The sequence below is a fragment of the Actinocorallia aurea genome, from assembly GCF_054783995.1.
On record NZ_BAAGPQ010000038.1, the window covers coordinates 306,731 to 419,227 of the forward strand.

A 112,497-nucleotide genomic window follows, 5' to 3' on the forward strand; every position below is an offset into this window, starting at 1 on the left:
ACCCCCGAAGGCGTGGAGCTTGATCGCGGCGACTGGCGCCCCCGGCGTATCTGACGGACACGCCGGCCCGTTCGCCGCGTCGGAACGACCGTTCAACGCAGCCGATCAAGAACGGTCGCAGGCGGCGAGCGGCTCGCCGATACACCTCTCCTCGGGAGCATTCACGCGGCTTACGTTGTGGGCGTGATCACCCCGCAGTGACCCCCATCACACCGTCAAGGAGGTCCCCGCATGAGCACGGCTCCCGAGGGATTCAGCGTGTACGAGGAGGTCCGGGCGACCCCGGACTTCGTGAGCCTGCGGCACAAGTTCCGCTCCTTCGTGTTCCCCCTGACCGTCGCGTTCCTCGCCTGGTATCTGCTCTACGTGGTCATGTCCGCGTTCGCGCGCGACTTCATGGCCGTCCAGCTCGTCGGCAACATCAACGTCGCGCTGGTGTTCGGGCTGCTCCAGTTCGTCTCCACCTTCTCCATCGCCTACCTCTACGCGCGGCACGCGGGGTCGACGTTCGACCCGCTGGCCGAGAAGATCCGCAAGGAGGCGCAGCGGTGAGCAACCACACCCTCGCGATCATCCTGTTCCTGCTCTTCGTCGGCTTCACCCTCGTCCTGACGGTCCGGGCGTCCCGCCAGACCAAGGACGCCGCCGACTTCTACGCGGGCGGCCGTTCCTTCTCCGCCGCGCAGAACGGCATGGCGATCGGCGGCGACTACATGTCGGCCGCCTCGTTCCTCGGCATCGCCGGGATCATCGCGCTCAGCGGCTACGACGGGTTCCTCTACTCGATCGGCTTCCTCGTCGCCTGGCTGGTGGCGCTGCTGCTCGTCGCCGAACTGATGCGCAACTCCGGCAAGTACACGATGGCCGACGTCCTGGCGTTCAGGATGCGGCCGCTGCCCGTCCGGACGGCGGCGGGCGTCTCCACGATCGTGGTGTCGATCTTCTACCTGCTCGCCCAGATGGTCGGCGCGGGCGCCCTCGTCGCCCTGCTGTTCGGGCTCACGAGCGAGGCCGCCAAAGCGTTCACCATCGTGGGCGTCGGCATCCTCATGATCGTCTACGTGGTCGTCGGCGGGATGAAGGGCACCACCTGGGTGCAGATCGTCAAGGCGGTGCTGCTGATGGGCGGCGCGACCCTCATCACGCTGCTCGTGCTCGGCAAGTACGGCTTCAACGTCTCGAACCTGATGGGCGACGCGGCCGAGCAGAGCGGCAAGGGGCGGGCGTTCCTGGAGCCCGGCCTGAAGTACGGGACCGAGGCGCAGGGCCTCGCCGGCAAGCTCGACCTCATCAGCCTCGGCCTCGCGCTCGTGCTCGGCACGGCGGGCCTGCCGCACATCCTCATCCGCTTCTACACCGTGCCGACCGCCCGCGACGCCCGCAAGTCAGTGCTGTGGGGCATCGGCATCATCGGCGTGTTCTACCTGCTCACGCTCGTCCTCGGCTTCGGCGCGGCGGCCCTCGTCGGATCGAAGACGATCGCGGCGTCGAACGCGGCGGGCAACACGGCGGCGCCGCTGCTCGCCGAGAAGATCGGCGACCTGCTGTTCGGCGAGGTCGGCGGCACCATCCTGCTCGCCTTCATCGCGGCCGTCGCCTTCGCCACGATCCTCGCGGTCGTCGCGGGCCTGACCCTCGCGTCGTCCTCGTCGGTCGCGCACGACCTGTACGCGCACGTCATCAAGAAGGGCACGGCCTCCGAGCGGGACGAGGTGCGGGTCGCGAAGGTCTCCGCGTTCGTCATCGGCGCCGTCGCCATCGTGCTCGGCATCTTCGCGCAGCGCCTCAACGTGGCGTTCCTCGTCGCGCTGGCCTTCGCCGTCGCCGCGTCCGGCAACCTTCCCGCGATCCTCTACAGCCTCTTCTGGAAGCGCTTCAACACCGCGGGCGCCGTCGCGGCCATCTATGGCGGTCTGGGCTCCGCCGTCCTCCTCGTCATCTTCTCCCCGGTCGTCTCCGGCAAGGGCGTGGCCCCCGACGGCAAGTCCCTGTCCCTCCTGCCCGCCTCGGTCGACATCTCCTGGTTCCCCCTGGAGAACCCCGGCCTCGTGTCCATCCCCCTGGGCTTCCTCTTCGGCTACCTCGGCACCGTCCTCAGCAAGGAACACCGCGAATCCAAGTACGCCGAAATGGAAGTCCGCTCCCTCACCGGCCTGGGCGCCGAAGAAGCCCACCACCACTGACCCCTCGCCCTGCCCCGGAGCCCGGCCGACACCGCCGTCGACCGGGCCCCGGCATTTCCGGTCCCAGCTCAACATCGACACCACCGAGATCCGCCCCCTGGAGCGGCGCTGCGACACGGTCCTCCGGCTGGAGATCGCCGACCAGGGACCCTGCGTCCTGATCCTGGAGTCGCAGACCCATGCCGATGACGACAAGAGCGACACCTGGCCGCAGCTCGTCACCCACCTGCGCGCCAAGCACCGCTGCCCGGTCGGCCTCCTGGTGATCACCCAGCGGGCCGCCACCGCCGCCTGGGCCCGCCGACCCATCCGGTGCGGCATCCCTGGCCTCCCGATGACCTTCGAGCTCACCCCGTACGTGATGGGGCCGGACAACACACCCAAGATCACCGATCTCGATGAAGCATGCGCCGACGTTTCGTTCACCGCGGTATCGGCCGTGGTCAACGCTCTGGATCCGGACGCGGGTGGCATACTGGAGACGCTGATGGAGGCGCTGGACAGCGTCGACATCGAGAGCGCCACCAGCATCGCCGAGTTCGCCGAGGCGGGCTTCCAGACCACACCGGCCGCCCTAGACCTGTGGAAGGCACTCATGAGCACCAGCACCAAGCGGTTCGTCTCCCACCTCCGCAGCGAATCCGAGGCCCGGGGTGAGGCCCGTGGTGAGGCCAAAGCCCTGCTGCTGTTCCTGCAGGGCCGAGGGATCGCCGTCTCCGACGCCGCTCGGGCCCGGATCACCGGGTGCACGGACGCCGAGCAGTTGGAGGCATGGATCCTTCGAGTCCCGGCCGTCACCACCGTCGAGGAGCTCTTCGCGTAAAGAGGAAACCCTGGTCGGTGCGTGAGGTCCGTACTCGCGACGATCGTCGGGTGCGCCCGGTCCGCTCGGCGGGCCGGGCGCTTTGTGTTCTCAGCGGGCGGCGCGGGTGAGGGCGGTGAGGGATTCGGTGCGTTGGGCGGGGGCGGTGGGGGCGGCGGAGGCGGCGAGCATGGCGCTGGTGCAGAGGGCCAGGATGCGGGCCCGGTGGGCTTCGGCGGGGGTGGCGGGGCGGCCGTAGGCGCTGAAGAAGGCGGTGCGGGAGGGGCCGGAGAAGGCGGCGTAGGCGAAGGAGAAGTCGATGGAGGGGTCGCCGGTGGCGGCGTCGCCCCAGTCGATGACGCCGGTGGGGGCGCCGTCGGGGGCGACGAGGAGATGGCGGAGGTGGAGGTCGCCGTGGGTGAGGACCCGGGCCGTGCGGCCGGGGTCGTGGGCGGAGTCCAGGAGGGACGTCACGGCGGGGTCGGGCTCGTAGAGGCCCTGCTTCTCCAGGTGGGACAGGGCCTCACGGGCCATGCGGGCGCGGACGACGGGGTCGGCGCGCGCCATGGGGTCGTGGGGGAGGCCGGCGGGCGGGGTCAGGGAGTGCAGGACGCGGAGGAACGCGCCGAGGCCTTCGGCGGCGCGCACCCGCTCCCGTTCGCCGAGGCGGGCCGCGGCGAACTCCTGTCCGGGGATCAGCGGGCCGCCCGTGAACGGCCAGGGCGGGTCGCCGTCGTCGGCGCCGACGAAGAGCGGCGCGGGGATCGGGAGGGGAAGGCGTCCTGCGAGCTGCGGGAGGACGGCGATCTCCTTGCGCAGGAGGTCGAGGGCGAGTCTGCGGTGCGGGAAGCGGAACGCCCAGCGGCCGTCCACGGCGAAGACCGCGTTGTCCCATCCGGCGTTCAGGAACTCCACGTCTCGGGCCTCGACCTCGGGGAAGCGCCCGGCGAGCAGCCGCCGCACCTCCTCGGCCGTGACCTCGCGTTCCGGCGTCCACATCCGCATGGCGGCCCCCTCTCCGGTGCTCAACTCTAGGGGGAGGCGCCCGGCCGCTCCGGGAAACGGCCGGGCCCGGCGGTCAGCGGCCGCGGCGCGTGTAGGCGCGGACGGACAGCGGGACGAACAGGACGAGCAGGACGGCAGCCCACAGCAGGGTCGCGGTGACGGGATGGGTCAGCGGCCAGGCCGTCGAGGGGGCCGCGGGGTTGCCGAAAAGCTCGCGCAGCGCCGCGACCAGCGCGCTGACGGGGTTCCACTCGGCGATGACGCGCAGCCAGACGGGCATCCCCCCGGGCGGCACGAACGTGTTCGACAGCATGGTCACGGGGAAGACGAGCGGCACGAAGGCGTCCGCGGTCTTCTCGTCCTTCACGGCGAGGCCGAAGAAGATGCCGCCCCAGCCGAGCGCGTACCGCATGAGCAGCATCAGCCCGAACGCGGCGGCGGTCTTGGCGAGTCCCTCGTGCGGACGCCAGCCGACGGCGAAGGCGCACAGCACGAGGGTCACCGTGCCGGGCAGCGCGAAGACGAGGTCGGCGGCGGACTGGCCGAACGGCATGGCCCAGCGCGCGATGGGCAGCGAGCGGAAGCGGTCGACGACGCCTTGCGACACGTCGGTGGCGATGAGCATGGTGTTGCTCATCACCGCGGTGAACGTGATCATCCCGAACATGCCCGGCATGAGGTACTCGCGGTAGTCCCCTCCGCCGGGCGTCTGCATGGCGCTGCCGAACACGTACCCGAACAGCACGACGAGGACGATGGGGAAGATGAGCCCGGCGAGGAGCTCGCCGGGCCTGCGCCGGACCTGGGAGATGCGGCGGCCGAACATGGTCAGGCCGTCTTCCACGGCGAGGCCGAGGGCCGTCATGCGGGAACTCCTTCGCGGTGGTCGGTGAGCTTGAGGAAGACCTCGTCGAGGGTGGGGCGGCGCAGGGAGACGTCGGCGGCGGCGAGGCCCGCGGCGTCGAGTTCGCGGACGACGTCCAGGAGCGTGACCGGGCCGACGGGGAGGCTGATCCGGCCGGTCTCGGCGTCGGCGTCGGGGGCGCCGGTCCCGGCCCAGGCCGCCAGCAGGGCGGCGGCGCGGGCGGTGTCGGCGGGTTCGGCGAGGGCGACGTCGAGGCGGGTGCCGATCTCGGCCTTGAGCACGTCGGGGGTGCCGCGGGCGATCACCCTGCCGTGGTCGATGACGGCGATGTCGTCGGCGAGCCGGTCCGCCTCGTCGAGGTACTGGGTGGTGAGCAGGATGGTGGTGCCCTCGGCGACGAGGTCGCGGACGGCGTCCCAGATCTCGCCCCGCGAGCGCGGGTCGAGGCCGGTGGTGGGCTCGTCGAGGAAGAGGACCTCGGGCCGGACGACGAGGCTGGCGATGAGGTCGAGCCTGCGCCGCATGCCTCCGGAGTAGCCGGAGACGGGCCGGTCGGCCGCCTCGGCGAGGCCGAACCGCGCCAGGAGCTCGTCCGCGCGCCGCCGGGCCGCGCGGCGGCCGAGGTGGTGGAACCTGCCGAACATGACGAGGTTCTCGCGCCCCGACAGGTGGCCGTCGACGGCGGCGGCCTGCCCGGCGAGCCCGATCCTCTTGCGCACTTCGGGGGCCTCCTTCACGACGTCGAACCCTGCGACGCGGGCGCGCCCTTCGGTGGGGTCGGCGAGGGTGGCGAGGATGCGGACGGCGGTGCTCTTGCCCGCTCCGTTGGGCCCGAGCACGCCGCAGACGCGGCCGCGTCCGACCTCCAGGTCGAGCCCGCGCAGGGCGTGGGTGTCTCCGTAGCGCTTGTGCAGTCCTTCGGCGATGACGACGGGGTCGTCCATCGGTCCCTCCAAATGGGTACGAGGTACGCAGTTGTAGACCGACTCTAGATACTGGGTACGACGTACGCAAGTGGGAGGATGGAGGAATGAGCGAGGAGAAGGCCAAGAAGATCATCTGGGCGCGGCCCGTCCGGTCCTCGCGCGGCCCGAACCCCTCGCTGACCCTGGAGAAGATCGCTCGCGCGTCCGTCGCCCTGGCCGACGCCGAAGGCCTCGAAGCGCTCACGATGCGCCGCCTGGCCGCCGAACTCGGCATCGGGACGATGTCGCTCTACCGGTACGTCGAGTCCAAGGACGACCTGCTCGACATCATGCGGGACATCGTCCTCACCGAGATCCCCCGCCCCGTCCACCCCGACTGGCGCACCGGCCTCGCCTGGCTCGCCCACCAGACCCGCGACCAGACCCACCGCCACCCCTGGCTCGCCCAGACCGAGGCGCCGTTCACCTTCCTCAGCCCGCACGGCATCGAGTACATCGAGTACCTGTACCGCATCGTCGACGGCCTCGGGCTCTCCGCCGACGGGATGATGAACGCGATCTCCACGGTGGTCGCCTACGCCACGGGCGCCGTCCGCCAGGAGTTGGCCGCCGCCCGCCGCGCCGCCGACGCGGGCGTCACCGAGGACGAGTGGCTGTCCGCCCACGGCCCGTACCTGCGCTCGCTGCTGGCCACCGGCCGCTATCCGCTGATGCGCCGGATCGTCCTGGAGGCCGACACCCCGCACCTCACCCCTGAGGCGGGCTTTGAACTGGGCCTCCAAGGCGTCCTGGACTCGGTCGCGGCGAGAATGCCCGGTGCGTCGGGGAGGTAAATCGCAAGACGCCGGACATCTCGTGATGCCACCATCGGGGCATGAGCCGTGATCATGTGGTCGCCGAACTGGTCCTGCGCAGGCGGCGGCGGGTGCTGCTGCCGGACGGGCCCGCGGGCGACGGGCGGACGGCCGCCCGGCAGGTCGACGCGGTGCTGATGTCGGCGGGGTTCAAGCTGTCCGCGGCGCTCCTGGAGCGCCTGGGCGGTCTCGCCGAAGGCGCGGTCATCGACCTCGGCGGCGAGATCCTCGACGTCGTCCGGCGCGAGGTCGGCGACCACGTGGCGCACAACGCCTACTTCCGCGACTTCCCGGCCGGGGTGCCCGACACCCTCGAATTCTGGGCCGACTGCGTCCTCGACGCCCTGGGCGCCCGCGGCGTCGAGGAGATCCTTGCCGAAGGGGGCGTCGATCTCCTCCGGCTCCCGAAGTACGGCCGCTACCAGCACACTTACGCCGAGATGGCGGCGGCGCACGCGGAGTTCCTGCCTTCGGAAGGCGACCGCGTCACCGTCCTGCACCTCGGGGGAGAGCCGCGCGAGGAGGCGCGGGAGCTGTACTTCGCGCTCGCAGGCGGCACCGTCCCGCTCCATGAGGACGATCTGCGCGACCTCTCCTTCCTCGCCGTGCACTGCGCGAACGGCCCGCAACCGGAGCGGATCCCCGTGCGGGAGAACCGCGCCGTCGTCAACCGGGCGCGGCTCGCCGAGGGGTTGCCGCTGCTCGCCGACACCGTCACCGACGTGCTGCGCCTCGCCTGCGCCCTGTCGGAAGGCGACGTCACCCTCCAGACCCCGACCCGGTTCCGCTCGCTCTCGCGGGGAAGGCGCCGCGCGCTCCTGGCCGCCCTCGACGCGATCGTCCGCGACGCGCCGGGCAAGCTCGGCGACGTGCACGCGCACCGCGAGGCGTGGAAGCGCCTCGGCGAGCGGCTGCACCCGCACGAGTTCGCGCAGTGGCCGCACGCGCAGGACGTCTTCGCCGTGGCACGGGGCGACAAGCGCGCTCCTTCGCTCGCCTCCCGTGTCGAGGCGGCCTTCGCCGCGGACGACGTCCCCGGGGCGCTCGCCGTCCTCACGACCGCGCCCGGCATGCTGTTCCGCGCGGTCGACCGCCTCCTGCGCGTCGCGGTGCCCGCCGACGCGGTCGACGCGGTGCTCGCGGCGGTCGCCGAGGCCGCCCCCCGGGTCTCGGGACGGGTGCTGCTCGGGGTGCGCGAGCATCTGATGAACCGGGCGGACGCCCCGGAGCAGCGCGTGTTCGTCAACCGGACCGGCGGCGCGCACGCCCAGGCCGACGACCGGGCGCCGATCCCGGACGAGGTGATCGCCCGGCTCACGGCGGTCGTCGACGACGCCGTGCGCGGCAGGCTGCCGATCTCCGGCCCCGTCCTGGTCGACCCCGACATCCTCGACGTGGCCCTCCCACTGAGCGGAAAGGCCGCGCCCACGGGCTTCGGCGTGCTCCCGCGCGGGTCGGAGTCGAAGGTGGACGCGGGGGTGCTCAGGTTCTTCACCTACTGGCGGCAGAACCAGCGCACCACCGACTTCGACCTGTCGGCGCTGTTCTACGACGCCGCGTGGGAGAACGGCTCATGGGTGTCGTACACGAACCTGGAGGAGCGCGGCGCCGTCCACTCCGGCGACGTGGTCGACGCACCCGACGGCGCCTCGGAGTTCATCGACATCGACCTCTCCGCGGTCGAGGCCGCACGGATCGTCCCGCAGGTGCACGTCTTCGCGGGCGAGGGCTACACCGAGGTCGCCGAGTCGTTCTTCGGGTTCATGCTGCGTGAGTCCGCCCAGGAGGGCCTGCCGTTCGAGCCCGCGACGGTCCGGATGAAGTCGGAGCTGCGCGGAGCCGGCGGCGTCGCCCTGCCCCTGGTCTTCTCCCGCTCCGACGACGGCACATGGCGCGCGAAGTGGATGCACCTCCACCTCCGGGGCATGCCCTCGGCCAACGCCGTGGAGAACACCCGCGTCAGCGCCGCGCTCCTCGCCGCCACGATCGCCGACCGCGCCTACGTGACCGTCCGCCACCTCCTGTCCCTCCTCCCGGACGGCTCGGTGACCGTCGCCGACGGAACGGCCCCGGCGGCCCCCGTCACCTACATCGGCCTGGAGGCCCCGGAAGACCTGCCGCCGGGCTCCACCACCTACCTGCTGGACCGCCTGCCCGAGCTGATCCCCGCCTGACCGCCCCCGCACCGCGCATCACCACGAGATCACCGCTTCCGCCCGTCGGCCGCGGCCGCAAGGCGAGGCATGAGAGCGCTTCCTTCTGGGCGGCAGCGCTCCCGCCCTCCTCGCCGGCCCCGCGTGAAAACCCCGGCGACACCGGCGACCGGCTCTGCTAGCTTGATCGCACGGCAAGGCCATGGAGAGGCTTCCTTCTCCACTTCGCAACGAATCGAAAAGCAGCCTCCCCGCCCTCCTCGCCGGCCCGCGTATGCGGGCGAGGCCATGGGCGCGCTTCCTTCTCCACTCAGCACAGCGCGCCCGCTCTCCTCGCCCGCGGCCGCGCCGGCCGCGCGGCATGGGCCTCAGCGCCAGGCCGGGCCTTCGTCCAGGCGCAGGACCCAGCGCGCGCCAGGGGGAGCCTCCACGCCGAACATGACGGTTCCCCTCTGCATGGTCTTGCCCATGGTGCTGTGGGCGGGGGAGTTGACGCGGAGCTGCGCGCGCAAGGGCGTGTCCGAGCAGGGCATGCCGGTCTTCTCGATCTTGCTGATCTTGCTGTGCCGGGTGTTCTCGCGGGTCCGGTCGACGAGGTTGATCATGCCTTCGCCCCGGCAGCTGAAACGGTAGGAGATCCACTTCTCCGTGACGCGGACGGGGCCGAGCAGGGCGTCACCGGTGCGAACGCCGGTGCGGATCAGGGTGGTCCAGCCTTCGACCTCCTTGGCGGGGACGGGCCAGGGCTCGATCAAGGGGGCGGTGGGGGAGGGCGTCGCCGTCGCGGAGGCGGTCGCCTCGGGCTGCTCGGGCTGCTCGGCGGCGGGGGACGCGCAGGCGCTCACCGAGCACAGGGCCAGGACCGCCGTGGCCGAAGCCGTCTTCCGCCACACCGTGCACATCCCGTCAAGCGTTAAATAAGCCTCAAGTAGCAATAAATCGTACAGAGAGTCGCGCGGGTCACGTGGCGGGGGACATATAGGCCCTGGGTGTTTCACTAGTAAAATACCTGATAGCCTTTCAGATATGGTGATGGGAGTGCTGCGGCCGAGGTTTCCGCTTTCCGGGGTCTTCCGGGTGGGGCGGGTCGACGAGATCTGGTGGAAGCGGTCGGTCAGCTCGGTCATCGCGCTGGGCGTGCCCTACCTGGTGCTGCTCGCGCTGGGCCGGCTCGACCTGGCGATGTACGTGTCGGCGGGCGCGATGTGCGCGCTCTACACGCACGCGCTGCCCTACCCGCGGCGCGCCCGGGTGCTGGGCTGGATCGGCCTCGCCATGACCGCGACGGTCGCCGTCGCCGCCCTCGCCGCCTCCCTGACGGACTCGGCGGTCCTCCTCGTCGCGGTCGCCGCGGTCCTCGCCGCGGCGCACAAGCTCTTCGGCGAAGGCATGAAGATCGGTCCCCCCGGCAATGTGATCCTCACCTTCATCGGCGCGGCGGTCGCGTTCGTCCCCACCTCCCTCGGCCAGGTCCCCGGGCACGTGACCCTCGCCGCACTCGGCGCGGCCCTCGCCTGGGCCGTCGTCATGGCCCCCGCCCTCGTCCGCCCGCACGGGCCGGAGAGACGGGCCGTGGCGGCGGCCCTGGAGGCCGCCGCCCGGATCACCGACGCGCCCTCCCGGCACCGCGCCGCCGCCGCGGTGAACGCCGCCTGGCGGGCCGTCCTCGCCGCCCGGCCCTCCGGGCTCGACAGGGTGCTCGTCCAGGCCGAGGAGGCCCTGTCCCGGCCCCCGGAGACCGCGAGGCTGAACGCCCTGGCCCGCGAGTTGCGCGCCGGGTCCGTCCCCGCGGTGAACCTCTCGGACGCCCAGGTCGCCGAACTCGTCGGCCTCGCCGCCGACCGGCACACCTCCGCGGCCCCGCCCGTCCTGCTCCAGGGGCTGTGGCCGGTGGCGCTGCGGGTGCTGGTCTCGGCGCTGCTCGGCGGCTGGATCTCAGCTCTGCTCGGCGTCGGGCACCCCTACTGGGCGGTCGTCACCGCCGCGGCGGTCTGCCAGGCCAGCGCCGACCTCTCCTGGCGGCGTGGGCTCCAGCGCGCCTGCGGCAACTTCGCGGGCCTCGCGGTCTTCGCCCTGCTGCTCCCGGTGAGCCGGACGAGCGCGGTCGCGCTGGTCCTGCTGATCCTGCTCTGCCAGTTCGTCACCGAAGGCCTGATCACCCGCAACTACTGGCTCGGCACCGTCTTCGTCACCCCGATGGCCCTGCTCATGACGGAGTTCGCGGGTCAGGAACCGGGAGGCGTCCTCGTCATGGACCGGGCGCTGGACACCGTCGTCGGGGTCGCCACAGGGCTCGTCGCCTGCATGCTGATCACCAACCACCGCGCGGCGCGGCGCACCGAGCGCGCGCTTGAGCGGGTGGACCGGGCGCGCGCTCGGGCCGCGGCGGACGAGCCCGTCCCGGCCGCGGCCGAGCTGGCCTCGGCGCTGGTCGGGCTGCGCGAGGCCGCCGACATCGCGGTCGGCGAGTGGTGGCGGGGCCGCCTGCCCGAGGAGCGCATCGCGGTCGCCGAGCGGGAGGGCCACCGGGAGCTGGCCGCACTACAGTCGGGTGGCCGGCCGCAATAGACCGGAAGCCGGAAGGGGGAGCTTCGTGGAAGACGTCGTCGCCAGGGTGATGCGGCAGTGGGAGGAGGTCAGGCCCGACCTCGACAACGAGCCGATGGGCGTGATCGGCCGGCTCAACCGCTGCGCGCTGCTGCTCCAGCAGGCCGAAGAGACCCCGCTCGCCGGGTTCGCCCTGACCCGGCCCGAGTTCGACGTCCTCACCGCGCTGCGCCGCGTCGACCACGCGATCACCCCGGGCCGCCTGGCCCGCGAGACGTTCGCGTCCGGCGCCGCGGTGACCAAGCGCGTCCGGGCGCTGGAGGAGCGGGGGCTCGTCGAGCGCCGCGCCGACGAGCGGGACCGCCGCGTCTCCCACCTCTCCCTCACCGAGGCGGGCCGCGCGCTGATCGACGAGGTGCTGCCCGCCCAGCTCGCCCACGAGGCGTCCGTGCTGGCCGCGCTCGACGACGGCACCCGCGCCGACCTGGCCGAGAACCTCTCCCGTCTGCTGATCGTCCTCGAAGGACGTCTCGGCGGCCTGTGACTTGCGGTGCCCCGCCCCTTTGCTGGTGATCCGCTCCGTGAAGACGGGAGATTGTTCGACCTGCCGTCACCGGAGATTCCGGATGCGGATCCGGAGCGTGACCTAGGGTGAGGGGATGGGGGAGATGTACAGCGTCGAGCTGGCGGCGGACGCCGAGCTCGCCTACACGGGCGTCTGGATGAGCGGGCTGCGGGGCCAGCGGATGTTCCGCGAACTCGACCTCGCCGAAGCCGATGACGAGGTGCTGGGCGAGGCTGCCGCGATGACGTGGCTGCGGGTCATGAAAGCGCGCGGCCCGTTCACCGACGCGGGCGTGCGGCGCCTGGCGGACCTGCGCGAACTGTTCGACCTCTGGCTGGACTCCGACCGCATCGAGGGCGACTTCACCCTGCCCGACAGCCCGCTGCGCGTCCTGTCCCTGCGCGGCGCCGCCCTGGAGGACAGGTCGCTCCGGCTGACCGGCCGCTACCCCGACCTGCGCGTGGTCCGCTGGTCGTCGGACGGGGCGCGCGGCGACGGCCTCGGCTGGCTCCCGCTCGGCGTGCGGATGCTCTACCTGCGCCTGCCGAACCTGGACCCCGACCGCCTCGGCCTGCTCGCGCAGCTCCCGCACCTGGGCACCCTGACGTTCTCGGGCACCGCCCCGTCCGTCGAGCTGTCCGCGCTGCTGGCGGGCCTCGGCGGCGAACTGTCCCGGGTGGACTTCCTCGGCGTGGAGCGTCCCGAGGCCGCGGCGATCCGGCCCCTGACGGAGGCCGGGATCAAGGTCAACACGGCGCAGCCGGTATGAGCACAGCCGGTATGAGCACAGCCGGTATGAGCACAGCCCGTCCGAACATCGGCTAGCGGGCGAGCGCCAGCCGGGACGCGGCGATCCCGATGGGCACCGGCGCCCAGTAGGTGATCACCCGGAAGACCAGGACGGCCTGGAGCGCGGGCAGCGCCGCGATCCCGAGCAGCATGAGCGTCGCGGTGAACGCCGCCTCGGTGGTGCCGACCCCGCCCGGGACGGGCACGGCCGCGCCCACGAAGCTGCCGACGAAGTAGGCGCCGAACAGCACGCCGAACTGCGCCGGGTCGGTCCCGGTGCCGGGCACCGCGAGGACGGAGAGCCCGAAGGCCAGCGCCAGCACGATGGCCACGGCGACGGACGAGGCGAGCACGCCGAGCAGGTCGCGGGGCCGCCGGGCGAGGTCGCGCAGTGCCTCCCAGGACTCCTGGAGTGCTTCGCGAGGGCTCCGGCCGCCCTTGCGCCGGGCCCGGCGCACCGCGAGGACCCCCAGCCCGGCGACGGCCAGGGCCGCGAGGCCCGCGAGCAGCGCGATCCGCGGGTCGGCGAGTCCGGCGGCCGGCCCGCCGAGGCGGTCGGCGACCCCGTCGAGCGCCTTGAGGTCGCCGGTGATCGCGATGACCGCGAGGACGACCACGATCCGGCCGACCCCGAGCCCCGCGGCGTAGGCGGTGACGGCCGTGGCCGCGGCGGGCAGGGCCATGCCGCAGACCGTCAGATACCGGGCGTTGACCGCGATGCCGCCGAGGCCGCCCGGGGTGAACCGGGCGGCCGCGGCGGCGGTGAACTGGGTGAGGGTGGTCCGGCCGAGCGCCAGTGGACGCCCCGCGGCGGCCCGCAGGGCGGTGGCCTCGAACACGTAGTGCAGGACGGCGAGCAGCCCCAGCACGGGGACGACGCCCCAGTGCATCGCCCGCATCGCCTCGATGACCGCCTCCATTTCCGGGAGTATGCCCGGTGCTGGATATGCGGACTGTCAGTCTTCGGGACACGGGCGGCAAAAGGGAAGGGCGGGACTGTCGCGTCCCGCCCGGCCCCTGCGCGGCGCGGGTCAGGCCAGCACGAAGTACCTGAGCCAGACGTACGCCCAGGCCATCGCGGTGGTCAGGACGGTGACCAGCAGGCCGTACTTGGTGAACTGCCAGAAACTGATCTTGTGCCCGGTGCGCGCGGCGATGCCGATCGCGACGACGTTGGCGCTGGCCGCGACCGCGGTCCCGTTCCCGCCGAAGTCGGCGCCGAGGGCGAACGCCCACCAGAGCATCTCGCCGTCGCCGGGGGTCGCCGCGACCATCTGCTCGACGATCGGGGCGACGGTGGCCACGTACGGGATGTTGTCGAAGAACGCCCCGAAGACCGCCGAGCCCCACAGCAGCACACTGGCGGCGACGAAGGTGTCGTCGGCGAAGTTGGCGGAGATCCACTCGCCGATGGTGGCGATGACCCCGGTGTGGACGAGTCCGGCGACCATCGCGAACAGGCCCATGAAGAACACCAGCGTCGGCCATTCGACCTCGGCCAGCACGTCGTTCACGTCGGTCTTGGACACCAGCAGCATCACCCCGGCGCCGACGAGCGCGACGATCGAGGGCTCGACGTGGAACACCGAGTGCAGGGAGAACCCGGCGATGACGAAGCCGAGCACGACGAGGCTGCGCACGAGCAGCTTGGAGTCGGTGATCGCCTTCTTCTCGTTGAGCGCCATGACGGCCGCGACGTGCTCAGGGTGGTACTCGAACGACTTGCGGAACATCACCCGGGTGAGCAGCACGAACACCACGAAGACGATCACGACGATCGGCGCCATGTGCACCAGGAAGTCGTTGAACGTCAGGCCCGCGCGGCTGCCGATGATGATGTTGGGCGGGTCGCCGATGAGGGTCGCCGCGCCGCCGATGTTCGAGGCCAGGATCTCGGCGATCAGGTAGGGCTGCGCCGGGATGCGCAGCCGGTCGCAGACCACGACGGTGACGGGCGCCACGAGCATGATGGTCGTGACGTTGTCCAGGAACGGCGAGGCGACGGCGGTCAGCCCCATGAGCATGACCATCAGCTTGTAAGGCCGCCCGCCGGATCTCTTGGCCGCCCAGATCGCCAGGAAGTCGAACAGGCCGGTCTGCTTGATGATCCCGACGATGATCATCATCCCGAACAGGAGGAAGATGACGTTCCAGTCGATCCCCGCGTGCTCGGAGAAGAAGACCTCCGCGCCGGGGATGATCCCGAGCAGGACCATCAGGCCGGCCGCGACGAGGACGACCTTGACCTTGTGCACCTTCTCGCTCGCGATGAGCGCGAAGGCGACGGTGAAGATGGAGAGTGCGACGATTCCGGTCACCGCGCGTACCCCGGGGGTCCGGCGTCTTCCGAAGTCCTAGTTTTCAGGCATGACAAGTCGACATAGTCGGACATGGATCTCTCCCAAAGGTGAAGGGTGCGCGAAAACGCGGAAGGCGGCGGTCAGGCCGCCGCCCGGGTCCTCTTACTCGACTGTTTCGCCGGTCTCGCCCGGCCCGAGGATGGCGAGGGCCGTGAGCAGCCGGTCGAGGGTGATCGCGCCGATCAGCGCGCCGCTCTCGTCCACGACCGCGGCGAGCGGGCTGCGGGTCCGCGCCATCAGCGCGGCGACTTCGAGGAGGTTCGTGTCGGGTCTGACGGTGGCGGGCCGGGCCGGGGCCTCGGGCAGGCATTCGCCGACGGTCCGGTCGCCGAGTTCCTGCCAGAACAGGTCGGCGTGCGCCTCGTCGACGGTGCGGGCGAGCGCCGGGGTCTCCCGGTAGGCTCCCGGGATGGCCAGCCGGAGCACCTGCGTGCCGGGCAGGACCGACCAGGGCCTGCCCCTGCCGTCCACCACGATCAGGCCCGGGAGCCGGCGCACCGCCATGAGCTGTACCGCGCGCATCACCGAGTCGTGCACGGTCACCGTGGGCAGGTTCGCGGTGATGTCGCGTGCTCGCATTCCACCATCCAGAGTGATTTTCATGGTCACAAAGACCTCCTCGTCCCTTCATTTTGGGACGAAAAGGACATTCTCACTATCGGGTCCTGCCCCCAGATCGGGATGGGGGCGCACCCCCACGCCCCCATGTCATGGGGGTCGCGGCCGATTGACCCGCGCGCGCCGGGTGAGGACGCTGGGGTGATGCGGGCGAACAGACGCGGGGCGGACGAGGCGCCCCGCAGGGTGAGGGGACCGGGGCATCCGCTGTTCTGGCGGCTGTTCCTCAGCAACGGGCTGGTGTTCGCGGCGGGGACGCTGGTCCTCGCCCTGTCCCCCGCCACGGTGTCCGCACCCGTCGTCTGGCGGGAGGTGCCCGTCCTGCTGGTCGGGCTGGCGCTGATCCTCGCCCTCAACGGCTACCTCCTGCGGCGCGGCCTCGCCCCGCTCGACCAGCTCACCGCGGTCATGCAGCGGGTGGACCTGCTGCGCGGCGGCGACCGGCTGCCCGAGCGCCCGGGCGGCGACCTCGGCCACCTCATCGACACCTTCAACCGGATGCTCGACCGCCTGGAGACCGAGCGGACGGCCAGCGCCGGCCGCACCCTCGCCGCCCAGGAGGCCGAGCGGATGCGCATCGCCCGGGAGTTGCACGACGAGATCGGGCAGAGCCTCACCGTCGTCCTGCTCGGCCTCAAACGCACCGTCGACCGGGCCCCCGACGAACTCGCCGACGACCTGCGCACCGTCCAGGAGTCGGTCCGAGGCAGCCTGGAGGAGGTCCGCCGGATCGCCCACCGGCTGCGGCCCGGCGTGCTGGAGGACCTGGGGCTGCGCAGTGCTCTGAAGTCCCTCATCAGCGACTTCTCGCGCACCAGCGGCCTGCCCGTCACCCGGCACCTCGACCCGCGACTGCCCGAGGACCTCGGCCGGGACGTCGAACTCGTCCTCTACCGGGTGGCGCAGGAGAGCCTCACGAACGTGATCCGGCACGCCGGGGCGTCCCGGGTGGAGATGTCCCTGACCCTGGAGGGCGACGGCATCGTGCTGTCCGTCGCCGACGACGGCAGGGGAGACGAGTACGGCGACCACGTGGAGGGATCCGGCATCCGCGGCATGCGGGAGCGGGCCGGGCTGATCCGGGCCCGCCTGACGGTCGAGGCCCGCCCGCAGCAAGGCACCCGGGTCACCCTGACGGTGCCGGGACAGGCCGTCGAGGCCGGGAGAGAGAAGTGACCGTGGAGAAGACCCGGATCCTGCTGGCCGACGACCACGCCCTCGTCCGGCGCGGCCTGCGGCTGATCCTCGACTCCGAACCCGACCTCGCCGTCGCCGCCGAGGCCGCCGACGGGGCCGAGGCGGTGGAGGCGGCGGCGTCCGGCGGGGTGGACCTCGCGGTCCTGGACATCGCGATGCCGCGGATGACCGGGCTGCAGGCGGCGCGGGAGATCTCCCGGCGGGCCCCGCAGGTCAGGATCCTCATGCTGTCGATGTACGACAACGAGCAGTACTTCTTCGAGGCGCTGAAGTCCGGCGCGAGCGGCTACGTCCTGAAGTCGGCGGCCGACCAGGACCTCATCGAGGCGTGCCGGGCCGCGATGCGCGGCGAGCCCTTCCTGTACCCGGGCGCGATGACGGCGCTGATCCGGGACTACCTCCAGCGCGAGAGGCAGGGGGAGCGGCTGCCCGACAGCATCCTCACGCCCCGCGAGGAGGAGGTCGTCAAGCTGATCGCCGAGGGCAACTCCACGAGGGAGATCGCCGAGACGCTGTTCATCAGCGCCAAGACCGTGGACCGGCACCGCTCGAACATCCTGGCCAAGCTCGGCATGCGCGACCGCCTGGAGCTCACCAGGTACGCGATCCGGGCGGGCCTCGTCGAGCCCTGAGCGGGGCCGCGCCGGTCCTCAGGAGGCGCCGACGAGCCAGTCGGGGTCGGCGCCGAGCCAGGTGCCCGGGACTTCGGCGGAGGTCCAGCGGCGGCCGTCGAAGACCGCGACGCCGCCCGCGCCCGCGCACTGCACCCCGGACCTGCCGAGGGCGAGGGCGTTGACGCGCAGCGGCGCCCGCGCGCCGGCCCACTTGCGGCCGGTCCAGTGCAGGAGGGTGTCCCCGGCGGCGGCGTAGGCGGTGCCGCGTCCGCAGCTCAGGGCCGTCACGGGCCCGGTGCGGGTGCGCCACTCGCGCCACGTGCGGCCGTCGTGGTGCAGGATCAGGCCTTCGCGGTCGCGGGCCCCGGCGACGAGCAGGCTCTCGCCCGCGACGGCCAGGGCCAGCAGCCGGACGGGCCGTCCGGGCACCTCGACGGGCTTCCACACCGCCCCGTCGTGGCGCAGGACGACCGTCGCGGGGAACCCGTGGCCGACCGCCCAGGACCCGCGCACGCCCGTCAGGACGTAGGGGAATCCGAGTTCCGGCGGGTCGTCGTCGTGCCATCCGGCGGGGCCGCGGCGCAGGAGCAGGGGCACTTCGGCGAGGCGGAGCCGGTCGAACGCGCCGCCCGCCGCGACGGTGCCGTCGACCGCGGTGAGGACCGCGCCGTGCAGGGCGGCGGCCGGGGTCGGCGGGGTCTCGGCGGCCCAGGATGTCCCGTTCCAGGCCAGGATCAGCGGCCCGTTCCCGCGAGCGCCGACCGCGTAGGGCTCGGACACCGCATGCAGGATGAAGTCGCTGCCGGGATCGGGGACGGGTGTGCGGTGGAAGCCGTCGGCCTCGCGCCGTGCGGCCGCCCCCCGCACCGTCCGCGCCGCGGCGACGGGACCTCCGACGTTCATGGCGTGAAACTACAGGCGGACGTGTCGGTCATGTGCCCTCACCGCCCCGGAACTCAGACCCGTTTACCTGTTTACCCACAGTAGGTCGGGCCGACCCGGGACAAGACGGTTTCGGCATTCCCGATTCCTCCCGCCGCCTGCGCGCCACGGCGCCGTACGGCACCGTTCACAGCACAGAACGGACAGGGGATCTCCGGTTGTTCCCAGGGCCGTCCTGACCTCTGGGCCGGGAAGGAGGAGAATCGGGTCAGACGACGAGGGCGAACGACGACCAGACGGCCTTGCCGCCGGTCGACAGCGGCGCCCAGCCCCAGGCCTCGGCGAGGCCCGCGACGACCTGGAGGCCGCGACCGCTCTCGGCGAACTCGTCGGGCTCGGCGAGCACCGGCGGTTCGGGGTTGGGGTCGGTGACGATCGCCAGGACGCGCCGCTCCTGCGCCATGAGGATCAGCTGGATCGGCGCGCGGGCCACCTTGTGCCGTCCGGGCAGTCCGTAGCGGACGGCGTTGGTGACGAGTTCGGAGACCACCACGGCCGCGTCGCCGAAGACGCAGGAAAGGTCCCAGCCACGGAGCGTCTCGCGGGTGAAGTCGCGGGCCGCGCCGGGTGATCCCGGATCGCTGCTGAGCGGGCGTCTGACGAGCCGGTCGGTGCCCGAGGAGGGGGGCGTGGGCCAGTGCGCGGCTTCGAGGGTCGGCAGCATCGCAGGCCATCTGCCCTCATCGGCGCAGGAGAGCCGACGGCTGTGGATCATGCGAGGAGCCCGCTGAAGGGTCATGGAATGTCCTGTCACGACCGGATGATGCGTCGGGTGGGTGTCCGCTATCTTTCCCTTCGACGCGTGCAGGTGCAAGAGCTTCTGCACGTGCATCTGCCCTTGCGGCATAGAAAGATCGTTGTTGGAACGGAGCAAAGTCATGGGGGAACACGCGCTGAAGCCGTCCCTTCACGGACAGGCGCCCGGGGGCTGGCTGAAGAGCCGGCGGAGCAACCCCAGCGGCAACTGCGTCGAGTTGAGCGAACTGCCCACCGGGGAGATCGCCATGCGCAACTCCCGCCACCCGGACGGCCCTGTGCTCGTCTACACGCGGGCGGAGATAGAGGCGTTCATCGGAGGGGCCAAGGACGGTGACTTCGATCATCTAGTCGCTTAGGAAGTCACGGGGTACAAGAGGGCGCCGATGCGGCGGCGCCCTGCCTCGTCGCTGCGGTCGGACCGTTCGAAGCGGCCTGTCATGTCCGAAATGCGAACGGGTGGAACGCGTCGGCGCACCATGGGATACTCGCGTGTTCCGGCGTGGGGGAGCACCGATCCTCGCGCCTCCGCCTTCGGTAGACCCATGGATCAGGGAGCCCCGGATGGTCCCACCCGCACCGGCCACCGTCTTGCGCCTCTCACCAGAGGCGGGAGGCGGCCCGACGGTCCTGCGCATCCTTCTCGGGGCGCAGCTGCGCAGGTTGCGCGAGGCCAGGGGCATCTCCCGGGACGACGCCGGATACGCGATCCGCGCCTCGGACTCCAAGATCAGCCGTCTGGAGCTCGGCCGCGTTTCCTTCCGCGAGCGCGACGTCGCCGACCTGCTCACGCTCTACGGCGTCCAGGACGAGGACGAGCGCGCCAAGGCCCTCAGCCTCGCCAGGCGGGCCAGCCGCAACGGCTGGTGGCACCGCTTCAACGACGTGCTGCCCAAGTGGTTCGAGAACTACATCGGCCTGGAGGAGGCGGCGAGCCGCATCCGGTCCTACGAGGTGCAGTTCGTGCCGGGCCTGCTCCAGACCGAGGGCTACGCCCGCGCCGTCACGCTCCTCGGGCACGGTTCCGCGCCCGCCGAGGAGATCGAGCGCCGCGTGGAGATGCGGATGCGCCGCCAGGCGCTGCTGGAGGGCGAGGAGGCCCCCCAGCTGTGGGTCGTGGTGGACGAGGCGGCGATGCGCCGCCCGCTCGGCGGGCGCGCGGTGATGCGCGAGCAGCTCGCGCACCTCATCGACCTGTCGGACGCGCCGGGGGTGACGGTCCAGGTCGTGCCGTTCGCGCGCGGCGGCCACGCCGCGGCCGGCGGCCCGTTCAGCATCCTGCGCTTCGCCGAGCCGGACCTCCCCGACATCGTCTACCTGGAGCAGCTCACCAGCGCGCTGTATCTGGACAAGCGCGACGACGTCGAACGCTATCTCGCGGTGATGGACCAGTTGTGCGTGCAGGCCGAGCCCGTCGCGGCGACGGCCGACGTTCTGACCCGCATCCGCAACGAGCTGTAACCCTGCGAGAGCGTCCCGGAAGCGTCCCGGAAGCGCCCGGCCCGGTCCCTTGACCTGCGGCCGGGCGTTCTTCGTTGCGGGGGGAACAGATGCGGCCGGGGCGGCTGGAAAAAGAGAATGGCACCGTTGCGCAATTCACCGGGCGCGTTGACTGCGGTCCGAAATGCGGTGTTGACTCAAGTTGGCAGAGTGAGATCCCTTACCAGGCAGGGATTTCGGCCGATGCAGTGACCTGCGACACTCTCGAATGGGACGCCCTGTTAAAGGTGTGTGAACGTCCGCGACGCGGCCTGTGTCGATTTGACAACAAAGATCAGATCATCTTCGATGGCCTTTCTTGGAGGGATATTTCAGGACGGTTCGTGATCGGTCCGGCGCGCTGCGCGATGAGGACCGGGACACGCGGGGAGAGGCTGGCATGACCGGGACGACCGCACTGGCCGGGGCGGGCGAGGCGCCCGCCGAAGCGCCCGAGATGACCATCGGCGGCGAGCACGCAGAACCCGTCCCCGCCGCGCTCTCCGCGCTCCCCGGCAAGCGGGCGCTGTTCGCGGTCGACAGCTACTTCCGCGACGGCTGGGACGACCTGACCGCGACCGCCCCCGACCCGTGGACCCTCCTCGCCGTCCACGCCACGGTGCTGCTCACCCCCGACGCCGTCGCCGGCCGCCGGCTGGAGGCCGCCCTCGACTGGCTGCTGGCCCAGGACGCGGTGATCGTCGCCGCCGAGGCGCTGCGCCTCGACCGGCACAGCACCCGCGCGCTGTGGTGGTACCAGTGGAACGTCGCCACCCGCGAGCGCCGCGCCCTGACCGACCTCCTGGCCACCGCGGGCGAGAGCCTCCTGCTCGTCGCCAGGCTGCCGCGCGCGGCCATCCCCGCGACCCTGCGGATCGGCCAGCGCAAGGGCAGCGCCGAGCCTTCCCGCCGCCGACAGCTTCCGCGCCTCCTCGACGGGCAGGACGACCGGGCAGGCGGCCTCGTCACCTTCGCCCACACCGCCGACGAGCCCGCCGACCTCGTCCGCGAGTTCGGCATCCTCCTCGACGGCCCCGACCGCCGCCGTGTCTTCGGCGACCTCGTCGCCGGGCACGACCGCGAGGCCGAGGCGCGCGCCCTCATCGCCGACCTCTACGCGCGCGTCCCCGCCCACGACCTCTCCTTCGCCGCCGCGCGCGAACGCGCCGAGGACGGCGCGCCGGACCGGCCGTGGGACGACGTCGTCCTGGGCGGGGCGGAGCTGCCCCCGTCCGTCGCGGACAAGGCCCCGCTGGTGACCGGCGTGACCACGGCGCAGTGGGCGCACCTGGAGGCGCAGCCTTCGCGCCCGCTGCGCTTCGACCGGACCCTGCCCTACCGGCTCGTCCACAAGGCCGGGCCCGCGGGCGTCCTGCTCACCGACCAGGTCGCCGCGCCCGGCGGGGCGGTGCTGCTGGCCGGCGAGCTGCCGACCGCGCACCGCTACCTCAACGACGTGCCGCGCAGCGGCTCCGGCGTCGACCTCGCGCCCATCCTGGAGCTGGCCAGGCAGAGCGGCTGCGTCCTCGCCCATGCCCACCACGGCGCGCCCGACGACGTCAGGTTCGCCCTGCGCGCGCTGCGGGCCGCGCTGGTCCCCGGCGCGGGCGCGCACCGGCGCGTCCGCATCGAGGCGACCGTCACCGAGGCCCGCCGCGACGGACTCGACCTCGCCTTCGCGTTCTTCGGCCTCGACGACCTCTCCTCGCCCGGAGGCGGCGCCGACGGCGTGCCGCTGGCGACCGCGGCGTCGTCGTTCTGCTGGATGAGCGAGTCGGCGTGGCGGGCCGAACGCGTCGCCGCGCGGGCCAGGCACGGGCTCGGCCCGGAGATCGGCGCGCCCGACATGACCGGGACCTTCCCCGCCGCGCGGGCCGTCGGGCGCAGCCACGACGACAACGTGGTGCTCGCCGACCCCGTCTGGCGGACCGGGACGATGAGCGCCCGCGTCGTCGTCGACCCCGCCAACCCCGGCCTGTTCGACCGGCCGCAGGACCACGTCCCGCCCGTCGCGCTCCTGGAGGCGGGCCGCCAGGCCGCGCTGTGGGCGGTCTCCCGGCATCTCGCGCTGCCCGCCGGGCAGCTCACCGTCACCGCGCTCGACAGCCGGCACCCCGGAATCGGCGAACTCGACGCGGCCCTCGCCTGCGGCGCGCGCATCGTCGCCGACCGCGGCGGCAAGGCCTCGGTCGCGGTGTCCTTCGTCCAGGACGGCGTCGAGGTCGGCACGGTGACCGCCGAGGTGGTGCGCGCGTGATCGGCGGCAAGGCCGCACAGCTGCGCCGGCTCGCAGACGCGGGCCTCACCGTGCCCGCGTGGTCGGTCATCGGCCTCGACGTGCTCGCCGCGTTCCGCGAGCGGTCGGGGCTCGACGCCGAGATCGCCGGGCTCCTCGCCGGACTCGACCCCGACACCGCCTACGACGTCGCCGAGCGGATCGGCAAGGCGTTCTCGGTGACCCCGCTGGACGGCACCGCCCTGTCGGCCATCTGGCGCGCCTACGACGCGATCGGGCAGGGCACCGTGGCCGTCCGGTCCTCCGGGGCCGACGAGGACCTGCCGAACGTGTCGTTCGCCGGGCAGTACTCGTCGTTCCTCGGGCTGAACGGGTTCGACGCGGTGGCCGAGCATGTCCGGGAATGCTGGGCGTCGGCCTACTCGGCGAGCTCGCTGGTCTACCGGTGGCTGCACGGGCTGCCGACCGACCGGATCGAGCTGGCCGTCATCGTGCAGCGCCTCGTGCCCGCCGAAGTCTCCGGGGTCATGTTCACCGCACATCCCCTCACCGGGGACCGCACCCAGGCCCTGATCAGCTGCGTGTACGGGCTGGGGGAGACCCTCGGGTCCGGTTCGGTCGACCCCGACACCCTCACCCTCGACCGGGAGAGCGGGGTCGTGGGCGACGCCGTCATCGGGGAGAAGGCCGAGCGGCTCGACGCGGGCCCTGACGGGCCGGTGCTCAGCCGGGTGCGGGGACACCACCGCGAGCGGTTCGCGCTCACCAACGAGCAGGTGGGCGAGCTGGGCGAGCTCGGCGCCCGGGTGGAGGAGCTGCTGGGCTGCCCGCAGGACATCGAGTGGGCGCTGTACGACGGCTCCTTCCACCTCCTGCAGGCCCGGCCGATCACGACCCTGAAGGAGGCCGAGGGCGAGCTGCGGGTGTGGGACAGCGCCCACATCGACGAGTCCTTCGGCGAGGTCACGGCGCCGCTCACGTTCAGCTTCGCGCGGCTGACGTACCAGAAGGTGTACCGGGACCACGTGCGCGCGCTCGGGGTGCCCGAGAGCGACATCGCCCGGATGGAGGAGTGGTTCGGCGACCTGCTGGGCTACTTCGACGGACGGGTCTACTACAACGTCCTCAACTGGTACAAGATCATCCGGCTGCTCCCCGGATACAAGCTGCACCGGCGCGTCCTGGAGCAAGCCCTGGGCGTCCGGGAGACCTCGGACGAGCTGGCCGAGGCGCAGCACCCGATCGATTCGGCCGGACGGCAGCGGCTCGTCAGGTTCCGCGTCGCGGCCCGGTTCGTCCGGATGTTCTTCGGGGCGCGGCGGTCGGTCGCCTCGTTCGCCGACGACTTCGCCGAGGCGTGCGCGGAGTTCGAGAGCGTCGACCACGCGCGGCTCCCGGGGCACGAGGCCAACCAGGCGCTGCACCGGCTCGAAGACCGGCTCCTCGCCCGGTGGGGCCCGACCGCGGTCCTCGACAACGTCCTCATGCTCTCCTTCGGGGTGCTCCAGACCCTCAACCGGCGCTGGCTGGCCGATGCGCCGCCCTGGGTCGTCTGGGAGGCCGTCCAGCCCGGCGACGAGCCCTCCGCGCCCGCCGCGCGGATGGCCGCGATCGCCGCGGGCCTGGCCGGGCGCGCCCGCCTCGCCGTCGAGATCGCCGCGCGCCCGGCCGCCGACCTGCCCGGGTGGCTCACCGAAGCGCGCGGCGACGACGCGGCATGGCTGCGCGCCGAACTCGGCGACTACCTCGCCGAGTTCGGGCACGTCGCGAGCGGCTCGCTGAACCTCGAAGAGCCCGACCTGCACGACGACCCCGCACGGCTCATGGCACTGCTCCAGGAAGCCCTCCAGGGCGTCGCGGGAGCCTTCGGGGAGGCCGCAGCCGCCGCGCGCCGCCGCTCGGAGGCCGACGACTACCTCGACGACCACCTGAGCGCCCCCAAGCGGTTCGTGTACGACCTCGTGCGGACGAAGGTCCGCGAGGCGCTCCGCGAACGCGAACGCGTCCGTTACGCCCGTGTCCGCGTGTTCGGCGTGGCCCGCCGCATGTTCCACGCCATCGGCCGCGACCTGGAGTCGGTCGGCGCGCTCGGCGACCGGCGCGAGGTGTTCTTCCTCAAGCTGGAAGAGATCCGCGCCGCCTACGCCGGCACCCTGAACCACCGGGAGCTGCGGCCGCTCGCCGAACTCCGCCGCGACCAGCAGAACCGGCAGAGCCTCATGCCCTCCCCACCGCCCCGGTTCACCACGCGGGGCAGCGTGTACTGGAGCCTGCGCGACCCCGACCCGGGCGATGCCTCCGGCGACGTCCTGCGCGGCATCCCCTGCGCGCCCGGCATCATCACCGGGCCCGCCCGCCGCCTGGAGGGCGGGCAGGACGCCCCCGCCGACGCCGAAGGCGGCATCATCGTCGCCCGCCGCGTCGACCCCTCCTGGGCGGCGGCCCTGCCCACCGCGTCCGCCCTTCTCCTGGAGCGCGGCGGCCCCCTGTCCCACGCCGTGATCGTCGCCCGCGAACTCGGCATCCCCGCCATCGTCCGCGTTCCCGACCTCACCTCCCGCGTCACCGAGGGCATGACCCTCGTCGTCGACGGCAGGAGGGGCACCGTCCGGATCGCCAGGCCCTGACGGCCGGGGCCGGAGGATTCGGGCGGCAAGCCCGTAAAATCGCTCCTGACCGCATGGCGGCTGTCCCTCTGGTTTCGGGCGGTATCTACCCCGGTCTGTGGCTGCGTCGAGAACGAAAGGGCCGGGGCTTTGAAGGCGTATGTGGCGGTTTTGGGGACGCCGGGGGCCTGGCGGTTCCTGCTGCCGGGGATCTGCGCGCGGCTACCGCACGCGATGCTCCAGATCGGGACCCTGCTCCTCGTGGAGTGGGCGACGGGATCCTACGGGTGGGGCGGGCTCGCGGCGGCCTGCGCGTCCGTGGCGCAGGCCCTCGCGGCGCCGCAGACGGGGCGGCTCGCCGACCGGCGCGGGCAGCGGGCCGTGCTCGTCCCCCAGGTGCTCGTGCACGCGGTGGCGCTCGGGGCGCTGCTCGCCGCCGCGCAGACGGGAGGGTCGCCGGGCCTGCTCGTCGTGCTCTCCGGCGTGGCGGGGGCGACGATGCCGCAGGTCGGGTCGATGGTGCGGGCACGATGGGCGCACCTGCTGCCGCGGGGGAGCACCGGCACGGCGTTCGCGGTCGAGGCCGTCACCGACGACCTGATGTTCACGCTGGCGCCGGTCGTGCTGATCGCGGTGGCGACCGCGGCGAGCCCGGTGTGGGCGCTGACCGGGGCGCTCGTCCTCGTCGTCTTCGGGACGCTGCTGTTCGCCGCGATCAGGACCGGCAGGCCCGACCCGGTGCCCGCCACCGCGTCGGGCGGGACGCGGGTGCTCGCGCTGCCGGGCGTCGCGGTGGTCGCGGGCGCGCTGCTGGGGGTCGGCACGGTCTTCGGCGCGCTCCAGGTGGCGATCACCTCCTACACGGCCGAGATCGGCGTGCCCGGCGCCGCGGGGACGATCTACGGGACGTTCTCGGCGGGCAGCCTCGCCGGCGGACTCGCCTTCGGGGCGTTCCGGCTGAAGGGGCCTGCCCCGCGCCGTCTCGCGGTCCTGCTCGGGGTGCTCGCGGCGGCCCTGCTGCTGCCGCCGCTGGCCTCCTCGACCGGCCCGCTGTACGCGGCGGCCTGCGCGGCCGGGCTCATCGTCGCGCCCGCGCTCATCACCGGCTACACCGTCCTGGACGGCCTGGTGCCCGCCCACGTCAAGACCGAGGCCTACACGTGGCTGACGGGTGCGACGGGCCTCGGCATCGCGGCGGGCGCGGCCCTCGGCGGACAACTCGCCGACCGGTTCGGGCCCTCGACGGCGTTCCTGCTCCCTCCCGTCACGGTCGGCCTCGCCGCGGTCCTCGTCGCGTGCCGCAGGACACGGCTGGAGACGGGTGCGACGGAAGTGCCCGGAACGGCGCCTGAGACCATTGGTCTAGACCACTCTTCGGAGTGTTTGGTGAACAGACGGTGATGTCTAGCAGGTGTTTTACACCTACTGCCCGGTAACTACCTAGGGTGTATTCCGTGAGTCGTCGAGCGAAGATAGTCAGCACCATCGGACCGGCGTGTTCCAGCCGCGAGCAGATCCAGGCCCTCGTCGAGGCCGGGATCGACGTGGCCCGGCTGAACATGTCCCACGGAAGCCACGAGCAGCACGAAGAGGTCTACCGCTTCCTGCGCGACGCGGCAGAGGCCACCGGACGCGGAGTCGGCATCCTCGCCGACCTCCAGGGGCCCAAGATCCGCCTCGGGCGGTTCCCCGACGGCCCGGTACGCCTCAACGTGGGCGACGAGTTCACGATCACCACCGAGGAGGTGCCGGGCTCCCGCAAGGAGGTCTCCACGACCTACAAGGGACTGCCCGGCGACGTCTCCGAGGGCGACTACGTCCTCGTCGACGACGGCAAGGTCTCCCTCAAGGTGCTCGGCGTCGAAGGCGCCCGCGTGCGCACCGAGGTCGTCGTCGGCGGCATGGTGTCCGACAACAAGGGCCTCAACCTCCCCGGCGTGGCCGTCAGCGTGCCCGCCCTCACCCCCAAGGACGAGGCCGACCTGCGCTGGGCGCTGCGCATCGGCGTCGACATGGTCGCGCTGTCGTTCGTCCGGGGCGCCGCGGACGCGCAGGAGTGCTACCGGATCATGGACGAGGAGGGCGTCCGCGTCCCCCTCATCGCCAAGATCGAGAAGCCGCAGGCCGTCGCGGCGCTCCCCGAGATCGTCGACGCCTTCGACTGCATCATGGTCGCGCGCGGCGACCTCGGCGTGGAGCTGCCGCTGGAGCAGGTCCCGATCGTGCAGAAGCGCGCCATCGAACTGGCCCGCGACAAGGCCCACCCGGTGATCGTCGCGACCCAGATGCTGGAGTCGATGATCAGCGCCCCGCGCCCCACCCGGGCCGAGGCCAGCGACGTCGCCAACGCCATCTTCGACGGCGCGGACGCCGTCATGCTGTCGGGCGAGACCGCGGTCGGCCAGTACCCGATCGAGGCCGTCGAGACGATGTCGCGCATCGCCGCCGCCGCCGAAGAGGCGCACCTCTACGCCGCCCACTCCCTGGACCGCAAGCCCACCACGACGGGCGGCGCCATCGCCCGCGCGGCCGCCGAGGTCGGCGCCATCGTCGGCGCCAAGGCCCTCGTCGCCTTCACCATGTCCGGCGAGACCGCCCGCCGCCTCGCCCGCTACCGCAGCCCCATCCCCCTCCTCGCCTTCACCGAGGTGGAGCGGGTCCGCAGCCGCCTGGCCGTCACCTGGGGCGTCGAGACCTTCCTCGTCCCCCACGTCGACCACACCGACGAAATGGTCGCCCAGGTGGAGCAGGCCCTCCTGGAACTGGGCCGCTGCCAGAAGGGCGACAAGGTGGTCATCGTCGCCGGTTCCCCTCCCGGCACCACCGGCTCCACCAACGCCCTCCGAGTCCACCGCATCGGCGACGCCATCGCCCACCGGTGACAGCCGTGCCAGAACCGCCGCCCACCCCCGGCGGCGGTTCTCGCCTTTCATCGGCCGGGTGCCGACGCGGCAGCCCCTCCGGTCGGGGGACTCATGGCCGCCCGGGGGCGACCCCAGAGGTGCGCGCGGAGGGGTCCGGCGAGCAAAAGGAAAACCGCCGCGTCCCCGGGGGAGCGGCGGTTCTCGTGGTGCCTCGGGTGGGAGTCGAACCCACAACAAACGGGTTTTGAATCCGTCTCCTCTGCCAATTGGGATACCGAGGCGGGTGTCAGGCGGGTCGGGCATGTCCGGCACCGGGGTCTAGCCGACCCGGGACAGGCACCAGGGTACAGGTTCCCGGTAGTCTCATGCGCGTGAGCGAGAGTGCCAAGCGAGTTGTCATCGCCGAAGACGAGGCCCTTATCCGGCTCGACCTCAAGGAGATGCTGGAGGAGGACGGCTACCTTGTGGTGGGGGAGGCCGGGGACGGGGAGACGGCTGTGAAGCTCGCTTCGGAGCTGCGCCCCGATCTGGTCATCCTTGACGTGAAGATGCCGATCCTGGACGGCATCTCGGCCGCGGAGCGGATCGCGGGGGAGCGGGTGGCCCCGGTGGTCATGCTGACGGCCTTCTCCCAGCGGGAGCTCGTCGAGCGGGCGCGCAGCGCCGGGGCGATGGCCTACCTGGTGAAGCCGTTCACCAAGGCCGATCTGGTGCCGGCGATCGAGATGGCCGTGTCCCGGTACGACGAGATCCGCCAGCTGGAGTCCGAGGTGACCACGTTGAAGGACCGCCTGGAGACCCGGAAGGTCGTGGATCGCGCCAAAGGCCGCCTGCAGTCCCAGCACGGCTGGACGGAGCCGGAGGCCTTCCGCTGGATCCAGAAGACGTCGATGGACCGCAGGCTGACGATGCGCAAGGTCGCCGAGGCGGTCCTGGACACCCCTGATCAGCCGGAGTCCGCCGAAGGCTGAGCGGGATCAGGAGATCCCGCAGTTCGCGAGCATGTAAGCCTCGATGGTCTTGCGGATGTCCCCGCCGGAGGTGAACTGGAGCCTGTGGGGTTCGGCGTCGCCGACCCGGGCCTGCACCGAGTACAGGTGCGAGGTCTTGGCTTCGGCGAACGAGTGCGGGTCGCAGCGGGTGGGCCGCAGCCCCAGCAGCACCCGCACGGGTCCGCCGCCGGCCGGGATCGCGATCGGCGCGGCGGGCGAGAGGACGCGGACGCTGTGGTGGGCGTTCCCGTCGACTTCGGTGAGGGTGACGGGCAGGGTGCGGCCGGGCCGGGGCGTGACGGTCATCTCGACGGTGAGCTCGTCGCCCTTGACGGTGGCGGCGGTGAATCCGACGTCGATGGCCCGGGACACGACCTGGGAGTTGCAGTCCTCGCGGTGGATCCGGGTGAGGATCGGGTCCGGATGCGGAAGCGGTAGGCGAATCCTCCGGATCTTCCCGTCGAGGACGATGTGGGCCACCGCCTGCACGGCCTGCACCTCGGGCACCGGCCCGTCCGGGCAGACCGCGTGTCCGTAGGGGACGGCCAGGTCGAGCCGCTCGGTGTGCGGCACGACGGTGTCGAGGGCGGTGGCGTCGAGGGTCTCGAAGGACGGCGATTCCAGCCGCACGTCGCGGAACCGGACCGGCGTCGCGCTGTCGTTGCGGACGGCGACGAGGAGTTCCTGCCGGACGAGGTTGAGCCGGAACTGCGCGACCGTGGCCGAGAGCCCGGCGGGCACGGGGGCGTCCTCGGGAGGCCCCCCGCCGCATCCGGCCGGGGCGGCGACGGTGACGACGGTGAGGAGCAGTGCTGCGAGGCGCCTTCCCATGACGGCACCCTAAGCCGGTAGAGCGGGGTTGGGAAGGTTCAGGAGTGGCCGATGGCGGGTGCGGGGACGGCGTTGCGCAGGGCGGTCAGGACCGCGCTGATCGCGGGCCGCCGGGCCGCGCCGCGCCGCCAGACGGCGTAGATGCGGCGGGTGAGGACCGGCCGCAGCCCGACGACGCTCACATCGTCGGGGACGGGGACGGGACCGCGCCCGAGCCGGGGCAGGATGCCGCAGCACAGTCCGGCGCCGACGTAGGCCATCTGGGTGGCGTACTCCCCGGCCATGTACTCGATGTGCGGTTCGATGCCCGCGGAGCGCAGGGTGTGGGTGAGCCAGTCGTAGCAGATGGAGTCCCGCGTCGAGGTCACCCAGCTCTCCTCGGAGAGGTCTCTGAGGCTGACGAACTCGCGGTCGGCGAGGGGGTGGCGGGACGGCAGCATGATGTCGGCGATGTCGTCGCAGATGAGGCCGCGGGCGAGGTCGGAGGGCACCGACAGGGGCCGGTTGCTCCAGTCCTGGCTGATGGCGAGGTCGAGGTCGCCGCGGGAGACGCGCAGCATGCCCTCGGCGGGGTCCTCTTCGCTGACCGAGACGTGCAGGTCGGGGTAGCGTTCGCGGACCTCGCGCATGGCGGCGAGGGCCAGCCCGCGCATGGCGGTGGGGAACGCGGCCATGGCCAGCCGCCCCATGACGATGCCGCGGTGCGCCTCCAGTTCGGCGCCGGCCTGTTCGACGAGGATGAGGATGCGGCCGGCGTGGTCGGCGAGCAGGAGGGCCGCCTCGGTGAGGCGGATGCCGCGGCCGTTCTTCTCCAGGAGGGTCTGGCCGGTCTCGCGTTCGAGCTTGGTGAGCTGCTGGGAGACCGCGGAGCTGGTGACGTGGAGGGCGTCGGCGGCGGCGCCGACGGAGCCCAGACGGGACACGGCGTGGAGGGTGCGGAGCCGTTCGAGGTCGAGCATTCCCTCAGTAAAGCGACGCTAACGAGTACTGGCAAGCACTATTCGCTTTTCCTTAAGCGAGACTCCGGAGATCATTGCTTGCATGACGGAAATAGCGCTCATCACCCCCTTCACCCCGTCCGGCGAACTGGACCTGGAGTCGCTGTCCCGCCTGGCCGGCAACGCCGTCGCGAACGGTGCGACGCGCCTTCTCGCCCTGACCGCTCTCGGCGAGGCGGCCCGGCTCGGCGTCGCCGAGCAGCGCGAGGTGCTCCGCACCCTGCGGGAGGTCGCCGGGCCGGGCGGCGCCCAGGTCGTGGCGCATCTGACGGCCCTCACCTCCCGGCACGCGGCCGACCTCGCCGCCGCCCTGGCCCCCCATGCCGACGTTCTGGTCGTGGCCGCCCCTGAGCGCCACCGTGCCGCGATCACGGCGAGCGCCGCCGCCGCGGCGCCGGGGGTGGCGGTGACGGCCGCGGAGGCCCTCTCGGGGATCGACGTCTCGGAGATCGCCTGCGTGAAGGGCGTCCTGGTGGGGCAGGGTCTGATCGCCTCGGCCCGCACCCGGCTGCCGCTCACGGCGGCGGAGCGGCTCGCGCCCGAGGCGGCCGCGGAGAGGGTGCCTACATGAAAAGTTGAGTTTGGGGTGTTAAATGCCTGTTTCGGCTTTATTCGGTAGGTCGCTAACTGGTCACGACTCGGCATCACGACGCGCCAGACACCTGCGGTGTCTAGCGCGGGCGTCCGTAGTTCAGTACGTTGCGGCCATTCCGTTCCCACCGAAGCGGGTCATGCCCCCCGCATGGCGCTCGATGAAGGAGACCGTGCATGAAACGCGCAGTTCCCGTGATGCGACTGCTCGCTGTCGCCAGTGCGGCCAGCCTGGTGCTGGCGGCCTGCGGCGGCGGTGACGACGAGGGAGACGCCGGCGCTTCTCCGAGCGCTGCCACCAACACCGGTGACGGCACCCTCACGATCGGCTCGATCCTGCCCCAGACCGGCAGCCTCGCCTTCCTCGGCCCGCCGGAGTTCGCCGGCGTCGACCTCGCCGCCAAGGAGATCAACGCGGCCGGCGGCGTCCTGGGCAAGCCCGTCACCATCACGCACAAGGACTCCGGCGACGCCACCACGGACACCGCGTCCAAGTCCGTGGACTCGCTCCTGCAGGCCAAGGCCGACGCGATCGTCGGCGCCGCCTCCTCGGGTGTGTCGCTGACCGTGATCGACAAGATCACCAACGCCGGCGTGGTGCAGTTCTCCCCGGCGAACACCTCCGACCAGCTGTCGACCTACGACGACAAGGGTCTGTACTTCCGGACCGCGCCGCCGGACAAGCTCCAGGGCCGCGTCCTCGCCGACACGATCGCCGAGGACGGCAACGAGAAGGTCTACATCCTGAACCGCCAGGACTCCTACGGCACGGGCCTGGCCGGTGCCATCAAGACCAACCTGGAGAGCGGCGGTGTCGAGGTCGTCGGCACCAAGGAGTACGACGAGGGCGCCCAGGAGTTCTCCGCCGAGGTCTCCGACGTCAAGGCCAAGGCCCCGGACGCGATCGCGCTGGTCACGTTCGAGGAGATCACCAAGATCGGCCCCGAGCTGATCAAGCAGGGTCTCGGCCCGGACAAGGTCAAGTGGTACTTCGTCGACGGCAACCTGTCGGACCAGAGCGCCGCGGCCGCCAAGAAGTCCGGCACCGAGCCGGCCTTCAAGGAGGGGCAGCTCAAGGGCGTCAAGGGCACCCTTCCGGGCGCCGCCGCCTCCGATGACTTCAAGAAGAAGCTCCTGGGGATCAACCCCGACCTCTCGGACTACTCGTACGCGCCGGAGTCCTACGACGCCACCAACCTGATCGCCCTGGCCGCCGTCGCGGGCAAGAGCGACGCGGGCGTCGACATCGCCAAGAACCTGGCCGCGGTCAGCAAGGGCGGCGAGAAGTGCAAGGACTTCGCGTCCTGCAAGAAGCTGCTCGACGAGGGCAAGGACATCGACTACGACGGCGTCAGCGGCCCGGTCGAGTTCAACGACAACGGTGACCCGGCAGAGGCCACGATCGGCGTCTACGAGTACCAGACGGACAACACGTACAAGAACGTCAGCTACAAGACCGGCACGATCGACTGATCAGGCTGGTCCGGCGTGAACGATGGGGCTCGGCGGGTTTTCTGATGCCGGGCCCCATTCGTTTTTCTCCTCGCACGAAGACGTCCGCCGACGCTCGTCTTCGCTGAACAACCCCCGTCTCGCCAGAGAGAGAGTCCAGTGCCGTACCCAAAATCTCCAGGAGCGCCATGCGCCGCGCGGTGATCGCCTGTACAGCGGTCATGGGCGCGCTCTTCCTCTTCCTCGGCCTCGGCATGGCCTCCGCCTCCGCGGCGAGTGGGGAAGCGCTCCTTGGCACGCTGAAGAAGAACGGAAGCGAGCCCGTCGCCGGCGTGAAGATCTCGGTCGCCAGCGAGGCCGGCGCGGCGGTCGGCGAGACGACGAGCGACGCCGAGGGCAAGTGGAAGGTCCCGCTGGAAGGCGCGGGTACCTACAAGGTCACCCTGGACACCGCGACGCTGCCGTCCGGGGTGGAGCTGAAGCTCAAGGACCGCGCCACCCTGACCGTCTCGGTCCAGGCCGGCCGTGAGCGCACCGTCCTGTTCATCCTCCAGACGGCCGCCAGCGCCGCCGCCGACCAGAAGGCCGCCGACGAGAACGGCACCTTCACCAAGGTGGCGCAGCTGACGTTCGACGGTTTCAACTACGGCGTCATCATCGCGCTCGCCGCGCTGGGCGTCTCGCTGATCTTCGGCACGACGGGCCTGACGAACTTCGCCCACGGCGAGCTCGTCACGCTCGGCGCCTTCCTGGCACTGGTCCTCAACGTCTCAGGGCTGCCGCTGTGGCTCGCCGCGATCGGATCGGTGTTCCTCTGCGGCGTGTTCGGCTACGTCCAGGACCGATGGCTCTGGGGCAAGCTGCGCAAGCGCGGCATCAGCCTCGTGGTGACGATGATCATCACCATCGGCTTCTCGATGTTCCTGCGCCACCTCTACCTGTTCATCTGGGGCGGCGAGAACCAGGCCTACCGCGACTACACGGGACAGGGCGGCTGGAGCATCGGGCCGATCAACGCGACCCCCAAGTCGCTGGTCGGCATCGGGATCGCGCTGGTCGTCCTCGTCGCCGTCGGGCTCGCGCTGACCTACACCCGGTTCGGCAAGGCCACCCGGGCGGTCGCCGACAACCCGGCGCTCGCCGCGTCGTCCGGCATCAACGTCGAGCAGGTCATCCGGATCGTCTGGACCCTCGGCACCGCCATCGCGGGCCTCGCCGGCGTCATCTTCGCGCTGTCCTACGGGCTCAACTACCGGATGGGCTTCTCGATCCTGCTGCTCATCTTCGCCGGCGTCACGCTCGGCGGACTCGGCACCGCGTTCGGCGCGATGGTCGGCTCGCTCGTCGTCGGGATCTTCCTGCAGCTCTCGACGCTGATCATCCCCGTGGAGTTCAAGTACGCCGGCGCGCTCGCCATCCTGATCCTGGTGCTGATGTTCCGGCCCCAGGGCATCCTCGGCCGCGCAGAGCGAATCGGATAGGGGGCGGCTCATGCATTGGGACAACATTCTCACCCTCACCATCGAGGCGGCGTTCGGCAGCGAGGCGGTCGTCTACGCGCTGCTCGCGCTCGGCCTGAACATCCACTTCGGCTACGCGGGACTGCTCAACTTCGGCCAGGCCGCCTTCGGCGCCATCGGCGCGTACGGCATCGCCGTGTCGGTCTCCTCCTTCGGCGTCCCGTTCTGGTGGTCGCTGCCCATCTCGATCATCGGCGCGGTCCTCCTCGCGCTCCTGCTGGGCATCCCGACCCTGCGGCTGCGCCTCGACTACCTGGCGATCGTGACGATCGCCGCGGCGGAGATCGTCCGGCTGACGTTCAAGTCGGTGAAGCTCCAGGAGTGGTTCGGCGGCACCGACGGCATCCAGCGGTTCGGCGACAGCTTCTTCGCCGCGAACCCCTACGGCGGCGACGTCAACCTGAACCTCGGCTTCATCACCCTCGGGTTCAGCAAGAACGACATGTGGGTCATCACCATCGGCTGGATCCTGGTGGGCCTGGTCGTCCTGCTCACCTGGGCGCTCATGCGCAGTCCGTGGGGCCGGGTGCTGAAGGCGATCCGCGAGGACGAGGACGCCGTGCGCAGCCTCGGCAAGAGCGTCTTCTCCTACAAGATGCAGGCCCTGGTCCTCGGCGGTGTGATCGGCGCGTTCAGCGGCATGATCTTCGCGCTGAGCCGGCAGTCGGTGCAGGCCGACAACTACGGCACCGAGTTCACCTTCTTCGCCTACACGATCGTCATCCTCGGCGGCGCGGCCCGGGTGTTCGGCCCGGTCGTCGGCTCGATGATCTTCTGGGTCCTGCTGGTGTTCGTCCGCGAGGTCCTGGACAGCGCCGTCAACGCGGACATAATCCCCGAATCCATCCTGACGGTGAACCAGACCGGCGCCGTCGTGCTCATGCTGGTGGGTCTCGGCCTGATGCTCTTGCTCATCTTCCGACCGCAGGGCATCTTCGGAGACAAGAGGGAGATGATGCTCGATGGCCGCTGACCTTCCCGGAAAGGCGCTCGCCAAGGACCACCGCGCGGTCGCGCTGGAGGCGTTCTCCGGCCTGGCGAGCGACCCAGGCGTGCCCAAGCCCGACCCGATCCTGGTCGCCGACGGCGTGCAGCGCCACTTCGGCGGCCTGACCGCCGTGGACGTCGCGCACATGGAGATCCAGCGCGGCTCCATCACCGCGCTCATCGGGCCGAACGGCGCGGGCAAGAGCACGTTCTTCAACTGCCTCACCGGCTTCGACAAGGGCTCGACCGGCACCCGGTTCTTCTACCCCGAGGGCGATCGGGGCGGGGTGCCGATCCACGCCAAGGCGCCGCACACCATCGCCCGCCTCGGCATGGTGCGCACCTTCCAGCTGACCAAGGCGCTGTCGAAGCTGACGGTCATGGAGAACATGCGGCTGGGCGCGCAGAACCAGAGGGGCGAGAACTTCTTCCGCGCCCTGGTCCCGAGCACCTGGCGCGGCCAGGAGGCGGAGAACACCGCGCGGGCCGAGGCGCTGCTGGAACGCTTCAAGCTGCTGGCCAAGAAGGACGACTTCGCGGCGAGCATGTCCGGCGGCCAGCGCAAGCTGCTGGAGATGGCGCGGGCGCTCATGGTCGAGCCGGAACTCGTCATGCTGGACGAGCCGATGGCCGGCGTGAACCCCGCTCTGGTGCAGTCGCTGCTCCAGCACGTGAAGAGCCTGCGCGACGACGGCATGACCGTGATGTTCGTGGAGCACGACATGGACGTCGTCCGCGACATCGCCGACTGGGTGATCGTCATGGCCCAGGGCGTGGTGATCGCCGAAGGCTCACCGGACACGATCATGTCCGACGAGAGGGTCATCGACGCCTACCTCGGCGCCCACCACGACGTGGCGCTCACCGAGGAGGAGGAGCTGGCCCAGGTCGCCGCCGCGGAGGCCGAACTGGAGGCCGAGGCGCAGGACGCCGAGCACGAGGACGAGGAGCAGCGGCCGTGACCGAGCAGAATGACGAGTTCCGCCGCGAGGTGCTCTCCGACGACGCGCCCGCGGCGGCGGAGCAGGCCGCGCCCGCCGAGCCCGTCGAGGAGCCGGAGGGGGAGTCCCCGACCGAGGTCGTCGACCGCTCGGAGCACCTGGCCGCGGCCGAGGGCGCGCTGCTGCGCACCGACGAGCTCGTCGCCGGGTACCTCCCCGGGGTCAACATCATCACCGGCGTCGACTTCTACGTGAAGCAGGGCGAACTCGTCGGCATCATCGGCCCGAACGGCGCAGGGAAGTCGACGCTGCTGAAGGCCCTGTTCGGCCTGGTGCAGGTGCGCGGCGGCTCGGTGACGCTCAAGGGCGAGGACATCACCGGGATGAAGGCGCACGATCTGGTCAAGCGCGGGGTCGGTTTCGTCCCGCAGACCGAGAACGTGTTCCCGAGCCTGTCCATCGAGGAGAACCTCGAAATGGGCTGCTTCCAGAACCCGAAGCTGTTCAAGGAGCGGTTCGCGTTCGTCGCCGAGCTGTTCCCGGCCCTGGCCGACCGGCGCAAGCAGCGGGCCGGCTCCCTGTCGGGCGGCGAGCGGCAGATGGTGGCGATGGCCCGCGCCCTGATGACCGACCCGTCGGTCCTGCTGCTGGACGAGCCCTCCGCGGGCCTGTCCCCCAAGCTCCAGGACCTCGTCTTCGTCCAGGCCCGGCACATCAACCGCGCCGGCGTCACGATCATCATGGTCGAGCAGAACGCCCGCCGCTGCCTGCAGATCTGCCACCGCGGCTACGTCCTCGACCAAGGCCGCAACGCCTACACCGCCTCAGGCCGAGACCTCGCCAACGACCCCAAGGTCATCGAGCTCTACCTGGGCACCCTCTCCCGGGCCTGACGACCCATCTGACCGACCCCCCCGACCGACGGCGCCGGAACCCCCGGCGCCGTCGGCGTCCCCGGCGCGTTCAGTCCACGTCGCCGTCGAGCCGCGCCCAGGTGAGGGGGAGGGTGTCCAGGCCCAGGAGGCCGAAGGTGTGTTCCCGGGCGGCCTGGGGGTGGGGGAGGGCGTAGGCGGGGATGGCCTGGTGCCATTCCTCCAGGGCGATGCGGAGTTCGGCGCGGGCCAGGTGCGAGCCGAGGCAGCGGTGGGGGCCCGCGGCGAAGCCCAGGTGGCGGTTGGGGGAGCGCCGGAGGTCGACGGTGGCGGCGTCGGGGAAGGCGGCGGGGTCGCGGTTGGCCGCGGGGAGGGGGAGCATCACCATGTCGCCCTTCTTCATCGGGCAGCCGGCGAACTCGGTGTCGCGGGTGAGCTTCCGCCCGGGCAGGACCACGGGGTAGGCGCGCAGGAACTCCTCGACGGCGGACGGGATGAGGTCGGGCTCGTCCCGGAGCGCCTGCTGGTCGGCGGGGTGCGCGGCGAGATGCCAGACGGCGTAGGACAGCTGCGACGTCACGGTGTCCAGGCCGGCCATGAAGAGCAGGAGGCAGAACGCCAGGAGGTCGTCGTCGGGGATGGGCGCGCCGTCGAGCCTCCAGGTGAGGGCGTCGTCGAGGAGGCCGCCGCGCCCGCCGGAGCCGGGGTTCGCGCGGCGTTCGGCGATGAGCTCGGCGAACATCCCGGTCACCTCGCCCATCGCGGCCATGCGTCCCGGGTTGGTCGCGGGCGGGCCGTGCAGGATGGTCCGCGCCCACGTCAGGAACTCCTCGAGCCGCTCGACGGGCAGGCCCATCAGCTCAAGGAAGATCACCGACGGGAAGGGCGTCGCGAAGTCCGAGACGAAGTCGCACTCGCCGCGGTCGGCGAGGGTCCGGACCAGGGTCCGGCAGTGCTCGCGCACCCGCGGCTCGCGCGCCTTCACGGCGGCCGGGGTGAAGTGCGGCGCCAGCAGCCGCCGCCATCCGGTGTGCTCGGGCGGGTCCAGCATCTCCGGGATCCACCGGTACCGCGGTTCCGGATCCAGCGCGTTCACCGCCGCGCTGGAGAACACCTCGGGATCCTGGAACGCCGCCTGGATGTCCGCGTACCGCGTGAGCACCCAGAACCCCTTGCCCCAGGTGGAGTAGAACGCGTCCTGCGTCTCGCGCAGCGCGTCGAACACCCCGGCGCCCGTGCCGACCGGGCAGTCGCCCGCCAACGGACTGAACTCGATCTCCTGCATGCGCCGCCACTCCCGGGGGGATCACGTCTGCGAGACGGTCACATGCTCGCAGGCGCACCCGCCGACAGCCACCCCTGAGAATTACTTCCCCCGTGAATCCCCGTTCCGGCCGGACCGGAGCGCGGCGCTCGGTGTTCAACGTCCGGTGTTCGGTGCCCGGGGTCAGGTGTCGGGGGAGAAGGCCCAGGGCCTGGAAGCCTTTGGGACCGCAAGTTCATGCGTTTTCTACTCGGCGTTCCAGGCCCGTTGCCCCAACGGTAGCGACAGGTGTGGAGAGGCGCAAAGGCGGTGACGCAAGGGTGATGTGCGACACGCGGAAAAAGAGCGGACGGTGACGGCCGGGGCCCGTGCGGGGCCCCGGCGGTGACGGTCAGTGCGCCGCGTCGAACCAGGTGCGGCCCGTGCCCATGGAGACCTGAAGGGGGGCGCGCAGCGAGTAGGCGCCGTCCATCTGGGTGCGCACCAGCTCCTGGAGCGCCTCGCGCTCGCCCGGGGCGACCTCGAAGATGAGTTCGTCGTGCACCTGGAGCAGCATCCGCGAGGTCAGGCCGGACGAGCGCAGCGCCTTGTCGACCCGGATCATCGCGACCTTGATGATGTCGGCGGCCGACCCCTGGATGGGGGCGTTCAGCGCCATCCGCTCGGCCATCTCGCGGCGCTGGCGGTTGTCGGAGTTGAGGTCGGGCAGGTAGCGGCGGCGGCCGAGGATGGTCTCGGTGTAGCCGTCGCGGCGGGCGTCGGCGACGACCTCGGCGAGGTAGTCGCGCACGCCGCCGAACACCTCGAAGTACTCCTCCTTGAGGCCCTTGGCCTCGCCGGGGGAGATGCGCAGCTGCTGGGACAGGCCGAACTCCGACAGACCGTAGGCCAGGCCGTAGTTCATCGCCTTGATCTTGCTGCGCAGCTCCGGGGTGACGCTGCCGGGCTCGACGGAGAACACCTTGGACGCGGTGATGGTGTGGAAGTCCGCGCCGGAGGCGAACGCCTCGATCAGCGCCTCGTCGCCCGAGAGATGGGCCATGATGCGCAGTTCGATCTGGCTGTAGTCGGCCGTCAGCAGGCACTCGTAGCCGGGGCCGACGGTGAACGCCGAACGGATCTGGCGGCCCTCGTCGGTGCGGGTCGGGATGTTCTGCACGTTCGGGTCCGTGGACGACAGGCGTCCGGTGGCCGCGACGGTCTGGTTGAAGGTGGTGTGGATGCGGCCGGTCTCGTCGGCGAGCGGCATCAGCGAGTCCACGATGGACTTCAGCTTCGACACCTCGCGCCAGCGCAGGATGCGCTCCAGGACGGGGTGGCCGTTCTTCTCCAGCAGGCCGGTGAGGGCCTCGGAGTCGGTGGTGTAGCCCGTCTTGGTGCGCTTGGTCTTCGGCAGGCCGAGCTCGTCGAACAGGACCTGCTGGACCTGCTTGGGGGAGCCGAGGTTGAACTCGTGGCCGACGGCGTCGAACGCGTTCTGCTCGACCTCCTTGGCCTGCCCGCCGAGCGAGGCCGAAAGGTTCGCGAGGTGGTCGTGGTCGATGGCGATGCCCGCGCGCTCCATGCCCGACAGGATCGGCACCAGCGGCTGCTCCAGCTCGACCAGCAGCCGGGCCGCGCCGCGCCGCTCCAGCTCGCCGTCGAGGGCCTCGGCGAGGTCCACGACCGCGCGGGCGCGCACGGCGAGCTCCTGCGCCGCGTCGTCCTCGTCGGACCCGTCGAGGGTGAGCTGGCCGGTCGACTCGGCCTCCTCGCGCAGCTCGCGGTGCAGGAAGCGCAGGACCTGCTCGCCGAGCTCGTAGGAGCGCTGGTCCGGCGCGACGAGGTAGGACGCGAGACCGGTGTCGGTGACCCCGGCCAGGGTGAGGCCGCGGGCGGCGAAGGCGAGACCGGGCCCCTTGGCGTCGTGCACGGTCTTGGGCTTGGCGGGATCGGCGAGCCAGGCGGCGAAGGCCTGCTCGTCCTGCGGCTCCAGGGCGGCGGGGTCGAAGTGGACGGCGGCGCCGCCCTCGTCGGCGATGGCGACCGCGGTGACGTCGCCGGTGCCGCGGCCCCAGCGCCCGGCGACCGCGACGCCGACGCGGCCCGTGCGCGCCGCCAGCCAGTCGCCCAGCGCGCCGGGGGCGAGGTCGGCGAGCTCGACGGTGAAGCCCTCCTCGGCCTCGACCACGTTCTCGGAGATGGTGTTGAACAGCCGCTCGCGCAGCTCGCCGCGGAACTCCAGGGTGTCCAGCAGGGCCTGGATCTCGGCGCGCTCCCAGTCGCCGACGGTGAGGTCGGCCGGGTCGCAGTCGAGTTCGACGGCGGTGTCCAGCTTGTTGATCTGCTGGTTGCGGATCACCTCGCCGAGGTGCTCGCGCAGGCTGTCGCCGGCCTTGCCCTTGATCTCGTCGACCCGGGTGATGAGGTTGTCGAGGCCGTCGTAGGCGGCGAGCCACTTGGCGGCGGTCTTGGGGCCGACGCCGGGCACACCGGGCAGGTTGTCGCTGGTCTCCCCGACGAGCGCGGCCAGCTCCCGGTACCGCTGCGGCGTGACCCCGTACTTGGCCTCGACGGCCTCCGGATCCATCCGGGCCAGCACCGAGACGCCCTTGACGGGGTAGAGCACGGTGGTGTTGCCGTCGACGAGCTGGAAGGCGTCCCGGTCGCCGGTGACGATCAGGGTGCGCATCCCCTCGGCGGACGCCCGCGTGGCCAGGGTGGCGATGAGGTCGTCGGCCTCGAAGCCGGCGACCGACAGGTGCCGGATGCGCAGCGCGTCGAGCATCTCGTGGATCAGCTGGACCTGGCTGCGGAACTCGTCCGGCGTCTTGGCCCGGCCCGCCTTGTACTCGTCGTAGGCGGTGTGGCGGAACGTCGGCTCGGACCTGTCGAAGCAGACCGCCACGTGGGTCGGCTTCTCGTCCCGCAGCACGTTCACCAGCATCGAGGTGAACCCGAACACCGCGTTCGTGTGCTGCCCCGTGGTCGTCGAGAAGTTCTCCACCGGAAGCGCGTAGAACGCCCGGTACGCCAGGGAGTGCCCGTCGAGCAGGAGCAGGGTCTGAGGGGTCGGTTCCGCAGTAGCCACAGGCAGAGCTTAGTCTCGGGCGGTGACAGTTTCCGGCAAGAGCCGGAACCGAGCGGCGGGAGTGCGCGGTGGATCCTGAGACCACTGGGTCGTTGGCGGCCTTCTTCGCCAGGGGCGGCGGCGACCTGGGCGACAAGATGGGGATCGAGATCCTTGAGGCGTCGGCCGAGAAGGTCGTCGGGAAGATGCCCGTGAAGGGCAACACGCAGCCTTACGGGCTGCTGCACGGGGGCGCGTCGGTGGTCCTGGCCGAGACGCTGGGGTCGGTCGGGTCGGCGCTGCACGCGGGCGAGGGGCGCATAGCGGTCGGGATCGAGATCAGCGCGACGCACCACAGGTCGGCGACCGAGGGCTTCGTCACCGGGGTGGCGACCAAGGTCCACGGCGGCCGGAGCCTCGCGACCTACGAGATCGTGATCACCGACGACGCGGGCCGCCGCGTCTGCACCTCGCGGCTCAGCTGCATGCTCCGCGACGCCCCGCAGGGCTGACCGGAACGCTCCACGCCCGCTAGGGCAGCCCCCGGGCCACGGCGCGCGCGACGTGCTCGACCGTGGTGACCCCCTCGGCCATCGACGTGCTCCGCTCGGAGAGCACCGCGATGACGTAGTCGTGTCCGTGGCCCGTGATCCGGCCCACGCTGTTGACGGTCCACAGGCCGCCGTGGACGGGCCGCGGCAGCCAGCCGTTCTTGAGCGCCACCTCGTCGCCGTCCTTCGCGGCGGCGCTCACGCCCCACGCCTGGCTCGCGGTGACGTCGCCCATGAGGCGGAGCGCGTACGCGCGGCTGCTTCTGGTGAGCCTGCTCGTCCGCGACACCAGCGCGGTGAGGAGCCGGACCTGGTCGGCGGCGCTCGTCGTGGTCGCGCCCCAGGCGGAGGACGGCGTCGTCTGGGTGAGGCCGAGCCTTCGGTTGGCCGCGCCGAGGCCGGACGCCCCGCCGACCGAGGCGAACAGCGACGAGGCCGAGGCGTTGTCGCTGAGCGTGATCATGTTCTCGGCGAGGGACTCCTCCCCGGACGTCAGCGCGCGGCCCGCGTCCTGGGCGCGCAGCAGCAGGGCCTCCAGGATGTCCAGTTTGACTGTGCTCGCGGTCGCCGTGCGGATCTTGGGGCGGTAGGTGTAGCTCCGGCCCGTCTCCAGGTCGGTGACCGACGCCGAGACGGTGCCGGAGCGGTCGGCGAGGTAGGCGTTCAGCTTGGCCGTGAGGGCGGCCGCCGGCGCGTTCGTTCCCGTCACCTGTCCCAGGGCGAGCACCGCCGACAGCAGGATGGGCGGAATCATGCCGAGGACGATCGCGTACCCGGATGAGTCGTTTCTTAACCCGAAATCAGACGTTGGATGAGTTCGAACCGGTGGATCTCATCTGACTCTCACCCGGGGATCACCGTCGGCCCAGACGGCTTCGCCAGCCTCGGGCACCATGAAATCCCTCATCAAGCGCCGGGCCGTCGTGGTCAACGGCACGCTGGGCGTGCTGCTGGCCGGCGGTGTGGGCGTCGCCTATCTCTCCCTCGGGGATGGAGCGCTGTTCGGCGAGGACGAGCCGGCCGCCTCGACGACGCGGACCGTGACCGTCTCGCGCGGCGACCTGACGGCGTCGGTGTCGGCGTCCGGCTCGGTGGAGAGCGCCAAGTCCAGCGCGCTGTCCTTCTCCGGCTCCGGCACCGTGGACGAGATCTACGTGAAGGTCGGGGAGAAGGTCTCGAAGGGCGAGAAGCTCGCCGCCCTCGACCAGACCGAGGCCCTGGAGAACCTTGAGGCGGCCCAGGCCGACCTCGCGGTCGCGGCCGACGGAGACACCGACTCAACCCAGGGCTACGCGCAGTACGTCCAGGCCAAGAACTCCGTGCAGAGCGCGCAGCGGGCCCTCGACGGCACCATCATCTACGCGCCCTTCAAGGGCACGATCACCGCGGTGAACGGCGAGGAGGGCGGCTCGTCGTCGGGCTCGTCCGGCTCCTCCAGCGGGGCGACCGGTTCGGCGACCTCCTCCTCCGGCTTCATCGAGCTGGCCAACCCGAGCAAGCTCAAGGTCGAGGGCAGCTTCACCGAGTCCGACACGACGGAGATGAAGGTCGGCCAGAGCGCGAGCGTCACGTTCAACGCGCTGAGCGGGGTCACCGCCGAGGGCAAGGTCACCGCGATCGACACCGAGCCCACCACGACCAACAACGTGGTGTCGTTCTCCGTGACGATCACGCTGACCTCCAAGCCGGCCAAGGTCCGCATCGGCCAGACCTCGACGGTCACCGTCACCACCTCCGAGGCCAAGGACGTGCTGTACGTCCCGACCACGGCGATCAGCACCGCGGGCGGCCAGAGCACGGTGACCGTGGTCGAGAACGGCAAGACGTCGGTCGTCACCGTCGAGACCGGCGTCGCCGGCGCCTCGGGCACCGAGATCAAGTCGGGCGTGGAGGAGGGCGATACCGTCCAGGTGACCACGACGACCGGCACCAGCGGCTCCACCACGGGCGGCTTTCCCGGCGGCGGCGGTTTCCCGGGTGGAGGCGGCTTCCCCGGCGGCGGTTTCGGCGGCGGTGGCGGCCGATGACACCCCCCGTCCTCGACGTCCGGGGCGTCACCAAGGTCTACGGAGAGGGCGAGACGACCGTGCACGCGCTGCGCGGCGTCACCCTCCGGGTCGAGCGCGGCGACTACGTGGCGATCATGGGCCAGTCCGGCTCCGGCAAGTCCACGCTGATGAACATCCTCGGCTGCCTCGACATCCCGACCGCGGGCCGCTACCTGCTCGACGGCACGGACGTGGGCTCGCTCCAGGAGGCGCAGCTCTCCATCCTGCGCAACCGCAAGATCGGCTTCATCTTCCAGTCGTTCAACCTCATCCCCCGCATGAGCGCCCTCGCCAACGTCGAGCTGCCCCTGGCCTACGGCGGCGTGAAGAACGGCGAGCGACGCCGTCGCGCCCTGGCCGCCCTGGAGATGGTCGGCCTCGCCGACCGCGTCGGGCACGAGCCGAACGAGCTGTCCGGCGGCCAGCAGCAGCGCGTGGCGGTCGCCCGCGCCCTGGCCACGTCGCCGTCGCTGCTCCTCGCCGACGAGCCGACCGGCAACCTCGACACCCGCTCGACCCAGGACGTCCTGGACATCCTCGACCGGCTGTCGTCCAGCGGCCGGACCATCGCCCTCATCACGCACGAGGACGAGGTCGCGGCACGCGCCAAGCGCGTCCTGAAGCTCGTCGACGGCGACATCATCGAGGACCGGCGGCAGGCGCCCGTCCAGGGCCCGCCGCCCGCCCTCCTGGCCGGAGGAGCCCGGTGAAGTTCTTCGAGATCCTCAAGTTCGCCCTGCGGGGCCTCGGCGCGAACAAGATGCGCAGCGGCCTGACCACGCTCGGCATCCTCATCGGCGTCGCGTCGGTGATCGTGCTCCTGGCGGTCGGCAACGGCTCGTCGCAGGCGGTGCGCGACAGCATCAGCTCGCTCGGCGCGGGCTCCCTCACCGTCTCGTCCTCCACGACGGGCCGCGGCGGCGGCGGTGGCGGCGGCTTCCCCGGGATGGGCGGCGGCCAGTCGACGTCCAGCGGGCCGCGCACCCAGGCCAAGGACCTCACCATCGACGACGCCAACGCGCTCGTCGACCCGCAGAAGGCGCCGAACGTCGAGAGCTCCTCCCCGGTGGTGAACGCCAGCTCCGTCACCACCACCTACGGGACGACGAGCCACGACATCAGCCAGTTCATCGGCACCTACCCCGGCTACTTCAAGGCCTCCAACAAGAACCTCGCCAAGGGCGGGCTGTTCACCAAGGAGCAGGTCGACTCCCGCGCCAAGGTGGTCATCATCGGCCAGACCGTCGCCGAGGAGCTGTTCGGCACCGTCGAGCCTGTCGGCGCGAAGGTCAGCGTCGACGGCACCGCCTTCACCGTCGTCGGCGTGCTGAAGGAGGCGGGCTCGTCCTCGACGAGCTTCCAGGACGCCGACGACGTCGCCATCGCGCCGATCACCGCGGTCCAGGGCAACCTCACCAGCTACGGCGAGCTCAGCCAGATCGTCGTGCAGGCCAAGAGCGCCGACGTGGTCGACGCCGCCCAGGAGGAGATCACCGAGATCCTGAACGAGCGGCACGAGATCACCGACACCGCGGACTTCACCGTCTACAACCAGGCCTCCGCACAGGACGCCGCCTCGGAGTCGAACGAGACCTTCACGGTCCTGCTCGGCGCGGTCGCGGCGATCAGCCTCCTGGTCGGCGGCATCGGCGTCACCAACATCATGCTCGTCACCGTCACCGAGCGGACCCGCGAGATCGGCATCCGCAAGGCCATCGGCGCGCCCAAGGGCGCGATCCTCGGCCAGTTCGTCGCCGAGGCGACGATCCTGTCCGTGCTCGGCGGTGTCCTCGGCGTCGTCGTCGGGGTGGTGGGCAGCCAGTTCGAGATCGTCGGCGTGCAGCCCGTGATCATGCCCTGGTCGATCGGCCTCGCGCTCGGCGTCTCGGTCGTCATCGGCCTGTTCTTCGGCAGCTACCCCGCCAACCGCGCGGCCAACCTGCGGCCCATCGAGGCCCTGCGACACGAGTAGAAGGACGGATCCATGAGCAAGGAACGACGCGCGGGCGGGGCCGACCCGGCCGCGACCCGGACCGACGGCGTGCCCGTCTCCGCGGGCGGCACCGCCACGGACGTCCTGGAGGACAGCCCGTTCGAGGGCGATCTGGGCGCCGAGCTGCGGGCCGAGCCCGCCCGGCCCAAGCCGGGGCCGGCGACCTACCTCGTTGCGGGGATCATCGCGGTCGCCGGGTTCATCGGCGGCGTCCAGGCGCACAAGACCTGGGGCACCGAGGAGGCGTCGACGGGCGGGTTCCCGTCGATGGCGTCCGGGCAGCGCTCGGGCAACGGCAGCGGCGGCGGCTTCGGCGGTGGCTTCGGCGGCGGGGTCACCTCCGGCACCGTCGAGAAGGTCAAGGACGGGGTGATCACCCTCAAGACGTCCGACGGCGAGTCCGTCGAGGTCAAGACCGGTGACGACACCCAGATCACCCTCAGCGAGGACGGCGACGCCAAGGACCTGAAGTCCGGCACGAGCGTCGTCGTCATGGGCGAGACCGGCGACGACGGCACGGTCACCGCGACGTCCGTCAGCGAGGGGTCCGGCACGTCCGGGTTCCCCGGCGGCGGTGGCGGCATGCAGGCACCCAGCGGAAACTAGGAGACCCCCCATGAAGAAGATCGTGCGCATCGCCGGCGGCCTCGCGCTGGCCGGAGTCCTCGCCCTCACCGCGGCCTGCGGCGGGGACGACGCGGCCTCGGACGGCGGGAACCAGAACGGCGGGGACTTCTCCGCCTTCCAGGAGTGCCTGGAGGAGAAGGGCGTCTCCCTGCCGCAGGGCGGCGGCTTCGGCGGTGGCGGCGGCCAGCGTCCCTCGGGCGCGCCGACCGGCATGCCCTCCGGCCGGCCCACCGACCGGCCGAGCGGGCAGCCGACCGGCCGGCCCACCGGCATGCCGTCGATGTCGTCCGAGCAGCAGGCGGCGATGCAGGAGTGCGGCTCGCTCATGCCGCAGGGCGGCGGCGGCTTCCCCGGCGGGGGCCAGGGCGGCGGTCAGGGCGGCCAAGGCGGCGGCGGACAGAACGGCAGTTGAGGACCATGAAGTTCGACAAGACGACGGCCGCCGCGCTCGGCGTGGCGGGCGTCCTGCTCGCGGGCGGCCTCACCGGCTGCTCCAGCGACGACGGCGCGGACGCCGCGGAGCCCGCGGCCTCCGCGGCGCCCCAGGCGACCGGACCCGCGGCCGACACGACGGACGGGACGGTCTCGGCCTCCGGGACCGTCGAGAGCGCCCGCGTCAAGGAGCTCTCCTTCGTGACGGGCGGCATCATCACCGACGTCAACGTGAAGGCGGGCAAGAAGGTCGCCAAGGGCGCCCTGCTGGCCACCGTGGACTCGACGGTCCCGACCGAGACGGTGAACGCCGCCTACACCTCCTACGTGGCGGCGCAGGACAGCTACGCCGACGCCGAGAAGGACCAGAAGAAGCGGCTGTACGCCTCGATGATCGAGGCGCGCAACACCTACCGCAAGGCCCAGCGGGCGCTCGACGGCACCAAGATCTACGCGCCGTTCTCCGGCACGGTCACCTCGGTGACGGCCACCGTCGACGCCGAGGCGCAGTCGGGCTCGGCCCTGATCACGCTGACCGACATGAAGGACCTGCGGGTCACCGCGGACTTCACCGAGGCCGACGCGACGGTGCTCAAGACGGGCCAGAAGGCGACCATCGCCTTCGACTCCCTCGGCAAGACCGTCAAGGGCAAGGTGACGACGGTCTGGCCGACCCCGGTCGGCTCCGAGAGCTCGACCGCGATGGGCGGCGGCTTCCAGGCGTCGTCGACCGACGTGGTGCGCTACACGGTCCTGGTGTCGCTGTCGTCGCTGCCCGCGAAGATCCGGACCGGCCTGCCGGTCACGGTGGAGGTCAGGACCAAGGGCTGATCTCATGGATCTCTCATCGGACGCTCACCGATCACCCAGACGGCGGTTCGATGCTGCGACCCATGTCCGAGCCCATCAGCCCGCAGGAACTGCTGGAGACGTCGCCTTACGAGGAGACTCTTGAGGAGGCCCTCGCCGCCCATCCGCCCCGGGCCAGGCCGCCGATGGCGACCCTCGTCCTCGGGGCGGGTGTGGTGCTCGTCGCCGGCTTCATCGGCGGCGTCCACGCGGACAAGCGGTGGGGCCGCGACGACACGTCCACCACCGCCCAGGGCTTCCCCGGACGGGGCGGCAACGGCCAACGCGGCGGCGTCCAAGGCGGCCTTCCGGGCGGCGCCCAGTTCCCGGGCGGCGGCCAGGGCTTCCCCGGCGGCGGCTTCCCGGGCGGCGGCTTCGGCGGCGGCGACGTCACCACGGGCACCGTCGGCAAGGTCTCCGGCGACACCGTCGAGGTCAAGACCGCCGACGGCCAGACCGTCAAGGTGGAGATCGGCGACCAGACGACGGTCACCACCACGAAGGACGGCACCGTGAAGGACCTCAAGCCGGGCGTCACCGTCATCGTCCGCGGCGATCAGATCACGGTGCGGCCGCAGCAGTGACCCGCGGCTAGGCTCGCGCCATGCCGCTCCTCAGCCGGGTCGCCTCCCGGGTCCTCGGGCTGCCGCCCGCGCTCACCCGCGACGTCGAGGTGCGCCGGAGCGTGCCCGTGCCCGGCTTCGACGGCGCGGTGCTCCTCGCCGACGTCTACCTGCCCCGCCGGGTGCCGAACGCCCCGACCGTCCTCGTGCGCAGCCCCTACGGGCGGCGCGGGTGGGTCGCGCAGGCGACGGCGTGGCCGTTCGCCGAGCGGGGCTACCAGGTCGTCGTCCAGGCCGTGCGCGGCACCGACGGCTCGGGCGGCTCCTTCGACCCGTTCGACGAGCGCGGCGACGGCCTCGCGGCGCTGGACTGGCTGGAGGGGCGGCCCTGGTGGAACGGCCGCACCGTGACGTTCGGGCCCAGCTACCTCGGCCTCGCGCAGTGGGCCATCGCCGCGGAGGCGGGCGGGCGGCTCTCGGCGATCGCGCCCTTTGCCAGCGCCTCGCAGTTCCGCGACCAGACCTACCTCGGCGAGGCGTTCACGCTGCGCGGCAGCCTGTCCTGGGCGGCGGGCATGGCACGGCGGACCGGGGCCGTGCGAGGAGGGCGGCTCGGGGCGGCCCGGAGGCTGGCCCGGGCCTACGCGACGCTTCCGCTGGAGCGGGCCGACGAGGCCGCCGTGGGCGTGCCGATCGACTGGTACCGCCGGTGGCTGGCGCACGCCGAGCCCGGCGACGCCTACTGGACGGACGCGCGCGACCACCGCGCCACGGTCGCGGCCGTGCGGGCGCCGGCGACCCTCGTCACGGGGTGGCACGACATCTTCCTCATGAGCCAGCTCGCCGACCACGCGGCGCTCGTCGCGGCGGGCCGGGCGCCCCGGCTGACGATCGGGCCGTGGCGGCACACCGACCCCGCCCTGTTCGGGGCCGCCGCCCGCGACGCCCTCGACTGGTTCGGCGCGCACCTGCGCGGCCTGCCCCCCGAGGGCGACCCTGTGCGGCTCCACCTCCAGGGCGCGGACGAGTGGCGCGGCTACGCCTCCTGGCCGCCGCCCGCCGAGACCCGGGCCTTCCACCTCCACGCGGACGGCACCCTGCGCGAGGAACCCCCGGCCGGATCCGAGTCCTCGGCCTTCACCTATGACCCCTCGGACCCGACCCCGGGCGCGGGCGGCCCGCTGCTCGGCTCCGGCGGCGGCCCGCGCGACCAGCGCGCCGTCGAGGCCCGCGACGACGTCCTGGTCTTCACCTCGCCGCCACTGGCCCGGGACCTCGACGTCGCGGGCCCGGTCCGCGCCCGGATCCTGCTGTGCGCCGACACCGCGTCCACCGACCTGCTCGTCCGCGTCTGCGACGTCGACCGCGCGGGCCGCTCCACGGGCGTCTGCGACGGCCTGCGCAGGCTCGTCCTCGACGGTCCCGGCCCGCACGAGATCGAGGTCGAGCTGTGGCCGACGGCCTACCGCTTCCGCGCGGGCCACCGGGTGCGGGTGCACGTGGCGGGCGGATCCCATCCCCGCTTCTCCCGCAACCCCGGCACGGGCGAGCCCCTCGGCACGGCGACCCGGCTGGTCCGCCAGCGTCACGAGATCCGGCACACCGCCGAGCACCCCTCGGCGGTGCTGCTGCCCGTCATCGCGGGCTGAGCGGCCTCAGGAGTCGTCGCCCTGCTGCTGCTCGCGGGCGCGCCGCCGCTGCTCCTCCACGCGCGCCTGGAGGCCGCGCAGGAACTCCTCGTCGTCATCGGGCGCGGTGACGGCGGCCGGCGCGGGCCGCCGCAGCAGCTCCCACGGCGGGCGCGGCCTGCCGAACAGCAGCCACAGGATCGAGCCGACGTCGACGACGAGGAGGACGAGGACGAACCAGAAGAGCTTCGGAAGGTTCCTGGTCTCTTGCGCGTCGGTGGTGAGGACGTCGAAGATGCAGAAGATCCAGAACGCGAGCAGGATCAGCCCGCCGCCACCGAAGAGCAGAGCCATGGGTGTCGTCCTTTCCGAAGACGGGTCGGTGAAACGGTAGTCGAACCCGAGGCGTCCGGTGGGCGTCTGACGGGTACCGGGAGGCACGCATGAAGGTGAACTGGGCGACCCGGGCCGTGCCGGGCAGGGACTGGCCCAACGAGGACTTCGTCGCCGCGACGGACGGCGCGGTGGTGGTCCTCGACGGGTGCAGCCTGCCGCCGGGCACGGACCTCGGCTGCCGGCACGGAACCGCATGGTACGCCCGCACTCTGGGCCTTGAGCTGCTGGGGCGGATGCTGGACGCGCCGGAGGGGCCCCTGGACCGCGGGAACGCGCTGCGCGCCTGCCTGGCGGGCGCGATCGAGGCGGTGGCGCTGCGGCACACGGGCACCTGCGACCTCCGCCATCCGGCGACGCCGGCCGCGACGGTCCTCGCGCTGCGCGAGCGCCCGGAGGGCGTGGAGTACCTGGTGCTCGCCGACTCGGTGATGCTGCTGGACTCCGGAGACAGCGTCGAGGTCGTCTCCCGCGAGTACGCCCGCACCTACGCCGCCGCCGATCCGGCCGCGGCCTCCCGCGCGATCACCGGCGCCCGCCCGCCGGGCGCGCTGCGCCGCGCCGCCCTGCTCACCGACGGCGCCACCCGCCTCGCCGACCGCTTCAAGATCCTCGGCTGGCAGGAACTCCTGACCCTCCTCGCGGTGGACGGCCCCGAGGCCCTCATCGACCGGACCCGCGCCGCCGAGGAGGCCGACCCGCACTGCCGGCGCTGGCCCCGCACCAAGCGCCACGACGACGCCACGGCCGCCCTCTGCCTCCTGTAGAGCGCCCTCTGTGCCGCAGGGCGCGCGAGGGGCGATGATGGAGGCATGTGCAGGAGCATCAAGACGCTGAGGCCGCCGTTCACCGAGGACGCCACTGAGGACGACGTCCGTGCCGCCGCCCTCCAGTACGTCCGCAAGATCTCGGGCTTCCGGCAGCCCGCCGCGCACAACGCCGCGGCGTTCGAGGAGGCGGTGGCGGCCGTGGCCGAGGCCACCGCGGTCCTGCTGGACCGGCTGGAGGTCCGCGGCAGGTCCTGACCGGGCCCGTCAGGAAATCTCCGCGTGGGGCGTGCGCAGGTAACTCTTGTGCGCGGGCCGCCGTTGACCCCACGATAGGTGACCATGGGGCATAGTCCGGTTTCCGGTCCGCAGGTGACCGAGGAGGCGTTCCGTGCGGAACTGGCGGGCCGCGCCGTGTGGAAGCTGCTCGTGAAGAGCCTGGAGCTGTACCTGCCCGGCCACAAGGCGGTGCCCGGCGACGTGCGGTTCTCCTCCCGGCCCGGCCCCGCGCCGGTCTTCGCCGACGCCGCGGGCTTCGGCTTCCAGCTCCCGCGGGGCGTCGCGCGCCGCGAGGTCGACCGGGAGATCTTCGTGCGCGGCGATCGGGGCCGCCTGACCGGCATCGTCATCCGCGGCCCGTACGCGGCCGTGGGGAGCCGCGTCATCGACGCCGCGTCGCTCACCGCCTACGCCCGCAGGCTGACCTACCAGACCCTGTACGACCCGGCCGACGCCGATTCGGCGGGCTCGGCGGTGCGGGCCGCCAAGTCGCTGACCGACGTGGTCTTCCTCGACGACGAGACGGGCCTCGGCCTCGGCGTGGAACTCGACCGCGAGACGGGAAGGCCGCACGCCCGCCTGCTGGTCCGGATGGGTCCGGACGGGATCGTCGTGCAGGCCTATCCCGCGGCGGGACGGGCGGCCCAGGCCGTCAGGTCCCAGAACTGATGCACCGCGAGCTCACGCAGCCGCGCGGAGGCCGCGGCGGGGTCGGCGATCAGCCCGCGCCGCTCGAACTCGGTGCTCTGGACGTGCGTGAGCACCCCGCAGACCAGGGCGTCGGAGGTCCGGCTGACCACCAGCGGGCCGATCTTGGCGACGGCGCCTTCTGACTCGTGCAGCGCGCGCAGCAGCGCCCGGACCGAGGCGGCGTCGCCGCCCCCGCCGTGCCGGGCCGCGGTGAGGCCAGCGTCCATGGTGAGCGACAGCAGCAGTGAGGTGTAGCCGCCGCCCAGCTCCTCCAGCATCCGCCCGGTCAGGTAGTAGCGGGTCACGTCGTCCTCGACGTTGCGGAACCTGATCTGGAGGCCGCTGCCCTCGACGCAGCGCTCGTAGACGTCGGAGAGGACCTCGCGCAGGGCGGGGTCGGCCGACATGAGCGAGCCGCCCACGGTGGTGAGCGGCTCGGTCCCGTCGGCGAGGGTCGCGGTGATCGCGTGGTCCAGCTCGCCGGAGGCGTAGCCGAGGAGGTCGGAGACGACCTCCTCGATCTCCTCCAGGGCCGAGGACAGGTCGCGGTGCAGCTCCATGACGCGGCCGCGGTCGGTCTCCAGGTCGGCGATCCGCGACAGCGCCGCCTCCATGCGGGCCTCGCCGGTTCCGCCGGCGATCGCCGGGACGGTGAGGGGCACCTGGGCGGACTCCATGTCGATGAGCCTGCCGCGCAGCTCGGCGAGGACGTCGCGCTGCTTCTCCAGCTCGTGCAGCCGGATCGCCTGGGCCCGGATGTACTCCTCGGCGCGGTGCAGCAGCGATGACATCTCGTCGATGCGGCCGCCGTGCTGGCTGACCCGGAAGCCCAGGTCGGGCAGCATCCGCTGCTTGACCTCGGCGAGTTCCTCGTTCAGCTCGCGGCCCGTCGTCTCCAGCCGGTTGTGCTGGCGCAGCACCAGGTCGTGCAGGTCGCGCACCCTGCTGACGAACGCCTCGGCCTGGTACTTGGACTGCCTTCCGGCGTACAGCTCCAGGACCCCGACTGCCACGCAGAGCAGAACGAGGACGACGGTCAGCATCGCGCGCTCCTTGATCGGTTTACCGCGACTTTAACCCAACGTGCCCCGATCCGGCCGCTCGGAAGACCCGATGAGTCCCAGTCTGCGCCGGTAGCCGACGGCCCCGGCGAGGACCGCCGCGTGCACCGCCCGCGCGATCCTGGCGCCCCACACCGAGCGCGGTCCGGCGAACGGCTCGGGCTCGCCGCAGGTGAGGGCGGCGACGCACACCGCGTCGCTCGCGGTGCCCGAGCAGTCGTATCCGGCTTCGAGCAGGGCCTGCGTCTTGGCCTCGGTGGCGGTGAGGACGGCGTTCACCAGGGCCGCGTCCGACAGCGCCGCGGGCACGTCGACGACGATGTTGATCGTCCCGGGGCGGTATCCGGGCGTCACCATGGGAGCCAGCTCGGGGTCTTGGACGCCCTCCGGAGCGGCCGCCCATGTCGGGACCCTGAGGCCGACGGTGGCGACCGCGTGGACGCCGCCGTCCTCGCCCGTCTCGTGGGCGTTCACCTCCGCGGCCGTCAGCAGGCCGACGCCTGGGCCGTCGAGGCCGAAGCCGGAGGAGAGCTCGCCCAGGTGGACCACAGGGTCCATGCGCGAGTAGCCGCCCGGCACCTGCGCGTTGAGCACCCAGCCGCCTTCGGCGATGCCGCCGCCGACCATCCCCGAGGAGATCATGCGCCGGGGTCCGGACCGCCAGACCAGCGCGGGCAGGCGCGTACCGTCCTCCGCGCGCCAGACCGTCTCGATGTTCAACGCGGCTCCAGGTTCACGACGGCTCCAGGTTCATGACGGCTCGGGGTGCACGACGGCTCGGGTTCAAGGGCGCTCCAGCGCCAGCAGGGGCCGGCCGTCGGGCCCGTCGGTGACGCGCACGCGCGCGCCGAAGTGGGCGGCCACCAGGTCGGCGGTGAGCACCGCGCCGGGCGGTCCCGCGGCGGCGATCCTGCCGCCGGAGACGAGGGCGAGCTCGTCGGCGTACTGCCCGGCCGCGCCCAGGTCGTGCAGGGTGGTGACGACGGTCAGGCCCTCCTCGGCGCGCAGCTCGTCCAGGAGTTCCAGGACCTGCTGCTGGTGGCCGAGGTCGAGGGCGGTCGTCGGCTCGTCGAGGAGCAGGACGGGCGCCTGCTGCGCGAGCGCGCGGGCCAGCACGACCCTTTGGCGCTCGCCGCCGGACATCCGGCCGAGCCGCCGTCCCGCGAACCCGGTGAGGTCGAGCCGGGCCAGGGCGGCCTCCGCGACGGCCCGGTCGCGGGCCGTCTCGCGGGCGAAGTAGCCGAGGTAGGGGGCGCGTCCGAGGAGCGTGTAGTCGAAGACGGTCATGTCCTCGGGGAGGACGGGGTTCTGCGGCGCGTAAGCGATCGTCTTCGCTCGCTCGCGGCCACGGAACGCCGTACGCCCGGCCAAGGCGACCCGCCCGGAGCAGGGGAGCAGCCCCGCGACCGCTTGGAGCAGCGTGGACTTGCCCGCCCCGTTCGGTCCGACGACGGCCACCCATGAGCCCTCGGCCACGGTGAGCGTCACGCCGTCCAGGACGCGCCGCCCGTCGCGGTCCACGGTCAGGTCCGCGACCTCGATCACGACGGCCTCCCCCGGGACGAGCGCAGCACGGCGAGGAAGAACGGCGCCCCGACGAACGCCGTGACGACGCCCAGGGGCAGCTCCGCGGGCGCGACGACGGTCCTGGCGAGCAGGTCGGCGAGCACCAGGAACGCGGCCCCGCCCAGGAAGGACAGCGGCAATACCACCCGGAAGGAGCCCCCGGCCAGCATCCGCACGAGGTGCGGCACGACGATCCCGACGAACCCGATGAGCCCGCTCACCGCCACCGCGGACGCGGTCGCGAGGGACGCCGCGGCCAGCACCGTGAACCTCACCCGGGCGGCCCGCACCCCGAGGGACTCGGCCTCGTCGTCGCCGACCGCGAGGACGTCCAGGAGCCTCCCGTGCAGCAGCAGCACGACCGTGGAGACGAGCGCGTAGGGCGCGACCATGCCGAGCGTCTGCCAGGAGGCCCCCGACAGCCCGCCGAGGATCCACGTGTAGACCTGCTGGAGGTCCTCAAGGCGGCTCTGCTGCAGGAACGTCTGCGCGGCCGACAGGAACGACGAGACCGCCACGCCCGCGAGGATCAGCGTCCCCGTCCCGGGCCCCGCCGCCCGGCCGAGCAGGTAGGCGAGAGCGACCCCGGCGAGCGCCCCCGCGAACGCCGCGAGCGGCACGCCGAGCCGCGGCGCGACCGGCACGTAGAGGATGACCAGGGTCGCCCCGACGCCCGCGCCCGCCGCCGACCCGAGCAGGTACGGGTCGGCGAGCGGGTTGCGCAGGACGCCCTGGTAGCCCGCGCCCGCGAGCGCCAGCAGCCCGCCGACGAGCGCGCCGAGCAGCACCCGGGGCAGGCGCAGTTCGAAGACCAGCGCCTCCTCCATCGCCGACAGCCCCGACGGCAGCCCGGCGACGGCCTTGAGCACCGCGCCGGGCGGCAGCGCGATCGCGCCGACGAGCAGCCCGGCCGCGAGGGACGCCACCAGCACCGCCAGCGCGACCGCCAGCGGCACCGGGCGGAGCCGGGCACGAGAGCGCATCGGGTCAGGCCGCGGCCTTCTTGACGGCTTCGGAGATGTCCTCGATCAGTTCGGGCAGGCGCGGGCCCCAGCGGGAGGCGATGTCGTCGTCGAGCGTCACGACGCCGCCGGACTTGACCGCGGTGAGCCCCGACCAGCCCGCGCGCCCGGCGACGGTCTCGGCGGACTGGCCCGCGCCCTTGGCATCGGCGAGGAAGATCAGCTTCGGGTCGGCCTTGAGCACGGCCTCCGCCGACAGCTGCGGATAGCCGGTGCCCTGCTTGTCGGCCCCGTCGGCGATGTTCTCCAGCCCGAACAGGCCGTAGATCTGGCCCAGGAAGGTCTTCGACGTGATCGTGTAGAGGTCGGTGGTGACCTCGTGGAAGTAGGTGATCCCCGAACCGTCCGGCACGGCCTTCACCGCGGCGTCGATCCGGTCGCGCATGTCCTTGACGACGTCGGCGGCCTCCGCGGACCTGCCGGTGGCCGTGCCGAGGTCGGCGATCTGGTCGTAGGAGTCGTCCAGGACCGTCGCGGCGGGCTCCAGGACGACCGGGATCTTCAGCTTGCCGAGGGCGGCGACGATCCCGTCCATGTCGTCGGACAGGACCACGAGGTCGGGCTTGTACCCGGCGATCGCCTCGGCGTTCGGCTTGAAGCCCGACAGGTCGGTGCGGGGGGCCTCTTCGGGGAAGGTGGAGTAGTCGCTCACGGCCACGACCTGCTCGCCCGCGCCGATGGCGAACAGCATTTCGGTGGTGGTCGGGGACAGCGAGACGATCCGCGCGGCAGGGCCGGGCAGCGTCACCGAGCCGTTGGCGGCCTCGACGGTGACGGGCCCGGCGGACGGCGCCGCGGACGAGGTCTCCTCGGACGTGCCGGACGAGCCGCAGCCCGCGGCGAGGGGGAGGAGCAGCAGCAGAGCGCCCAGCGCGCGTCGCATTCGGTGGCCTTCCTGAGGGGGCCGGCGGCTGAGACGAGCGCCCGGCGGGGGCGGCCCGCCCTTCCGCCGAGGGTCGAGTACCGCTTGCGCAAGCGAGGCGGCCTGGCTTCGCCGAGAGGCGATCACAGTTGCGGGACAGCGCCGGATTCACACCGGACTTCGCTCACTTGCGCAGCTCGCACGGTATCGCAAAGACTTGACCAGGTCCGCGACGGGGTCGGCCCGCCCAGCGCTCCTCTGACTACTAAGCCATGCCTTGGCTCGGGCGTTCGGGTGTGCGCGGGTGGTGTTCAACGACGCCCTGCGTGCCCGAGAGGAGGCACACGCGGCGGGCCTGCCGTATCTGTCGGATGGGGATCTGTCGAAGCTGGTCATCACGCGGGCGAAGAGGACGCCGGAGCGGTCCTGGTTGGGTGAGGTGTCGGCGGTGGTGCTGCAGCAGGCCCTGGCAGATCTCAACCGCGCGTACCGGAACTTCTTCGCTTCCCTCACCGGTAAGCGCAAGGGCCCGAAGGTGGCCCGGCCCCGGTACCGGTCGCGCAAGGACCGCAGGCAGGCGGTCCGGTTCACCCGCAACGCCCAGTTCAGGGTGACTGCGGCAGGGAGGTTGCGGTTGCCGAAGATCGGTGATGTTCGGGTCCGCTGGTCGCGGCCTCTGCCGGCTGAGCCGTCGTCGGTGACGGTGATTCTGGACGCTGCGGGCCGGTACTACGCCTCGTTCGTGATCGACGTGAACGGCGAGGCACTGCCCGAGACCGATCGAGTGGTCGGCGTCATCGGGATGCTGGAGTACAAGGCCGTCCGTTACGGACGTACCTTGATCAGAATCGGCCGTTTCGAGCCCACCTCGCAGGTCTGTTCGGTGTGCGGGGTGAAGGACGGGCCGAAGCCGCTCGATGTCCGGTCGTGGATATGTCAGCGGTGTGCGGCTGTCCATGATCGGGATGTGAATGCGGCGGTCAACGTCGCCAGGGCCGCCGGGCTGGCGGTGTCGGCCTGTGGAGCGCGGGTAAGACCGGGAGTGATCCCGGCGCAGCGTGGTGAAGCAGGAACGCACTCCAAGCTCACGCCTGTACGGGTGTAGCAGGGGAGAACTCCCGCCCGTCAGGCGGGGAGGAGGTCAAGCTCGCGCCCGGGAGGCAGGGTTGCAGGAGCGCACCGAGGAGCAGGCCGCCTATCTGGCGATGGAACTCGCGCTGCGGGTCGGCGAGCTGATGCTGGCGGGCGGCGAGTCGGCCGAGAGCGTGGAGCGGGCGGTCTCCGGGTTCGGCCGCGCGCTCGGCATGCCCGCCCGCTCGGAGGTGAACGTCACGCTCTCGGCGATCTCGGTGTCGTACCTGCCGGGCCATGGGCGTCCCCCGGTCACCGGGGAGCGGGCGATCCGCCGCCGGGTCCCGGACTTCACCAGGGTCGTCGCGGTCGACCGGCTCGTCGCCGAGACCGAGCGCGGCGAGCTGACCATCGAGGAGGCCGCCGAGAGCCTGCGCCGGATCATCTCCGGCCCCGGCCCCTACCCGTGGTGGGTGCACGCGCCGACCCTGGCCGTCCTGGCGGGCGCGGGCGCGGTCCTCGTCGGCGGCGGGGCGCTGTCGGCCTTCGGCGCGTTCATCGCGACCCTGGTCGGCGACCGGGTGGCGGCCCGCCTCGGCTCGCGCGGCGTCTCGGAGTTCCTCCAGACCGCCCTCGCCGCGGGACTCGCCGCGACCCTCGCGGCGGCGCTCGTCTGGCTCGACGTCGAGGTGCGGGCCGGGGCGGTGATCATCGGCGTGGTGATCGCGCTCATCCCGGGGCGGGCGCTGGTCGCCAGCCTCCAGGACGGCATCGCGGGCGACTACGTGACGGGCTCGATCCGCCTCGTCGAGGCGATCTACATCATCGCCGCGATCCTCAGCGGCGTCGGGTTCACCATCTACGTGGCGGCCCGCATGGGCGTCCCGATCTCCCTGGAGCACCTGCCGCTCGCCCGGCTGACCGCGGGCAGCTCCGTCATCGCCGCGGGCGTGATCTCCGCGGCCTTCGCGGTGCACGTCGTCGCGCCGCCGCTGTGGGTGCTGCCCGGGGCGGTCGGCGGGCTGGTGAGCTGGACGATCTTCACAAATCTGCTGCGCCAGGACGTCGCGGCCCCCGCCGCGACCCTCGTGGCGACGCTCGTCGTCGGCCTGTTCATGACCGCGCTCGCCCGCTACCGGGGCGTCCCGCCGATCGTCGCGGTGGTGCCGTGCGTCGCACCGCTCATGCCCGGCTCCCTCATGTACCGGGGCCTGCTGGAGATGACGACGGGGCACACCCAGACCGGTCTGGTCACCCTGGTGGAGGCACTGTCGACCGCGCTGGCGCTCGGCGCGGGCGTCATCCTGGGCGGCGAGCTGCTGCGGGCGATCCGGCCCGTCCGGGCGACCGCCGCGCAGCTTCTGTCGCCGGTCGCCCGCCGGGAGCGGCGCGTCAGGCAGTGACCCGGTAGTTCTCCAGGTGGGCCAGGACGGACTGGTTGGCCTCCCAGCCGTCCGGGAACTTCACCGGCGTGCCGAGGTGCACCGGGCCCGTCGAAGGGTGCGCGTCGAGGAGGTCGGGGATGCCCGCCCGGGCCACCATCACGCACGCGTGCCGGTGCCGGGAGGCCAGAACGCACAGGCGGCCCGCCTGGAGGTGGAACTCGGTGGCGTCGCGGCGGCCCGACAGCGGGTGCAGCACCACCGTCACGTCGTACTCGCGGCCCTGGAGCCGGTTCGCGGTGTCCACGGTGATGCCGGTCCCGGCCAGCCGCGCCTTGATCGCGGCGACCTGGTCGCGGTGCGCCGCGCCGACCGCGATCCGGTCGGCGGTGACGGGCTTGTCGGCGCCGTCGGAGGTGGCGATCGCGCCGCGGTGCAGCACCCGGGTGGCCAGCGCGGCGGTGGCGGCGACGGCCTCGGCGTCGGTCCGGATCGTGTGCTTGCGGGGCAGCTCGTACAGGCTCCAGCCGGACGCCGCCGCGATGTCGAGCGCGTCGTCGTAGGCGCCGATGCCGGCCGCGCCGAACTTCAGCAGCCGGTCGCCGTGCTCGGTGCCGGCGCGGAACCCGGTGTAGGGGTAGAACGCGTCGGAGACGACGGGCGCGGCCGAGGCGGGCAGCCGCCACGACACCGGGAGGCGGTGCACCGGGAGGTCGGGGTTGTGCGCGAGCAGCACCGAGACCGCCGACTGGGTCGGGTCCCACGACTGGCCCGCCCAGCGTCCGGCGTCGACCGTGGAGAACGGGTCGAGCTGGCCCGGGTCGCCCACGAACAGGGCCCGCTCGAACCGGGCCGCGATCCGCAGCAGCGCGTCCGAGCGCATCTGGTAGGCCTCATCGACGATCGCCCACGACCAGGTGCCGTCGGAGACCGTCGCCCACTTGGCGGCGGTCGCGATGACGAGCGGGACCCCGGCGAGCGCGTCGATCTTCGGGCTGATCAGGACGTTCGGCAGCTTCACGCGCTCGCTCGGGCTGTAGTCGCCGGCCGAAAGCCGCCCGATCACCAGCTCCGACGTCTTCGCGCACAGCCGCTCGATGAGGTCGTCGACCTGCTCGTTCGTCTGCGCGACGATCATCAGCCGCTCGCCCGCCTCGGTGAGGTGCAGCGCGGCCTTCACCACGAGCGTCGACTTGCCCGCGCCGGGCGGCGAGTCCACGACCACGCCGCGGTGGCTCCCGTCGGCGAGGTCGGCGAGCACTCCGGCGACCGCGGCGTCGGCGAGCGCGCCGGGGGAGCCGAGGTCAAGCGCGCTCATGGGTCATCTCCTCGGCGGTCGTCTCGTTCGGCTCCAGAAGAAGCGACTCGGGCGGCCCGCCGTGGGTCCAGGGGGTGTCCTCGGGCTCGGGCAGGGTCCCGCCGGGCCGGAACTCGTCGGTGAAGGCGGTGAAGCACATGCGCTGGCCCTGTTCGGGGACCGAGCCGGGCAGCGGCTTCTTGGAGTTGCCCATCCCGTTCTCGATCCGCAGCGTCACCAGGCTCGTGCCCTGCCCTGCCTCCACCACCTCCAGGACCTCGGCCTTCTGGGTGCGGGACGCGTTGTGCACGACCGCGCCGGGCTCCAGCCGGAGCCGGTCCCGCGTGCCGATCGTCACCAGCGGGCGGCGCAGGCCCTTCTCGTTGACGTTCTCGGGGTCCACCCACTGGACGTCGCCTTGGAAGGCCTCCCCGGTGAGCCGGTGCTCGGCCATGACGAGCGGGTCGTCCAGCGCGCGCTGCACCGAGTACCGGGAGGCCGCGGCCTCCAGCGAGGCGAGCCTGCGCGCCGCCGCGACGGCCCCGTCGTGGCGAGCCTGCGGGACGCCTTCGTCGAGGGACTCCTCGAAGTTGGTGAAGGACTGCCGGTCGCCCTCGAAGCGGCTGGGCACGTGCGGGGCCTCGGGCAGCTCGCGCAGCAGGGCGACCGCGTGCCACATCAGCCGCCAGGTCGGCTCCATCTGCTCGGCGAGCCGCTCGCGCAGCAGCTCCTCGGCGTGCTCGCGGGCGGGGCCCTCGGGCGCGGTGTCGAACGCGGTGATCATCGGCGCGAGGATCTCGTTGTCGAACGTCGGGTCGGTGGCCGGCCCCGCGGGCGGCACCGTCAGCGGGTCCTCGGCGAGCTCGGCCATCTGCCTGCCCGTCGGGTGCGGTCCGGGGGAGGGCGCGCCCATGAGCGCGGCCAGGCCCGGTCCGGGGTCGATCCAGCCGAGCAGGGCGGCCAGGTTGCCGTCCTCCATCGGCGACTGCCCGGACGCCCAGTGCGCGCCGAGCAGCTCCGTCATCGCGCACAGGGCGCTCGCGCCCGGGTAGTCCGAGCGGTCGGCGAACCACGTCAGCCAGCGGCCGAGCACCGGCACCTCGGGCGCGACCGGCCACTCGCCGTCGGTCTGCCGGAACCGGGTCGCCCGGCCGGCCATGCGCAGGAAGTCGATCGCGGCCCGGTTCGGCACGAGGATCTGGGGCGCGTCGAGATAGCGCTCGTAGGTCTCGCCCTTGCGCTCGCCGCGCTTGATCTCGATCGTCTCCGCGGTCGCGGTGGCCGCCGCGACCTCGCCGAGGACGACCCGGCCCAGGTCGGCGAAGAACGCGAACCGCAGGTCCCGGTTGCGCGGCTGCGGCACCATCAGCACCCGCGCCTTGTCCGGATGGTTGCCGACCATCGCCGCGAGCGGGGCCGCCGCCTCGCCCGCGAGCTTCAGCGGGATGAGGACCAGCGGGTCCTCGGCGAGCCGCACGTGCCGGACGCTCGCCAGCGGCACCGCCCGGCCGTCGCGCAGCGCCTTCATGCGCGCCACCGCGTTCAGGACGCTCATCGGGCGACCTCCTCCAGCAGGCGCAGCGCCTCGCGCAGCTCCTCGGCGATCTCCTTCTGGTCCTCGTCCTCCGGCTCCGCGCCGCCCGCGACGTCGAGCGCCTCGTCCACCTTGGTGATCCCGCCGAGCTGGTCGCCGAGGGTGCGGCCGAGCTGGTCGACCGAGCCGCACGCGCGGGCCTCGGCCCGGCAGTACAGCGACAGGTCGCAGTGGGTGCGGCAGCCCGGCTCGTACCGGGCGTCGATCGCCTGGACCGACGCGCCGAGCCCCTCGTCCATCGCGAAGGTGACGTCCTCGGGCAGGGCGTCGAGCAGCGCGTCGATCCGCTGCATCCGCTGGAGCTGCCGCCGGATGACGCCGAGCTGCTGGCGCACGTCGACGAGGGTCGCGGTGGGCCGGTTGGTGAAGTTCTCCGGACAGACCAGGATGACCCGGTCGGCGACCAGGGACTCGTCGTAGCCGAGCTCCGTCATGAGCCGCCGCAGCGCGAGCACGTAGACGGCCGACTGGCGGGCCGCCGCGGCGACCTGCTCGGGGTTGGCGCGGCCGTCGACGATCGGGAACGACTTGATCTCGATGACGTGGAAGGCGCCCTCGAACCGGAAGGCGATGACGTCGGGCTCCAGGTAGACCGGGTGGCCGCCGACCTCCAGCCGCAGCAGCGGATGGTCGAACAGGGTCCCCTCGCCCTCCACCGCGCGCTTGAGGAGCTGCTTGGTGCGCGCGTACCGGACCTCCCGGCTGATGTTCCCGCCGACCTCCTCCAGGTCGGCGTACTCCGACTCGGCGACGGGCAGGCCCAGCTTCTCGCGCAGCAGCCCGTACAGGGGCGCGCAGCCGTCGGCCTTGACCGTCGCCTCGAAGGCGTTGCCGCGGGTGATCGCGAACTGGGAGCGGCCGAAGTGCGGCGGATGGCCGAGGAACCGGGCGATCTGCGCCTTGTCGGCGCCCGCGGCGTCCAGCAGGGCGCGGCGCTTGCAGCCGGGGTTCGTGGTGAGCGCGGCGATGCTGCGCGCGTCGTGGTTGCGGGGCGGGGCGTCCCCGCGCATCTTGTCGAGCCGCGCGTCCACGGCCTCCAGCGCGCTCACGAGCCGATCCCGAGGGCGCGGGTGTTCTGCAGGCGGGCGCCGAAGAGCTGGGCGACCGGTTCGAGCTGGCGGGCGGCCCGCTCGGCGGCCTCGGCGCGGTGCGCGGCGTCGGCGTCGCGGTGCACGTCGAGTTCGGCGTGCGCGGCGGCGCGGACCGCCGAGAGGTCCACGGTGCCCTGGACGCCCGCGGCGCGGGGTATCCCGGCGGAGAAGCGCCACAGCAGGCGGCGCGCGGCGGGTCCCGGCTCGGCGTCCAGCCGCTCCAGGTGCTCGGTGACGCGAACGGCCGCGGTGAGGAAGTCCACCCGCGGGCTGAGCGGGCCGACCATCCGGGTGGCCGCGGGCCAGGTGCTCACCGCGAGCAGCCCGCGCGCGGGCGCCAGCAGGTCGGAGGTGAGCGCCGCGCACAGGTAGAACGGACGGGTGTGCGGCCCCGAGCGGAACGAGCGCTCCTCGTCGCGGCGCAGGCTGGTGAGCTGCCCCGCGTTCAGCGGGCCCGCGTAGAACGCCTCGTGGACGCTCTGGATCAGCTTGGGCGCGGCGGGCACGCCGAGCAGGGTGAGCGCGTGGTGCACCTGGTCGCGGACCGGGATCAGCCGCGCGGTCTCGGCGGGCGCGGCGACGGAGGGCGCCATGACCGCGGTGTCCCAGGCCTGCTCCAGGCGGCGCAGTTCCGCGCGCAGCACCCGGGCGGCGGCCCTGTCACCGCGGCCGACCGCGCGCCGGACGTCGGTGCGCAGGGCGGCGATCCGCTGTTCGATGTGATCCGCGGAGTCGCCCGCCGAGGGATCGGGGGAAGGGGCGTCGTGCGACATGCGGTGGAGGTTACCGGAAGTTCCCGTGAGTTCCAGGGTTTTCCAGTGACCTCAGGCGTGTCGTGTCGTCCCGGTGAATACTCTGTGGCCTTCTGCGGCCGTACCTATTGTCAGCTTCGCCACGCTGATTACCTTCGGCCCTTGTGACCCACCTCAATCGCCGCGACGCACTGAAGCTGGGCGGCACCGGAGCCGCCCTGGCCCTCATGGCCCCGGCCGCCGCGTCCGCCGCCTCCGACCCCCTCTTCGCCCACGGCGTCGCCTCCGGCGACCCGCTGCCCGACGGCGTCATCCTGTGGACCAGGGTGACGCCCGTCCCCGAAGCGCTCCCCGGCAGCGGTGCCGGACCGCAGATCCAGGTCTCCTGGCAGATCGCCGAAGACGCCGCCTTCACCACCGTGGCCGCCTCGGGCGTCTTCGCCACGGGCCCCGAGCGCGACCACACCGTCAAGGTGGACGTGCGGGGACTGCGCCCCGGAACCGCCTACCACTACAGGTTCACCTACGGGGACTCCTCCTCGCCGACCGGACGGACCCGCACCGCGCCCGCCGCCGACGCCGCCGTGGACTCCCTGGCCTTCGGCGTCGTCTCCTGCTCGAACTGGGAGGCGGGCTTCTTCTCCTCCTACCGCCACCTCGCCGCGCGCGAGGACCTCTTCGGGATCATCCACCTCGGCGACTACATCTACGAGTACGGCTCCGGCGGTTACACCGCGGGCGGGGACGTCGTGCGGGAGACCGCGCCGAAGCACGAGATCCTGAACCTCGCCGACTACCGGATCCGGCACGCCTCCTACAAGACCGACGCCGACCTCCAGGCCGCCCACGCCCGGCACCCGTGGCTGATCGTCTGGGACGACCACGAGGTCGCCAACGACGCGTGGGCCGGCGGCGCGGAGAACCACGACCCCGCCACCGAGGGCGACTACGCGGCCCGCAAGGCGGCCTCCCACCAGGCCTACCAGGAGTGGATGCCCGTCCGGTTCTCCCCGGAGGGCGCCATCTACCGGTCACTGAAATTCGGCTCCCTCGCCGAGGTGGTCCTCATGGACCTGCGGTCCTACCGCTCCCTCCAGGAGGGCGGCCTGGCCGTCGACGACCCCGCCCGGACGATGACGGGCGCGGCCCAGATGGCCTGGCTGAAGGACACCCTCGCGGCGAGCACCGCGCGCTGGCGGGTCGTCGGCACCTCGGTGATGATCAGCCCGCTCGTGCTGGGCTCGCTCACCGCCGAGACCCTCGGCCCGATCGCCGAACTGCTCGGCCTGGAGTTCCCGCTGCCCAAGGGCGGCTACACCCTCAACCCCGACCAGTGGGACGGCTACACCGCCGACCGCGCGACGCTGCTGGGCGCGCTCAACGCGCGCGGCAAGGGCGACACCGTCTTCCTCACCGGCGACATCCACACGAGCTGGGCCAACGAGGTGCCGCTCGCGGCCGGGACGTATCCGATCAGCCCCTCGGTGGCGACGGAGTTCGTCGTCCCGTCGGTCACCAGCGACAACATCGACGACATCCTCGGCGCGGGCCCCCGCACCGCGTCCCTCGCCATCGAGTCGGCGATCGGGGTCACCAACCGGCACGTGCGCTGGACGAACCTGGACGACCACGGCTTCGGCGTGTTCACCGTCGGGCAGGCGCAGACCCGGATGGACTGGTACTTCCTGTCCGACCGCAAGAACCCCGCGGCGACCGCGCGCAAGGCGGTCTCCTACACGACCGCGCACGGCACCGCGAAGCTCACGCGCGCCTGGGGCTGAGCGTTCCCGCTCCGCACCCGTCCCGCTCCCCGATGCCGGGGGAGCGGGACGCTTCGGGGCGTTCCGGTGAAAGACTCGGGGCCGTGGACGATGTGATCAGAAGAAGGCTCAGGGTCGCCGCGTACGCGGTCGTCGTGGAGGACGGGCGGATCCTGCTCGCCCGGTTCATCGGCGGGGAGCGGCCCCGCTGGATCCTGCCCGGCGGCGGCCTGGAGCACGGCGAGGACCCCGCCGACGCGGTGCTGCGCGAGCTGACCGAGGAGACCGGCTACACCGGCAGGATCATCCGCCTGCTCGGCCTGCACTCCTTCCACTGGCCCGACCGCGACTGGGACGGCGAGGTCGTCGACTTCCACGGGCTGCGGGTGCTCTACGAGGTCGCCCGCACCGGCGGCGAACTGCGGTTCGAGACGGATAACTCCACCGACCGCGCCGAATGGTTCGCCCTCGACGAGATCGGCGGCCTCGACCTCATGGACCAGGTGCAGATCGCACTGCGCATGTGGCGCGAGCACGCTGACTGACCCGAACATCTATGCGATAGTAGAACAGAATATCGAGCTTCCCGTGGGCCCGTCGGATCGGTGGTCCGCTACGAGGTGGTCCGCTACGAGGTGGTCCGCTACGAGGTGGTCCGTCGCGCAGTGGTCCGTCGCGCAGTAGTTCGTCGCGCAGTGGTCCGCAGGCCCGCCCAGCCCGGTGAAGGAGCGGCCATGACCCCCGTCCTGGAACTGCTGACGCACCCGCGGCCCGCCGAGCCGGCCCGTCCGGTGCCGGTGGTCGATGCCGACCGTGCCCGTGAACTCGCCCTCGACGCCTGGCGCGAGGCCGGGCTCACCAGCACCGAGGGCCGCGTGCACTTCCTCGGCACGGTCGACGGCTGGCTCGCCCGAGGCTGGGGCGTCGCCTTCTACGGGACCGGGGCCGCGGTCACCCTGTACAGCTGCGGGGAACCCGGGTCCTGGCTGCCCGGTACCCCGCCCCGCCGCCTTACCCGGCCGCGCGGCTCGGGAAGGCTGCTGGGCGCGTACTCCGGGGAGCCGCTCTTCCCCGGAGACAAGTCCGACTACCGCCCGGCGGAGGCGCCGCCGGGCGCCGGGCAAGCCGCCTCCGGCCAGGCGGAGCTGGCTCTGGGCGTGTTCGGCGAGGACCTCTACCTCATGGACTACGCCGAGGCGGAGGCCGGTGTGGCAAGGCTGGACGCCGCCTTCAGCGCCCGCACCTATGGCGAGGCCCGTGCCTTCGGCCTCGACGTCGACGACCGGCGGCGCTGCCTCGACTACTACGTCGAACTCGTCTGCCGCGTTCACGAGGACGTCGACGAGGGCCATCTGCGCGCCCGCTCAACCAGCGACCTGTGGCAGGCCGTCCGCCCCGCCGACGACCAGCCGTTCGACGTGGACGAGCACCCGTGCTTCGGCGACAGCGGCTGGCGGCCCGTCCCGACCGTCCGCGGCCCCTGGGCGGACGGCCCGTTCCGCGAGCGGTTCGGTCCGATCGAGCGGGAGTGGCCGTCCGGACGCGAGCACCTGCCCGCCCGGCACGTCAACGCGGTCCTCGCGCACCTGCGTGGGCAGGGCTGGTCGGTGGCGCGCGACGACTCGCTGTACGCCGCCTTCTGGCCGGACGCCTGAGCCCGGCTCAGTCCTGCCGCTCGCCCTTCCAGACCCGCAGGTCGAACGTCACCCTGCGCGGCTTCACACGGCTGCTCTGCACGGTGAGCAGCGCGACCGCGCCCCGGTCGGTGACGACGCAGAGGCGCCGCCCCTTCTCCAGCTCCTCCTCCTCGGCGACGGTGAGCCAGTCCTTGATGCCGGCGCAGTCCTCGTAGCCCGGATCGCCGCCCTTCGGCAGGACGGCGAGGCGCCGGTCGGTGGCGTACAGCGCGCCCGCGACGAAGTAGACGTCGCCCTTGAAGGCGTCGTCCTTGGGCTCGCCCTCCAGCAGCACGATGTGGCTGCTGTCGGTCATCGCCACGTCCCTTTTGCCGAGGAGCTGCTCGCCGACCTTCTTCTCGGTCCACTTGCCCTCGTAGGGGTCGTCGGGCGAGGCGTCGTCGCTGAGGATCTGGAGGGCGACGAGCACGACGAGCGCGCCCACGACCAGCGTCGTGAGCCGCATCTGGCCGGAGCCGGACCTGCCCTTCTCCGCGGACTCGGCGGCCTTCTTGCCGAGCACGGCCCTGCGGACGAGCTGCGCGTTGTTGCGGCGCCGGGGAGGCGGCGGGGGAGGCGGCTTGATCATCTCGTGCACCTCCCCGGCGACCTTGCGCGCGCCGACGAGCCGCAGCAGTTGCGCCATCGTGCGCAGCGCGTGGTCCTCCTCGGCCGGGGTGAACGCGCCGTTCTCGAGGCGGGCCGCCACCGCCAGGACGATGCCCGCGATGCGGACGCCCGGCTGCGGGAGCACCTTCGGCTCACAGAAGACCGGATCCTCGGTGATGATCCGCAGCATCAGCCGGGTGTCGTCGAGGGAGTGCTCGACGAGTTCGCCGAGCCGAGCCGTGTCCTCTTTCGACCGGATGGCGAGCCATTGCGCCCCGTGGCGGGCGCGCATCTGCTTGTCGACGTAGGGGGCGATGCCCTTCCCCACGAGGGCGAGTCCGTCCGCCACCCGCTGGTGATTGCCCGGAACCGGCGTCATTCCGGCAGCGTAGCGCTGACCCGGCCACCACGTCCGCCTTCGACATGTCCCCATTTTCTGGGCATTTTGTCCCGGGTGCCGGGCACCTGTGCGGGGGCGCTTCAGTTCGTGCGGGTGTTGGGGAGATGGTCCCCGACGTAGCCCACCCAGATCCGACCGGTGGGGCCGCCCGCGTCGTCGAGGAAGTGGATCCGGGGCGCCGGGGTGCCCGCTTTGCGGAGCTTGATGTGGGCGGGCATGAAGACCCGGCCCGACGGGTCCACCTCGGTCGGGACGGCGAAGGTGCGCACGGCCGAGAACTTGTCCCGGCCGGTCACCGAGTCCGACTCCTTCATCGCCAGGAGGTTCGCGGAGATGACGCGGCGCCCGCCCGTCTCGGCCAGGCACCAGTCGCGGAACCCGCCCTGGAACTCCCCGCCGGAGCGGGCCTTGGCGTACTCGTCCAGCGCGCACAGGGCGTCCCAGGCCTTGCCCGCCCACACCCGGCGCAGCGTCGGATGGGCGAGGTCGAGCAGGCCCGCCTCGTGCATGGTCTCGCCGATCACCACATGGGTGAGCGAGTCGGCGAAGTGCAGCGCGTCCACCAGCGACGCGGGCGACTCCGGGGCCTCGTCCGCGATCTCGACCGTGCCCGCCGCCTTGGCCAGCTCGCTCTCCAGCCGCCGCACCCGCACCGCGAGGTGCCGCTCGCGCGTCGTCGTGTCGGCGAGATCGCGCTCCAGCCAGCGCTGCTGGTCGACCAGCCGCTCGATCTCGTCCTCCAGCCGGGCCGACTCCGACTCGGCCTCCGCCCGCCCGGAGACCGCGCGCTCCCTCCCCGCGCGCGCCTCGCTCAGCTCGCGGGTCAGGCTCGCGACATGGCTGTTCATCGTGCGCATGTGCCGCGCCAGCTCCTGCGGATCGGCGGCCACGAGGTCGAGCATGCTCTCCAGCTCGCCGTGCATCCCTTCGGTGACCGCCTTGGCGACCGAGCCCGGTAGATCGGTGAGCCGTTCGGCCACCTTGTCGGCGATGGTCCTGGCCAGCGTGTCGAGATCCAGCGCGGGCGAAGGAGCCTTGCCGTTCACCGCGGCAGGGGCGGGCTCGGGCGCGGGCTCCGGAGCGCGCGGCGCGGGCAGCACCGGCACCGGTGGGCGCGGCTTGGGAGCGGGCGCGACCTGCACCGCCTTGGCCATGTCCATCATCTTGCGGTACTGCTCGGGATCGATGAACGCCGACCGCAGGGGCTGCGGCCGGGCCGCCTCGGCCAGTGCCTCCGGCTCGGCGTCGCCCTGCACGATCCGGCCGACGACCCGGTACGGCTCGCGCAGCTCGTCCGGCAGCTTCATCCCCGCGGTCTCGCCGATGATGAAGCCCGCCGCCCGGTCGAGCGCGGGCGTCCCCTCGGCGCGGAGCATCTTGCCGCCCATCACCCGGTGCCGGTCGGCGTCCTCCTCGCCCGGCCGGAAGCCCGCGAGATAGGTGCGGACGCCGCCGCCGTAGACGGCCAGGTCGTCGCCGATGGTGTCGTTGAACCTGTCCTGGGCGCGCAGATCGGCCAGCCACACGACCTGCGCGGCCCCCGCGACCCGGTCGGCGAGGTACTCCGCGTGCGCCCGCCCCGACGTCGTTCCGCGCCCCTCCACCGCGACGACCACGACGGGCACGCGCCGCCTGCGCTCCGACAGGTCGCCCAGTAGATAGACGATGCCGTCCTCGGCCTGCTCCTCGGCCCGGCCGGTCAGGTGCACGCCGCCGTCGGTGATCCGCTCGGTCGCCAGATAGTCGGGCAGGAAGCCGGGCGCGAACTCCTCGGCGGGATCCCCGGCGTACTGCTCGACCGTGACCACCACCCAGCCCGTCATCCGCTCCATCGTCTGGGCGTAGGTGACGCGGGTGCGGAGCCTGCCGTCCTCGACGGTGAAGCGGCCGCAGCCCCGGGCGGCGTCCAGCCGCGCGCGGGTGCCCTTCACCGTGGCCGAGAAGTGCGGGCTGATCGGGACCTCGGGGAACCCTCTGCCGACCAGCCAGGTGCTGAACGCGCGCCGCAGCCGCTTGGCCAGCGTGGGGCCGGGGTCGCGCAGGACGGCCTGGTAGAGCCTCGTGGTCGGCATGGCTTCCGCGGGGGTGTCGTCGGACGTGGCTTACGGTGAATCCTATGTCGTTTCCCGTGACCGCACCCGGAGACGGCAAAGATTCCCAAGGCCCCGCACGTCCGCCGCTCGTTTGTGCTTCCGGGTGCCTAGCCTCCGGCTTTATGGCTGTCCGTGAGGAACCGGGCTTCACCATCCGACTCTTCGGATACTCCCGGCGTGAGGTGGACGATTTCGTCTTCGAGGTGCGCCGTGAGCTGCGCGCCCATGCAGAGGCGCCAGGCGGTGCCTCGGTCGCGCCCTCGGAGGGCGCGGTCACGAAGGTGCTGCGGCTCGCCGCCGAATGCGCCGACCAGCGCAAGGCGGAGGCGGCCGGCCAAGCCGAGCGCACCCTGCTGGGGGCGCGGGAGCTGGCCGACCTCATGGCCGCCGAGGCGCGCGAGCGCCTGGCCGCCGCGACGGTCGAGGCCGAGCGCATCCTCGGCGAGGCCCGCCAGCGCGCCATGGAGCTGGAGGAGCGGGTCAGCGCCTCCCTCGACGTGGAGGTCGGGACGCGGGTGGCCGAGCTGAGCCGGGCGCACGAGCGGCTCGTCGAAGGGCTCGCCACCGTCCGCGACGCCCTCGCCGACGTGCTGGCGCGCGACACCGAGCGCGGCCAGGTCAGCACCGAGGACTTCGTGCCGCGCCAGCAGGAGGTCGGCAAGGGATGACAGCAGCCCTGCCCGTGACCGAGAGCACGGTGCTCCCGGTGCTGTTCATGGTCGTGGTCCTGCTCGCCACGGGGCTCGTCCTCCTGGCGCGCCGGATGCTCCCGGACAAGCCCGCGCCGGTGGCCCGGCAGGAGCCGGACTGGCTGCGCGCCGACCGGGCCATCGCGCGCCTGCGCGCGGCCGGCCTGGACACCGACGCGCTGCTCGGTCCCTGGCTGGCCGAGGTGCGCCGCGGCGAGCACAAGGACCTTACCTAGGCCGGTTCCGCGTGCGATAGTGACCCGGTGGCCGACACGCTTCCGGGGATCTCCTCGCCGCGGGCGCTGCTGCGCCTCGCCGCCATGCTGGCCCGCGACCCCTATGAGGGGCTGCTCGCGGCGCACGAGGCGGGCGGTGAGGCGTCCGGCTTCGGCTGGGGCCGCTTCCGCTACGTGCTGCTGTTCGGCCCCGCCGCCAACGCGTTCGTGTTCGCCGACCCGGCCGCGCTGACCGTCCGCGAGGCCTTCGACGTCCTCGTCCCGGTGAACGGCGAGACCGCCCTCATCGTCTCCGACGGCGCCGACCACCGGCGCCGGCGCCGGCTCGTCCAGCCCGCCTTCCACCACCGCAGGATCGAGACCTACGTCGCGCGGATGGCCGAGGGCGCCGACGGCCTGCTCGACACGTGGCGGGCGGGCCGGACCGTCGACGTCTACGCCGAGTTCCGGGAACTGACCCGGCGCACGACGGTGCGGCTGCTGTTCGGCGACAGGCTCGCCGCCGACGAGGCGCTGCTCGCGGGCCCGCTCCAGCGCGCGCTGGACGCCATAGACAAGCCCTACACCCAGCTCGTCCTCCTGCGCGCGCTCCCAGAACTCTTCCAGCGCCGGACGGCCGCGGCGCGCGCCGAGGTCGTCGCGCGGATCAGCGCCGAGATCGCCGCGCGCGAGGCGGCCGGGGACCTCGGCGGCGACGTCCTGGGGGCGCTCGCCGCGGCCCGCGACGCCGAGGGCGGGGCCCTGTCCGACACCGAGATCCGCGACCAGGTGATGAGCCTGATGGCCGCGGGCTATGAGACGACCAGCGCGGCGCTCGGCTGGGCCGTCCACCTCATGCTCACCACCGAAGGCGTGTGGGAGAAGGCCCGTGCGGAGATCGCGGGCGTGCCCGTCACCCCCGCGGCGCTCGCCTCGTTCACCTACCTGGACCGGGTCGTCAACGAGACGCTGCGGCTGTTCCCGCCGGTGGTGATGACGGTCCGGACCGCCGCGCGCGACCTGGCGTTCGAGGGCCGCCGCATCCCCGCGGGCACGACGCTCATCTTCAGCCCGTACGTCACGCACCGGATGGCCTCGGTGTGGCCCGACCCGGAGGTGTTCGACCCGGACCGCTGGGACCCCGCCGCGCCCGGCCACGTCCCGGCGACGCCCGCGTCCTTCCTGCCGTTCGGCGGCGGCGACCACCGCTGCGTCGGGTCGGCGTTCGCCACGACCGCGCTGAAGGTCGCGCTGGCCCGGCTGCTCGACCGGGTCGACGCGGTGCCGGTGCCCGGCCCCGTCGTGCCCCGCAGCATCACCGCCATGCGGCCGAAGGACGGCGTCCCCGTCCGGATCACCGAGGTGCGGCCCGCGGCGCTCGTCTAGGGGTGCTTGCGGGCGAGGGTGAGGCCGTCGCGCAGCGGGAGCATGACCGAGGAGACGCGCTCGTCGGCGGCGATCCGGTCGTTGAGGCGCTTGACGGCGAGGTCGGCCGGGGACTGCGCGGTGGGGTCGACGACGCGGCCGTCGCGCAGCACGTTGTCGAGGGCGATGACGCCGCCGGGCCGCAGCCGGGGCAGGATCGCCTCGTAGTAGTCGGGGTAGCCCGTCTTGTCGGCGTCGATGAACGCGAAGTCGAACGACGGGACCTCCGGCAGGGCCCGGATGCTGTCGATCGCCGGCGCGATCTGCAGGGTGATCTTCTCGCTGAGCCCGGTCCGGTCCCAGTAGGCCCGCGCGATCGAGGTGTACTCCTCGTTGACGTCCAGGGCCAGCAGCCTCCCGTCGGCGGGCAGGCCGCGGGCGATGCAGATCGAGGAGTAGCCGGTGAAGACCCCGACCTCCAGCGCGTCGCGCGCTCCCGAGAGCGAGACGAGCATGGTGAGGAACAGGCCCTCGTCGTGGGAGACCTGCATCCCGGCGAAGTCGGGAAGCACCCGCTGGGTCTCCGCCGCCAGATCGAGCAGGATCTCGTCGGCGGGTGAGCAGTGCGCGGCCAGGTAGGCGTCTACCGCGGGATCCAGGAAGGTCATGGCGGCGAGCCTAGTCGCCGCCTCCCCGCCCTCCCCGGAGTTGCTGCCCGCGTGTTAGCGGTGCGCCCTGCCGTCAGGCTCCGCCGGTGAGGGCGGTGCGCCAGGCGCGGCCTGCGGCGCGGCCCGAGCTGATCTCGCCGCTGATGCCGGGCAGGTCGTAAAGCTCGGAGGGCAGGCGGGTGTTCTGGGGCTGGAGGAAGGAGAAGCGGTAGGGGGAGCCGCCGACGGTCAGCTTCATGCCGCCGCCGAAGTAGTACCAGGGGAACTTGACCTGGGAGGCGGGGCCGTCGAACAGGGCGGCCACGCCGCCGTCGCCGAGGTGCCGGGCGAGGCCCGGCGCGTTGCCGCGCTGCTCCAGGGTGCGCAGCTGGCCGAGCGTGAGCGCGCCCCGGCCGTGCGCGTCGAAGGCGAGCCGGCCGTTCGCGAGCCGCAGGACGCCGGGGGCGCTTCCGGTCGAGCCCATGATGAGCCAGGCGAGGGTCTGAAGGGAGGTGGTGTGCATGCCTTCGACGGTAGGAACGCGAGCGTCCCGGCCGTAAGGGAGCCGTGTCCCGCGCCGCGCGGACGCGGGTCCGCCCCGCCTCAGGCCGAGCGCAGCGCCTCGTCCGGCCCCTCGTGCAGGTCACGCGCGGCGTCCTGGCCGGGGGAGAGGCCGCAGAGGTCGTCGAACAGGCCGCGCTTGGCGCCCGCGACGAACCCGGCAAGGTCCCCGGCGCCGACGATCAGCGCCGGCCCGCCGGGGTGCCGGGCGCTGCGGACGGCGATCTCCCCGTCGGGCAGCGCGGCCACCTCCAAGGCGCCGCCCGGGTCGGCGGCGCGCCACTGTACTTCCGGAAGCCATTGGGCCGGCATCCCGTTGAAGGCCCGCAGGATCATCTACGCTCCTCGCCGTTTCGGCTTGCCGCTCCCCCGAACGCGGTCCGACGACGCCCGGGGCAAGCGCGTGCACGTGCAGGTGCTCGTGCATCCGTTTCTACCAGCTACAGGCGCACCGCGCAGGTTCTCCTACCATGCGTGTATGGCACAGGTTCTTGACCCCGTTCTTCGCGCGCCCGTGTGGCAGGCCCGCAGGCAGGCGCACCGCGCGCGGCTGGAGGGGATGATCGGGGGGTACCTGGCGCTGCGGAGGGCGGGGAAGGCCCATCCTGTGGAGGACTTTCTCTTCACGTACTACGGGCATCGGCCGGGGCGGCTGCTCGCGTGGCATCCGGGGGCGGGCGCGGTGCTGGAGGGGGGCCGGGCCGAGGAGCTGGGGCAGGCTTACCGGGACACCCCCGACGGGGCGACGCTGGATCTCGAGGTCCTGCTGCCCAAGCGGGCCAAGTCGCTCGCGTGGACCCGCGACCTGCTCGCCGCGACGGCGTCGCGGCCCCCGCACCTCGGGTGCTTCGGCATGCACGAGTGGGCGATGGTGTACCGGCTGTCGCAGGAGGAGGTCAGGCACGCGGCCTGGCCGCTGCGGCTGTCGCCCGAGGAGGTCGCCGAGACCGTCGACCGGCGCGGCGTGAAGTGCAGCCACTTCGACGCCTTCCGCTTCTTCACGCCCCCGGCCCGCCCCCTCAACGTGCTCCAGCCGACCCGCGAGGGCCAGCGCGACCAGGAGCAGCCCGGCTGCCTGCACGCCAACATGGACCTCTACAAGTGGGCCTACAAGCTGTCGCCGCTGATCCCCGCCGAACTGGTCGCCGACTGCTTCGCGCTGGCCCGGGAGATCCGCTCGGTCGACATGCGCGCCAGTCCGTACGACATGGCGGCGCTCGGCCACCCGCCGATCCGCGTCGAGACGGCCGAGGGCCGGGCCGAGTACGCGGCGTTCCAGCGCGACTTCACCGCGCGGGCCGAGCCGCTGCGCGCCGCCCTCGTCGGCCACTGCGAGCAACTGCTCGCACTTCTCTAGCACTTCCTCCTATAGGCGATAAGTCACCCGCGTTCCTTTTGGCGGACCCTCCACTGACGGCCGGTGCAAGAGGTCGTCAGTAACTCCCCTGGAACGATCATGAAATGCGGGTGTCCCATTGCGGCCATAGCTTCCGAACTCTTAAAGGGCAGGGGATATCGCTGTTACGGCTTCGATAAGGGGAGTGTGATGTCCGAAGTCATCCGCGCGGCCCTCGTCCAGACGACCTGGACGGGCGACAAGGAATCCATGATCAAGGCGCACGAGGAGTACGCGCGCCAGGCCGCCGCACAGGGCGCCAAGGTCATGTGCTTCCAGGAACTCTTCTACGGCCCGTACTTCTGCCAGGTGCAGGACCCGGCCTACTACGAATACGCCGAGTCGATCCCGGGCCCGACCACCGAGCGCTTCCAGGCCCTCGCGGCGGAGCTCGGCATGGTGCTGGTCCTGCCGATGTACGAGCAGGAGCAGCCCGGCGTCCTCTACAACACCGCCGCCGTCGTCGACGCCGACGGCAGCTACCTCGGCAAGTACCGCAAGACGCACATCCCGCAGGTGAAGGGCTTCTGGGAGAAGTTCTACTTCCGGCCCGGCAACCTCGGCTACCCGGTCTTCGACACCGCGGTCGGCAAGGTCGGCGTCTACATCTGCTACGACCGGCACTTCCCCGAGGGGTGGCGGGCGCTCGGCCTGAACGGCGCCCAGATCGTCTTCAACCCGTCGGCGACGAGCCGCGGCCTGTCCTCCTACCTGTGGAAGCTGGAGCAGCCCGCCTCCGCGGTCGCGAACGAGTACTTCGTCGGCGCGATCAACCGGGTCGGCATCGAGGACCTCGGAGACAACGACTTCTACGGGACGTCCTACTTCGTCGACCCAGAGGGCAAGTTCGTCGGCGACGTCGGAGACACCAACGAGGCCGAACTGATCGTCCGCGACCTCGACCTGGGCCTGCTCGCCGAGGTCCGCGACCGCTGGGCGTTCTACCGGGACCGCCGCCCGGACGCCTACGGCGACCTCACCGCACCGTAAGCGCCACGTGTTCAGAGAGGCATACGTATGACCACACTCCTGGTCAAAGGCGGCAAAGTCATCGGCCCGTCGGGCGCGATCGACGCCGACGTCCTCGTGGACGGCGAACGGATCATCTCGCTGTCCCTGCCGGGCTCGATCCTCACGGCCGACAGGGTCATCGACGCCGCGGGCAAGTACGTCATCCCGGGCGGCGTAGACGCGCACACTCACATGGAGCTGCCCTTCGGCGGCACCTTCGCCAGCGACACCTTCGAGACCGGCACCCGGGCCGCGGCCTGGGGCGGCACCACCACGATCGTCGACTTCGCCGTCCAGCGCACCGGCGAACGCGTCCAGGACGGCCTGGCCGCCTGGCACGCCAAGGCCGACGGCCAGTGCCACGTCGACTACGCCTTCCACCAGATCCTCGGCGGCGTCGACGACGACGCGCTGAAGGCGATGGACGCGCTCGTCGCCGAGGAGGGCATCACCAGCTTCAAGCTGTTCATGGCCTACCCGGGCGTCTTCTACAGCGACGACGGCCAGATCCTGCGGGCCATGCAGCGGGCGCGCGAGAACGGCGCCATGATCATGATGCACGCCGAGAACGGGCCGGCGATCGACGTCCTGGTCGCCCAGGCGCTCGCCCGCGGCGAGACCGACCCGATCCACCACGGCATCACCCGGCCGGCCGCCCTGGAGGCGGAGGCGACGAGCCGGGCCATCTACCTGGCCGAGGTCGCCCGCGACACCCCGCTCTACATCGTGCACCTGTCGGCGTCGGGCGCGCTGGAACGCGTCGCCGAGGCGCGCGACGCGGGCCGCAACGTGTTCGCCGAGACCTGTCCCCAGTACCTGTACCTGACGCTGGAGGACCAGCTCGGCGCGCCGGGCTTCGAGGGCGCCAAGTGGGTGTGCTCGACGCCGCTGCGCTCCAAGCACGAGTCGCACGGCCGCGACCTGTGGCGGGGCCTGCGCACCAACGACCTGTCGGTCGTCTCCACCGACCACTGCCCCTTCTGCTTCAAGGACCAGAAGGAACTAGGCGTCGGCGACTTCTCCAAGATCCCCAACGGGATCGGCGGCGTCGAGCACCGTGTCGACCTCCTCTACCAGGGCGTCGCCGACGGCCAGCTCACCCTGGAGCGCTGGGTGGAGGCCATCGCGACGACCCCCGCGCGGATGTTCGGCCTCTACCCCCGCAAGGGCGTCATCGCGCCCGGCTCCGACGCCGACATCGTCGTCTACGACCCGAACGGCCGCACCCGCATCAGCGCCGAGACCCACCACATGAACATGGACCACTCGGCGTTCGAGGGCTACGAGATCGCGGGGAAGGTCGAGACCGTCATCAGCCGCGGGACGGTCCTGCTGGAGAACGGCGTCTACAGCGGGCGCAAGGGGCACGGGCGGTACCTGCGCCGCGGCCTCAGCAGCTACCTGGTCTGACCGCCGCACCAGCATCGCACCAGAGGGGGAGAAGAGTTTGGACATCGGAGTCGTCTTCCAGCTTGACCCGCCGGCCTCGGCCGTCGTGGACCTTGCGGTGAAGGCCGAGCGGGCGGGGTTCAGCCACGTCTGGAGCTTCGACTCGCACCTGCTGTGGCAGGAGCCGTTCGTCATCTACAGCCAGATCCTGGCGAAGACCGAGAAGGTCGTCGTCGGGCCGATGGTCACCAACCCCAAGACCCGGGACTGGTCGGTCACCGCGTCGCACTTCGCGACGCTCAACGAGGCCTACGGCAACCGGACGGTCTGCGGCATCGGACGCGGCGACTCGGCCGTGCGCACGCTCGGCCTCAAACCGACCACGATCGCCGAGCTGCGCGCCTCGACCGTCGCGATCCGCGACCTCGCCGAAGGCAGGGTCGCCGACGTGCGCGGGCAGGAGATCCACTTCCCGTGGGTGGAGGGCGGCTCGCTGCCGATGTGGGTCGCCGGATACGGCCCGCGCGCCCTCGCCGTCGCGGGCGAGGTCGGCGACGGGTTCATCCTCCAGCTCGCCGACCCCGACATCGTCGCCTGGACGATCGGCGCGGTGAAGGAGGCGGCGGAGAAGGCAGGACGGGACCCGGAGGCCATCACCTTCTGCGTGGCGGCCCCCGCCTACGTCGGCGAGGATCTCGCGCACCAGCGTGAGCAGTGCCGCTGGTTCGGCGGAATGGTCGGCAACCACGTCGCCGACATCGTCGGGCGCTACGGCTCCGACGGCGGCGCCGTGCCCAAGGCCCTCACCGACTACATCAAGGGCCGCAAGGACTACGACTACGCCGAGCACGGAAGGGCGGGCAACACCCACACCGACTTCGTGCCCGACGAGATCGTCGACAGGTTCTGCCTGCTCGGCCCGGTCGAGGCGCACCTCGACCGGCTGCGCGAGCTCGCGCACCTGGGCGTCGACCAGTTCGCGGTCTACCTCCAGCACGACGACAAGGAGAACACCCTGTCGGTGTACGGCGAACAGATCATCCCGGCCGTCTCGGGCCTGCGAGTGAAGACCCTGTGAGACGCGCGCTCGGCTCCCTGGCCCTGGTGGCTGCCGCCGCCGGGGCCTGGGAGGTCTACAAGGCCCTCGCGCCGGACGACGGCGTCTCGGCCTTCGGCGTGCGGTTCCTGCCGCGCGCCGACGACCAGGCGATGCCGCACCTGTGGTCGGTCCTCGCCCGGTTCGGCGACCCCGAGATGCGCGGCGGCGCGCCCCTCTGGGAGGTGCTGCTCAAGGCGGCCCTGACGACGTTCGGGATCGTCGCCGTCGGGCTCGCCGCCGGCGTCCTCGTCGGCGGGCTGCTCGCGGTGCTGATGCAGCGGTTCGGGTTCGCCGAACGCGGGCTGCTGCCCTACGTCGTGCTGTCGCAGACCGTCCCGCTCGTCGCGCTCGCCCCCGCCATCTCCGGCTGGGGCGGCGCGATCATGCCGAAGTGGGCGACGGTCTCGGTGATCGCCGCCTACCTGGCGTTCTTCCCGGTAGCCGTCGGCCTGCTGCGCGGACTGCAGTCGCCCGCGCACGAAGCCCTGGAGCTGATGGACTCCTACTCGGCGGGCTGGTGGGCGACGCTCGTCAAGCTGCGGCTGCCCGCCGCGCTGCCGTTCCTGTTCCCGGCGCTGCGGCTCGCCGGGGCCGCCGCCGTCGTCGGCGCGGTGGTCGGCGAGATCTCCACGGGCACCCGGGGCGGCATCGGCCGCCTCATCATCGAGTACTCCCGGGAGGCCACGAGCGACCCGGCGAAGGTCTACACCGCGATGCTCGGCGCCGCCCTGCTCGGTCTGGCCGTCACCGGCCTGCTGACGCTCGGGCAGCGCCTCGCCGCGAGGGGAGCGACACCATGATCGGACTCTCCGGAGTCACCAAGGTCTTCAACGCGGGCAGGCCGGACGAGGTCACCGCGATCGCGGCGGCCGACCTCGCCGTCGCGCCGGGGGAGTTCGTGTCCCTCATCGGCCCGTCGGGCTGCGGCAAGAGCACCCTGCTGCGGCTCATCGCCGACCTGGCGCCGCCGACCGGAGGAACGGTGACCGTAGCGGGCAAGCCAGCCGCGCAGGCACGCAAGGACCGCGCCTACGGGATGGTGTTCCAGAAGGCGGGCCTGTTCGACTGGCGGACCGTCCAGCGCAACGTCGAGCTGCCGCTGGAGCTGCGCGGCGTCGCCAAGGCCGAGCGGCGCAGGCGCGCGGCGGAGATGCTCGACCTCGTCGGGCTCGCCGAGTTCGCCGGGCACCACCCGGCCCAGCTGTCCGGCGGCATGCAGCAGCGCGTGTCGATCGCCCGCGCCCTCGCCGACGGGCCGCCGCTGCTCCTCATGGACGAGCCCTTCGGCGCCCTCGACGAGATGACCCGTGAACGGCTCCAGGGGGAACTCCTGCGGATCTGCGCCGCGGCGGGCACGACCGTCGTCTTCGTCACCCACTCGATCGACGAGGCGGTGTTCCTGTCCGACCGGGTGGCGGTCATGTCGGAGCGGCCGGGCCGGATCACCGAGATCGTGCCCGTCGCGCTCGGGGCGCGGGGCGAGGACGTCCGGCAGTCCCCGGAGTTCTTCGCCGCGGTCACCGACGTCCGCCGCGCGCTGCGCGGCCCCGCAGTGCCGGCCCCCGCAGTGCCAGGCGCCGCGGTGCCGGCCCCCGCGGAGAAGAAGTGAGGGCCCGCGCGCTCCTCGCCCCGGCCCTGGTCGGCGCGGGCGCGCTCGTCCTGTGGGAGCTGTTCGTCCGGCTCGGCCGGGTCGCGCCGTTCGTGCTGCCCGGTCCGTCGGCGATCGCCGCGGAGTTCGCCCGCTCCTTCGACGTCATCGTGCGGACGGGCGCGGCCAGCGGACTCAACGCGTTCACCGGCCTTGTCGCCGGGGCGCTGCTCGCCCTCGCCGCGGCCCTGCTGGCTACCCGGTTCAGCCTCCTCGGCGAGGCCTCCGCGCCCGTCGTGGCCGCGGCGGGCGCGCTGCCGATCATCGCGCTCGCGCCCCTGCTGAACAACATGTTCGAGTCCACCAGCAGCATCCCGCGCCGCGCCGTCGTCGCGCTCGTGGTGTTCTTCCCGGTCTACCTCAACACCCTGCGCGGGCTGCGCGAGGTCGACCCCACGCACACCGAGCTGATGGACTCCTACGCGGCCTCGCCCTGGGCGTTCAACCGGAAGGTGCGGCTGCCCGGCGCGCTGCCCTTCTTCTTCACCGGGCTGCGCCAGGCCGCCTCCCTGGGCGTCATCGCCGCGGTCGTCTCGGAGTACTTCGGCGGCCTCCAGAACGGGCTCGGCTCGCGCATCACCTCCGCGGCATCCAACTCCGCCTACCCGCGGGCCTGGGCGTTCGTCGCCGGGGCGTGCGCGCTCGGCCTGCTGTTCTACGTCGCGGCCCTCCTGCTGGAACGCCTCGCGACCCCTTGGAGACGCGCCGCGTCCTGAACCTTCCCCGCCCCTCCCGACAAGCCTCCCGCCCCGGAACCCCTCCCAACCCCCCGATCCCCGGAGGAAGAGAACCAGTGAAGAAGATCCTCGGCGTGCTCACCGCCGCGCTCCTGCTCACCGGATGCGGCACCGCCGACACCGACACGGGCGCAGACGGCGCGGAGGGCGGCCCCACCAAGGTCAAGCTCCAGCTCCAGTGGTTCGTGCAGGCCCAGTTCGCCGGCTACATCGCGGCGGTCGACAAGGGCTTCTACGCCGACGAGGGCCTCGACGTGGAGATCCTCGAAGGCGGCGTCGACATCGTGCCGCAGACCGTCCTCGCCCAGAACCAGGCCGACTACGCGATCTCGTGGGTGCCCAAGGCCCTCGCCTCGCGCGAGCAGGGCGCCGCCATCACCGACGTCGGCCAGATCTTCCAGCGGTCCGGCACCTACCAGGTCGCCTTCGCCGACAGCGGCATCAAGACACCGGCCGACCTGAAGGGCAAGAAGGTCGGGAACTGGGGCTTCGGCAACGAGTACGAGCTGTTCGCCGCGCTCACCAAGGCCGGGCTCGACCCCGGCAAGGACGTCGAGCTGGTCCAGCAGCAGTTCGACATGCAGGCGCTGCTGCGCGGCGACATCGACGCGGCCCAGGCCATGTCGTACAACGAGTACGCGCAGCTACTCGAAGCCGAGAACCCCAAGACGAAGAAGGCCTACCAGGCGTCGGACTTCACCGTCCTGGACTGGAACGAGGTCGGCACGTCGATGCTCCAGGACGCGGTGTGGGCGTCGACCGAGCGGCTGGACGACCCCGACTACCAGGCGACGACCGTCAAGTTCCTCACCGGGACGATCAAGGGCTGGATCTTCTGCCGGGAGAACCCCGAGGAGTGCCGCGACCTCGTCGTCGCGCGCGGCTCCAAGCTCGGCGCGAGCCACCAGCTCTGGCAGACCGTCGAGACCAACAAGCTGATCTGGCCGTCGCCCGAGGGCATCGGCGTCATCAACGAGGCCGACTGGAAGCGGACCGTCGACCTGGCGCTCGGCACCAAGAACGCCGACGGCGACACGGTCATCACCAAGCAGCCCGAGGGCCTCGCCTACACCAACGACTACATCGAGCAGGCGCTGGCGAAGGTGGACGAGGACACCAAGGGCGCGTCCTACAAGCCCGAACCCGTCGCGGTCGAGCTGGGCGGGAAGTAGCGGAGGTCCGGCGGCCCAGGGCGGGGGACCCGGGCCGCCGGACGGCTGAGCGGCAGGGCTCTACGCCCGGTCGCCATCGTGGCCGGCGGAGGGACCGCCCTGGCCGCCGGGCTGCTCACCGGGCTTGTCCTGGCCCCCGGGCTTGCCGGGCTCGGCGGGCTTACCGGTCGGCGGGATGGTGGGCCGGCCGGGCTTGTCCGGCTTGGGGCCGTGGCCCGGCACGAGCGACGCGCAGTAGGCGAGGATCTTCGCCTCGTCCGCGCCGCCCGCGGCCTGCACGAGCGCCTCCCAGGCCTTGACGTCCTTCGGCTTGAACTTCGCCTTGTGCTTGAGCTTCTTCGGGTCCTTGCCGGGCTTGCCGCCCTTGTGCTCCGGGTCGTCCTCGACGGCCTTCAGGATCCGGACGCACAGGGCGACGACGTGGCCGGGTGCGGCGGGCTCGGCCGTCGGCGTGCCGGTCGGGGCGGGGCGGGTGGGCGCGGACTTGGGCTGGAGCGCGGGGGCGTGCGACCCGTCCTTGCCCTTGTCGTCGGACAGCGGGTTGCCTCCGGCCGCGACGGCGGCGACGCCGCCGAGCGCGGTGACGCACAGGACGGCGACGCCCGTCTTCAGCGTCAGCAGTTTCGCGATGGTGCTCGTCTTCACTGGTTCCCTCCCGATGGCCGGCGACGGGGAGGCCGCGGCCTCGCGGAACGCCGCGAGGGCCCGGTCGCGGCCCGCCAGCTCGGCGTCGTGCGCCGGAGCGGACAGGGCGGCCAGAACCCGGTTCAGTGGCGTGTCCTCTGCGTTCATTTCGTGTCCTCAAGCGCCACCGACAGCACGGCCGTCACATGTTTCCCGGGCTTTTCTGACTTTCCCGTGGCCTGGGAGGCCGATCCGGAAGCGGAACGGGAGGGGAGCGCGCCGAGGCGCTTGGCCAGGTTGCGCAGCCCTCGGTAGGCCGCGGTGCGCACCGCGCCCGCGCGCTTGCCGAGGACGCGGCCCGCGGCGGTCGCGGGCAGGCCGTACACCACCCGCAGCATCACGGCCTCGGCCTGGTCGGGCGCGAGCGAGCCGACGAGCCTCAGCGCCGCCTCGGTGGCCAGCGCGTCCATCACGAGCGTCTCGGTGCTCTCGGTGCCGACCAGGTCCACGAGCCGTTCCGGCGGGACGGGCTCGGCGGGCCGCCGCTGCCGTTGGCGCAGCAGGTCCATCGCGCGGTTGCGGGCGATCCTGGCGGTCCAGCCGCGGAAGCCCGCGGAGTCGCCGGCGAAGGCGCGCAGGTCCCGGGCGATCTGGAGCCAGGCCTCGGCCGCGGCGTCCTCGGCGTCGTCGCCGACGAGGGTGCGCAGGTAGCGCAGCATGCGCGGCTGCACGTCGACGTAGAGCGCGTCGAAGGCCGCCGCGTCGCCCTCTTGGGCGCGCCGGACCAGATCGGCGAGGTCGGGCTCCTCGGATTCCACGGTGGGTCAGCGCGGGGCCGGGCCCCGAACGTCACGGGGGAGTAGTGTGAGGTGGGTCACAGGCGAGGGGCCCTTCCGGGCGAAGGTCCCGCCCGGAAGGGGTGAATCGCGAAGGTGTTACGTATGACTCAGCAGTAGCCGAGCATGGTCGTCAGGGCGGTCTTCTCGCTGCTCTGGACGGTGAGGGCCCAGTAGGACTTGGTGGCGATCCAGGACTTGGCGTAGGTGCACCAGAAGCCCGTGAGCGACGGCTTCCACGTCGAGGGGTCCTGGTCGCCCTTGGCCTGGTTGACGTTGTCGGTGACGGCCCACAGCTGGGGCCGGGTGAGGTCGTTGGCGAAGGACTGGCGCTTGGCGGTGGTCCACGCGGACGCGCCCGAGCGCCAGGCCTCGGCCAGCGGGACCATGTGGTCGATGTCGACGTCGGACGCGGCGGTCCAGGTCGCGCCGTCGTACGGGCTGTACCAGCTTCCGGACGTCGCGGCGCAGGCGGAGCTGGTGACGACGTTCGAGCCGTCGCGCTTCAGCACGGTCTCGCGGGTGTTGCAGGTCCCGGAGATGGTGATCCAGTGGGGGAACAGGTCGCGGTCGTAGGTGGAGGCGTTGGCCTCGGCCGCGACGGTGAGCCCGGCGAGCTGGCTCTGGGCGGTGGCGAGGCTCGGGATGCCGGGCGGGGTCGCCGCGGCGGGGGTGGAGGTGGCGAGGAGGGCGAGCGGGGAAACGGCGACCGCGCAGGCCACCGCGGTGAGGACTCGCTTCACGAGTCTTCCCTTCTGCCTTCACGACCCGGCCAAATCGGGGGGAATCTGGACGAAACGGGTCATGATTGGGCAGAACAAAACGTCTCAAAAATGTCGTACGTGGCGGAAGCCCGGCATTAAGTGGTCATGAACACGAAATGGATAATTCGTATGACGTTTATGACCCGATATAGGTGGGTTCCCTGGGTGTCCGAGACGGCCAGGGCGCTCCGGGCGAATCCACGGCGCGGGGAGGCGGTTTCGAGCATCGTCACAACCGGGCGGCCCGGCAGTCGTCCGGAATGGCCCTGGACCGTTCCAGGATTGTGCGGACACCACAGGTGTATCCCTGGTCTTGTGACCGGCGCACCCCCGCACTGGGACCGGTCCCATTCGCGTCGTCGCAGGTCGGGGCGGGTGTGTCGGGTCACATTCCGAGGCGGGCGGTATGGCGGCGGCCACAACGCGCCCTTGCGCGCCCGGGAACCGGCTGGGCAAGCTGAAGGCCGTTTCAGGGAGGGCATCATGGGCGCACTCGGACTCATCGAGCGGAACCAGACACATCGCGAGGTCGTCGGCATGGCCGCGCGCCGGCTCAGCGACGACACCCCGGAACTCGCCGCGCGGCTGCTCAAGCGAATCCGGGCGAACTGCCCGGCCTCGGCCAGGATCGTCCCCGAAGCCGAGCAGTTCGAATCGGTCAGGCTCGGCCTCGCCTACGGCCTCGCGACCATCCCCGAACCCGGCCCGGAACGCCGCGAACTCGTCCAGGCGGCCCGGACCGGACGCCGCCGCGCCGCCCAGGGCGTCCCCCTCGACGAGGTCGTGAAGTCCTACCACCTGTCGGTCCAGCTCGTCTGGGACGAACTCGTCAGGATCGTCCGGGAGGACTCGCCGAACCGGCTCGACCTGCTGATGCGCAGCAGCATGCACATCTGGGCAGGGATCGAGCGGCAGGCCGACGTCGCCGCCGAGGCCTACCGGGAGGCCCAGGCCGACCAGGTGCGGTTCGCCGACGAGCGGGCCCGCCTCCTGCTCGGCGAACTCCTGGAGACGTCCGCGCCCGAACCGCCCCTCGTCGAAGCGGTCCGCGACGCCCTCGGCCTCGACGAGACAGGGCCCTACGCCGTCGCCGTCACCCGGTACGCGCGGGTGCGGCGCGGCGTCCGCCAGCCCGACACGCTCGTCGGCCACCGCGTCGTGTGGTCGGCCGGAGCCGACGGCGACATCGCCGTCGTCGCGCTGCGCGGCGAAGGGCCCGGCCGGCTCGCCGAAGCGCTGGAATCCGCAGTGCAGGGACCGGTCGGGCTCAGCCCCACCGTCGACGGCCTCGCCTCCCTGGCGTTCGCGCGCCGCCTCGCCGAGACCGCCCTCGCCGGACGCCGCCCCGACCAGCGCGGCGTCGTCGCCCTCGACGACCACCTGCTGCGCTCGTTCGTCCGCGCCGCGCCCGACCTCGCCGAACTGCTGCGCCGCCAGATCATGACCGACGTGCTCGCGCTGCCGTCGCACGAGTCGTCCGCCCTCCTCGACACGCTCGCGTGCTGGCTGGAGGTCGGCTCCACCGCCGAGGCCGCCCGGCGCCTGTACTGCCACCGCAACACCGTCCTCAACCGGCTGCGCCGCCTGGAGCAGGTCACCTGCCGCAAACTCGACGAGCCCCGCGACGTCGTCCTGCTGGCGCTGGCCCTGGAGTCGGTCAAGTCCCGCTGAACTTCACGCCGGGATCCGTCGCGCCGCCCGTCCGGCACGGTGCCGCGCCTGGTACCTCCCTGCGGAGGGGGTGGCGTGTGAGGGTGAGCCTGTCGCGCAGGATGCGGGTGTGGGGCGAGGCGTTCCTGGCGTTCTTCGGCGGGGCCGTCGTCTACTTCGCGGTGCCGATCAGACCCGAGGACGTCGAGTCGGGGTTCGTGCTGCGGGGCCTCGTCCTGTTCCTGTCGCTCAGCGCGGTCACCGGGATCCTGGTCCACCAGGGCCGCCGCGTGACCCGGGAGGGCAGGCTGCCCGCCGAGCAGATCGCGCTGCTGCTCAGCATGGTCGACCTCGTCATCGTGTTCTTCGCGCTCATCTACTACGCGCGTTCGGCGGAGTTCAGCGGCATCGAGACCCGGCTGGACTCGCTCTACTTCACCGTCTCGACGCTGTGCACCGTCGGCTTCGGCGACATCGTGCCCGTCGGGCAGTGGGCGCGGGTCCTCACCACCATCCAGATGATCTTCGACCTGGTGATCGTGACCTCGCTCATCACGATCGTCCTCGCGCATGCCCGGGGGCGTGCGCAGGAGCCGTGACGTCGACGCGCATCTCGCGGCGTCCGGTCGCGATGAGCCAGGCGGGCAGGATCGCCACGCACAGCACCGGCACCAGCGCGACGCTCCCGCCGAGCACCACCCCGAGGAACAGGCTCAGCCACCCGCTGCGGGAGACGGCCACGCACGCGCCCATCGCCCCGGCCGCGACGGCGAGCGCCAGCGGGATGCCCGGCCAAGGCACGGCGGCGGCCAGCACGCCGACGGCGACCCCGATGAAGGCGCTCGGGAAGATCCGGCCGCCGCGGAACCCGGCGGACGCCGCGACGAGCAGCGCCAGGCACTTCACGACGATGATGAGGACGAGCTGCGGCATCGAGTAGGCGCCGGGATCGGCGGCGAGCTCCTTCATCTGGTCGAGCCCCTTGAACAGGGTGATCCGGCCGCCGAGCACGCCGAGCACGCCCAGGACGACGCCGGCGAGCGTCAGCAGGACGACCGGGTGGCGCACCGTGTGGGCGATCCGGTGGAAGTGCGGGAACAGGTAGACCATCGCCATGCCCACGAGGCAGGCGACGCACGCCACGACCGCCCCGGTGAGGATGTCGCCGGGAGCGGGCGTGTAGGCCGGGACGTCCAGGGTGAACTCCATGGACGGGTTGAGGAAGCGGACCGTCAGCGCGCCCGCGGCGGCTGCGAGCAGCGGCGCGACCATCCGGTCCCACAGGGGGGCCTCGCCCTCCTTGGCGGGCATCTCCGACAGCAGGAGGGCCGCCGCGATCGGCGTCGCGAACATCGCGCCGAGCGTGCCGCTCAGCGCCAGTGCGACCCAGATCGGCACGGGCGCCTTCGGCATCACCCGCCCGCCGAACCAGGCGGCCATCGCGACGTTCGCCGCGATGATCGGCGCCTCCGGGCCGAGGCTCACCCCGAACGCCAGCGTGATGAACAAGGCCACGAGCACCCCGGGCACGGCCGACAGTGGCAGCGGGGGCGCCCCGGCCAGGCCCTCCGTCGCCGGGTCGTGGCCGGCGTGGCCCGGCGCGAAGCGGATGACGAGGCCGGTCAGCAGCCCGCCGAGCGTCAGCACCAGGACCGTCCACCAGGCGCTCTGCGGCTGCCACAGCCCTTTCTCCACCTGGTGGGCGAGTTCGCTGATGCCGACGAAGACGAGCGAGCTCACCGCACCGACGAGGATCGCGGGCAGGACGAGCGGCAGGAGGCGGCGCGCGGCGCGGGTCACGGTGTCACTCGTCGGTGTCTACGAAGAGGCTGAGCAGCCAGCTCACGAGGCTGATGATGATCGCCGCCCAGAACGCCGGCCAGAACCCGGACACGTGGAACGGCAGGTGGAACTTCTCGGCGATCCAGCCGGTGAGCATGAGCAGGCACGCGTTGACGACGAGCGCGAACAGGCCGAGCGTCAGAATGTAGAAGACGCAGCCGAGCACCTTGATGATCGGCTTGAGGAACGTGTTGATCAGGCCGAAGATCAGCGCCACGACGGCGAGCGTCCACACCTGCGAGGCCGTGTCGTGCCCGGTGAGGTCGACGCCACTGACGATCCACGTCGCCACGAGCAGCGCCACCGCGTTGATGACGAGACGGATCAGAAAATTCACCCGGGCCCCCCGAAAGCTCGTGATCACCTCATCATTACCCGAGGTGATCGGAAGCTAACGCGGGGTGGGCCCGGGTGCCTTCGCCTCAGCCGGTGGTGCGCCCGAAGAGCTTCTCGATGCTCCGCCGCTCCCGCTTCGACGGCCTCCCGGTGCCCCGGTCCCTGATCCCGACGGGCCCCGTCATCTCCCGCGGCGGCGGAGGCGGCGACTTGTCCTCGTAGCACTCGGCCGCGACGGGCGCCCCCACCCTCTTGCTGATAAGCCGGGCGACCACCAGGATCCGCTCCCGCCCCTCGATCCGGACCCGGACCTCGTCGCCGACCTTCACCGCCTGCGCCGGCTTGGCCCGCGCCCCGTTCACCCGCACATGCCCGCCCTTGCACGCCTCGCCCGCCGCCGACCGCGTCTTCACCATCCGCACGGCCCAGATCCAGCTGTCGACCCGAACCGTCCCGTCCGCACTTCCCATACCTCCACCCTAGCCAGGCCCCCGGCCCGTCGACCAACCGACGAAGGCCGCCTCCCAGGGGAGACGGCCTTCGTCCAGCGCGCTAGGACAGGTTCTTCTGGAGCACGTCCCAGGCGGTGCCGCACAGGCCGCAGTTCGCGCCGACGAACAGGGACCGGGCTGCGGCGTCGCCCTTCAGCTGCCACTTCAGCCAGGCCGAGCCGACACGGCCGAACTCACCGCCGTTCGGTTCCGCGTAAGTGGCCAGGTGGCCGACGTCGAGGTTGCCCATGAAGGCGGGCAGCCCGGCGGGCAGCCGCGCCCAGTCGTCGAGGGCGTTGGGGTAGGCGATGTCGTCGGGGCCGCCGACGAGGTAGACGACGGGCCCGTGCAGGCGGGCGAGTCGGTGGTTGTCGGCGTCGTCGAGCATTCCGCTGTTGAAGACGCCGGTGGTCGTCACGCGGGGGTCGGCGGAGGCCTCGTAGGCTTCCAGCCCTCCGCACGACTGGCCCATCACCGCGATCTTGGCGGTGTCGATCCGGCCGCGGTATCTGCTCCCGAGCCTGGTGTTCTCCGCGACGGCCCAGTCGATCGCGTCGATGAGCATGTCCGCGTCGGTCGTCCCGAACCCGCCGGGCCGCCCGCCTGCGATCACCAGGAACCCGTGCGACGCGAACTCCTTGAGGATGTTCTCGAACCAGGTCCCGTCGGCGCGGCAGGCCCCGTTCCCCCAGACGACGATCGGCAGCCTGATCCCCGTCGGCAGGTTCACCGGCCGGTACACGGTGTGCCCCGGAAGCCGCAGCGTCGTCTCGTAGTCCGCCGGATAGGGCCCCGAACCTCCGGCCGCGGCCAGAGCCGGCGCCCCCGGCAGGTGCGCCGCGACGAGCACCCCCAGCACCAGGATCGCCCTCAGAACCGTCCTCACCACACCCACGGAACCCTCCTCACCTCGACGCCCCTCCTTCCGGGAACGCCTCTCCCGCCGATGCTCCGCTCCCTCCACCCCCCTGCCATCCGCGAAACCACCGGCCTCCCTCCCCCCGCCAAAGGACCGCTCCACCCCGACCAGGACACCCGCCCCGCCCCCCGACGACCACGGCCGTCCGCCGCCGCGCAACGTCGGCGGGCGCCGGGTGGATCGGGCATGGTGCCGCCGGCCGCGGGGCGGGCTTTTCAGGGTGCGGCGCAAGCCTGGTGGAGGTTCAGCGCAAGCGTGAGAAGGAGGGGAAGGCGCGTGGGGGTCCGCAGAGGCCTTGCACAGGGCGGGGCGGAAGCGTCAGGGCGACGGGGAGGGGAGTGGGCCCAGGTGGGGAAAGGGGCCCGGAAAGCCGAAAACCCCCGGGAGTGGAAAACCGGGGGCGAACAGCCGAAGCCGACTGGTGGACGATACTGGGATTGAACCAGTGACCTCTTCCGTGTCAGGGAAGCGCTCTCCCGCTGAGCTAATCGTCCGGGTGGAGGTGGAGACGGGATTTGAACCCGTGTACACGGCTTTGCAGGCCGTTGCCTCGCCTCTCGGCCACTCCACCGCGAGGCGATGGCCTCTCCGAGCGGAAGACGGGATTCGAACCCGCGACCCTCACCTTGGCAAGGTGATGCTCTACCACTGAGCCACTTCCGCGCGCCTGCCCTGGGTTTCCGTTCCGTTTCCGGCCGGTTCCCCCTGGCGACATGGATAACCCTACAGGACTTCTGGACCTAGTGCGTACTCGAATGCGCCGGGGCGGTGCCGAGCGGCGCGCGTCCCGGGCCGGGCGGTCCGGCGTAGGCCTGGACGATGTCGAGCCAGCGGGACGCGTCGGGCCCGGAGGCGCGGACGGTGACGTCGTCGCGGTGGCGGCGCCGGACGGCGAGGAGGCAGAAGTCGAGCGCGGGCCCGGTGACGCGCTGGGCCGCCGTGCTCGGCCCCCACGTCCACTGCTCGCCGGACGGTCCGGTGAGCACGACGTGGAAGGGTTCGGCGGGTGCGGGGAGCCGGCGGACCGCGAAGGCGTAGTCGCGGGCGCGGACGGCGATGTGCGCGACGTGCTTCAGCCGGTGCGTCGGCTCGGGGCTGAGGCCGAGGGCGTCGGCGATGTCGAGGCCGTGCGCCCAGGTCTCCATGAGCCGCGCGGTGGCCATGCTGGGTGCGGCCATCGGCGGCCCGAACCAGGGGATGCGCTCGCCGGGCGGCACGTCGCGCAGCGCGTCGACCGCCGCCCGACGGGCGTCGCGCCACGCCTCCAGCGGTGTGCCCGGAAGGTACCGGGCCGGGTCCGCCCCTTGTTCGAGGAGGTCCGGCGAGGAGGAGCGCGGCGAGTCAGTGTCCGTGGGCCCGGCGGCGGGCTCTTGCAGATCCCGGCTCGGCCGGGGCGCCTGCCACTGGGCCGTGAACGCGTCGGGGTCGGTGGCCGACAGGAGGGCCTGCCGGTCGGTCCAGGCGAGGTGGGCGATCTGGTGGCCGATCGTCCAGCCGGGCGCGGGCGTCGGCAGCGCCCACTGCTCGGCGCTGAGGCCGCTGACGAGCGCGTCGAGCGCGGCGTATTCGGCGCGCAGGTCGTCGAAGATCTGGTTCACGAGGCGGCCTCCTCCTCGGCGTGGGCGGCCTGGGCGAGCGCCTCGCGCACCCAGCCGCCGTAGGTGGCGATGGCGGCCTTGGACTCCGGGAGGAGCCCGCCGAACATGGGGAAGACGTGCAGCTGCCCCGCCCACGTCTGGAGCGTCGCCGGCACGCCCGCGTCGGCGAGTCGCCGCGCCATCACCTCGGCGTCGCTGACGAGCACTTCGCTGGAGCTGCAGCAGATGTAGGACGGGGGCAGCCCGGCGAGGTCGGCGTTGATGGGGGAGACGGTGGGGTCGTGGGGGTCGAGGCCGCCGAGGATCTCGGTGATGAAGACGTCGAGGAGCGGCATGACGCTGAACGCGTCGAGCGAGGCGGCGGGGTGCGCGGCCTTGGCGGTGAGGTCCATGTCGAGCATGGGGGACAGCGCGATGAGCGCGGCGGGCAGCGGCAGTCCCGCCTCGCGTGCCAGCAGCGCCGTCGCGAACGTCATGTAGCCGCCCGCGGAGTCGCCGGAGAAGACGACGTTCTCCGGTGCGACGCCCTGTTCCAGGAGATACGTGTAGGCGGACAGGCAGTCGAGGGCCTCTTCGGCGAAGGTGACCTCGGGCAGCATCCGGTAGTCGACGGACAGAGCGGGGATCCCCGCGGCCTCCGAAAGGCGGGCGATCATACGCCGGTGCGTGTTGAGCCCGCAGGCGATCCAGCCGCCCCCGTGGAAGTACAGGATCGCCTTCGACCTGTCGCGCCCGACGCCTCTGCCGTGCACCCATTCGGCCCCGAACCCGTCGAGCCGGATGCGCTCGACGTGGGTGCCGCGGGGCGGCGGGACCTTCCCGGCGAGCCTGTCGATGGCCGCCGCGCGCCTGAAGTCGATGGGCCCGGCGGGCACCCGGGCGAGCAGCCGCGTGGAGACCGCCCGTGCCCCGGCGTTGACGGCCCGGGCGCGCAGGCTGGCCTGCGCGTGCCGTTCGATCAGCAGCGTCACGCGATCCATGGCCTCTCCTCGGCGCGGGTAGGCCGATGCTCGCATGTCGGTCTGATGCTGCCTAGACGGATGTGAGGTAAATAACTGCTTACCGCACGGGGCCGCGGTGACGGAGGGAGCGGGAGGGCTGGCGCGCCGGGCGGACCGGGGCCGTTGACCCGGACGGGGTGGACGGACCACGATGGCCGATGTGACGTCCCTGTTCAAGGCACCGGCGCCCAAGGACCTCGCCCGTTTCGGCACGCGGCTGGCCCGCGGCCTGACCGCCACCGCGCAGAACGTGCTGGAGGTCGCCAGATTCGGGGGTCTGCGCACCGACGAGCAGGCGTCCCCACACGAGATCGTCGCCGAGCAGCGCGTGTACCGCCTGCGCCGGTACTTCCCCGAGGCGATGGGCGACCGGCCCGTGGTGCTGCTCGTGCCGCCGCTGATGCTCACCGCCGAGATCTACGACATCGCCCCCACCGCGAGCGCGGTCGGCGTCCTGCACGACCTGGGCATCGATCCGTGGGTCGTCGACTTCGGCCACCCCGAGGACGAACCGGGCGGCCTGAAGCGCGACATCAGCGACCACGTCCTGGCCGTCAGCGACGCGATCGACCGGATCCACGAGATCACCGGCCGCGACGTCCACCTCGGCGGCTACTCCCAAGGCGGCATGTTCGCCTACCAGACGGCCGCCTACCGCCGCAGCCAGGGCATCGAGTCCCTGATCACCTTCGGCAGCCCGGCCGACCTCGACGCCGCGAACCCGTTCGGCGTCCCGGACTGGGTGCCGCGCCAGCCGTTCGTCGACCTGCTCGGCCACATCCCCGACCTGTCGATCCCCGGCTGGGTGACGCGTGTCGGCTTCCAGGTCCTCAGCCCCACCAAGTCGGTGCGGGGCCGGCTGGAGTTCCTGCTCCAACTGCACGACCGCGAGATCCTCGCGCCGCGCGAGCGGCAGCGCCGCTTCATGCAGGGCGAAGGCTGGGTCGCCTGGCCGGGCCCGGCGCTCGCGGAGTTCCTGCGCCAGTTCGTGGCGCACAACCGGATGCTGCGCGGCGGCTTCGTCATCGGCGACCGGCTCAGCTCCCTCGCCGACATCACCTGCCCCGTCCTCGCGTTCGTCGGCGAGGTCGACGAGATCGCGCCGACCGCGATGGTCCGCGGGATCGTCCGGGCCGCGCCGCGCGCCGAGGTGTACGAGTCGACGCAGCGGACCGGCCACTTCGGGCTCGTCGCGGGGTCGCACGCGGCGGGCACGACCTGGCCCGTCGTCGCCTCGTGGGTGCACTGGCGCTCGGGCGAGGGCATGATCCCGCAGGAGGTCGGTCCCGTCCGCGATGAGGAACAGGGCATGCGCGGCAGGATCGGCTACGGCTTCGAGCTCGCCGTGCAGGTCGGCACGGGCGCCGTCAGGTCGGCGGCCGGAACCGTCGCGACGGCGGTGCACGCGCTCGTCGGGCTCGGCGAGGAGGCGGCCGAGCTGCTGCCGCGACTGCGCAGGCTGGAGCGGATCGAGCACGACACCCGCATGTCGTTCGGCCTCCTGCTGGACGAGCAGGCCCGCAAACGCCCGGACGAGGTGCTGTTCCTGTACGAGGACCGGGCGCACACCCGGATCGCGGCCGAACGCCGGATCGACGCGGTCGTGCGCGGCCTGCTGTCGCTCGGCGTCCGGCAGGGCGAGCACGTCGGCGTGCTCATGGCCAACCGGCCCAGCGCGCTGGCGCTGGTCGCGGCGCTGAGCAGGCTCGGCGCGGTCGCGGTGATGCTGCGGCCCGGCGGCGACCTCGCGCGGGAGATGGAACTCGGCCAGGTGCGGCGGGTCGTCGCCGACCCCGAGCACGCCCTGTTCGTCGAGAAGGCCGAGGTGTTCCTGCTCGGCGGGACCGAACGCGGTCTCGACGACACCGAGATCGCGGCCGACCTAGACAAACTGGAGACCGAACTCGTCGAGGTCCCCGGCTGGTACCGGCCCAACCCGGGACGGGCCGGCGACCTCGCCTTCATCCTGTTCAGCGGCGAGGGCAGGGCCACGAAGGCCACCCGGGTCACCAACCGCAGGTGGGCGCTGTCGGCGTTCGGCACCGCCTCCTCGGCCGCGTTGTCGCCGGCCGACACCGTCTACAGCCTCGCGCCGATCTCGCACCCTTCGACGCTGCTGATGAGCCTCGGCGGCGCGATCGCCGGCGGCGCCCGGATCGCGCTGGCCAGCGGCTACGACCCCGCGACGTTCTGGGACGAGGCCCGCCGCTACGGCGTCACCGTCGCGTCCTACACCTGGACGCTCCTGCACGGCCTCATCGAGGCGCCGCCGCATCCGGGGGAGCGGCACCACTCCGTCAGGCTGTTCATCGGCTCGGGGATGCCGCGCGGCCTGTGGCGGCGGCTGGAGACCCGCCTCGCGCCCGCGCGCGTCCTGGAGTTCTACGCGGCGACGTCCGGTGACGCGATCATGGTGAATCTGACGGGCAAGAAGCCCGGCGCGGTGGGCCGTCCGCTCCCGGGCAGCGCGCCCGTCCGGATCGCCCGCTACGACCTGGAAACCGATGCCCTCGTCCCCGGCCCCGACGGGTTCGCCGCGGAATGCCGCCCGGGCGAGACGGGCATCCTCCTGGCCGAGGGAGATTCCGCCCCCGATCCGCTGCGCGGCGTGTTCGCGCCCGGCGACTCGTGGATCGTCACCGGCGACCTCTTCCAGCGCGACGCCGACGGCGACCACTGGATGATCGGCCGGACGGGCGAGGTGGCCCGCACCGCCGCGGGGCCCGTCCCGTGCGGCATCGTCCGCGACAGGATCGGCGACGTCCCCGGCGTCGACCTCGCCGTCGCCTACGGCATCCCCGCCGGACGGCACGACCTCCTCGCCGCCGCCGTCACCCTGCGCGCGCCCGTCGCCCCCGCCGACTTCACCGCGGCGTTCCCCGAATCGGGCCCCGACCTCATCAGGATCGTCGACGAGATCGACACCAACCCTTACGCGAGGCTGCTCACCGGCCGGTTCCGCGCCGAAGGCGTCCCCGACGAGGACGGCGGCATCGCCTACTACCGGGACACCTCCGGCGAGTACCGCCCCCTCACCGACGCGGCCCGCGAGAGCCTCAGGGCGCGTTAGGCGGACGCGAAACGGGTCGCGAACGCCCGCGCGACACCGTCGATGGTCGGGCGGCCCTCCAGCGCGCTGAGCCAGGCTTCCGGCAGCGCGGAAGTCCCGTGGCGCAGGCCGAGCAGGTTCCCGGTGATCGCGCCCGTCGAGTCGCTGTCGCCCGAGTGGTTGACGGCGAGGAGCAGGGCCGCCGGAAGGTCGTCCTCGTGCGCCAGCGCGCAGTAGACCGACATGGCGAGCGCCTCCTCGGCGACCCACCCTTCGCCGAGCGACTCCAGCCGCTCGGCCGACGGCGCGCCGTGCGAGGCCGCCGCCACCGCCCGGACCAGCGCCGCGCGGGTCTCGCCGCCGTGGTCGATGCCCTCGACGAGATCGAGTGTGCGCCCGACGGCACGGGCCACGCCCTCCCCGTCGAGCAGGTACCGGACGATCGCGGCAAAAGCGCCCGCCGCCACATAGCCCGTAGGGTGCCCGTGCGTCTGGGCGCCGCACTCGGCGGCGAACGCGAACGCCGTCGCCGGATTCCATGCCTGGACCAGCCCGAACGGCGCCGACCGCATCACCGCCCCGCACCCCTTCGACCCGGGATTCGCCGGGCGCTGCGGCGTGCCCCTGACCGGCGTGGAAAGCCCGGACAGGCAGGCGTTCCCGGGCGCCCTCTGCGCGTACAGCCAGGCCTCGTCGGCGAGCCCCCCGTCGAGGTCGACCTCCCCCGCGTGCGCCAGCTCCACCCGTCCGCGCCGGGGCCCGGGCAGTCGCTGCGTGGCGAGCCAGCGCCGATGCGCCTTGTGCACCGACTCCTCGACCTTGCCGTCTCCCGCCCGAAGGAGGCCTTCGAGCGTGAACAGGGTCATCTGGGTGTCGTCGGTGACGGCCGCGCCGTCCACGCCGTAGCAGGGCAGCGGGCCGGTGACCCCGGCCTGCCCGTGCGCCCGTCGGATCGCGTCGAGCGACTGGAACTCGACGCCGGCCCCGAGCGCGTCCCCGACGGCCCCCGCGACGATCGAGCCGAGTACCTGATCCTGATAAGTCATGATCCCGCCGGTCATAGTGGGTGATCGTAGTCAGCGTGCCGCGCGGTAGGCGACGACGTTCTCCCGGGTGATCCGGGAAAGCGGCTCGGGAAGCGCGTCGAGGGCGAACCATCCGATCTCGGTGCACTTCTCCGGCTCCCGGATCTCCGGCACGCCGCCGGTATGAATCCCCAGGAACGTCGCAGAAACCCAGTGCTGCCCCTCCTCGGGAAGGATGTGGTCGAACACCCCGAGCAGCCCCGTCGTCTCGACCCGCATCCCGTACTCCTCGGCGAACTCCCTGACGACGGCGTCGCCCATCCGCTCCCCGAACTCGAGGCCGCCGCCGGGGAACTCCCACGTCCCGGCCTCGTTGCGCGCCCCGGCCCCCCGCTTCGCGAGGAACACCCGCCCGTCCCCGTCGAACACCATCCCGCCGACCCCGAACCCCACATAGTCGACCCCGGCCACGCTCACTTGATCGCCGGAAGCAGCAGACTCACCGTGTAGACCCACAGGAAGACCGTAGACCCCCCGATGAACAGCACGACATACGTCTCGTACCACCGATACGCGGCGGCGATCCGCGGCGGCTTCCGGAACCCCGGCCTGACCAGCTCGTCCAGCAGCTCGCACTCCTCCCGCCGGTAATCCAGCCACGACAGCACCCCGATCACCACGAGCAGCATCGTGAACCCCGCCACGAACGTCTCCAGCCACAGCAGCCCCTTCAGCGCCCCCCGCGCCACCTCGGGCCCCACCCCCCACTTGTCATGCCCGAGAAAGACCGAGATCCCCGCCCCCACGATCGCCGTCGCGAGCGTCTGATAAATGGCGAGGAACTTGTACACATTCTCATTCAACGCATGAATCTGCTGAAGAATGTACTTGTACCTCTCCACGGCCAGCAGCTGCGCCGTGTCCGGACCCCCGGGAAGGGCCTGCGCCTGCTGGGGGACCTGTGCGCTCACGAGAGGTTCTCCTTGGGTCGATGAAACCTGAGTGCTTCTAGCCTGACTATGTCGCCGTCAGAAGTCTCGAGCGTGAGTCGGTCATCTGCTTCGGTATTCTGGTCGAATACCTCCACGGTTTCGAGAAGCTTCGCCAGGTCGGTGTCCCACGCTTCGGCGATCGTCCTGACCAGCAGCCCGATCGGTCCATAGTGAGCGCGCTCGCACCACCAGGTGAAGGGCTCGAAGTTGGGAGATGGGCGCACCTTTTCGGCGAGGGGCTCGTAGATCGGGCGTGGGAGGATCTCCTCGGGGAAGTGCCATAGAGGATAAAGGTCAGCGATAAAGAAGTCATGTGGGAGGGAAACTTCACCACCGTCGTAGCCGAAGAACCTGAATCTATTTCCTTGGCTGAAGGCCCACATCCCACCCCGGCCTATCAGTGATATTTTGTCAACTTCGTCCGCGGCTGCGCGGAAGGCGGCGATATCGAGGAGCCTCTCGCCTGTGAGCGCGCAGGGCAGGAACTCGGAGGTCACACCGAAGCCCGCGGCGGCATAGGCGATGTTCCATAGCTCCGTGGTGTTGGCCCAGCCCTTGTCGATTTCATTCGCAATCTGGGCGCCAACCCATTTCTGGATGGTCTCGATTGGGCACGCGGGGAAAGCAGTAAACCTGGCGGCTGTAGTGGGCTCTCCGACGAATGCTCCGGTCGCGTGCTCGAATTCGCTGGCGTGAAGGCCTCCAACGTGGAGCCGTGCTTCTTGGTAGCCGTAGTCCCATATTATGCTGAGGCCTCTCCTGGGCGCCAGCATTACTCGGCCGATCAATCTTCCCTCATCGTCATGGACTCGGGTTTCGTGTGTGGCAAAGAGTTTTGAGTAGCGCTCGTACACGGACCGCTGCACATAGGACTCGGTTCCCGTCCAGTACAGTCTGCGGAACAGGTCCTCGGCGGAAAGGTGTTCCCAGTCATGGCCGTGAATGATGATTTCTGGGCTGGGATCGTCGGGACCTTGGACGGCAATGTCCACGTCTGCGAGCGCACACATTTTCGTGATAAGCGCGTGTAGGCGCTCGTTGTGCGTGCGCAAGGTGCTGCCGGTTCGAAATAGTCCTTTCGTGCTGCGCGGATCTTCGCGTAGTTTCAGGCGTACTTTCGTGCCCGATTCTCGGAGGCGTTCGAGTGGCGAGGCTTTACGCAGAAGCGGGCGGCCGCGGACTCCGTTGCGGAACTCCAGGACGTGAGTGGAACTGGACGCCTCTTCGTGGACGCGACTGGAGACATGAACCTCGTCGGCAGCCATGAAGCTGGCGAAGAAGCCGATGCCGAACCGGCCGGTGGGACGGAAACCGCTTTCACGCAGTCCTGGGTACTCGCGGGCGGTGGCGCCAGAGCGCCAGTGGGACTGGCCGAAGTCGGTAAGGGCGGAGACCATTTTCTCCGCCGACATGCCGATGCCCCGGTCGTGGACTTCCAGCCACCAGTCTCCGTCGTGTTGCTCCAACGTGATCGTGACGGGCTTCGCGTGATGATCGCCCTCGTATGCGGCGAGCATCTGGGTGGCGTCTGAGGCGTTGGCGATGAGCTCGCGGAGTGCCACGTCGGGCCGATGTCCGTACATGTCGTTTCCGCCGATCTTGGCGATCACCTGGACGGCGTCGGATACACGCAGGCTGGCGTCGATCGGGCTCCAGCGGTCGCATGGGATGTACTGCGCCAGCCGTTCAGGAGACTCGGCCCCGGCCACCGAACGTAGGGTGAACCTGGGCCTGCGCAGGTCGGCGAGGAGCGCATCCACTTGGCGGAACTCGGCGTTGATGAGCTGGATCGTCTCGAAGGCGAGCCACCAGGCTCCCGCCTCCTCCCGGCTGAAGGAAGAGGGCGAGGTGAACATCATCCTGTCGTCGTCGACTCGCGGCCGGGCCAGCCTGGACTGAAACGTCCAGTGTTCGGCGGACACTCCGGTAGGCCTGCGGAAGGCGTGCAGATAGAGCGGGGCACGGCGTTCGTCGATGTGTGCGGCGTCGGCGAGGCGCAGCAGGCACGCGATCTTGAGTTGGTCGACCTCCCAAGTCCCGGGCAGGGATGGGCATGCTCCCAACTGCCGGGGGAATTCCTCAGAGAGGCGGGAGACCGGCCACCAGTGGCTGTGCGCGATCCGTCCGATGAGCGAACCGAAGAACCGGCGAAGCTCCGGATCCTGAAGCAGGTAGATGTTCTCGCCGTCCGGACTGAGGAACGGTTCCCGGACGACGGTCTCAGCCTGTTCGGCGTGGCGGAGCCTGAGCAGTTCCGCGATCGCGTCCTTGCGGGCCGAGTCGTCAACGTGCCTGTCGTCGGCGGACTGGTCAGCTGCGCGGATCCCGGCGGCGGCCTCGGCCTTCAGATCCGCGAAGCGAGGGTCGGCCGTCAGGTCCTCCTCGCCCTTCGGGTACGACGCGAGGGCCATGCCGAGGTCGTGGAGGAGGAAGGCGCAGCCCAGGACGAAGGCCTCGGCGGGGTTGAACTCGACGGAGTCGCCGCAGATCAGGGAGCCGATGTCCCACAGGGCCTCGGCGTGGGCGAGGCCGTGGTCGGTGAACATCGGCAGGGAAGCGCCGATCGACTCGGCGAGGGGGCGGGCGACCGCGCGCATCTGCTCGTAGGCGACGCGAAGCTTCTCCCGGGCGGCGTGGTCGGGGTCGCCGGGGCGCGGGGCGAGAGCGTGCCTCCAGAGGTAGGTCTGCTCGTGCTCCACTGGCCCTCCAGGCGCGTGCCGCGCGGTGATCGGTTCCCGAAAGTGTGATGCTCCCGCTTTGTCGCGGGTTCCGCGTGGTGAAAGAGAATCCCGGCTGAAGGCGGACAGACGTAAAGGGGCGTTCATGGAGGGTCGGGAGTATGTCGGGTTGAGCGCGCTCGAGATCGCGGGGCTTGTGCGGCGGAGGGTGGTTTCGGTGGGGGAGGTCGTGGCGGCGGCGTTGGAGGTGATCGAGGAGAGGGACTCCTTGGTGAGGGCCTTCGAGGTGGTGTTCGTGGGGGCCGGAGGCAATGGGGACGGCGTCTTGGGCGGGGTGCCCCTGGGCGTCAAGAAGGGGGAGGGGGCAGGGTCGGAGCAGGGGCGGGCGATGGTCGCGGCGGGGTGCGCGGTCGTGGGGGAGACGGCGGTGCCGGGGCCGGGGGCCTCGTGGCAGACGTGGGGGCTGACGGGGCGCGGGGTGACGCGGAATCCGTGGTGTCCCGAGGTGGTGCCGGGCGGGTCGTCGGCGGGGTCGGCGGCGGCCGTGGCGGCGGGCATGGTGCCGCTCGCGACGGGGAACGACGGGGCCGGGTCGGTGCGGATCCCGGCGGCCTGGTGCGGGGTCGTGGGGCTGAAGCCGACGAACGGGCGGTTCCGGGCGCGGGACCGGGCCGGGCTGAACGCGCCGGGGCCGCTCGCGTGGCGGGTCGCGGACGCCGCGGCGGCCTATGACGTGTCGGCCGGCACCCGGACCCGGCTCGACGCCCCGCCGGGCGGGCTGCGCGCGGGGTGGTCGGCGACGCTCGGGTACGCCGAGGTCGATCCGGAGGTCGCGGGGATCGCACGCCGGGCCGCCGAGGCGCTGATCGGGCCGCTGCGCCTCTCGGAGGCCGGGCTGAGGTTGCGCGACCCCGCCGCGGCCTGGGCCGCTCTGCGCGCCGGGACGGGCGGCGTGCGCGGCCTCAACGACGACGCGCTCGCCGCCTTCTTCGCGCGCGCCGATCTGCTGATGACGCCCACGGCGCCGTTCCCGCCGCACGGCCACGAAGGCCCGGGTGAGCGGATGAACGTGGCGCTCACCTGGGCGTTCAACCTCAGCGGGCATCCTGCGGTCTCGATTCCGGCGGGTTTCACCGCGGCGGGGCTGCCCGTCGGCCTGCAGGTCGTCGGACAGCACGGGGAGGAGGAGTCGCTGCTGCGGGTCGCGGCCGAGGCGGAGCGGCGGATCCCGTGGCCGCGCTGGTCGCCCGGCCAGGGCGAAAAAGGAAAACAGGGGGCGTAACGGGCCGCCGGGTGCACCGGGTAGGTAAGATCGCAGTCTTGCCCAACGAAACGGAAACGGGGATCTGGCGTGCGTGAAGGGGTGGAGTTCGTCACGGACATCGCGGGGCTGACCGGTCTGCTCGGCGAACCGCACGACTCGGTGCTCCGGAAGGTGCAGCCGAGCCTTGAGGAGCACGCGCGGAGCTGGATCGCCGCGTCCCCCTTCTGCGTCCTGGCCAGCTCCGACGGCCGGGGCAACGCCGACGTCTCGCCGCGCGGCGACAAGACGGGCTTCGCGAAGGTCCTCGACGACCGAACGATCGTGCTTCCGGAACGTCCCGGAAACCAGCGCTACGACACGCTGCGCAACCTCATCGTGAACCCCGCGGTCGGTGTGCTCTTCTTCATCCCCGGACGCGAGGAGACCCTCCGCGTCAACGGCCGTGCCCGGATCGTCGCCAACGCCCCGTTCATGGCCGATCTCGCCGCCGAAGGCAAGCTCCCCAAGGCCGCGATCCTCATCGAGATCGACGAGGTCTTCTTCCACTGCGCGAAGGCTCTGCGCAGGTCAGGGCTGTGGCACCCCGAGCAGTGGCCCGACCGCGACGTCGTCCCGACCTTCGGCGCGATCATGCGCGACATGCTCGCCATCGAGGCCTCCGCCAAGGAGATCGACGACGACCTCGAAGAGGCCTACCGCGTCACCCTGTACTGATCCGGGGAGGTCCGCTAGGGGCGTATCGTCTCCCCCTGTGACCTCGCTGCTCGGCCGCTGGCGCGGCAACCCCTGGGCGATCCTGCTGACGCTCTCGCTCGGGTTCTTCATGACCCTCCTCGACCTGACGATCGTCAACATCGCGATCCCGGACATGCTGGTCCACCTGGACGCGTCGTTCGACGAGGTCCTGTGGGTGGTGAACGGGTACGTCCTGGTCCTCGCGGTGCTGCTCATCACCTGCGGCCGTCTCGGCGACCTGCGCGGGCAGCGGCCCATGTTCGTCATGGGCGTCGCGGTCTTCACGGTCGCGTCGCTGCTGTGCGGCGTCTCCCAGGAGGCCTGGCAGCTCATCGCCGCGCGCGTCGTGCAGGGCCTCGGCGCGGCCATGCTGATGCCGCAGACCATGGCGCTGATCATCGCGACGTTCCCGGCGGAGCGGCGCGGCGCGGCCATGGGCATCTGGGGTTCGGTCGCGGGCCTGGCCACGATCGCGGGTCCCACCGTCGGCGGCCTCCTGGTGACGGTGCTGGACTGGCGATGGATCTTCTTCGTCAACGTGCCGATCGGGGTCGTCGTCCTGGTGCTGGCGTTCACCGTCATCCCGGACGTGCGGCACACGGCACGGGTCTCGCTCGACTGGGCGGGCGTGGCGCTGGCGTCGATCGCGCTGTTCTTCTTCGTCTTCGGCCTCACCGAGGGCCAGCGCTACGACTGGAACGCCTGGATCTGGGCGTCGTTCGCGGTGTCGGCGGCCTTCTTCGCGGCCTTCCTCGTCCAGCAGCGCAGCAGGCAGGACAACGGCCCGCTGGTGCCGTTCTCGCTGCTGCGCAACCGGAACTTCAGCGTGCTGAGCCTCGTCGGCGCGACGGTGGCGATCGGCATGATCGGACTGTTCCTGCCCATGTCGATCTACCTCCAGTCGGTGCTGGGGTTCTCGGCGATCAAGGCGGGGCTGGTGATGGCGCCGTCGTCGATCGTCTCGATGTTCATCGCCCCGTTCGCCGGGCGGATGTCCGACCGGCTCGGCGGCAAGCGCATCCTCATGTTCGGCCTGGTCACCTACGGGCTCGGGCTGGCCTGGCTGATCTCGACGATCGGACCGCAGACGCAGTGGACGGCCTTCCTCGGGCCCTTCCTCGTCGCGGGGATCGGCATCGGCTGCGTCTTCGCGCCCATGTCCACCGAGGCGATGCGCACGGTGCCGCCCGTGTACGCGGGGGCCGCCGCGGGCGTCAACAACACGATGCGCCAGCTCGGCTCGGTCCTCGGCAACGCGACGGCCGGCGCGATCCTCCAGAACCGGATGGCCGACGCGCTCGCGAGCAGCGCCAAGGCGGCCGCGGCGCAGGTGCCGGAGGCCAACCGGGAGGAGTTCGTGCGGAGCTTCGCGGGCGCGGCCCGGGCCGGCCTGGAGCTGGGCGCGGGGCAGCACACCGGTCCGGCCGGCGCGCCGCCCGAGGTGCAGCGGATCGCCGCTCGCGTCTTCACCGACGCGTTCGTCACGGCGGTGCGGCCGACCATGGTCTTCCCCGTGCTGATGATCTTCGTGGGGGCCGCGGCCTGCCTGCTCGTGCGGGACGTCGCGGGCCTGGGCGCGGCGCCCGCGGCCACCGCCGAGAAGTCCTGACGGCCTCCCGTCAGGCCAGGGTCTCCCACCAGCCGTCCGGCTCGGGTGGGGCGGACACGTCGATCCGCTCGCCAGGCCGGGGGATCGCCAGGCGCACCCCGTGCAGCTTCGCCTCGGCCTTGACGCGGTTCGGCGGGTCGTTCCAGGAGTGCGGGGCGAGTACGAAGGTGCCCCAGTGCACCGGGATCATCAGCTCGCCGCGCAGGTCGCGGTGGGCGGTGACGCCCTCCTCCGGGGTCATGTGGATGTCCGGCCAGGACGCGCTGTAGGCGCCGACCTGGATGAGGGTCACGTCGAACGGGCCGTGCGCGGCGCCGATCGCGGCATAGCCCTCGAAGTAGCCGGAATCGCCGCTGTAGAAGACCTTGTGCTCGGCGCCCGCCACCACGTAGGAGCACCACAGCGTCGGGTTCCGCTTGAGGGCCCGCCCCGAGAAGTGGTGCGCGCCCGTCGCGGTGAGCCGCAGGCCCGCGACGACGGCGGTCTCGTCCCAGTCGAGCTCGATGATCCGGGAGGCCGGCACCCCCCAGCGCTCCAGATGGGCGCCCACCCCGAGCGGCACCACGAACGGGGCGTCCTGGGCGTGCAGCAGCGCCCGCACCGTCTCCACGTCGAGGTGGTCGTAGTGGTCGTGGGTGATCGCGATGGCGTCCAGGCGGGGCAGGCCGGTCACCGGGACGGGCATTGGGTGGACCCGCTTGGGCCCGACCAGGCCGCTCGGCGAGCAGCGCTTGGAGAACACCGGGTCGAACAGCACCCGGCGGCCCTCGATGTCGACCAGGGAGGTGCCGTGGCCCAGCCAGTGCACCGTCAGGGCCTCGGGGCTCCCGAACCGCGGCGTCATCACCGGGATCGGCGTGAGCGGGGTCCGCTGCTCGCGCCGCGCGTACTCGCGGGCCGCCCGCACCGGCTCGGTCGCGGGCGGCTCGTCGCGCAGGTTGTGGAAGCGCCCGTCCCGGTAGTGCGGTGAGCGCAGCACGCGCGGGCCCGGCGTCAGGGCCCCGAGTGAGCGCGGCACGTCCCGGAAGGCCAGGCCGACCAGGCCCACGGCCGCCGCCGCACCGAGTTCGATCTTCAACTGTGACGCCTCCTCGGAGTCGATCCGTCACACGGAGACCTTAACCGGATTCCGTCACTCCATGCCCCCCTCAAGGGTGCCCTCGGTCTCCAGGTAGGCCCGGCGGACCCCTTCGAGGACCTCCGGGTCGGGCTCGGCCCACATTCCGCGCGACGCCGCCTCCAGCAGACGCTCGGCCATGCCGTGCAGGGCCCACGGGTTCGCCTGGTCGAGGAAGGCGCGGTTCTCCGGGTCCAGAACGTAGGTCTTGCCGAGCTGGTCGTACATCCAGTCGGCCACCACGCCGGTGGTGGCGTCGTAGCCGAAGAGGTAGTCGACTGTGGCCGCCAGTTCGAACGCGCCCTTGTAGCCGTGCCTGCGCATCGCCGCCAGCCAGCGGGGATTGACGACCCGGGCGCGGAAGATCCTGGACGTCTCCTCGGTGAGGGACCTTGTGCGGATCGCCTCCGGCCGGGTGCTGTCGCCGATGTACGCGGCCGGAGCACGCCCGGTGAGCGCGCGCACGGTGGCGACCATGCCTCCGTGGTACTGGAAGTAGTCGTCGGAGTCGGCGATGTCGTGCTCGCGGGTGTCGACGTTCTTGGCCGCCACCTGGATACGGCGATAGGCCGACTCCATGTCCGCGCGCGCGGGCATCCCGTCCAGGCCGCGGCCGTAGGCGAAGCCGCCCCAGACGGCGTAGACCTCGGCGAGGTCGCCTTCGTCCCGCCAGTTGCGGCTGTCTATGAGGGGGAGAAGGCCTGCGCCGTAGGCTCCGGGCCGGGAGCCGAACACGCGGAGGGTCGCTCGGCGGGCGTCGCCGTGCTCGGCCAGGTCGCGGCGGACATGGGCGCGGACGTAATTGGCCTCGTCCGGCTCGTCGAGATCGGCGACCAGCCTTACCGCGTCGTCCAGCATCGCCACCACGTGCGGGAAGGCGTCCCGGAAGAAGCCGGAGATCCTTACCGTCACATCGACACGGGGACGGCCCAGCTCGTCGGCGGGGATCGCTTCAAGGCCCGTGACGCGGCGGGAGGCGTCGTCCCAGACGGGGCGGACGCCCAGCAGGGCGAGGACCTCGGCGACGTCGTCGCCCGCGGTCCGCATCGCGCTCGTCCCCCACACCGAAAGGCCCACGCTCGCCGGCCACCCGCCGTGCTCGGCCCGGTAGCGGTCGAGCAGCGAGTCGGCCATCGCCTGCCCCGTCGCCCACGCGAGCCTGCTCGGCACGGCCTTCGGGTCGACGGAGTAGAAGTTCCGGCCCGTGGGCAGCACGTTCACCAGGCCGCGCAGCGGCGAACCGGACGGGCCCGCCGGGACGTAGCCGCCGTTCAGCGCGTGCAGGACGTGGGCCATCTCGTCGGTCGTGCGGGCCAGCCGCGGCACCACCTCGTCGGCGGCGAACCGCAGCACCGCCTCCACGGCCGCGTCCTCCCGGCCCAGCACCTCGCGGACCGCCCCCGCGGGGTCGCGCCAGCCCCCCGCCTCGGCCGCGCGCACGAGACGGGAGGCGGTCTCCTCGGCGGCGTCGGTCTCGGCCCGCCCGGCCGATCCGTCCTCCGCCAGTCCCAGGGCCTCGCGCAGGCCCGGCAGCGACTGCCGGCCCGCCCACATCTGCCGGGCGCGCAGGATCGCCAGGACGAGGTTCACGCGGGCCTCGCCCTCGGGCGCCTCGCCCAGCACGTGCAGGCCGTCGCGGATCTGGACGTCCTTGATCTCGCACAGCCAGCCGTCGACGTGCAGGAGGAAGTCGTCGAACTCCGCGTCGTGCGGGCGGTCGGCCAGACCCAGGTCGTGGTCGAGCTTCGCGGCCTGGATGAGCGTCCAGATCTGCGCCCGGATCGCCGGGAGCTTCGCCGGGTCCATCGCCGCGATGCCCGCGTGCTCGTCCAGGAGCTGCTCCAGGCGGGCGATGTCCCCGTAACCGTCGGCCCGTGCCATCGGAGGCACCAGGTGGTCTACCAGGACGGCATGCGCGCGCCGCTTCGCCTGGGTGCCTTCGCCTGGGTCGTTGACGAGGAAGGGGTAGATCAGAGGCAGGTCGCCCAAGGCGGCGTCGGGGCCGCAGCCCGCAGAAAGGCCCGCGCCCTTGCCGGGCAGCCACTCCAGGTTGCCGTGCTTGCCCACATGGACGATCGCGTGCGCGCCGAAGGAGTCCTGGAGCCATCGGTAGGCGGCCAGGTAGTGGTGGCTGGGCGGCAGATCGGGGTCGTGGTAGATCGCGATGGGGTTCTCGCCGAACCCGCGCGGAGGCTGCACCATCACCACGACGTTGCCGGACGTGAGCGCGGCGAGGACGATGTCACCGTCGTGGACGAACAGGCTGCCCGGTGCCTCGCCCCAGTGCTCGGTCATGGAGGCGCGCAGATCGTCGGGAAGGGTGGCGAAGAACTCCGCGTAGTCCGCGCCCGAGATGCGCACGGGGTTCGCGGCCAGCGCCTCCTCGGTCAGCCAGTTCTCATCCTGGCCGCCCGCCGCGATGAGCGCGTGGATGAGCGCGTCGCCGTCCTGGTCGGCCACCCCGGGAAGGTCGCCGATCCGGTAGCCGTGCTCGCCGAGCGCGCGCAGGAGGCGGACGACGCTGCGCGGCGTGTCCAGGCCGACGGCGTTGCCGATGCGCGAGTGCTTGGTCGGATAGGCCGACAGCATCAGGGCCACCCGCCTGTCCGCGGCGGGCACATGCCGGAGCAGCGCGTGCCGGTGCGCGATGCCCGCGACGCGGGCGGCGCGCTCGGCGTCGGCGACGTAGACGGTCAGGCCGTCCTCGTCGATCTCCTTGAAGGAGAACGGGACGGTGATGATGCGCCCGTCGAACTCCGGGATCGCCACCTGCGAGGCGGCGTCGAGCGGGGACAGGCCGTCGTCGTTGGCCTCCCACTCGGCGCGGCTCGAAGTCAGGCACAGGCCCTGGAGGATCGGGATGTCGAGGGCGGCCAACGCGCCCACGTCCCACAGCTCGTCGTCGCCGCCCGCGGAGACGGCTCCGGGGCGGGTGCCTCCGGCGGCCAAGACGGTGACGACGAGGGCGTCGGCGGAGGCGAGGACGGCAAGGAGCTCGGCGGGGGCCGAGCGCAAGGAGGCGCAGTAGACGGGCAGGGGCCTTGCGCCCTTGTCTTCGAGCGCCGAGCAGAGCGTTTCGATGAAGTCGGTGTTCCCGGCCGTGTGGTGGGCCCGGTAGTACAGGACCGCGACGACCGGACCGTCAACCTCGCGTGCGGGACGGTCGAGGACGCCCCACCCGGGCGTCTCCCGAGGGGCGTCGAAGCCGAAGCCCGTGAGCAGGACGGTGTCGGACAGGAACCTGTGCAGCTCGCCGAGGTTGGCGGCGCCGCCGTGCGCAAGGTAGGCGTGCGCCTGGGCGGCCACCCCTGACGGGACCGTGGAGAGCTCCATGAGCTCGGCGTCGGCGGCCTGCTCACCACCGAGGACCACGACCGGGATCCCCGCGCCGAGCAGGGCGTCCAGGCCCTCCTCCCAGGCCCGGCGGCCGCCCAGCAGGCGCACCACCACCAGGGAGGCGTCCTCGATGAGGGCGGGCAGGTCCGCGGCGGTGAGGCGGGCAGGATTGCCGAGTCGGTAGGCGGCGCCGCAAGCGCGCGCGCTGAGCAGGTCCGTGTCGGACGTGGAGAGCAGCACGATCGTGCCGCTCGCGATATCGGGCGCGCCCATGGCGGCGGTCCTCCCTCGGGGTCCGCGCCCCGGTCGTCGGTCGGTCGACGGGCGGGAGTGTCTGGCTCTCGAACCCCGCTCTCGCGGCTTCCGATCACAGTTGCGGGACAGCACCGGGTTCACACCGGTTTCCTCACACGACTCGTCTCGGCTGACATTACCGGTTTCTGGCGGTTCGCTGGCAAGTGGCACCATGACGCCATGACCACCCGACGCGACCGTCCGGACGCCTGCCCCGGCGCGCTCCGGCCGCACACCGCCGCCGACGGCGCCCTCGCACGCGTCAGGCTGCCGGGCGGCCGCGCCACATCCGCGCAGGTCAGCGCACTCGCCACGGCCGCCCGCACTTTCGGCTCCGGCGAACTCGAACTGACCTCCCGCGCCAACATCCAGCTGCGCGGCCTCGACCCCGCCCGGATCCCCGCCCTCGCCGCCCACCTGGCCGAAGCGGGCCTCCTTCCCTCGGCCACCCACGAACGCGTCCGCAACATCCTCGCCTCCCCCCTGACCGGCCTCCCCGTCCCCGCAGGCCCCGGCCGCCCCGGCGGGGGCCGCGCCGATGTCGGGGATCTGGTGGGGGCACTGGACCGGGCGCTGTGCGCCGTGCCCGCGCTCGCCGCCCTGCCCGGGCGCTTCCTGTTCGCGCTGGACGACGGTGGAGGGCACCGGTTGCCTCGGGCCGATGCCGCGGCCCGTGCCCTCGGCCCGGACACCTTCGCGCTCGACCTGGCCGGAGCCTTCACCGGGCTCGGAGTCGGGGCCTGCGACGTCGTGCCCGCGCTGCTCGCGTCGGCGCAGGCGTTCCTCGCGGAGCGCGCGGCCCTCGGATCGGAGGCCTGGCGGCTCACGGAACTGCCCGAAGCCGTCCCGGGTGTCGTGCGCGCGCTGGAGCGCCTGCCTTTCGTGACCCGCTCACTCCCCGAAGGCTCGCCGCGGAGCGCGGACGCCGGCCCGGTCCCGCTGGGCCTCGTGTCAGACGGCGTCGTGGTGGCCGGCGCGCCTCTCGGGAGGCTTTCCGCAGACCAGGCCGAGGCGCTCTCGGCGTGGGACCGGATCGTCGTGACGCCCTGGCGCAGCGTCGTCGTGACGGGCGGCCCGGACGACGTCGGAAAGCTCGCCCGTCACGGCTTCGTCGTGAGCTCCGAAGACGCCCTCTCGGGGGTGACCGCGTGCACGGGACGCCCCGGATGCGGCAAGGCGCTCGCCGACGTGAGGGCCGACGCGCTCGCGGTCATGGCCCCCGGCCCCGGGCGGGTCCACTGGTCGGGCTGCGACCGCCGCTGCGGCAGGCCGGAGGGCTCCGTCGTGGACGTCGTCGCGGTGCCCGATGGCTACCGGGTGTCCGAAGGGCCGGTACTGTCCTCGCTCGTGACGGCGGGGGCCGCCGTCAATGCGGCACGAAGGGGCTGAGTGATGGACTACATCCGCGACGGCGCGGAGATCTACCGGAGGTCGTTCGCGACGATCCGCGCCGAGGCGAACCTCGCCGGCCTGCCGGACGACGTGGCCCGCGTCGTCGTCCGCATGATCCACACCTGCGGCATGACCGACCTCGCCGCCGACGTCGCCTGGTCGCCCGGCGCGGTCGCGTCCGGCCGGGCCGCGCTGCTCGGCGGCGCGCCCGTGCTGTGCGACGCCAAGATGGTCGCGTCCGGCATCACCCGCCGCAGGCTGCCCGCCGCCAACGAGATCATCTGCACCCTCGACGACCCGTCCGTGCCCGAGCGGGCCGCCCGCATCGGCAACACCCGCAGCGCCGCCGCACTCGACCTGTGGGGCGACCGCCTGGAGGGCGCCGTCGTGGCCATCGGCAACGCGCCCACCGCGCTGTTCCGGCTGCTGGAGCTCATCGCGGCGGGCGCCGGGCGGCCCGCCCTCGTCATCGGCGTGCCCGTCGGGTTCATCGGCGCCGCCGAATCCAAGCAGGCACTCGCGCAGAGCGACGTGCCTTACGTCGTCGTCCACGGGCGGCGCGGCGGCAGTGCCATGGCCGTCGCCGCCGTCAACGCCATCGCCAGCGAGGAGGAGTGATGCGCACCGGCAAGCTCTACGGGGTGGGCCTCGGGCCGGGAGACCCCGAACTGGTGACGGTCAAGGCCGCCCGGCTCATAGGCTCGGCCGAGGTGGTCGCCTACCACGCGGCCCGCCACGGGCGCAGTATCGCCCGCTCCGTCGCCGCCCCGTACCTGCGGCCCGGACAGGTCGAGGAACTACTGCTCTACCCCGTCACCACGGAGACGACCGACCACCCCGGCGGCTACAGGGGAGCGCTGGAGGAGTTCTACGAGGAGTGCGCCGAAAGGCTCGCCGCGCACCTGGACGCCGGACGCGACGTCGTGGTGCTCGCCGAAGGCGACCCGCTCTTCTACGGCTCCTACATGCACCTCCACAAGAGGCTCGCCCCCACCTACGAGGCCGAGGTCGTCCCCGGGGTGACCTCCGTGAGCGGCGCGTCGGCGGCGCTCGGCAAACCGCTGGTCGAGGGCGAGGAGACCCTGACGGTCCTGCCGGGCACCCTGCCCGAGGACGACCTCGCCGGGCACCTTTCAGGGAGCGACGCCGTGGCGGTGCTCAAACTGGGCCGGACGTTCCCCAAGGTCAGGGCCGCTCTCGAACGCGCGGGACGGCTCGGCGAGGCCTGGTACGTGGAGCGCGCCACGACCGGCGCCGAACGGATCGAGCGCCTCGCCGACGTCGACCCCGCCTCCGCCCCGTACTTCTCCCTCGCGCTCCTTCCGAGCCCGATGAACGAGCACGTCCCCGTGCGGCAGGAGCTGACGCCGTCGCGCACAACCGGCGGGCGCGGCGAAGTCGTCGTCGTAGGGCTCGGGCCTGCGGGACGCCCATGGCTCACCCCGGAGGCGCAGGACGCACTCGCCGCCGCCGACACGCTCGTCGGATACGGCCCCTACCTCGACCGCGTGCCGCCGAACCCGAGGCAGCGCCGCTTCCCGACGGACAACCGCGTCGAGGCCGAACGCGCCGCCCACGCGCTGGAACTCGCGCTCGAAGGGGCGCGCGTCGCCGTCGTGTCGTCGGGGGACCCTGGCGTGTTCGCCATGGCCAGCGCCGTCTTGGAGGTCGCCGAGCAGGAGCGGTTCGCGGACGTGCCAGTCCGGGTCCTGCCGGGGCTCACGGCCGCGCAGGCGGTCGCCTCCCGCGCGGGCGCGCCGCTCGGCCACGACTTCTGCGTCATCTCGCTGTCGGACATCCTGAAGCCGTGGGAGATCGTCGCGGAACGGCTCGCCGCCGCCGCCCGGGCGGACCTGGTCGTCGCGCTCTACAACCCGGCGTCGAAGACCCGGCGCGAGCAGATCGAGAAGACCCGCGCGCTGTTCCTCGAACACCGCGCGCCCACCACCCCGGTGATCCTCGGACGCGACGTCGGCGGCCCAGGGGAGCGGCTGACGGTGACGACCCTCGCCGAGTTCGTTCCGGCGGACGTCGACATGCGCACCCTGGTCATCATCGGGTCGTCGACCACGCGCGCGGTCGAGCGGCCCGGCGGCCCCGTC

General features: G+C 72.1%; 105 protein-coding genes, 4 tRNA genes and 2 riboswitches (2 of these 111 only partly in view). Of the genes, 61 read left to right on the forward strand and 48 right to left on the reverse strand.

Features of this window, described 5'->3' with window-relative positions:
• The 4 genes from ACYVOM_RS39710 to ACYVOM_RS39725 all read left to right on the forward strand — a co-directional run.
• A protein-coding gene (locus ACYVOM_RS39710; RefSeq protein WP_460308791.1) for a sodium/solute symporter crosses the window boundary here: on the forward strand, positions 1-54 show its final stretch. 1,413 nt of this gene lie to the left of the window's left edge; only the last 54 of its 1,467 coding nucleotides appear in the window; its start codon lies off the left edge, out of view; the stop codon is at positions 52-54.
• Positions 55-231: 177 nt separating this feature from the next.
• On the forward strand, positions 232-552 hold the full coding sequence (locus tag ACYVOM_RS39715; RefSeq protein WP_460308792.1) for a DUF485 domain-containing protein: 321 nt from the start codon (positions 232-234) through the stop codon (positions 550-552).
• Positions 549-2,183 carry a solute symporter family protein gene (locus ACYVOM_RS39720; protein WP_460308793.1) on the forward strand — a complete coding sequence of 545 codons (1,635 nt, stop codon included), beginning with the start codon at positions 549-551 and terminating at the stop codon, positions 2,181-2,183. Before ACYVOM_RS39715 ends, ACYVOM_RS39720 begins: the two co-directional genes overlap by 4 nt.
• Before the next feature lie 334 nt (positions 2,184-2,517).
• Positions 2,518-3,006: a hypothetical protein gene (locus ACYVOM_RS39725; RefSeq protein ID WP_460308794.1), complete on the forward strand. Its 489-nt coding sequence runs from the start codon at positions 2,518-2,520 to the stop codon at positions 3,004-3,006.
• 90 nt (positions 3,007-3,096) lie between these two features.
• On the opposite strand, the gene ACYVOM_RS39730 is transcribed toward ACYVOM_RS39725, so the two are convergent.
• From ACYVOM_RS39730 to ACYVOM_RS39740, 3 genes are all read right to left on the reverse strand, one after another.
• Positions 3,097-3,990, reverse strand: coding sequence for a phosphotransferase (locus tag ACYVOM_RS39730; RefSeq protein WP_460308795.1), 894 nt, complete (start codon positions 3,988-3,990; stop codon positions 3,097-3,099).
• 73 nt (positions 3,991-4,063) lie between these two features.
• Positions 4,064-4,855, reverse strand: coding sequence for an ABC transporter permease (locus ACYVOM_RS39735; protein WP_460308796.1), 792 nt, complete (start codon positions 4,853-4,855; stop codon positions 4,064-4,066).
• Positions 4,852-5,799 carry an ATP-binding cassette domain-containing protein gene (locus ACYVOM_RS39740; protein ID WP_460308797.1) on the reverse strand — a complete coding sequence of 316 codons (948 nt, stop codon included), beginning with the start codon at positions 5,797-5,799 and terminating at the stop codon, positions 4,852-4,854. Before ACYVOM_RS39740 ends, ACYVOM_RS39735 begins: the two co-directional genes overlap by 4 nt.
• Positions 5,800-5,885: 86 nt before the next feature.
• Here ACYVOM_RS39740 and ACYVOM_RS39745 point away from each other — a divergent pair, with 86 nt between their 5' ends.
• Complete coding sequence (locus tag ACYVOM_RS39745) at positions 5,886-6,614, forward strand: TetR/AcrR family transcriptional regulator (protein ID WP_460308798.1); 729 nt, start codon at positions 5,886-5,888, stop codon at positions 6,612-6,614.
• 41 nt (positions 6,615-6,655) lie between these two features.
• Entirely contained in the window at positions 6,656-8,809 is a 2,154-nt protein-coding gene (locus ACYVOM_RS39750; RefSeq protein WP_460308799.1) for a TerD family protein, read from the forward strand.
• Positions 8,810-9,156: 347 nt separating this feature from the next.
• On the opposite strand, the gene ACYVOM_RS39755 is transcribed toward ACYVOM_RS39750, so the two are convergent.
• Positions 9,157-9,690 carry a hypothetical protein gene (locus ACYVOM_RS39755; RefSeq protein WP_460308800.1) on the reverse strand — a complete coding sequence of 178 codons (534 nt, stop codon included), beginning with the start codon at positions 9,688-9,690 and terminating at the stop codon, positions 9,157-9,159.
• Between the two features lie 124 nt (positions 9,691-9,814).
• Between ACYVOM_RS39755 and ACYVOM_RS39760 the strand changes: the two genes are divergently transcribed.
• The 3 genes from ACYVOM_RS39760 to ACYVOM_RS39770 all read left to right on the forward strand — a co-directional run bounded on the left by ACYVOM_RS39760 (position 9,815) and on the right by ACYVOM_RS39770 (position 12,669).
• Positions 9,815-11,356: an FUSC family protein gene (locus ACYVOM_RS39760; protein ID WP_460308801.1), complete on the forward strand. Its 1,542-nt coding sequence runs from the start codon at positions 9,815-9,817 to the stop codon at positions 11,354-11,356.
• A gap of 25 nt (positions 11,357-11,381) precedes the next feature.
• A complete protein-coding gene (locus ACYVOM_RS39765; RefSeq protein WP_460308802.1) occupies positions 11,382-11,879 on the forward strand; it encodes a MarR family winged helix-turn-helix transcriptional regulator in 498 nt (165 codons plus the stop codon).
• Positions 11,880-11,994: 115 nt separating this feature from the next.
• The gene (locus ACYVOM_RS39770; protein WP_460308803.1) at positions 11,995-12,669 is read left to right on the forward strand and encodes a hypothetical protein; all 675 of its coding nucleotides are present in this window, start codon (positions 11,995-11,997) and stop codon (positions 12,667-12,669) included.
• A gap of 52 nt (positions 12,670-12,721) precedes the next feature.
• Here the strand turns inward: ACYVOM_RS39770 and ACYVOM_RS39775 are convergent, their stop codons facing one another.
• The 3 genes from ACYVOM_RS39775 to ACYVOM_RS39785 all read right to left on the reverse strand — a co-directional run bounded on the left by ACYVOM_RS39775 (position 12,722) and on the right by ACYVOM_RS39785 (position 15,628).
• The gene (locus ACYVOM_RS39775; protein ID WP_460308804.1) at positions 12,722-13,609 is read right to left on the reverse strand and encodes a lysylphosphatidylglycerol synthase transmembrane domain-containing protein; all 888 of its coding nucleotides are present in this window, start codon (positions 13,607-13,609) and stop codon (positions 12,722-12,724) included.
• 111 nt (positions 13,610-13,720) lie between these two features.
• Complete coding sequence (locus ACYVOM_RS39780) at positions 13,721-15,007, reverse strand: ArsB/NhaD family transporter (RefSeq protein WP_460308805.1); 1,287 nt, start codon at positions 15,005-15,007, stop codon at positions 13,721-13,723.
• A gap of 144 nt (positions 15,008-15,151) precedes the next feature.
• Entirely contained in the window at positions 15,152-15,628 is a 477-nt protein-coding gene (locus tag ACYVOM_RS39785; protein ID WP_460308806.1) for a CBS domain-containing protein, read from the reverse strand.
• 183 nt (positions 15,629-15,811) lie between these two features.
• Here ACYVOM_RS39785 and ACYVOM_RS39790 point away from each other — a divergent pair, with 183 nt between their 5' ends.
• Both ACYVOM_RS39790 and ACYVOM_RS39795 read left to right on the forward strand, forming a co-directional pair.
• Positions 15,812-16,843, forward strand: a complete 1,032-nt coding sequence (locus ACYVOM_RS39790; protein WP_460308807.1) for a HAMP domain-containing sensor histidine kinase — start codon at positions 15,812-15,814, stop codon at positions 16,841-16,843.
• Positions 16,840-17,496: a response regulator gene (locus tag ACYVOM_RS39795; RefSeq protein WP_460308808.1), complete on the forward strand. Its 657-nt coding sequence runs from the start codon at positions 16,840-16,842 to the stop codon at positions 17,494-17,496. Before ACYVOM_RS39790 ends, ACYVOM_RS39795 begins: the two co-directional genes overlap by 4 nt.
• 18 nt (positions 17,497-17,514) lie before the next feature.
• Here the strand turns inward: ACYVOM_RS39795 and ACYVOM_RS39800 are convergent, their stop codons facing one another.
• Entirely contained in the window at positions 17,515-18,381 is an 867-nt protein-coding gene (locus tag ACYVOM_RS39800) for a hypothetical protein (protein ID WP_460308809.1), read from the reverse strand.
• Between the two features lie 247 nt (positions 18,382-18,628).
• Positions 18,629-19,159, reverse strand: coding sequence for an ATP-binding protein (locus tag ACYVOM_RS39805; RefSeq protein ID WP_460308810.1), 531 nt, complete (start codon positions 19,157-19,159; stop codon positions 18,629-18,631).
• A 139-nt stretch (positions 19,160-19,298) separates the two neighbouring features.
• Between ACYVOM_RS39805 and ACYVOM_RS39810 the strand changes: the two genes are divergently transcribed.
• The 6 genes from ACYVOM_RS39810 (at position 19,299) to pyk (ending at position 28,379) form a co-directional block, all read left to right on the forward strand.
• Positions 19,299-19,535: a DUF397 domain-containing protein gene (locus ACYVOM_RS39810; RefSeq protein WP_123668043.1), complete on the forward strand. Its 237-nt coding sequence runs from the start codon at positions 19,299-19,301 to the stop codon at positions 19,533-19,535.
• A 205-nt stretch (positions 19,536-19,740) separates the two neighbouring features.
• The gene (locus ACYVOM_RS39815) at positions 19,741-20,637 is read left to right on the forward strand and encodes a helix-turn-helix domain-containing protein (RefSeq protein WP_460308811.1); all 897 of its coding nucleotides are present in this window, start codon (positions 19,741-19,743) and stop codon (positions 20,635-20,637) included.
• Between the two features lie 418 nt (positions 20,638-21,055).
• Complete coding sequence (locus tag ACYVOM_RS39820; protein ID WP_460308812.1) at positions 21,056-22,912, forward strand: AfsA-related hotdog domain-containing protein; 1,857 nt, start codon at positions 21,056-21,058, stop codon at positions 22,910-22,912.
• On the forward strand, positions 22,909-25,518 hold the full coding sequence (locus ACYVOM_RS39825) for a PEP/pyruvate-binding domain-containing protein (protein ID WP_460308813.1): 2,610 nt from the start codon (positions 22,909-22,911) through the stop codon (positions 25,516-25,518). Before ACYVOM_RS39820 ends, ACYVOM_RS39825 begins: the two co-directional genes overlap by 4 nt.
• Positions 25,519-25,659: 141 nt before the next feature.
• Positions 25,660-26,898 carry an MFS transporter gene (locus tag ACYVOM_RS39830; RefSeq protein ID WP_460308814.1) on the forward strand — a complete coding sequence of 413 codons (1,239 nt, stop codon included), beginning with the start codon at positions 25,660-25,662 and terminating at the stop codon, positions 26,896-26,898.
• A gap of 53 nt (positions 26,899-26,951) precedes the next feature.
• A complete protein-coding gene (gene pyk, locus ACYVOM_RS39835; protein ID WP_460308815.1) occupies positions 26,952-28,379 on the forward strand; it encodes a pyruvate kinase in 1,428 nt (475 codons plus the stop codon).
• Between the two features lie 186 nt (positions 28,380-28,565).
• On the opposite strand, the gene ACYVOM_RS39840 is transcribed toward pyk, so the two are convergent.
• Positions 28,566-28,642, reverse strand: a tRNA-Leu gene (locus ACYVOM_RS39840).
• Positions 28,643-28,726: 84 nt separating this feature from the next.
• Between ACYVOM_RS39840 and ACYVOM_RS39845 the strand changes: the two genes are divergently transcribed.
• A complete protein-coding gene (locus ACYVOM_RS39845; protein WP_460308816.1) occupies positions 28,727-29,332 on the forward strand; it encodes an ANTAR domain-containing response regulator in 606 nt (201 codons plus the stop codon).
• A 6-nt stretch (positions 29,333-29,338) separates the two neighbouring features.
• On the opposite strand, the gene ACYVOM_RS39850 is transcribed toward ACYVOM_RS39845, so the two are convergent.
• The gene (locus ACYVOM_RS39850) at positions 29,339-30,184 is read right to left on the reverse strand and encodes a hypothetical protein (RefSeq protein WP_460308817.1); all 846 of its coding nucleotides are present in this window, start codon (positions 30,182-30,184) and stop codon (positions 29,339-29,341) included.
• 38 nt (positions 30,185-30,222) lie between these two features.
• Positions 30,223-31,143, reverse strand: coding sequence for a LysR family transcriptional regulator (locus ACYVOM_RS39855; protein ID WP_460308818.1), 921 nt, complete (start codon positions 31,141-31,143; stop codon positions 30,223-30,225).
• Positions 31,144-31,225: 82 nt separating this feature from the next.
• Here ACYVOM_RS39855 and ACYVOM_RS39860 point away from each other — a divergent pair, with 82 nt between their 5' ends.
• The 6 genes from ACYVOM_RS39860 (at position 31,226) to ACYVOM_RS39885 (ending at position 37,566) form a co-directional block, all read left to right on the forward strand.
• Positions 31,226-31,753 (forward strand): dihydrodipicolinate synthase family protein, encoded by a 528-nt coding sequence (locus ACYVOM_RS39860; protein WP_460308819.1) that lies wholly within the window; start codon positions 31,226-31,228, stop codon positions 31,751-31,753.
• A 197-nt stretch (positions 31,754-31,950) separates the two neighbouring features.
• A complete protein-coding gene (locus tag ACYVOM_RS39865) occupies positions 31,951-33,246 on the forward strand; it encodes an ABC transporter substrate-binding protein (RefSeq protein ID WP_460308820.1) in 1,296 nt (431 codons plus the stop codon).
• Between the two features lie 167 nt (positions 33,247-33,413).
• Entirely contained in the window at positions 33,414-34,706 is a 1,293-nt protein-coding gene (locus ACYVOM_RS39870; protein WP_460308821.1) for a branched-chain amino acid ABC transporter permease, read from the forward strand.
• A gap of 10 nt (positions 34,707-34,716) precedes the next feature.
• The gene (locus ACYVOM_RS39875) at positions 34,717-35,718 is read left to right on the forward strand and encodes a branched-chain amino acid ABC transporter permease (protein ID WP_460308822.1); all 1,002 of its coding nucleotides are present in this window, start codon (positions 34,717-34,719) and stop codon (positions 35,716-35,718) included.
• The gene (locus ACYVOM_RS39880; RefSeq protein ID WP_460308823.1) at positions 35,708-36,694 is read left to right on the forward strand and encodes an ABC transporter ATP-binding protein; all 987 of its coding nucleotides are present in this window, start codon (positions 35,708-35,710) and stop codon (positions 36,692-36,694) included. Before ACYVOM_RS39875 ends, ACYVOM_RS39880 begins: the two co-directional genes overlap by 11 nt.
• Positions 36,691-37,566, forward strand: coding sequence for an ABC transporter ATP-binding protein (locus ACYVOM_RS39885; RefSeq protein WP_460308824.1), 876 nt, complete (start codon positions 36,691-36,693; stop codon positions 37,564-37,566). The genes ACYVOM_RS39880 and ACYVOM_RS39885 overlap by 4 nt, the downstream gene beginning before the upstream one ends.
• 70 nt (positions 37,567-37,636) lie before the next feature.
• On the opposite strand, the gene ACYVOM_RS39890 is transcribed toward ACYVOM_RS39885, so the two are convergent.
• Both ACYVOM_RS39890 and polA read right to left on the reverse strand, forming a co-directional pair.
• The gene (locus tag ACYVOM_RS39890; RefSeq protein ID WP_460308825.1) at positions 37,637-38,830 is read right to left on the reverse strand and encodes a cytochrome P450; all 1,194 of its coding nucleotides are present in this window, start codon (positions 38,828-38,830) and stop codon (positions 37,637-37,639) included.
• A 370-nt stretch (positions 38,831-39,200) separates the two neighbouring features.
• A complete protein-coding gene (polA, locus tag ACYVOM_RS39895; protein ID WP_460308826.1) occupies positions 39,201-41,879 on the reverse strand; it encodes a DNA polymerase I in 2,679 nt (892 codons plus the stop codon).
• A 68-nt stretch (positions 41,880-41,947) separates the two neighbouring features.
• On the opposite strand from polA, the gene ACYVOM_RS39900 reads away from it, so the two are divergent.
• The gene (locus ACYVOM_RS39900; RefSeq protein WP_460308827.1) at positions 41,948-42,370 is read left to right on the forward strand and encodes a hotdog fold thioesterase; all 423 of its coding nucleotides are present in this window, start codon (positions 41,948-41,950) and stop codon (positions 42,368-42,370) included.
• Positions 42,371-42,389: 19 nt separating this feature from the next.
• Here ACYVOM_RS39900 and ACYVOM_RS39905 read toward each other — a convergent pair whose 3' ends face one another.
• Positions 42,390-43,163, reverse strand: coding sequence for a serine hydrolase (locus ACYVOM_RS39905; protein WP_460308828.1), 774 nt, complete (start codon positions 43,161-43,163; stop codon positions 42,390-42,392).
• Positions 43,164-43,302: 139 nt separating this feature from the next.
• Here ACYVOM_RS39905 and ACYVOM_RS39910 point away from each other — a divergent pair, with 139 nt between their 5' ends.
• From ACYVOM_RS39910 to ACYVOM_RS39945, 8 genes are all read left to right on the forward strand, one after another.
• On the forward strand, positions 43,303-44,436 hold the full coding sequence (locus ACYVOM_RS39910; protein WP_460308829.1) for an efflux RND transporter periplasmic adaptor subunit: 1,134 nt from the start codon (positions 43,303-43,305) through the stop codon (positions 44,434-44,436).
• A complete protein-coding gene (locus ACYVOM_RS39915; protein WP_460308830.1) occupies positions 44,433-45,167 on the forward strand; it encodes an ABC transporter ATP-binding protein in 735 nt (244 codons plus the stop codon). The genes ACYVOM_RS39910 and ACYVOM_RS39915 overlap by 4 nt, the downstream gene beginning before the upstream one ends.
• Positions 45,164-46,429, forward strand: a complete 1,266-nt coding sequence (locus ACYVOM_RS39920; protein ID WP_460308831.1) for an ABC transporter permease — start codon at positions 45,164-45,166, stop codon at positions 46,427-46,429. The genes ACYVOM_RS39915 and ACYVOM_RS39920 overlap by 4 nt, the downstream gene beginning before the upstream one ends.
• Positions 46,430-46,441: 12 nt before the next feature.
• On the forward strand, positions 46,442-47,056 hold the full coding sequence (locus tag ACYVOM_RS39925) for a hypothetical protein (protein WP_460308832.1): 615 nt from the start codon (positions 46,442-46,444) through the stop codon (positions 47,054-47,056).
• Positions 47,057-47,066: 10 nt separating this feature from the next.
• Positions 47,067-47,489 (forward strand): hypothetical protein, encoded by a 423-nt coding sequence (locus ACYVOM_RS39930; RefSeq protein ID WP_460308833.1) that lies wholly within the window; start codon positions 47,067-47,069, stop codon positions 47,487-47,489.
• A gap of 5 nt (positions 47,490-47,494) precedes the next feature.
• The gene (locus ACYVOM_RS39935) at positions 47,495-48,340 is read left to right on the forward strand and encodes an efflux RND transporter periplasmic adaptor subunit (RefSeq protein WP_460308834.1); all 846 of its coding nucleotides are present in this window, start codon (positions 47,495-47,497) and stop codon (positions 48,338-48,340) included.
• A gap of 62 nt (positions 48,341-48,402) precedes the next feature.
• The gene (locus ACYVOM_RS39940; protein ID WP_460308835.1) at positions 48,403-48,942 is read left to right on the forward strand and encodes a hypothetical protein; all 540 of its coding nucleotides are present in this window, start codon (positions 48,403-48,405) and stop codon (positions 48,940-48,942) included.
• Between the two features lie 20 nt (positions 48,943-48,962).
• Positions 48,963-50,570: a CocE/NonD family hydrolase gene (locus tag ACYVOM_RS39945; RefSeq protein ID WP_460308836.1), complete on the forward strand. Its 1,608-nt coding sequence runs from the start codon at positions 48,963-48,965 to the stop codon at positions 50,568-50,570.
• 6 nt (positions 50,571-50,576) lie between these two features.
• On the opposite strand, the gene ACYVOM_RS39950 is transcribed toward ACYVOM_RS39945, so the two are convergent.
• Positions 50,577-50,903, reverse strand: coding sequence for a PLDc N-terminal domain-containing protein (locus ACYVOM_RS39950; RefSeq protein WP_460308837.1), 327 nt, complete (start codon positions 50,901-50,903; stop codon positions 50,577-50,579).
• An 89-nt stretch (positions 50,904-50,992) separates the two neighbouring features.
• Between ACYVOM_RS39950 and ACYVOM_RS39955 the strand changes: the two genes are divergently transcribed.
• The 3 genes from ACYVOM_RS39955 to ACYVOM_RS39965 all read left to right on the forward strand — a co-directional run bounded on the left by ACYVOM_RS39955 (position 50,993) and on the right by ACYVOM_RS39965 (position 52,657).
• Positions 50,993-51,709: a protein phosphatase 2C domain-containing protein gene (locus ACYVOM_RS39955; protein ID WP_460308838.1), complete on the forward strand. Its 717-nt coding sequence runs from the start codon at positions 50,993-50,995 to the stop codon at positions 51,707-51,709.
• Between the two features lie 45 nt (positions 51,710-51,754).
• Positions 51,755-51,967 (forward strand): DUF2277 family protein, encoded by a 213-nt coding sequence (locus ACYVOM_RS39960; RefSeq protein WP_460308839.1) that lies wholly within the window; start codon positions 51,755-51,757, stop codon positions 51,965-51,967.
• Between the two features lie 84 nt (positions 51,968-52,051).
• Positions 52,052-52,657: a hypothetical protein gene (locus tag ACYVOM_RS39965; RefSeq protein ID WP_460308840.1), complete on the forward strand. Its 606-nt coding sequence runs from the start codon at positions 52,052-52,054 to the stop codon at positions 52,655-52,657.
• Here the strand turns inward: ACYVOM_RS39965 and ACYVOM_RS39970 are convergent.
• The 5 genes from ACYVOM_RS39970 to ACYVOM_RS39990 all read right to left on the reverse strand — a co-directional run bounded on the left by ACYVOM_RS39970 (position 52,609) and on the right by ACYVOM_RS39990 (position 57,210).
• A complete protein-coding gene (locus tag ACYVOM_RS39970) occupies positions 52,609-53,721 on the reverse strand; it encodes a hypothetical protein (RefSeq protein WP_460308841.1) in 1,113 nt (370 codons plus the stop codon). The two genes, ACYVOM_RS39965 and ACYVOM_RS39970, sit on opposite strands and share 49 nt — an antisense overlap.
• A 30-nt stretch (positions 53,722-53,751) precedes the next feature.
• Complete coding sequence (locus ACYVOM_RS39975; RefSeq protein ID WP_460308842.1) at positions 53,752-54,459, reverse strand: adenosylcobinamide amidohydrolase; 708 nt, start codon at positions 54,457-54,459, stop codon at positions 53,752-53,754.
• 63 nt (positions 54,460-54,522) lie between these two features.
• A complete protein-coding gene (locus ACYVOM_RS39980) occupies positions 54,523-55,284 on the reverse strand; it encodes an ABC transporter ATP-binding protein (protein ID WP_460308843.1) in 762 nt (253 codons plus the stop codon).
• A complete protein-coding gene (locus tag ACYVOM_RS39985; RefSeq protein WP_460308844.1) occupies positions 55,281-56,288 on the reverse strand; it encodes a FecCD family ABC transporter permease in 1,008 nt (335 codons plus the stop codon). The genes ACYVOM_RS39980 and ACYVOM_RS39985 overlap by 4 nt, the downstream gene beginning before the upstream one ends.
• Positions 56,289-56,292: 4 nt before the next feature.
• Positions 56,293-57,210, reverse strand: a complete 918-nt coding sequence (locus ACYVOM_RS39990) for an ABC transporter substrate-binding protein (protein ID WP_460308845.1) — start codon at positions 57,208-57,210, stop codon at positions 56,293-56,295.
• Between the two features lie 85 nt (positions 57,211-57,295).
• A riboswitch (adenosylcobalamin (AdoCbl) riboswitch) is annotated at positions 57,296-57,384 on the reverse strand.
• Between the two features lie 82 nt (positions 57,385-57,466).
• On the opposite strand from ACYVOM_RS39990, the gene ACYVOM_RS39995 reads away from it, so the two are divergent.
• Positions 57,467-58,294: an RNA-guided endonuclease InsQ/TnpB family protein gene (locus ACYVOM_RS39995; protein WP_460308846.1), complete on the forward strand. Its 828-nt coding sequence runs from the start codon at positions 57,467-57,469 to the stop codon at positions 58,292-58,294.
• 61 nt (positions 58,295-58,355) lie between these two features.
• Complete coding sequence (locus ACYVOM_RS40000) at positions 58,356-59,663, forward strand: threonine/serine exporter family protein (RefSeq protein WP_460308847.1); 1,308 nt, start codon at positions 58,356-58,358, stop codon at positions 59,661-59,663.
• Here ACYVOM_RS40000 and ACYVOM_RS40005 read toward each other — a convergent pair.
• Genes ACYVOM_RS40005 through ACYVOM_RS40020 form a run of 4 tightly spaced genes read right to left on the reverse strand, consistent with a single transcriptional unit; the run spans position 59,653 to position 64,397 of the window.
• Positions 59,653-60,960, reverse strand: a complete 1,308-nt coding sequence (locus ACYVOM_RS40005) for an AAA domain-containing protein (RefSeq protein ID WP_460308848.1) — start codon at positions 60,958-60,960, stop codon at positions 59,653-59,655. The genes ACYVOM_RS40000 and ACYVOM_RS40005 overlap by 11 nt on opposite strands.
• Positions 60,947-62,494: a hypothetical protein gene (locus ACYVOM_RS40010; RefSeq protein ID WP_460308849.1), complete on the reverse strand. Its 1,548-nt coding sequence runs from the start codon at positions 62,492-62,494 to the stop codon at positions 60,947-60,949. The genes ACYVOM_RS40005 and ACYVOM_RS40010 overlap by 14 nt, the downstream gene beginning before the upstream one ends.
• Positions 62,491-63,582 (reverse strand): hypothetical protein, encoded by a 1,092-nt coding sequence (locus ACYVOM_RS40015; RefSeq protein WP_460308850.1) that lies wholly within the window; start codon positions 63,580-63,582, stop codon positions 62,491-62,493. The genes ACYVOM_RS40010 and ACYVOM_RS40015 overlap by 4 nt, the downstream gene beginning before the upstream one ends.
• Positions 63,579-64,397, reverse strand: coding sequence for a hypothetical protein (locus ACYVOM_RS40020; protein ID WP_460308851.1), 819 nt, complete (start codon positions 64,395-64,397; stop codon positions 63,579-63,581). Before ACYVOM_RS40020 ends, ACYVOM_RS40015 begins: the two co-directional genes overlap by 4 nt.
• 143 nt (positions 64,398-64,540) lie before the next feature.
• Between ACYVOM_RS40020 and ACYVOM_RS40025 the strand changes: the two genes are divergently transcribed.
• From ACYVOM_RS40025 to ACYVOM_RS40035, 3 genes are all read left to right on the forward strand, one after another.
• The gene (locus ACYVOM_RS40025) at positions 64,541-66,157 is read left to right on the forward strand and encodes an alkaline phosphatase D family protein (protein ID WP_460308852.1); all 1,617 of its coding nucleotides are present in this window, start codon (positions 64,541-64,543) and stop codon (positions 66,155-66,157) included.
• Positions 66,158-66,240: 83 nt separating this feature from the next.
• Positions 66,241-66,681, forward strand: a complete 441-nt coding sequence (locus tag ACYVOM_RS40030) for an NUDIX hydrolase (RefSeq protein ID WP_460308853.1) — start codon at positions 66,241-66,243, stop codon at positions 66,679-66,681.
• A gap of 189 nt (positions 66,682-66,870) precedes the next feature.
• Positions 66,871-67,791 (forward strand): hypothetical protein, encoded by a 921-nt coding sequence (locus ACYVOM_RS40035; RefSeq protein ID WP_460308854.1) that lies wholly within the window; start codon positions 66,871-66,873, stop codon positions 67,789-67,791.
• Between the two features lie 7 nt (positions 67,792-67,798).
• Here the strand turns inward: ACYVOM_RS40035 and ACYVOM_RS40040 are convergent, their stop codons facing one another.
• The gene (locus ACYVOM_RS40040; protein ID WP_460308855.1) at positions 67,799-68,800 is read right to left on the reverse strand and encodes a hypothetical protein; all 1,002 of its coding nucleotides are present in this window, start codon (positions 68,798-68,800) and stop codon (positions 67,799-67,801) included.
• A gap of 101 nt (positions 68,801-68,901) precedes the next feature.
• Positions 68,902-70,893, reverse strand: a complete 1,992-nt coding sequence (locus tag ACYVOM_RS40045) for a hypothetical protein (RefSeq protein WP_460308856.1) — start codon at positions 70,891-70,893, stop codon at positions 68,902-68,904.
• Positions 70,894-71,036: 143 nt separating this feature from the next.
• On the opposite strand from ACYVOM_RS40045, the gene ACYVOM_RS40050 reads away from it, so the two are divergent.
• From ACYVOM_RS40050 to ACYVOM_RS40060, 3 genes are read left to right on the forward strand one after another with little or no spacing between them, the layout of a single operon-like run.
• Entirely contained in the window at positions 71,037-71,582 is a 546-nt protein-coding gene (locus tag ACYVOM_RS40050) for a hypothetical protein (protein WP_460308857.1), read from the forward strand.
• Positions 71,579-71,839, forward strand: coding sequence for a hypothetical protein (locus ACYVOM_RS40055; protein WP_460308858.1), 261 nt, complete (start codon positions 71,579-71,581; stop codon positions 71,837-71,839). Before ACYVOM_RS40050 ends, ACYVOM_RS40055 begins: the two co-directional genes overlap by 4 nt.
• 27 nt (positions 71,840-71,866) lie before the next feature.
• On the forward strand, positions 71,867-73,204 hold the full coding sequence (locus tag ACYVOM_RS40060) for a cytochrome P450 (RefSeq protein WP_460308859.1): 1,338 nt from the start codon (positions 71,867-71,869) through the stop codon (positions 73,202-73,204).
• Here the strand turns inward: ACYVOM_RS40060 and ACYVOM_RS40065 are convergent.
• From ACYVOM_RS40065 to ACYVOM_RS40075, 3 genes are all read right to left on the reverse strand, one after another.
• Positions 73,201-73,851 (reverse strand): O-methyltransferase, encoded by a 651-nt coding sequence (locus tag ACYVOM_RS40065; RefSeq protein WP_460308860.1) that lies wholly within the window; start codon positions 73,849-73,851, stop codon positions 73,201-73,203. The genes ACYVOM_RS40060 and ACYVOM_RS40065 overlap by 4 nt on opposite strands.
• Positions 73,852-73,924: 73 nt before the next feature.
• The gene (locus tag ACYVOM_RS40070; protein ID WP_460308861.1) at positions 73,925-74,353 is read right to left on the reverse strand and encodes a hypothetical protein; all 429 of its coding nucleotides are present in this window, start codon (positions 74,351-74,353) and stop codon (positions 73,925-73,927) included.
• An 80-nt stretch (positions 74,354-74,433) separates the two neighbouring features.
• Positions 74,434-74,727, reverse strand: coding sequence for a DUF397 domain-containing protein (locus ACYVOM_RS40075; protein ID WP_460308862.1), 294 nt, complete (start codon positions 74,725-74,727; stop codon positions 74,434-74,436).
• Between the two features lie 142 nt (positions 74,728-74,869).
• Here ACYVOM_RS40075 and ACYVOM_RS40080 point away from each other — a divergent pair, with 142 nt between their 5' ends.
• The 8 genes from ACYVOM_RS40080 to ACYVOM_RS40115 all read left to right on the forward strand — a co-directional run bounded on the left by ACYVOM_RS40080 (position 74,870) and on the right by ACYVOM_RS40115 (position 82,843).
• Complete coding sequence (locus ACYVOM_RS40080) at positions 74,870-75,748, forward strand: 3-methyladenine DNA glycosylase (RefSeq protein WP_460308863.1); 879 nt, start codon at positions 74,870-74,872, stop codon at positions 75,746-75,748.
• Positions 75,749-75,937: 189 nt separating this feature from the next.
• Entirely contained in the window at positions 75,938-76,777 is an 840-nt protein-coding gene (locus ACYVOM_RS40085; RefSeq protein WP_460308864.1) for a nitrilase-related carbon-nitrogen hydrolase, read from the forward strand.
• 27 nt (positions 76,778-76,804) lie between these two features.
• Positions 76,805-78,208: a dihydropyrimidinase gene (gene hydA, locus ACYVOM_RS40090; protein WP_460308865.1), complete on the forward strand. Its 1,404-nt coding sequence runs from the start codon at positions 76,805-76,807 to the stop codon at positions 78,206-78,208.
• Between the two features lie 37 nt (positions 78,209-78,245).
• A complete protein-coding gene (locus tag ACYVOM_RS40095; RefSeq protein WP_460308866.1) occupies positions 78,246-79,265 on the forward strand; it encodes a TIGR03842 family LLM class F420-dependent oxidoreductase in 1,020 nt (339 codons plus the stop codon).
• Positions 79,262-80,086, forward strand: a complete 825-nt coding sequence (locus tag ACYVOM_RS40100; protein ID WP_460308867.1) for an ABC transporter permease — start codon at positions 79,262-79,264, stop codon at positions 80,084-80,086. Before ACYVOM_RS40095 ends, ACYVOM_RS40100 begins: the two co-directional genes overlap by 4 nt.
• Positions 80,083-80,895, forward strand: a complete 813-nt coding sequence (locus ACYVOM_RS40105) for an ABC transporter ATP-binding protein (protein ID WP_460308868.1) — start codon at positions 80,083-80,085, stop codon at positions 80,893-80,895. The genes ACYVOM_RS40100 and ACYVOM_RS40105 overlap by 4 nt, the downstream gene beginning before the upstream one ends.
• Positions 80,892-81,650 carry an ABC transporter permease gene (locus tag ACYVOM_RS40110; RefSeq protein WP_460308869.1) on the forward strand — a complete coding sequence of 253 codons (759 nt, stop codon included), beginning with the start codon at positions 80,892-80,894 and terminating at the stop codon, positions 81,648-81,650. Before ACYVOM_RS40105 ends, ACYVOM_RS40110 begins: the two co-directional genes overlap by 4 nt.
• 77 nt (positions 81,651-81,727) lie before the next feature.
• On the forward strand, positions 81,728-82,843 hold the full coding sequence (locus ACYVOM_RS40115) for an ABC transporter substrate-binding protein (RefSeq protein WP_460308870.1): 1,116 nt from the start codon (positions 81,728-81,730) through the stop codon (positions 82,841-82,843).
• 60 nt (positions 82,844-82,903) lie between these two features.
• Here the strand turns inward: ACYVOM_RS40115 and ACYVOM_RS40120 are convergent, their stop codons facing one another.
• The 3 genes from ACYVOM_RS40120 to ACYVOM_RS40130 form a co-directional block, all read right to left on the reverse strand.
• Entirely contained in the window at positions 82,904-83,635 is a 732-nt protein-coding gene (locus ACYVOM_RS40120) for a hypothetical protein (protein ID WP_460308871.1), read from the reverse strand.
• Positions 83,632-84,285 (reverse strand): RNA polymerase sigma factor, encoded by a 654-nt coding sequence (locus ACYVOM_RS40125; protein ID WP_460308872.1) that lies wholly within the window; start codon positions 84,283-84,285, stop codon positions 83,632-83,634. Before ACYVOM_RS40125 ends, ACYVOM_RS40120 begins: the two co-directional genes overlap by 4 nt.
• 128 nt (positions 84,286-84,413) lie before the next feature.
• Positions 84,414-85,046 (reverse strand): HNH endonuclease family protein, encoded by a 633-nt coding sequence (locus ACYVOM_RS40130; protein ID WP_460308873.1) that lies wholly within the window; start codon positions 85,044-85,046, stop codon positions 84,414-84,416.
• 504 nt (positions 85,047-85,550) lie between these two features.
• Between ACYVOM_RS40130 and ACYVOM_RS40135 the strand changes: the two genes are divergently transcribed.
• Positions 85,551-86,738 carry a PucR family transcriptional regulator gene (locus ACYVOM_RS40135; protein ID WP_460308874.1) on the forward strand — a complete coding sequence of 396 codons (1,188 nt, stop codon included), beginning with the start codon at positions 85,551-85,553 and terminating at the stop codon, positions 86,736-86,738.
• Positions 86,739-86,815: 77 nt separating this feature from the next.
• The gene (locus tag ACYVOM_RS40140; protein WP_460308875.1) at positions 86,816-87,316 is read left to right on the forward strand and encodes a potassium channel family protein; all 501 of its coding nucleotides are present in this window, start codon (positions 86,816-86,818) and stop codon (positions 87,314-87,316) included.
• On the opposite strand, the gene ACYVOM_RS40145 is transcribed toward ACYVOM_RS40140, so the two are convergent.
• From ACYVOM_RS40145 to ACYVOM_RS40185, 9 genes are all read right to left on the reverse strand, one after another.
• Positions 87,270-88,517: an ion channel protein gene (locus tag ACYVOM_RS40145; RefSeq protein ID WP_460308876.1), complete on the reverse strand. Its 1,248-nt coding sequence runs from the start codon at positions 88,515-88,517 to the stop codon at positions 87,270-87,272. The two genes, ACYVOM_RS40140 and ACYVOM_RS40145, sit on opposite strands and share 47 nt — an antisense overlap.
• Before the next feature lie 4 nt (positions 88,518-88,521).
• Positions 88,522-88,896, reverse strand: a complete 375-nt coding sequence (locus tag ACYVOM_RS40150; RefSeq protein ID WP_460308877.1) for a phage holin family protein — start codon at positions 88,894-88,896, stop codon at positions 88,522-88,524.
• Positions 88,897-88,981: 85 nt separating this feature from the next.
• A complete protein-coding gene (locus tag ACYVOM_RS40155; protein ID WP_460308878.1) occupies positions 88,982-89,365 on the reverse strand; it encodes an RNA-binding S4 domain-containing protein in 384 nt (127 codons plus the stop codon).
• Between the two features lie 82 nt (positions 89,366-89,447).
• On the reverse strand, positions 89,448-90,281 hold the full coding sequence (locus tag ACYVOM_RS40160) for an alpha/beta hydrolase family protein (protein ID WP_460308879.1): 834 nt from the start codon (positions 90,279-90,281) through the stop codon (positions 89,448-89,450).
• Positions 90,282-90,724: 443 nt separating this feature from the next.
• Positions 90,725-90,799: transfer RNA gene (locus ACYVOM_RS40165), tRNA-Val, on the reverse strand.
• Positions 90,800-90,802: 3 nt separating this feature from the next.
• A tRNA-Cys gene (locus ACYVOM_RS40170) sits at positions 90,803-90,876 on the reverse strand.
• A 20-nt stretch (positions 90,877-90,896) separates the two neighbouring features.
• Positions 90,897-90,968 (reverse strand) — tRNA-Gly (locus tag ACYVOM_RS40175).
• A gap of 77 nt (positions 90,969-91,045) precedes the next feature.
• A complete protein-coding gene (locus ACYVOM_RS40180; RefSeq protein WP_460308880.1) occupies positions 91,046-91,903 on the reverse strand; it encodes a TIGR03084 family metal-binding protein in 858 nt (285 codons plus the stop codon).
• Positions 91,900-92,883: an alpha/beta hydrolase gene (locus tag ACYVOM_RS40185; RefSeq protein ID WP_460308881.1), complete on the reverse strand. Its 984-nt coding sequence runs from the start codon at positions 92,881-92,883 to the stop codon at positions 91,900-91,902. The genes ACYVOM_RS40180 and ACYVOM_RS40185 overlap by 4 nt, the downstream gene beginning before the upstream one ends.
• A gap of 172 nt (positions 92,884-93,055) precedes the next feature.
• On the opposite strand from ACYVOM_RS40185, the gene ACYVOM_RS40190 reads away from it, so the two are divergent.
• Positions 93,056-95,974 (forward strand): AMP-binding protein, encoded by a 2,919-nt coding sequence (locus ACYVOM_RS40190; protein ID WP_460308882.1) that lies wholly within the window; start codon positions 93,056-93,058, stop codon positions 95,972-95,974.
• Here ACYVOM_RS40190 and ACYVOM_RS40195 read toward each other — a convergent pair.
• The 4 genes from ACYVOM_RS40195 to ACYVOM_RS40210 are packed head-to-tail and all read right to left on the reverse strand — an operon-like array spanning position 95,971 to position 100,669.
• Positions 95,971-96,999, reverse strand: coding sequence for an ADP-ribosylglycohydrolase family protein (locus ACYVOM_RS40195; protein ID WP_460308883.1), 1,029 nt, complete (start codon positions 96,997-96,999; stop codon positions 95,971-95,973). The two genes, ACYVOM_RS40190 and ACYVOM_RS40195, sit on opposite strands and share 4 nt — an antisense overlap.
• Positions 97,000-97,029: 30 nt before the next feature.
• The gene (locus ACYVOM_RS40200; protein WP_460308884.1) at positions 97,030-97,449 is read right to left on the reverse strand and encodes an NUDIX domain-containing protein; all 420 of its coding nucleotides are present in this window, start codon (positions 97,447-97,449) and stop codon (positions 97,030-97,032) included.
• A gap of 2 nt (positions 97,450-97,451) precedes the next feature.
• Positions 97,452-97,949: a hypothetical protein gene (locus tag ACYVOM_RS40205; RefSeq protein WP_460308885.1), complete on the reverse strand. Its 498-nt coding sequence runs from the start codon at positions 97,947-97,949 to the stop codon at positions 97,452-97,454.
• Complete coding sequence (locus ACYVOM_RS40210; protein ID WP_460308886.1) at positions 97,946-100,669, reverse strand: HD domain-containing protein; 2,724 nt, start codon at positions 100,667-100,669, stop codon at positions 97,946-97,948. The genes ACYVOM_RS40205 and ACYVOM_RS40210 overlap by 4 nt, the downstream gene beginning before the upstream one ends.
• Positions 100,670-100,865: 196 nt before the next feature.
• Here ACYVOM_RS40210 and ACYVOM_RS40215 point away from each other — a divergent pair, with 196 nt between their 5' ends.
• The 3 genes from ACYVOM_RS40215 (at position 100,866) to ACYVOM_RS40225 (ending at position 104,256) form a co-directional block, all read left to right on the forward strand.
• The gene (locus tag ACYVOM_RS40215) at positions 100,866-101,930 is read left to right on the forward strand and encodes an amidase family protein (protein WP_460308887.1); all 1,065 of its coding nucleotides are present in this window, start codon (positions 100,866-100,868) and stop codon (positions 101,928-101,930) included.
• A 69-nt stretch (positions 101,931-101,999) separates the two neighbouring features.
• Entirely contained in the window at positions 102,000-102,626 is a 627-nt protein-coding gene (locus tag ACYVOM_RS40220; protein ID WP_460308888.1) for a pyridoxamine 5'-phosphate oxidase family protein, read from the forward strand.
• A gap of 37 nt (positions 102,627-102,663) precedes the next feature.
• Positions 102,664-104,256 (forward strand): DHA2 family efflux MFS transporter permease subunit, encoded by a 1,593-nt coding sequence (locus ACYVOM_RS40225; RefSeq protein ID WP_460308889.1) that lies wholly within the window; start codon positions 102,664-102,666, stop codon positions 104,254-104,256.
• Between the two features lie 10 nt (positions 104,257-104,266).
• On the opposite strand, the gene ACYVOM_RS40230 is transcribed toward ACYVOM_RS40225, so the two are convergent.
• Both ACYVOM_RS40230 and cobN read right to left on the reverse strand, forming a co-directional pair.
• The gene (locus ACYVOM_RS40230) at positions 104,267-105,334 is read right to left on the reverse strand and encodes an MBL fold metallo-hydrolase (protein ID WP_460308890.1); all 1,068 of its coding nucleotides are present in this window, start codon (positions 105,332-105,334) and stop codon (positions 104,267-104,269) included.
• Between the two features lie 54 nt (positions 105,335-105,388).
• Positions 105,389-108,982: a cobaltochelatase subunit CobN gene (cobN, locus tag ACYVOM_RS40235; protein WP_460308891.1), complete on the reverse strand. Its 3,594-nt coding sequence runs from the start codon at positions 108,980-108,982 to the stop codon at positions 105,389-105,391.
• 55 nt (positions 108,983-109,037) lie between these two features.
• A riboswitch (cobalamin riboswitch) is annotated at positions 109,038-109,117 on the reverse strand.
• Positions 109,118-109,183: 66 nt separating this feature from the next.
• On the opposite strand from cobN, the gene ACYVOM_RS40240 reads away from it, so the two are divergent.
• The 3 genes in view from ACYVOM_RS40240 to ACYVOM_RS40250 are tightly spaced (at most 3 nt apart) and all read left to right on the forward strand, a layout consistent with a single transcriptional unit that may run on beyond the window.
• Positions 109,184-110,392 (forward strand): precorrin-3B synthase, encoded by a 1,209-nt coding sequence (locus ACYVOM_RS40240; protein WP_460308892.1) that lies wholly within the window; start codon positions 109,184-109,186, stop codon positions 110,390-110,392.
• A gap of 3 nt (positions 110,393-110,395) precedes the next feature.
• A complete protein-coding gene (locus ACYVOM_RS40245) occupies positions 110,396-111,013 on the forward strand; it encodes a precorrin-8X methylmutase (protein WP_460308893.1) in 618 nt (205 codons plus the stop codon).
• Positions 111,013-112,497, forward strand: the 5' portion of a protein-coding gene (locus ACYVOM_RS40250) for a precorrin-2 C(20)-methyltransferase (RefSeq protein WP_460308894.1). The gene runs 30 nt beyond the window's last position; only the first 1,485 of its 1,515 coding nucleotides appear in the window; its start codon is at positions 111,013-111,015; its stop codon lies off the right edge, out of view. The genes ACYVOM_RS40245 and ACYVOM_RS40250 overlap by 1 nt, the downstream gene beginning before the upstream one ends.

Bases quoted from the DNA above. Each gene is read 5' to 3' on its own strand.
- ACYVOM_RS39770 (WP_460308803.1), top strand. From the start codon at position 11,995: ATGGGGGAGATGTACAGCGTCGAGCTGGCGGCGGACGCCGAGCTCGCC.
- ACYVOM_RS39965 (WP_460308840.1), top strand. From the start codon at position 52,052: ATGGGGCATAGTCCGGTTTCCGGTCCGCAGGTGACCGAGGAGGCGTTC.
- ACYVOM_RS39730 (WP_460308795.1), bottom strand. From the start codon at position 3,990: ATGCGGATGTGGACGCCGGAACGCGAGGTCACGGCCGAGGAGGTGCGG.
- ACYVOM_RS40070 (WP_460308861.1), bottom strand. From the start codon at position 74,353: ATGCACACCACCTCCCTTCAGACCCTCGCCTGGCTCATCATGGGCTCG.
- ACYVOM_RS40245 (WP_460308893.1), top strand. From the start codon at position 110,396: ATGGACTACATCCGCGACGGCGCGGAGATCTACCGGAGGTCGTTCGCG.
- ACYVOM_RS39785 (WP_460308806.1), bottom strand. From the start codon at position 15,628: ATGCGAGCACGCGACATCACCGCGAACCTGCCCACGGTGACCGTGCAC.
- ACYVOM_RS39790 (WP_460308807.1), top strand. From the start codon at position 15,812: ATGCGGGCGAACAGACGCGGGGCGGACGAGGCGCCCCGCAGGGTGAGG.
- ACYVOM_RS39985 (WP_460308844.1), bottom strand. From the start codon at position 56,288: ATGCGCTCTCGTGCCCGGCTCCGCCCGGTGCCGCTGGCGGTCGCGCTG.
- ACYVOM_RS39990 (WP_460308845.1), bottom strand. From the start codon at position 57,210: ATGCGACGCGCGCTGGGCGCTCTGCTGCTGCTCCTCCCCCTCGCCGCG.
- ACYVOM_RS40080 (WP_460308863.1), top strand. From the start codon at position 74,870: ATGGCACAGGTTCTTGACCCCGTTCTTCGCGCGCCCGTGTGGCAGGCC.
- ACYVOM_RS39715 (WP_460308792.1), top strand. From the start codon at position 232: ATGAGCACGGCTCCCGAGGGATTCAGCGTGTACGAGGAGGTCCGGGCG.
- ACYVOM_RS39935 (WP_460308834.1), top strand. From the start codon at position 47,495: ATGAAGTTCGACAAGACGACGGCCGCCGCGCTCGGCGTGGCGGGCGTC.
- ACYVOM_RS39870 (WP_460308821.1), top strand. From the start codon at position 33,414: ATGCGCCGCGCGGTGATCGCCTGTACAGCGGTCATGGGCGCGCTCTTC.
- ACYVOM_RS39860 (WP_460308819.1), top strand. From the start codon at position 31,226: ATGACGGAAATAGCGCTCATCACCCCCTTCACCCCGTCCGGCGAACTG.
- ACYVOM_RS39955 (WP_460308838.1), top strand. From the start codon at position 50,993: ATGAAGGTGAACTGGGCGACCCGGGCCGTGCCGGGCAGGGACTGGCCC.
- ACYVOM_RS39905 (WP_460308828.1), bottom strand. From the start codon at position 43,163: ATGATTCCGCCCATCCTGCTGTCGGCGGTGCTCGCCCTGGGACAGGTG.
- ACYVOM_RS39735 (WP_460308796.1), bottom strand. From the start codon at position 4,855: ATGACGGCCCTCGGCCTCGCCGTGGAAGACGGCCTGACCATGTTCGGC.
- ACYVOM_RS40020 (WP_460308851.1), bottom strand. From the start codon at position 64,397: ATGTCGCACGACGCCCCTTCCCCCGATCCCTCGGCGGGCGACTCCGCG.
- ACYVOM_RS39850 (WP_460308817.1), bottom strand. From the start codon at position 30,184: ATGGGAAGGCGCCTCGCAGCACTGCTCCTCACCGTCGTCACCGTCGCC.
- ACYVOM_RS40075 (WP_460308862.1), bottom strand. From the start codon at position 74,727: ATGATCCTGCGGGCCTTCAACGGGATGCCGGCCCAATGGCTTCCGGAA.
- ACYVOM_RS40065 (WP_460308860.1), bottom strand. From the start codon at position 73,851: ATGACCTTCCTGGATCCCGCGGTAGACGCCTACCTGGCCGCGCACTGC.
- ACYVOM_RS40050 (WP_460308857.1), top strand. From the start codon at position 71,037: ATGGCTGTCCGTGAGGAACCGGGCTTCACCATCCGACTCTTCGGATAC.
- ACYVOM_RS39925 (WP_460308832.1), top strand. From the start codon at position 46,442: ATGAGCAAGGAACGACGCGCGGGCGGGGCCGACCCGGCCGCGACCCGG.
- ACYVOM_RS40155 (WP_460308878.1), bottom strand. From the start codon at position 89,365: ATGGGAAGTGCGGACGGGACGGTTCGGGTCGACAGCTGGATCTGGGCC.
- ACYVOM_RS39810 (WP_123668043.1), top strand. From the start codon at position 19,299: ATGGGGGAACACGCGCTGAAGCCGTCCCTTCACGGACAGGCGCCCGGG.
- ACYVOM_RS39930 (WP_460308833.1), top strand. From the start codon at position 47,067: ATGAAGAAGATCGTGCGCATCGCCGGCGGCCTCGCGCTGGCCGGAGTC.
- ACYVOM_RS39820 (WP_460308812.1), top strand. From the start codon at position 21,056: ATGACCGGGACGACCGCACTGGCCGGGGCGGGCGAGGCGCCCGCCGAA.
- ACYVOM_RS40190 (WP_460308882.1), top strand. From the start codon at position 93,056: ATGGCCGATGTGACGTCCCTGTTCAAGGCACCGGCGCCCAAGGACCTC.
- ACYVOM_RS40120 (WP_460308871.1), bottom strand. From the start codon at position 83,635: ATGAACGCAGAGGACACGCCACTGAACCGGGTTCTGGCCGCCCTGTCC.
- ACYVOM_RS40035 (WP_460308854.1), top strand. From the start codon at position 66,871: ATGACCCCCGTCCTGGAACTGCTGACGCACCCGCGGCCCGCCGAGCCG.
- cobN (WP_460308891.1), bottom strand. From the start codon at position 108,982: ATGGGCGCGCCCGATATCGCGAGCGGCACGATCGTGCTGCTCTCCACG.
- ACYVOM_RS39950 (WP_460308837.1), bottom strand. From the start codon at position 50,903: ATGGCTCTGCTCTTCGGTGGCGGCGGGCTGATCCTGCTCGCGTTCTGG.
- ACYVOM_RS39880 (WP_460308823.1), top strand. From the start codon at position 35,708: ATGGCCGCTGACCTTCCCGGAAAGGCGCTCGCCAAGGACCACCGCGCG.
- ACYVOM_RS39725 (WP_460308794.1), top strand. From the start codon at position 2,518: ATGACCTTCGAGCTCACCCCGTACGTGATGGGGCCGGACAACACACCC.
- ACYVOM_RS40055 (WP_460308858.1), top strand. From the start codon at position 71,579: ATGACAGCAGCCCTGCCCGTGACCGAGAGCACGGTGCTCCCGGTGCTG.
- ACYVOM_RS39805 (WP_460308810.1), bottom strand. From the start codon at position 19,159: ATGACCCTTCAGCGGGCTCCTCGCATGATCCACAGCCGTCGGCTCTCC.
- ACYVOM_RS39875 (WP_460308822.1), top strand. From the start codon at position 34,717: ATGCATTGGGACAACATTCTCACCCTCACCATCGAGGCGGCGTTCGGC.
- ACYVOM_RS39745 (WP_460308798.1), top strand. From the start codon at position 5,886: ATGAGCGAGGAGAAGGCCAAGAAGATCATCTGGGCGCGGCCCGTCCGG.
- ACYVOM_RS39890 (WP_460308825.1), bottom strand. From the start codon at position 38,830: ATGCAGGAGATCGAGTTCAGTCCGTTGGCGGGCGACTGCCCGGTCGGC.
- ACYVOM_RS39940 (WP_460308835.1), top strand. From the start codon at position 48,403: ATGTCCGAGCCCATCAGCCCGCAGGAACTGCTGGAGACGTCGCCTTAC.
- ACYVOM_RS40240 (WP_460308892.1), top strand. From the start codon at position 109,184: ATGACCACCCGACGCGACCGTCCGGACGCCTGCCCCGGCGCGCTCCGG.
- ACYVOM_RS39855 (WP_460308818.1), bottom strand. From the start codon at position 31,143: ATGCTCGACCTCGAACGGCTCCGCACCCTCCACGCCGTGTCCCGTCTG.
- ACYVOM_RS39775 (WP_460308804.1), bottom strand. From the start codon at position 13,609: ATGGAGGCGGTCATCGAGGCGATGCGGGCGATGCACTGGGGCGTCGTC.
- ACYVOM_RS40010 (WP_460308849.1), bottom strand. From the start codon at position 62,494: ATGAGCGTCCTGAACGCGGTGGCGCGCATGAAGGCGCTGCGCGACGGC.
- ACYVOM_RS40085 (WP_460308864.1), top strand. From the start codon at position 75,938: ATGTCCGAAGTCATCCGCGCGGCCCTCGTCCAGACGACCTGGACGGGC.
- ACYVOM_RS39915 (WP_460308830.1), top strand. From the start codon at position 44,433: ATGACACCCCCCGTCCTCGACGTCCGGGGCGTCACCAAGGTCTACGGA.
- ACYVOM_RS39750 (WP_460308799.1), top strand. From the start codon at position 6,656: ATGAGCCGTGATCATGTGGTCGCCGAACTGGTCCTGCGCAGGCGGCGG.
- ACYVOM_RS39760 (WP_460308801.1), top strand. From the start codon at position 9,815: ATGGTGATGGGAGTGCTGCGGCCGAGGTTTCCGCTTTCCGGGGTCTTC.
- ACYVOM_RS39845 (WP_460308816.1), top strand. From the start codon at position 28,727: ATGCGCGTGAGCGAGAGTGCCAAGCGAGTTGTCATCGCCGAAGACGAG.
- ACYVOM_RS40135 (WP_460308874.1), top strand. From the start codon at position 85,551: ATGGGCGCACTCGGACTCATCGAGCGGAACCAGACACATCGCGAGGTC.
- ACYVOM_RS39865 (WP_460308820.1), top strand. From the start codon at position 31,951: ATGAAACGCGCAGTTCCCGTGATGCGACTGCTCGCTGTCGCCAGTGCG.
- ACYVOM_RS39755 (WP_460308800.1), bottom strand. From the start codon at position 9,690: ATGTGCACGGTGTGGCGGAAGACGGCTTCGGCCACGGCGGTCCTGGCC.
- ACYVOM_RS40040 (WP_460308855.1), bottom strand. From the start codon at position 68,800: ATGACGCCGGTTCCGGGCAATCACCAGCGGGTGGCGGACGGACTCGCC.
- ACYVOM_RS40045 (WP_460308856.1), bottom strand. From the start codon at position 70,893: ATGCCGACCACGAGGCTCTACCAGGCCGTCCTGCGCGACCCCGGCCCC.
- ACYVOM_RS39960 (WP_460308839.1), top strand. From the start codon at position 51,755: ATGTGCAGGAGCATCAAGACGCTGAGGCCGCCGTTCACCGAGGACGCC.
- ACYVOM_RS39945 (WP_460308836.1), top strand. From the start codon at position 48,963: ATGCCGCTCCTCAGCCGGGTCGCCTCCCGGGTCCTCGGGCTGCCGCCC.
- ACYVOM_RS39800 (WP_460308809.1), bottom strand. From the start codon at position 18,381: ATGAACGTCGGAGGTCCCGTCGCCGCGGCGCGGACGGTGCGGGGGGCG.
- ACYVOM_RS39970 (WP_460308841.1), bottom strand. From the start codon at position 53,721: ATGCTGACCGTCGTCCTCGTTCTGCTCTGCGTGGCAGTCGGGGTCCTG.
- ACYVOM_RS40185 (WP_460308881.1), bottom strand. From the start codon at position 92,883: ATGGATCGCGTGACGCTGCTGATCGAACGGCACGCGCAGGCCAGCCTG.
- ACYVOM_RS40195 (WP_460308883.1), bottom strand. From the start codon at position 96,999: ATGACTTATCAGGATCAGGTACTCGGCTCGATCGTCGCGGGGGCCGTC.
- ACYVOM_RS40005 (WP_460308848.1), bottom strand. From the start codon at position 60,960: ATGAGCGCGCTTGACCTCGGCTCCCCCGGCGCGCTCGCCGACGCCGCG.
- ACYVOM_RS39815 (WP_460308811.1), top strand. From the start codon at position 19,741: ATGGTCCCACCCGCACCGGCCACCGTCTTGCGCCTCTCACCAGAGGCG.
- ACYVOM_RS40105 (WP_460308868.1), top strand. From the start codon at position 80,083: ATGATCGGACTCTCCGGAGTCACCAAGGTCTTCAACGCGGGCAGGCCG.
- ACYVOM_RS39910 (WP_460308829.1), top strand. From the start codon at position 43,303: ATGAAATCCCTCATCAAGCGCCGGGCCGTCGTGGTCAACGGCACGCTG.
- hydA (WP_460308865.1), top strand. From the start codon at position 76,805: ATGACCACACTCCTGGTCAAAGGCGGCAAAGTCATCGGCCCGTCGGGC.
- ACYVOM_RS39740 (WP_460308797.1), bottom strand. From the start codon at position 5,799: ATGGACGACCCCGTCGTCATCGCCGAAGGACTGCACAAGCGCTACGGA.